Raw genomic sequence first — 115,343 nt, 5'->3', positions numbered from 1 at the left:
GGGCTCCGCCTGGTGCTGATCGTCTTCGGCGCGCTGCTCGTCGCCGCGTTCGTCGCGCCGCTGAGCCTCGGTGACAAGACCGTGTTCCGCTGGGATGTCCTGTCGGGCAACGGCAGCGGGGTCGCCAAGTTCGATCAGGTGTACCTGGCCGCCGCCGGCGTCCTCGCCCTGGTGTTCGGGATGGTCTCCCTCGCGAACGTGCCGCGTGGCCTGCTGGCGGCGGTCCTCGGCCTGACCCCGATCGCGCTGCACTTCGTGCTCGGGATGAAGGACGCGCCCAAGTTCCGCTGGCAGGAGATCGCGCAGTTCGTCGGGCTGATCACGCTGGTGCCCGGCCTCCTGCTGCGGCAGGAGTACCGCTCGCAGATGCTGCCGCGCCTCCTCACCACCATCGGCGCGCTGTGCGTGCTGTTGCCGCTGCTGATCCCCGAGGGCGGCGGCGATCCGAAGATCAAGATGATCATCGACGGCATCAGCAAGGCGTCCGGCAAGGGCAAGGTGCTGGCGCTGCTCCAGCTCTACCCGGTGGTGCTGGCGGCGCTCGCGCTCCTGTGCTGGCTGCCGGCGCCGTCGAGCGGCGCCGCCAAGGTGCTCGCGTGGATGTTCATCGTGTCGGGCGTGGTCGCCACCTACGTCACGCTGCTGGTCATGGGCCACATCGGCGCCGTCGTGAAGCGCGACTTCAGCAGCATGCTGTTCGGCGGCTGGATCGTGGCGGCCTGGATCGGCTTCATCGGGTACGGGCTGGCGACGGTGCTGGGCAAGAATCTCGAGCACTCGTGAACCGGGACGAGACGATCGGCGCGACCGTCAACGGTCGGCCGATCGAGGCCATCGTGATGTCGCCGCCGAGCTACGCGCGGCCGCGGCCGCCGGCCGTGGTGTTCGGCGCGATCCACGGCGACGAGCCGGCCACGCGGCTCCAGGCCGAGCGCCTGATCGAGGAGCTGCTCGACCGCCCGCCCGGACGCGAGACCTGGATCATCCCGGTGGTCAACGTCGACGGGCTCCTGACCGGGACCAAGAACAACGCGCGCGACGTCGATCTCAACCGCAACTTCGCCGCCACGAGCTGGGTCGCGACCCACCCCGGCGGCTACAGCCCGGGCCCGCACCCCGAGAGTGAGCCCGAGACCCAGGCGCTGGCCGCGCTGATCGCCCGCACCGGCGCCGAGCGGCTGATCGCCCTGCACGCGACCTACCGGGTCATGAACTGGGACGGCCGCGGGCAGGCCCTGGCCGAGGAGATGGGGCGCCTGGCCGGGTACCCGGCCGCCGCGCACATCGGCTACCCGACCCCTGGCTCGTTCGGCGCCCGGTACGGCCACGACCTCCAGCTCGAGGTGGTGACGGTCGAGGTGCCGTACCTGGACGCCGACGAGCGGGCCTGGACCGACACCCGGACGGCGCTGCGCTGGGCGGTCGACCTCCCGACCTGACCTCACGATCGGCTGACACCCGGAAGCTCGCGCGGGCGCACCCGGACCTCACGATCGGCTGACACCCGGAAGCTCGCGCGGGCGCACCCGGACCTCACGATCGGCTGACACCCGGAAGCTCGCCCGGGCGCAGACCTCACGATCGGCTGACACCCGGAAGCTCGCGCGGGCGCACCCGGACCTCACGATCGGCTGACACCCGGAAGCTCGCGCGGCTCGCGCAAGCGCACCTCACGATCGGCTGACACCGGGAAGCTCCGGACACCCGCACCTCACGATCGGCTGACACCCGGAAGCTCCGGACACCCGGACCTCACGATCGGCTGACCCCCGGAAGCTCGGCACCCGGACCTCACGATCGGCTGACACCCGAAAGCTCGCGCGAGCGCATCCGGACCTCACGATCGGCTGACACCCGGAAGCTCGAACACCCGGAAGCTCGCGCGGGGCCCAGGACCTCACGATCGGCTGACACCCGGAAGCGCGCCGCTGGGTCGACTCCTATATTACTTTCAGCCGGATAGCCCCAGAGACACGAGCGCATCGCCCGCGTTACAGCTTGACGGCAAAACCGCTTCGATTGTCGTTGCGGTCGATGCGCCGAGTTGTCACACTCGCGACCGTGAAGCCGACAGTCGTCGCATGGGACCGGATCGATGACATCGGTCTGGTCCGCCAGATCGAAGCGGTCGCCGCCCGGCGCGGCCTCGCTTTCGGCTGGATCGACGCCACCGGGGGCAGCCTCCTGCCCCACCACCAGCACGACGACGGCTGCGACGGCCGCGGCTGCGCCGGCTCGGTCCGGACCGCGCTCCGCGACAACGTCGATCCGTGGATGGTGGTCAGCCCGCACCCGCTGATGCGCGAGATCGCCGCCCCGGTGACCATCGGCAGCGCGGTCGTCGGCGCCCTGCTGGTCGGCGGCTACGCCGAGGGCGCGCTGTCCGACGGCGAGATCGGGCTCCTGGGGGAGCTCCTGGCCGAGGCCGCCCGCGAGGTCGCCGGCGCCGCCACGATCACGGTGATCGACCGGGCCACGCCCATGGTCCCGCGCACCGAGCTGGGCGGCATCATCGGCAGCGCGCCGTCGATGCAGGCGCTGTACGAGACCCTGACCCGGGTCGCGCGCTCGGACTCGACCGTGCTGATCCAGGGCGAGAACGGCACCGGCAAGGAGCTGGTCGCCCGCGCGATCCACCAGGGCTCGCCCCGGATCGATCGCCCGTTCGTCGTCACCAACTGCTCCGCGTTCAACGACAACCTGCTCGACTCCGAGCTGTTCGGGCACAAGCGCGGCGCGTTCACCGGCGCGGTGTCCGACAAGCCGGGCCTGTTCGAGATCGCCGACACCGGCACGTTCTTCCTCGACGAGATCGGCGACATGTCGCCGACCCTGCAGGTCAAGGTGCTGCGGGTCCTGCAGGAGGGCACGTTCAACCGGGTCGGGGACACCGACACCCGCAAGGTCGACGTGCGCATCATCGCCGCGACCAACCGCGACCTCGCGGCGATGGTCGCGGCGGGCCTGTTCCGCGAGGACCTGTACTACCGCATCCACGTGATCAACCTGACCCTGCCGCCGCTGCGCGACCGGGTCGAGGACATCCCGGTCCTGGCGTCCTACTTCCTCGGTCGGCAGCGCCACGGCAGCACCGACAAGGAGCTGACCGCCGCGTGCCTGGGCCGGATGCTGACGTACCCGTGGCCGGGCAACGTCCGCGAGCTCGAGAACGAGATCGAGCGGCTGGTCGTCCTGTCGGGCGACGACGGGCGCATCGAGGAAGATCTGCTGTCCTCGCGCATCCGCCACCACCACGTCGAGCCGGTCGTCGAGCTCACGCTCGATCCGGGCTCGCTGCCGGCCGCGGTCGAGAGCCTCGAGCGCCGGATGATCGTCGAAGCGCTGCGCCGCCACCGCGGCAACAAGACCCGCGCGTCGGCCGACCTCAAGGTGTCGCGCCGCAACCTGATCCGCCTGGTCCAGAAGTACGGCCTCGACGACGCGCGCACCCCGTCCCGCCCCGCGGCGTCTGCGCTCGGATCACCCGGCGGCGCGGTCGCCCGCGCCCCCCGGGGCGGGTGGGGGCGTTGGGCGGTGGGGTCGTGTGCGTTCTGCCACTTCTCGCTGCGGTCGGGTTGTATAGCACTTAGCTGTCTTTCTTCTCGTCGTCCAGCGTTCGCCAGACAGCGCCGTGGAGTGCGCGGCGTTCCGACTTCGGTGAGGACGACCCTCGCTGGCATAACCCTTCACGCTGACCCCGCGGGGCGGGCCGTCGTCGGCCGGCTATACTGGGCGCGGCCATGCGCCTGTCCCACAAGCTCGCGCTCGCGCTGACCTGCGCGATCCTCACGGTCCTGGCCGTGAACGCGCTGATCCGCGTCCAGCGCGAGATCGGGCTGTTCGACGACGACATGCGCAAGGACAGCCACCTGCTGGGCCGCGCGGTCGCCGGCGCCGCCGGCCGGATCTGGCGACGGGTCGGCGAGGCCGAGGCGATCGACGTGGTCAAGGACGCCAACGAGCGCGAGGCCCACGTGCAGATCCGCTGGGTCTCGCTCGACGCGCCGGCCGGTCACCCCCACGCCGCGAGCGTGCCGGTGCCGCCGCTGGTCGGCCCCGATCGGGTCGGGGTCGTGACCGCGCGCCCGGCCGGCGCCGCCGACGACGTGCTCTACACCTTCGTCGCGGTCGAGGGCCCCGGCGCCGAGCGCGTCGCGATCGAGCTGGGCGAGTCGCTCGAGGCCGAGCACGCGTACGTGCGCGCGACGGTCCGCCAGGCGCTGGCCGCGACCGGGATCCTGGTGCTGGTGTGCGCCGCGCTGATCGTCGGGCTCGGGACCCTCCTGGTCGGACGCCCGGTGCGGCAGCTGGTCCTGCACGCGCGCCGGATCGGCCAGGGCGATCTGACCAGCCGGCTGAGGCTGCGCCAGCGCGACGAGATCGGCGAGCTCGGCGCCGAGATGAACGCGATGAGCGAGCAGCTGGTCGAGGCCCGGGCCGAGCTCGAGCGCGCGAGCGACGCCCGGCTCGCGGCGATCGAGCAGCTCCGCCACGCCGACCGCCTGGCCACGGTCGGCAAGCTCTCGGCCGGCATCGCCCACGAGATCGGCACCCCGCTCAACGTGATCACCGGGTACGCCGAGCTGGTGGCCGAGCTCCACCCGGAGCCGGATCCGGCCCACGAGGCGGCGACGACCATCTCGGCCCAGGCCCACCGGGTCGCCGCGATCGTCCGGCAGCTCCTCGACTTCGCCCGGCCGCGGCCACCGGTGACCGCCGCGCTCGAGCTGGGCGAGGTCGCGCAGCAGGCCGCGACCTTCCTCGAGCCGCTCGCGCGCAAGCGGGCGATCGCGCTCGAGCTCGCCCCCGCCGCCGACGGGGTGGTCGGCAAGGTCGACGGTGGCCAGCTGCAGCAGGTGCTCACCAACCTCGTCGTCAACGCGATCCACGCCAGCCCCGACGGCGCGACCATCACGATCGCGACCGAGCGCCGGGCCGCGACGCCGCCCTCGGACCACGGCGGCCCGCCCGGGCCCTACGCGTGCGTGCGGGTCCGCGATCGCGGCGCCGGCGTCGCGCCCGAGCTGCTCGGGCGGATCTTCGAGCCGTTCTTCACCACCAAGGACGTGGGCGAGGGCACCGGGCTCGGGCTGTCGGTGGCGTACGGCATCGTCAAGGAGCACGGCGGCTGGATCACCGTCGAGGCCACGCCCGGCGGCGGCACGACCTTCACGATCTACCTGCCGCTGGCCGAGGCGCCGTGAGCCGGATCCTGGTCGTCGACGACGATCTCGCGATGTGCGCGATGCTGCGCGTCCACCTCGAGCGCCGCGGGTTCGCGGTCACGACCTGCGGCGTCGCCACCGAGGCGTTCGCGATCCTGCGCCGGGACGACTTCGACGTGGTCGTCACCGATCTCAACATGCGCGAGATGAGCGGCCTCGAGCTGTGTCAGCAGATCGTGGCCGACCGACCCGACATCCCGGTGCTGGTGATCACCGCGTTCGGCAGCCTCGACGCGGCGATCGGCGCGATCCGGGCCGGGGGCTATGACTTCATCCCCAAGCCGTTCGAGATCGAGGTGCTCGTGGTCGCGCTCAACCGCGCGATCGAGCACCGGACGCTGCGCGCCGAGGTCACCCGGCTGCGCCAGGCCGTGGCCGGGGCCCAGCGCGTCGACGAGCTCCTCGGTGACAGCGCCGCGATGCGCCGGGTCTTCGACGTGATCGAGCGCGTCCGCGACTCGGACGCGACCGTGTTGATCACCGGCGAGAGCGGCACCGGCAAGGAGCTGGTGGCGCGGGCGCTGCACCGCCGCAGCCGCCGCGCCGGGGGTCCGTTCGTCGCGATCAACTGCGCGGCCCTGCCCGAGGGCCTGCTCGAGAGCGAGCTGTTCGGCCACGTCCGCGGCGCGTTCACCGACGCCCACGCGACCCGGCTCGGGCTGTTCGCCCAGGCCGACGGCGGCACGCTGTTCCTCGACGAGATCGGCGAGCTGCCGCCGGGGACCCAGGCCAAGCTGCTGCGCGCGCTCCAGGAGCGCACGGTCCGGCCGCTCGGCGGCGAGGGTGAGGTCGCGTTCGACGCCCGGCTGGTCGCGGCCACCAACCTCGATCTCGAGGCCGCGGTCCGGGACCGGCGCTTCCGCGAGGATCTGTTCTACCGCCTCAACGTCGTCAACCTCGAGCTGCCGCCGCTGCGGACCCGGGACAACGACGTCCTGCTCCTGGCCCAGCACTTCCTCGGACAGGCCAGCGCCACCAGCGGCAAGCGCGTGACCGGGCTGTCGCCCGCGGCCGCCCGGCGCCTGGTCAGCTACCCGTGGCCCGGCAACGTCCGCGAGCTGCAGAACTGCATCGAGCGCGCGGTCGCGATGGCCCAGTACGACCAGCTCGCCCTCGAGGATCTGCCGCCGCGCGTCCGCGAGCACCAGCGGGCCCAGGTGGTGCTCGCGAGCGACGACCCGACCGAGCTGGCGCCGCTCGAGGCGGTCGAGCGCCAGCACATCCTGCGCGTGCTGGCGGCGGTCGGCGGCAACAAGAAGGACGCGGCCAGGATCCTCGGGGTCGATCGCACGACGCTCTACCGCAAGCTCGACCGCTACGGCGAGCCGGCCGAGCCCAAGCCCCGCTGACCTTCGCGCGGCGAGCGGCATTCTGCGACGAGTTGCAGATTGCATCACGGCGACGTCGGCAACTGCGCGCGATCGTTGCGCGCGTGTCGGCACGTCGGTTGCTCTGGTGCAGGAGCATGCAGCACCACCTGAGTCTGACGGAGCCCGGCTCGCCCGCCTACCGGCGCGCGGTCAGCCAGCGCACCCGCCACGTCGTCGTCGCCGAGGACGACGCGATCTTCCGTCGGCTGATCGCGGTGACGCTGCGGCGCGACGGCTTCTCGGTGAGCGAGGCCCGCGATGGCCGTGAGCTGGTCAACCACATGGCGTCGCTGGCCCAGCGCCGCGGCCCCGCGGTCGATCTGATCATCAGCGACATCCGCATGCCCGTGATGACGGGCCTCGACGCCCTGGCCGGGCTGCGCGGCGCCGACTGGGTCACGCCGGTCATCCTGATCACCGCGTTCGGCGACGACGAGGCCCGGCTCGAGGCCAAGCGGCTCGGCGCCGACGCGCTGTTCGCCAAGCCGTTCGAGCTCAACGACCTGCGCACGATGGCGCTCCACCTCGCCGGCCCGTAGCTGCGGCGCACCCTGCTTCGTCTGGCATCGCTCACGCGCCGGCCCGCGACGCCCGCGCACCCTGCTCCGTCAGGCATCGCTCACGCGCCGGCCCGTCGCGGCGGCGCACCCAGCTCCGTCAGGCATCGCTCACGCGCCGGGCCGCGACGCCCGCGCACCCGCCACTGTCACGCAGTCCCTCACGCACCCACGAGGCACCATGAACTCCATCTTCTCGGTCACCGCGATCGCCGCCGCGCTCCTGCTCACCCCGGCCTGCCACAAGGCGACGTCGGGCCCGTCCGGCCAGACCTCGGTCGCGCCCCGGCCCACCGCCAGCCGCGGGGTCGCGCCCACGCCGCGCGCCACGGAGGTCCTCAGCGGTGACCTCCGCACCGCCGCGCTGCTGCTGCAGCGGATCCACTTCGCGTACGACAGCGACGAGCTGCGGCCGGAGTCCCGCGACGCGCTGGCCCAGGCCGGCGCGTTCCTGGCCAAGCACCCGACGATCCAGATCTACGTCGACGGCCACACCGACGAGCGTGGCACCACCGAGTACAACATCGCGCTGGGCGAGCGCCGCTCGCAGATCGTCATCGCCTACCTGGCGCGGCTCGGCGTCGGCGCCGACCAGCTGACCCCGGTGTCGTTCGGCGAGGAGCACCCGCTGCGCCAGGGCGCCAGCGCCGACGCCCTCGCCAGCAACCGCCGCGTCGAGTTCCGGCTGATGCGCGGCGACGTCCAGCTCGTGCTCGAGGACGGGCCGCGCTACGCCGACGACGGCACGCCGATCGCGATCGCGACGCCGCGCCCGGGAGCCACGGCGCCATGACCGCGGCGTCCGCCGAGGTGTTCGTGGCCGAGGACGACCCGCACATGCGCGGCCTGCTCGAGCTCGCGGTCCGCCGCGCCGGGCACGCCGTGGTCGCGTGCGACGGCGGCACCGAGCTGCTCGAGCGCCTGCGCCAGGCCCACGACCGCGGGCAGCCGCCGGCGCTCGTGGTCTCCGACAACCGCATGCCCGGCCGCGCGGGCATCGAGGTGGTCGAGATCGTCCGCGGCTGGGGCCTCGGGATCCCGTTCGCCCTCGTGACCGGGTTCCTCGATGACACGCTCCGACGTCAGGCCGCGCAGTGGCGGGTCGGGGCGCTGATGCGCAAGCCGGTCTCGCTGGGGGACCTCACCTTCATGATCACCCAGCTCGCGGGCCGGGGCCCCGGGCGCGCGCGCAGCGGCCTCTCGATCGCCCGCTGCGCCATGTGCGGCGACCCGATGACCGCGGGCACCTGCGGCGACTGCGAGCCGACCGATCGCCTGGTCCTGCGGTTCGACCCCGACGATCCGTACGCCGAGGTCGGCGGCAGCGACTGACCACGCGACCGCCGAAGGATCACCGCATCGGCGCCCGCGGTGGTGCGCCGCCGCGACGGACCAGCGCCGCCGAAGAATCACCGCATCGGCGCCCGCGGTGATGCGCCGCCGCGACTGACGAGCGACCGCCGAAGAATCACCGCATCGACGCCCGCGGTGGTGAGGCTCCGGCGATCTAGCCGTGCCTGCCACGCGCTGGTGGCACCGCGTGTGCGGTCGCGCACGCGGCATGCGTAGTGCTTTGCCCACCGGCGATGGCGACGCACGACGATCGATGGTGGCGCGGGCGGTTCGGCGCGTGGCTCGGGTTCGCGGCGATCGCGCTCGTCGCCGGCGTGCTGCACCACCTCGGGCTGGTGACGCTGGTCGCGTGGACGCCGCTGCCGTTCGACGACGACCTGGTGCCGTGGGTGCTGGCGGCGCTGGTCGCGGGCCACGGCGCGATCTCGCTGACGCCGACGCGGCACCGCACGCTGGCCCTCCTGGTGGTGTCGCTGGGCGCGTGGCTGATCGTCTGTCCACAGTTCGTCGTCCTCGGCGCGGCCTGGGCGGTGGCCTACCGCGCGCTCCTGTGGTCGCGCCTGCGCCCGGCGCTGACGGTGCTGTTCCCGATCGCGACGCTGATCGGGGTGGTGGCGCTCGCCGACGCCGCCCACGCGCCGAGCCGGGTCGCGGCCTACCCGTGGCTGTGGGTGATGGCGTACTCGTTCGCGCTCGGCTGGTTCCTGCGCGCGCTGGTGGTGTGGCACGAGGCGCGGATCGGCGGGGCCCGCCCGACGGTGGTGGACGTGTTGACCTACTTCTTCCTGGCGCCGTTCGCGCTGATCCCGCCGTACATGCTGGCGCTGCCCAAGCTGGCGCTCGTGCGCGACGGCGTGCGCGCGCCCGATCCGGCGGTGCAGCGCTCGGGCGTGCGCTGGATCGGCTACGGCCTCGCGGTCCAGGTGACGCTGGCGCTGGCCGCCGCCGGCGGCGTCGATCCGCGGCTGCTGCTGATCGACGCGCTGCGGGTCGGGGCCTGGCCCCAGGTCGTCCCGCTCCTGGTCGTGGTCTACCCGATCCGCGCGGTGTTCGAGTCGTGCGGCGCCGGCGCGCTGGTGCTGGGGCTGGTGCGCTGCTTCGGCGTGCCGATGGCGCCGGCGTTCGACCGCCCGCTGCTGGCGCGCGGCATCGCCGACTGGTGGCGCCGCTACAACCTGCACTTCCGCCAGCTCCTGATCGATCTGTTCTGGACGCCGACGGCGATGCGCCTGCGCCGCCACCCGATCGCCGCGAGCTACGTCGGCTGCGCGGTCGTGTTCCTGGTCGGGAGCGCGCCGCTGCACTGGCCCAAGCAGGCGGCGCTGCACGGCTCACCGTGGACGTTCCCGTGGAGCACGCTGACCGAGAGCGTGGTCATGACCGCGCTGGTCGGCACCGCGCTCGTGCTCGAGCGCCGCCGCGGGCGCCGGCGGGCCGCGCCGGGGCTGGCGCGTCGGTGGGCGCAGCGGGCCGGGACCTGGGCGCTGGTGTGCGCGGCGATCCTCGGCGTCGGGTACCAGGTCGACTACCGCGTGCGCCTGGCGCCGTTCGAGCGAGCCCAGGCCCGGGCCCTGGCCGTGCGCACGCCCGAGGAGGCGGCGGCGCTCCTGCCTGACCTCGAGAGCGCCCTCGACGAGCGCCCGCTCGATCCGGTCCGCCGCGCGACCTTGGCGCGGGTGCTGGCCGCGGCCGGCCGCCCCGACGCGGCCTTGCGCCAGCTGGCGATCGCCGCCGCCTTCGTCACCCATCCCACGATCGCCGACGCGCGCCTGGTGAAGCGCGCCGGCGTGCTCGATCCGCTCACCGCCCGGAGGATCTTCCCATGACCGATCTCGATCTCGGCGCCCGCGTGCGCTCCCACGTCCACGACCTCGGCGGCCCGCCGGTGGTCACCGACGACCTCGACCTGTTCGCGACCGGCGCGCTCGAGTCGATGCAGCTGCTCGAGCTGATCAACCGGCTCGAGGACGACTTCGCGATCCGCATCGACGAGCGCGACGTCCAGACCGGGCGCCTGCGCTCGGTCGCGACGATCGCCGCGCTGATCAGCGAGCGCCGAGGGCGCGCGTGACCGCCGCGGCGCGCTGGATCGACGTGCCGCGGCTGGCCGGCGCCAGCGCCCGCGAGGCCCAGGGCCTCGACGGCGACCTGGCGTTCGCGCACCCGGCCATCGTCGGCGTCGACCAGATCGATCGCGCGCGCGGTCGGGTCGCCGTGCGGCTGGCGCCGACGCCGGTCGACGACGCCGACGTCGCGCGCCAGGTCGCGGCGGCGGTGACCGCGTCGCTGGCGTCGTTCCGCCTGGTGGCGACGACCGAGGCGGCGTGGCAGCGGACCGCGCCGGTCGACGACGCCGCGCTGGCGGCGTTCGTGGCCGCGAACGTGCTCACGCTCGGGCCCGGCCAGTACGCGCTGCGCGGCCCCGCGGCCCAGCTCCGGGCCGCGCTCGATCGACGCCTGGCGGCGCTCGCGGCCGAGGTCGGCGCCGAGCCCTGGCACCTGCCCAGCATCGAGTCGACCAGCGATCTGCTGCGCCTGACCGGCTACTTCTCGAGCCACCCGCAGCACGTGACCTGGGGCTTCCACCTGCCGCCGCGGTTCGAGGACCTGAAGGCGTTCGCGCGCGCCGCCCGGGCCGAGGCCCTGGCCGCGCCCGCGGCCGACCGCGCCCAGCCGACCGGCTTCATCCTCGAGCCGTTCGTCTGTCACAACGTCTACCGGGCGCTGCGCGGCGCCCGGGTCGGCGCCGGCCAGGCCGTCACCGCGCTCGGCAACTGCTACCGCTTCGAGGGCCACCGCTTCGCGCCGCTCGAGCGGCAGTGGGAGTTCTCGATGCGCGAGGCGGTGCTCCTGGGCGGGCGCGACTACGTCGTCGCGACGCGCGCCCGCCTGATCGAGCTGACCCAGGCGCTGGTCGACGAGCTCGACCTCGACGCGACCCTCGAGGTCGCGACCGATCCGTTCTTCGCGGCCGAGGCGGCGTCCCTGCGCACGTTCCAGGCGATGCGCTCGACCAAGCTCGAGCTGCGCCTCGCGATCGGCGGCGGCGCGCGCGTGGCCGCGGCGTCGTTCAACCTGCACGGCGGCGTGTTCGCGACGCCGATGGACATCCGCGGCGACGCCGACGCGACCGAGACCGCGTGCGTCGGCTGGGGCCTCGAGCGCTGGATGGCGGCGGTGGTCGCGCGCTGGGGCGGCACCCCCAGCGCGTGGCCGGCGGGGCTGCGGTGAGCCGGCCGCGGCGCGATCGTCAGCGCGGGCGCCAACCGACGCGCGCGGACGTCATCGGGGCGACCGCCCCGACGAGCCGCGCCGGCTCCCACGGCAGCGGCACGGTCGGGTCCTTGATCTCGCTCGCGCGGACGACGTGGCTGGCGCGGATCAGGTTGCGCTCGACCAGCAGGACCCGGAAGCCCTGGAAGGTCGGCCGCGGCTTCTCCCCGCGCTCCACTTGCTGGGTGTGCTCGAGCGGACCGAGCGCCGCGGTCTGGACGAACAGCGGCCGGTGGTCGTGCCACCAGTCGGCGAGGTCGGCGCCGCGGCTGACGACGGTGTTCAGGGTCTCGGCGTAGCCCGGCACGGTGACCTCGCGGAATGGCTCGAACCCGGGCTCGCGCACCGTGACCGGCGCGCCGACCGCCTCGACCGCGCCGACCTGGACCCGGACCTCGGCCCGCTCGGAGATCATCCCGGCGCGGTGCCGGGCCGGGTAGTACGCTGCCGGGTTCTCGGTGTAGTAGTCGTGGAAGAAGCGATGGCCGCCGGCGGGGTCGCGGCCGAGGCCGCGCTCGGCGTTGTGGTGGACGTGGCCCTCGAGGACGAGATCGATCGCGCGCCCGCCGGCGCCCAGGCACAGCTCGAGCAGGCGATCGCCCTGCCCCAGGCTGACGTTGGCGTCGAGCAACGGATCGCGCGAGCCGCGCTTGAAGAAGTCCTCGCCGAGCGTGAACCAGCTCGCGAGCCTGCGGTCGAGCGCCTCGAGGGCGAGGCGCTCGGTCGGCTGCATGCCCGGCGTGTGCGCGTACCCGAAGGCGCGGATCTCGTCGCGGCTGGTCTGCGCGTGCTCGGTCTCGCGGAAGTAGTGCGCGTACTCGTGGTCCTCGATGTCGAACAGCGGCGCGTGGATGCCCAGCACGACCAAGCTCTGGTCGGTGGCCTCCGCGACCGCGCGCTCGACGACGGCGACGTCGGCGGCCTCGAGCCCGACCGAGGGCGGACCGTTGCCGAGGAACGCCCGCTGGGCCTTGGTGCCGCCGCCGAGGTACTTGATCCAGAACACGTCCCAGACCCCGGTCGTGATGCCCGCGTCCCAGCGGCTGTCGAGCATCGCGAGCCGGTGCGCCCCGGCGCGCACCAGGTAGTTCCCGTCCCGGTTGATCTGCCGGAAGTAGTAGGCGGTGCGAGCCTGCATCGCCGGATCGACGGCGACGAAGCGGGCCGCCGCCGCGGGCGCGAGGTGCTTCCAGCCGTGGACCCACGCAACCGGTGCGGCGCCTGCGGTCGCCGACGCCACGGGGTAGTCGACGCCCCAGAGCTGGTGGGCCTCGGCGTTGGCGATGTTGAAGGGCCGGTAGTTCTCGAGCGCTGCCGCTTCGTAGCCCAAGATCGAGACCGCGAAGGCGAGGTCGTAGGGGTGCTTGCGGTAGTCGTGGTTGCCGAGGCCGGTGAAGATCGGCACCTGCAGCTCCTCGACCCGCGCGGCGCCGCGCGGGTACGGCGAGCGTCCCAGCACCAGGTCCTCGAGCAGGCCGAAGTTGCCGGGGCCGGCCTCGGCGTCGCCGGGCTCGAACAGGTAGTCGACCAGATCGCCGGTCGCCCACACCACGTCGAGCGTGCCGGCGGCGTGCAGCCGGTTGGCGGCGCGCACGAAGTCACGCAGGTTGTCGTTGAAGTTGTTGTACGCCGACAGCGCGACGCCCCTGGCCGCGAACCAGTCGGGGATCTGATCGTTGCGGCGCGCGACGTGGAAGTCGGTCGCGTGGGCGAGGCCGAACTGGACCCAGTCGGCCTTGGCGTAGAGCGCGTGCGCCGCGATCGTGACCAGCCCTCCGTCGGCGCGCCGCAGGCACAGATCGTAGAGCGTGCGGTCGCGCAGCCCGGCGACCGGGCGACCGTGGACCCGGTGACCGTCGACCACCGTGACCGCGAGCGCGATCTCGGCCCGCGCCGCGGTCACCTCGCGCAGCACCAGCTGACCGTCGAAGCAACCCGCCAGGTCCGGGCGTGGCCCGACGTCGTCGAGCGTGCCCGCGTCGTAGAGCGGCACGTCGACCGCCGTCGGATCGAGCGCGACCAGCGCCGGCTGCCCGAGCATCGGGCCGACGTAGCGCAGCGCCAGCGGCGCCGCGCCGCCCCGGTCGAGCAGGCTGCCGCGCTGGTAATGCTGGACGCGACCGCCGGCGCCGACCGCGATCGGGCTGATCGAGTAGCCGAGCTCGCCGGTCTCGCCGCCGCGCGCGCGCCAGGCCGAATAGAGCGCGCCGAAGATCGGGTCGGCGTGCTCGCGCCAGAAGATCGCGCCGAACTCGAACCTGCTGGCGCGGTGCAGGCCATCGTCGGTGGTCACCTCGTCGGTGAGCGGGAACCCGAAGCACCGCTCCCCGGTGGTCGGGTGCGGACCGGGGCCACCGAGCGCCAGGTAGCGCTCGAGGATCCCGCCGTGGACCTCATGCGCGGCCGCGCCCATGACCGGGTGCCAATAGACGTCGGCCCCGGCGAAGGGCCGCACTTGACCGCCGAAGCCAGCGTCAGCCTCGGGCGCCATCGCCGCGCCCACGTCGAACCCTGACGCCGCGAGCGCCCGGACCTTGTCGTCGATCTTCGTCATCTCTCTCGCCTCCGCGCGTGCATGCGCGGGCCGCCCTGCTGCAGTCGGCGTGCCTCGCCACCGGCGTCGCAAGCCCGCGATCGGACGAGCGGTGTCACCGGGGGGCGGGCGCGCGCACGGTGTGCCAGCGGCGGTGACGTCACCGCCGCGGCCCGTGGCCCCGGCCGCCGGCCGGCTCGGGTACGATGCCGGGATGGGCGAGCCGCGGGCCGAGACGGTGACGCTGCGGCGGGGCGAGGACGAGCGCGTGACCGCCGAGCGAGCCCAGCTGGTGGTGCTGCTCGCCGCCGATCAGCCCCTGGCGCCGTCGTCGCGACACCTGCTCGACGACGTCGATCAGGTGCTGCTCGGGCGCGGCAAGCGACGCGAGGTCGAGCGACGCACCAGCGGCGGCCGGCGTCGGCTCGAGCTGCGACTCGCCGATCCGGCGGCGTCGGAGCAGCACGCACGGGTGACCCGGGTCCACGGCCGCTGGGTCGTCGAGGATCACGGCGCGAAGAACGGCACGCTGGTCAACGGCCGGGTGATCACCCGCGCGAGGCTGGACGACGGCGACGTGCTCGAGATCGGTGGCACGATGGTGGTGTTCCGCGACGGCGCCGTGCCGGTGGCGGGCGCCGACGACCTGCGGGTGGACGAGCTGGCGGTGACGCTGCCGGGCCTGGCGACCTTCAGCGGCGACCTGGCGACCCAGCTGGCCGCCGCGGCGACCGCCGCCACGGCCGGGGTCGCGGTGCTCGTGCGCGGCGATACTGGCACCGGCAAGGAGCTGGTGGCCCGCGCGATCCACGCGACCTCGACGCGGCGCGGTCCGTTCGTCGCGGTCAACTGCGGCGCGCTGCCGGCGAATCTGGTCGAGGCCGAGTTGTTCGGGCACCGGCGCGGGGCGTTCTCGGGCGCGGTCGAGGATCGCCCCGGCCACGTGCGCGCGGCCGACAAGGGCACGCTGTTGCTCGACGAGATCGGTGACCTGCCGGGGCCGGCCCAGGCGGCGCTCTTGCGGGTGCTGCAGGAGCGCGAGGTCGTGCCGGTCGGCGACTCGCTGCCGATCAAGGTCAACGTGCGGATCATCGCCGCCACCCACGTCGACCTCGCGCAGCGCGTGGTCGACGGCGGCTTCCGTCGTGATCTGCTCGCGCGCCTGGCCGGCCTCGAGCTGATGTTGCCGACGCTGGCCGAGCGCCGCGAGGATCTAGGCCTGCTGATCGGCGCGATCCTGACGCGGGCCGGCGCGACCGGGGCCCAGCTCACGGTGGCCGCGGCCCGCGCGCTGGTCCACCACGACTGGCCCGACAACGTGCGCGAGCTCGAGATGGCGCTCACGACCTCGCTGGCCCTGGCGGCCGGCGGCACGATCGATCTATCGCACCTGCCGCGGGCGGTGCGCGCGGCCACGCCGGCGTGCACGGACGCCGTCCGCACCGACGCACCGCTGTCGGAGGCCGACGTCGCGCTGCGGGCCCAGCTCGCGGCGCTCTTGGCCGAGCACGGCGGCAACATCAGCGCGGTCGCGCGCACGGCCGGCAAGGCCCGGTGGCAGATCCACCGCTGGCTCCGTCGCCTCGGGCTCGACTCGGAGGACTTCCGGCGGTGACCGCCGCGTCGACCCTGACCGCCGGCGATCAGCTCGGGCGCTACCGGCTGTCCCGTCGCCTGGGCGCCGGCGGCATGGGCGAGGTGTGGGCCGCCGATGATCCCGAGCTCGGCCGGGTGGTGGCGATCAAGGTGCTGCGCGAGGGTCTCGGCGAGGGCGCGCGGCTGCGGCGCGAGGCGCGCGTCATGGCCCAGCTGGTGCACGCGAACGTCGTCCCCATCCACGACGTCGGCGAGCACGACGGCCGGGTCTACGTCGCGATGGCGCTGTGGGGCGGCGGCGACCTGCGCGCCTGGATGACCCCACGCCGGCCCTGGCCCGAGGTCGTGTCCACGTTCGTCGCGGCCGGGCGCGGCCTCGCCGCCGCCCACGCCGCCGGCCTGGTCCATCGCGACTTCAAGCCCGACAACGTGCTGGTGGACGGCGACCGCGTGGCGGTCACCGACTTCGGCATCGCCACCGCCGGTGAAGCCACCCGCCCCGACGCCGCCGCCACCCGCGCCGACGCCGTCACCCAGCCGATCACGGTCGACGCCGACCCGCGCGCACGCCCGGGCGTGGCGATGACCGCGGCCGGTGAACTGATCGGGACGCCGGCGTACATGGCGCCGGAGCTGCACCTCGGTCGGCGTGGCGGGCCGGCCGCGGACCAGTTCGCGTTCTGCGTCGCCCTGTGGGAGGCGCTGTACGGCAAGCGGCCGTTCGGCGACGTCGTCGACGCCACCGCGGCCACGGTCACGAGCGATGATCTCGACCCGGCCGCGGCGGTCGCGCTGGCGATCATCGATGACCGGCGGACGCCGGCCCCACCCGGCGTGCCGGTGCCCGGGTGGCTCCGGCGCACGCTGGCGCGCGGCCTCGACCCGGATCCGGACCGACGGTTCCCGTCGATGGTGGCGCTGGTCGCGGCGCTCGAGCACGGCCTGGGCCGGCGCCGACGGATCGCCGCCGCGGGCGGCGCCGCGACCGTGGTCGCGACGCTCGTCGCGGTCGCGATGTGGCCCCGCGCCGAGCAGGGTCCGCGCTGCGACGGGCGCGATCAACTCGCCGGCGCCTGGGATCGCCGGCGCGCCACCGACGTCACCGCCGCGTTGGTCGCCAGCGGCCGCCCGCACGCGCCGGCCACCGCCACCCACGTGGTCGCGCTGCTCGATGCCTACGCGGGCCGCTGGGCGACGATGCGCGACGAGGCCTGCCACGCGGCGCGGCTCGAGGGACGGCAGTCGGCCGAGCTGCTCGATCTGCGCAACGCGTGCCTCGACCGGCGCCGCGCCGACCTGGCGGCGGTCGTCGCCGCGCTCGCGGACCGGCCCGACGGCGAGGTCGTCGACGGCGCGATCGACGCAGTGGCCGACCTCGACGACCTCGCGGCCTGCGCGGACCCGGTCGCGTTGCGCGCGGCGGTGCCGTGGCCGACCGCTCCGGCGGTGCGCGCCCAACTCGACACGGTGCGCGCCCAGCTCAGCGCGGCCCGGGCCCAGATCCGGATCGGTCGGCCCCGCGATGCCCGGCCGATCGCCGCAGCCGCGGTCGCCGCGGCTGCCGCCACCAAGTTCGGCCCGGCCTGGGCCGAGGCGCTGGCGGTGGCGGGCGAGATCGCGCTCGACCTCGACGACCCCAGCACCGCGCGCGCCGAGCTGACCGAGGCCGTGCGCCGGGCCGGTGAGGCCAAGGACGATCGGCTGGCCGCGAGCGCCAGCCTGCTCCTGTACTACCTGGTCGGCGCCTCGCTCGGTCACGTCGACGAGGCCACGGCGATGGAGCCGCTGGTCGAGTCGCTGGTCGAGCGCGCTGGTGACCCCGCCGATCGGGTCAACTACCTGCGCCATCGGGCCGGCCTGCGCATGACCGCCGGCGATCTGCCGCGCGCGCGCGCGGGCTTCGAAGCGGCGCTGGCCGCGGCCGAGGCCATGGGCTCAGCCACCGCGACGATCGATCTGCTTGGCGACCTCGCCAGCGTCGCGCTGCTCGAGGGTCGCAACCGTGACGCCGAGGCGTCGTCGGCCCGGGCGCGCGCGGTGATCGTGGCGACCTACGGCGCCGATCATCCGACCGCCGCCGCCAACCTGCACGCCACGGCGCGTGCGCTGGTGCGGCGGGGCCAGGCCGCGGCGGCGGTGCCGCTGCTCGAGGAGGCGCTGGCGATCCGCCGGCGGGCGCTGGGCGACGATCACCACACCGTCACCGACACCCTGCAGACCCTCGGCAACGCCGCACGCGCGCAGGGCGATCGCCCGAAAGCGCTGGCCGTGTTCCGCGAGCTGCTGGCGCGCACCGAGCGTCGCGGCGACCGACCGGCGCGAGCCACCGCGCTCGAGGCCATCGGCCTGACCGAGAGCGAGCAAGGCGACTGGCCCGCGGCCCGCGGCCATCTCGAGGGCGCGCTCGCGCTCCGGGCCGAGCTCGGATCGATCGACACGACGGCCTACGCCAGCGCCGAGTACAACCTCGCCGACGGCCTGGCTGGCCATGGCGCGTGCGCCGAGGCGCAGCCGCGGCTGAGCCACGTCGAGCAGGTGTTCACGGGCTCGACGCGCGCCTACCCGCGCTTGACGCGCGCGACCTGCGCCCTCGCCACCGGCGACCTCGCCGCCGCTGCCGCCCACGCCACCGCGGTCGAGTCGCTGTGCGCCGGCGAGTGCCCACCCGTGTTGATCGCCGTCGCCCACGCGATCTCGGCCCAGGCTCAGTGGCTGCGCGGCGATCGTCGCGCCGGCGCCCGCGCGGTGGGGGCCGCGCGGGCCGCGCTGGCCGCGTTGCCCGACGCGGCACCGCAGCTGGCCGAGCTCGACGCGTGGATCGCGACCCATCACGTCCGGTGATCCAAGGCCCTCACGGTCGGAGCGCCGGCCGCCGGCCTCAGCCGGCCGTGCCCGACGTGCACAGCGCGACGAGCTGGTCACACGCGGCGCCCCAGCCGTGGTGGAAGCCCATGGCCTCGTGCTTCTTGCGGCTGGCGAGGTCGGCGTGGAGCACGGTCGCGGTGTAGCGGGTGCCGGCGCCGTGGGGCTCGATCGTGACGGTCGCGGTCATGAACGACGTGCCCGAGGGACGAAAGCCGGGCCCGAGCGCGTCGGTGAAGACCAGCCGGTAGCCGGGGCCGACCTCGAGGTAGCAGCCGTCGTTGGGCACGTCCTCGCCGGCCGGGCCGCGCATGCGCGTGAAGAAGCGCCCGCCGGGGCGCAGATCGATCGAGCACTCGGACACCGTCCACGGCGCCGGGCAGAACCACTGCTTGAGCAGATCGGGGTCGGTCCAGGCGGCCCAGACCTGGGTCGGCGGCACGTCGACGATGCGTTCGAACACGAGGTCGCGGGCGGGATCGATCGAGGGGGTGGCGACGGTCATCGTGACTTCTCCTTCTGGGCGAGCAGGAAGCGATCGAGCTGATCGAGGCGGCGGTCCCACAGGGCCCGCTGCTCGGCGAGCCAGGTCTCGGCGGCGCGCAGGCGCTGGGGCACCAGCTCGACGGTGCGGACCCGACCGGCCTTGCGCGAGCGCACGACACCGCAGCGCTCCAGCACCCGCAGGTGCTGGGTGAACGACGGCAACGCCATCGCGAACGGCGCCGCGAGCTCGGTGACCGACGCCGGCCCACCGGCCAGGCGCGCGATGACCTGGCGGCGGGTCGGATCGGCCAGCGCGCGGAACACGCCGTCGATCGCGGGAGCGGTGGCGACCATCGCGAGACCCTACCGGGACGATTCACTTAGGTCAACGCCTAAGTATAAAGATCGCCCGAGCGCGGCGCGCGATCGCCGGTGAAGCTCAGCGCCTGGGACGTCTCCGGTCGAGCACCGGTCGACGCGCCGGGAGTCTCGCGTCGTGGGAGGTCGTGGGAGGGGGCCCTCTCGGGGCTTGCCCGCGATGGGGGAGGGCCTGGCGACAGGCCCGCTGAAGTTCAGCGCGGCTCGTCGACGAGGCACGGCGCGGTCGCCACGCACACCGGCCGGCTGTCGCGGGCCCGCACGTGCTCATCGGCGGCGCACCGGGGCGCCTTGTGCACGTCGACGATGACGCCGTCGCGATCGCCGGGGCACGTCGGCGTCTGCCTCACCGACACCCGGGGGATCGCGGTCGGCGGACCGCAGCCGGGCCCGGTGAGCCCGACGGCCTCGTCCCCGACCTCGAGCTGCGCCTCGAACCGAAAGTCGTCGTCGAGCCACAACCGCTCGGGCTCGGCCGGCGCCACCGCCACGCGCTCGATCGCGAGGAGCTCGAAGCCTGAGCCGCGATCGAACCAGCGGTCGACCTCGCTCACCTCACCGGTGAAGCACGCCTCCTGGCAGCCGTCGGTGCCGGGCTCGCACCGCGTGACCGCGTCGGCCGCCGCGGCGGCGTACTCGGCGAGCGCGTCGGCGCGCGCGACCCGCAGGTGGACGACGTCGCCGATCGTCAGCGTCGGCGCGTCGGCCCACGGGCACCGCCCGGCGAGGCCGGTCGCGACCTCGGCGTGCACGACCAGCGCGCCGCCCAGGCGCGGGAAGATCAGGTCGGCGCGCACCAGCAGCTCGTACTCGTCCCAGGACTGCTCGGCCAGCCACGGCCCGGCGTCGAGGCACCCGCCGTCGCCGCACAGCCGCGCGCGGGCCTCGTCCTCGGTCGCGGGCGGCGCGGCGGCGCCGTCGCCGCGCAGCGCCTGCCAGGCCTGACGCCAGCCGTCGTAGCTGACGCCCGCACCGGGCGCGCGCGCGACGCGGGCCGCGCACACCGCCGCGGCCACCGGCGCCTCGGTCGGTGGTGGCGCCGAGGCCGCGCGCGCGCACCCGAGCGTCAACGACAACATCACCCCAGCGCGGTGCACCCGCCCAGTGTCGCGCGGGCCGACGCCGAGCACAACTCGCGCGCCCTCACCGCCGCTCACGACTTCCGCGCCGACGCGAAACCCGCGATGCTCGACCCATGCCCGCGCTCCCCGCCGCGTTCGCGTCCCTGGTCGCCGCTGCGGCCCTGCCCCTCGACGACTTCGCCGCGCAGGCGCTGCACGATCTCCCGCGCCCGGGCCTGCTGGCGGTGGTCCGTCAGGCCGCCGAGCTGCTCGGCGATGGGGTCGGCGCGCTGCTGCTCGAGCTGGGCGTCGCGCGCGCCGCGATCCGCGCGCCGATGACCGTCGCCGACCTGCGCGCGCCGGCGCTGGCCCAGGTGCGCGCGGGCCGCAAGGTGGTCGACCGCGCCGATCGCGATCGCGCGCGGGTGCAGCTGGTGCAGCGGGCGCTCCAGGCCGTGGCCGCGCGCGTCGCCGACGCGCCGGCGGAGCTGCGGTTGACGTCGTGGGGCAGCGACGGCGCGTTCGGCGCGGAGGCCGCCACCGCCGTGGCGGCGCTCCAGCGCTGGCGGGGCCTGCCGGTCACCGGCGGGTTCGGGCGCGCCGAGCTGACCGCGATCGAGACGCTGCTCGCCGGGCTGCCGGTGCCCGATCTCTGGAGCGCCGATCATCCGATCACCGCGCTGGGCAAGGGCGCGCGCCGGATCGCCACGATCGCCCGCGCGATCTGCGCCGCGACGTCGGCCGCGCCGTTCGCGACCCGGGTCGACGGCGTACGCTACACCGCCCACGCGCAGCAGTTCGGCGTCGCGCCGACGCCGGGCACGCTGCGGCTGCCGGGCGGCGTCGGCTACCACCTCGCGGGCGCGGGCTACTGGAAGTGCAACGTCTTCGGCGGCGCGGTGATCGCGCTGGCCGACCTGCCGGTGCCGACGTTCCAGGCCGGGACCTATCGGCACTTCCCACGCGCCGAGCGATTCGGCGAGGCGCTGGCGCGCAAGACCGGCTGGCAGCTGGTGAGCCACCTCGATCACCGCGACCCGGCGGATCCCCAGCGCGCGCTCGCCAGCGCCGCCAACGATCGCGCGATCGCGCGCCTGCTGGGCCTGGTCCGCCCCGGCGACCTCATGTTCGTCGACCACCCCGGCCCGCCTGGCGACGACGGGGGCCACACCCGCGTCTGCACCCGAGCCGCCCGCACCAGCGACACCGACCGCGCGCCCATGTTCGCGCAGGCCCGGCACGATCAGGCGCGCGAGGAGCGCGACGGGCTCGCCGAGCTGGCCGGCGGCCGCGAGACCCAGTTCTGGCTGCTGCGCACCCGGCTGTAGCTACCGCATCAATCCGCCCCCCCCGGCGCGGTTCCTGCAATACTGGGGGCTGATGATCGACGAAGACGCACCCGTTGCCGATCTGGTGCTCGCCCACAGCGGCACCGCGACCGTGCTCGATCGACGCCACATCGACTACTGCTGCGAGGGGCACCGGCCGCTGGGCCAGGTGATCACCGAGCGCAAGCTCGACCGCGAGGCCCTGCTGGCCGAGCTGACCGCCGCGATGAGCGAGGCCGACCCCGACGCCGATCCGCGCACCGCGTCGACCTCCGCGCTGATCAGCCGCGCGCTGGCGCGCCAGCACCGCCACCTGCGCGCGCTGCTGGCGCTGATGCAGCACCAGGCGCGATCGCTCGCGGCCGTGGCCGGGCCGCAGCAGGCGGCGGTGCGGGCCCTCTCCCACGGGATCGAGGCGCTCGCCGAGCAGATGCTGCCGCACCTCGACCGCGAGGAGGACGAGCTGTTCCCCGCGATGCTCGCCAACGCGATGACGCCGGAGCTCCGCGCCAAGCTGGGCGGCATGTTCGACGAGCACCGCGAGTTCACGCTGATGTTCCACCGTCTGCGGGCGATGACCCACGAGTACCAGGCGCCGACCGGCAGCAGCGACGAGGTGACCGAGCTGTACGTCGCGGTCCACGAGCTCGAGACCCTGGTCGCGCGCCACCACCACGTCGAGAACCACGTGCTCTTGCCGCGGTTCCGGTAGCGCCTGGGCCCCACGTCGGGAGATCTCCAAGGCGCTAGCGCGCACAGGTTCGCGCAGGACCTGCGCGCGGCGCCGCGGAGTCTGCGCCACATTCGCGAAAACCGCTGGCGGGCCGCGGTGGCGCTGGCATCGCGGTTGCTGTGTCCACGCTCGCCATGCGCATCGCGCTCACCAGCCTGCTCGTGATCCACGGGCTCATCCACCTGCTCGGCTTCGTCAAGGCGTTCGGGCTGGCCACGGTGCCGCAGCTCCGCGGCGCCACGATCGTGACGCTCGGGCCGGCGTGGCAGCGGCCGATCGGCGCGCTGTGGCTCGCCGCGGCCGTGCTGGTCGTCGTCGCCGCCGTGGCGATGGTGCTCGGCGTCGGCGGCTGGTGGCGCCTGGGGCTGGTCGGCCTGGTGCTGTCGCAGGCGCTGGTGATCTACGCCTGGCCCGACGCCAAGGTCGGGACCCTGCCCAACGTCGTGCTCGCGCTCGCGGTGCTGCTCGGCTGGGCCGACGCCCGCTTCGAGCGCGCGACCGACGCGACGGTGCGCCAGCTCTACATCGAGCCCGCGCGCTCACCGGGTCCGCCCGTGACCGCCGGCGACGTCGCGACGCTGCCGCCGCCGGTGGCGCGGTGGTTGACGCGGGCCGGCGTGGTCGGTCGGCCGCGCGCCCACGCGGTGCGGCTGCGCCAGCTCGGCGGGCTGCGCACCGCGCCCGGCGCGACGCTGATGCCGGCCACCGCCGAGCAGTACGTCGACCTCGACCGCCCCGGGTTCGTGTGGTCGGTCGACGTCATGATGAAGCGCGTGATCCCGGTGCGCGGTCGCGACACGTACCTCGACGGCCGCGGCCACATGCTGATCACCGTCGGCGGCCTGGTGCCGTTCGTCGACAGCGCCGGGCCGACGATCGATCAGGGCGCGCTCGTGCGGTTCCTGGGCGAGCTCGTCTGGAGCCCGAGCGCGGCGCTGGCGCCGTACCTGACGTGGCAGGGCGTCGACGCGCACGCCGCGGTCGCGACGATGACCTGGGGCGGCGTCACCGCCAGCGGCACGTTCTCGTTCGACGACGACGGCCGCGTGACCGGGTTCGCGGCCCGGCGCTACCTCGGCGGCGGCCCCGACGCCAGGCTCGAGGACTGGCGGGCCGAGTGCAGCGCGTGGGCCCAGCTCGACGGCGTCGAGGTGCCGGTGCGCGGCCGCGTGATCTGGGCGCTCGCCGCCGGAGACTTCGAGTACTACCAGTGGGAGGTGGCCGCGCTCGAGCACGACCGCCCGACCCGGTTCGCGCGCTGACCCCGCTGGTCGACCGCGCTCGAGCGCGCCCGCCCGACCCGGTGCGCGCGCTGACCTCGCTGGTCGACAGCGCCGAGCGCGACCGCCCGATCCGGTGCGCGCCCTGACCCCGCTGGTCGACCGCGCTCGAGCGCGCCCGCCCGACCCGGTGCGCGCGCTGACCTCGCTGGTCGACAGCGCCGACCACACCGGCTAAGGTGCGCGCGATCGAGCCCGCCATGGCAGTCGTCACCGCCCCGACCGCGCCGCGCCTCGAGGTCGTCGACCTCGGGCGCGCCGACTACCGCACCGCCTGGGCGCGGCAGCTGGCGCTGGTCGACGAGCGCAAGACCGGGGCCGGCGCCGATCGGGTGCTGGTGGTCGAGCACCCACACGTGTTCACGCTCGGCCGGGCGCAGCAGGCGCTCGCCAACGTGCTGGCGCCGGGCGAGGTCGAGGTCATCGAGGTCGAGCGCGGCGGCGACGTCACCTACCACGGCCCCGGCCAGCTCGTGGCCTATCCGATCGTGCTGCTCGGCGAGGGCGAGCGCGATCTGCACCGGTTCCTGCGCAACCTCGAGGAGGCGGTCATCCGCACCTGCGCCGCGGTCGGGCTGGCGACCGATCGCGAGCCCGGCAAGACCGGCGTCTGGACCACCGATCGCGCCGGCGCGCGCAAGAAGCTGTGCTCGATCGGCATCGCGTGCCGCCGCTGGGTCACGTTCCACGGCCTCGCGCTCAACGTCGCCACCGACCTGGCGTACTTCCAGCGGATCAACCCGTGCGGGTTCGCGTCGTCGGTGATGACCTCGCTCGCGGTCGAGCTCGACCGCGCGATCACCGTCGCCGACGTGACCCCGATCCTGACCGACGAGCTAGCGCGCGTCCTGGGCCGGACCCCGGCGTGACGGTCGAGGCCACGCCGCGGCCGATGTGCCGGCGCTGCCGCCGGCCCGAGGTCGTCTGCTACTGCGCGCACCTGCCCGAGCTGGCGACGCGCACGCGCGTCGTGATCCTGCAGCACCCGCGCGAGCGCGACATGCCGATCGGCACCGCGCGCATGGCCAGCCTGTGCCTGCCCAACGCCGAGCTCCACGTCGGCATCGACTGGAGCGCGCACCCGGCGCTGGGCGCGGCGCTGGCCGACCCGACCCGGACGCCGATCTTGTTGTACCCGGGGCCGGGCGCCCGCGACATCCTGCGCGAGCCGCCGACCGGGCCGGTGACGCTGGTGGTGGTCGACGGCACGTGGTCGCAGGCCAAGACCGTCGTGCGCGACAACCCGATCCTGCACGCGCTGCCGCGCTACGCGTTCGTCGCGCCCGAGGTGTCCGAGTACCGGATCCGGCGCGAGCCCGACGACGCGTTCTGCTCGACGATCGAGGCGCTGATGCACGCGCTCGGCGCGCTCGAGGGTGACCGCGCGCGCTTCCGCGCGATGCTGGCGCCGTTCCGCGCGATGGTCGACGCGCAGCTCGCGCGCAAGGCGGCCGAGCCCAGCCCGCGCGTGAAGACGGCGCGCCCGCCGACGCCGCCGTGGGCGCGGCTGCCGGCGGAGATCGCCGCGCGCTGGGACCAGCTGGTGTGCGTCGTCGGCGAGGCCAACGCCTGGCCGTACCGCGGCGAGCCCGATCACCAGCCCGACGAGCTGATCCACTGGATCGCGCACCGCCCCAGCACCGGCGCGACCTTCGAGGCGCTGGCCGCGCCGCGCGGCCCGCTGTCGCCGTCGACGCCGTACCACACCCGGCTCAGCGCCGACGCGCTGGCCGCGGCCCCGTCGCTGTCGTCGCTGCTGATGGGCCACGCCGGGTTCGTCGGCCCCGACGACGTCGTGTGCGCGTGGGGCCACCACGGCGCCCAGCTCTTGCTCGAGGCCGGCGGCGCGCTGCCCGGCCCGGTGCTCGACCTGCGCGCGGCGGCGCAGCGGGCGCTGCACACGAAGTTCGGCAGCCTCGAGGCGTTCGCGGCCACGCTCGGGCCGCCGCCGCCGCCGCTCGGCGCCGGCCGCGGCGGCGCGCGGGTCGCGCTGCTGGCGCAGGTCGTCCGGGCCTGGCGCGCGCAGTTCCCGGCGACCGCGCCCTGACTCACAGCGAGCTGCGCGCGGCGTTGACCTCGGTCGTGGCGATCGGCGGCGGCGGCGCCGCGAACCGCCGCGGGTCCTCGAGATCGGCGCGCAGGATCTCGAGCGACTGGGCCGCGTAGTAGCCGTCGCAGATGCGCTCGTCGAGCGTGAACCGCAGCCGCAAGGTCGTGCGCACCGCCGGCGCGCCGTCGGGGCCGACCACGACGGCCGGCCGCAGCCCGCCGATCGCGCAGAACAGGCTGACGGTGCCGTGCTCGTACAGGTGGTGCCACGCGCGGTCGATGCCGAGGCTGCCGAGGTTGGCGACGAACACGCTGGCGAACAGCGGGTCGTCCTTGGTCAGCGCCGCCGGCAAGCAGTTCCAGCGATCGAGGAACCGCGCCAGCCGGACGAGCGGCGACAGGAGGACGTCGGGCAGCTTGCCCAGGGTCGACAGCTCGCGATCGACCGGCCGGTCGTCGCGGGTGCGGCCGGCGTCGACCGCGGCCCGGATCCGCGCGGCGGTCGCGGGCAGCGCCTCGTCGGCGAGCACCGGCAGCTTGATGGTCTTGAGCGCGGCGCCGTCGGCGAACTCGCGCTTGGCCGCGAACGCGATCGACGGCTGCGTGCGCTGCCACAGCCGCCGCCCGGCGACGAACCGATCGAGCACCGGCCGCGCGATCAGCGTGCGCCCCAGCGCCGCGACCACCAGGTGCAGCGGCGTCAGCCGCGGGCCGTCGCCGCGGTTGGCCTCGTCGAGGAACGCCACCAGCGCGGTCGCGTCGATGAGCTGCTCGTAGTAGACCACCGCCTCGTTCCGCGTCGGCATGAGCATCGGCATCATCCGCCGCATGGGGTCGAGGTCGCGGACGCGGGTGCCGTCGGATCGCCAGAACAGCATGGCCGCAGTATCGCGCGTGAACGGCCGGCTGGCGGCGGCGAGGCTGCGGTAGCCTGCGCGGCCTGCCCCCCGGCCCGGCCCGGCGGGCCGCCGCAGCGTCCGGCGCCGCCGCGGCCGGCGCCGCCAGCGATCGGCGCCCACGGAGGTCCGGCGCCAGGCCGGCGCCGAGCGGGCCGCGGATCGGTCAAGCGCCCGCCGGTGTCGCCGCGCGCTGCCACCTTCTGGGTCTGCTCCTCGCCGGGCGGGGCGCCGCCGCCGCCCGGGGGCGGGCGGCCCCCGCGCGGCGTGGCGCGGCAGCGGTAGCGCGAGCGCGATGCGGCGGTCCGCAGATGGCGCCTCGGGCGGTGCCACCGGTTCGGCGCCAGCGATCCGGCGGTCCGCGCGATCACCTGGACGTTCAGCGCCGGCGGCGGGATGGACGGCGGCGGCGCGCGCCTGATCGATCTGCGCGAGGAGTAGCGGTCAGAACCAGGTGATCGCCGCGCCGAGGCCGAGGTTGCGGCCGACCACGTCGGGGTCGCCGTTGCCGTTGTTGTCCTCGGAGTAGAACCCGATGCCGGCCCGGGCCTGGAGATCGACCGCGAACCGACGCCCGCGCAGCACCTCGAGCCCGGCCGCGAACAGCACCGCGCTGACGACGTCGGTCTCGGCGTCGCCCTGGAGGCCGCCGATCTTGTAGCGGAGCCGGGCCTGGGCGCTGCCGACGCCGGCGGTGAGCGTCAGGATCGGCACCGGCCGGTACTTCACGCCGACCGTCACGACGTTGTGGGTGAAGGTCCAGTTGTCCTCGCTGTGGAACATCGGCCAGACGTCGACGTAGGCGCCGAGGCGCGGCCCGAAGAAGTACGACGCGTGCAGGTCGAAGCCGCCGGCCTCGGTGACGCCGTCGCAGAAGTCGCCGTTCTCGTTCTCGCAGTTGATCTCGCCGCCGTAGAGCCCGAGGCCGAACTCCCACCCGACCCGGGGCGGCGGCGGCGGCTGGCTCACGCCCTGGGCGTGCGCGGCGCCCGCGGTGGCCAGGCCGAGGACGCAGAGGGAGGCGGTGATCCAGGCGAGGCGGGTGTTGGTCATGACCGCCATCATCGCAAGCCGCCGGCCACCCGCAAGGCGGTGAACCTTCGACAGTCGGCCGGGCCGTGCCCCGCGATCTCATGGGCTTCGCCGCCGCCCGCGACCGTGAACCGCCGGTCACGTAGGCGACCGCGACAGCAGCTGTGGCCGACCGCGACGGCGCGGCCGCCGCGTGCGTGTAGGCCGCTGGGGCCGTGAGGCCTACCGGTAGCCGCGGGCCTGCAGCGCGAACAAGGTCGCGTAGCGGCCGCCGGCGGCGACCAGCTCGTCGTGGCTGCCGCGCTCGAGGATCCGGCCGCCGTCGAGCACGACGATCGTATCGGCCATGCGCACGGTCGAGAACCGGTGCGAGATCACGATCGCGATCTGGTCCTTGGTGCGCTCGCGGAACCGCTCGAAGATCGCGACCTCGGCCGCGGCGTCCATCGAGGCGGTCGGCTCGTCGAGCACGAGGATGTCGGCGTCGGCGCGCATGAACGCGCGCGCGAGCGCGACCTTCTGCCACTGGCCCAGCGACAGCTCGCGGCCGTCCTTGAACCACTTGCCCAGGCGGGTGTCGTAGCCCGCCGGCAGCTCGGCCACGACCGGCGCCGCCAGGCCCTGCTCGGCCGCCGCCGCCCAGCGCTCCCGATCCTCGAACGCGCGGTCGTCGCCGGCGCCGATGTTCTCGCCGACGGTGAGCTGGTAGCGCACGAAGTCCTGGAAGATGACGCCGATGCGCCGGCGCAGCGCCGGCTGATCCCAGTCGCGGACCGACGTGCCGTCGACGGTGACCGCGCCGCCGGTCGGGGTGTAGAGGCCGGCCAGCAGCTTGATCAGCGTGGTCTTGCCCGAGCCGTTCTCGCCGACGATCGCCAGCTTGGACCCGGGCGGCACGTGCAGATCGATGCCGGCCAGCGCCGGGCTGGCCCCGCCCGGGTAGGTGAAGCTGACGTCGGTGAAGCGGACCCCGTCGCCGGGCACCGCGCCGACGGTCACGCCGCCGGGGTGACGCGAGGTCGGCAGGTCGAGCAGCTCGTACAGGGTCGACAGGTACAGGTTGTCCTCGTACAGCCCGCCGACGTCGCCGAGCACCGACGCCAGCGACGCCTGGGCCTGGCGGAACACGACGACGTACATCGTCATCGCGCCGATCGTGATCGCGCCGGCGATCGCGGCCCGGGCGATCCACAGGTACATGCCGTAGAACGCGACCGTCCCGAGCACGCCCAGGCCGAGGCCCCACAGCCCGCGCCGCCACGCCAGGCGCCGGTCGTCGCCGTAGACCTTCTCGAAGATCGCCTGGTACCGCCCGAGGAAGCGCGGCCCCAGATCGTAGAGCTGCACCTCCTTGGCGTGATCGTCGCGCGCCAGCACGCTCTCGAGGTAGGCCTGCTCGCGGGTCTCGGGCGTGCGCCAGCGGAACAGCCGGAACGCGTCGCCCGAGAACTTGGCCTCGACCATGAACGCCGGCAGCGCGGCGGCCAGGAGCACCGCGAGCGCGATCGGCGAGAACGCGGCCAGCAGCGCCGCGAGGCCCACCAGCGTGATCGTCTGCTGCACGATCGCGAACGTGCGCATGACCATCGACAGCGGCCGCGACGACGCCTCGCGCCGGGCCCGGGTCAGCATGTCGTAGACCTCGGCGTCCTCGAAGTGGATCAGGTCGAAGTCGAGCGCCTTGGCCAGGATCATCGCGTTGATGCGGTTGCCGAGCTGCGCGCGCAAGAGCGAGCGCAAGATCGACAGCACCCGCGTCATCGTGGCCATCAGGATCGCCAGGCCCAGCTCGATCGCGACCCACATCATCGCGGTGCGGTGGGCCTCGGCGGCGTCGCTGCCGCCGGCGTGGACGACCGCGTCGATCAGGCGCTTGCCGATCCACGCCATCGCGCTCGGCACCACGCCGGCGACCACGCTGCCGACGGCGAGCGCGATGGTCACCGGCCGCGACGTGGCCCACACCAGGCCCAGCGCCCGGCGCACGTACGCGGCGACGCCGACCAGGTCGCGCAGCCGCGGGGTCGTGGCCGGACCGCGGCCGTCGCCGCTGACCGGTGGGTGGTGCGCGCGGACGCCGCGGGCGGTGGCCATCGCGCCACTGTAGAGGCCTGGCGCCGACGTCGCTACTGCCCGGATGGCGAGGCTGCGGTTGCCTGGCCCGGACCACGCCGCCGACCGGCGCGCGTGCCATGATGCGCGCATGTGGAAGACGATCCTCGTACCCCACGACTTCTCGGCCAGCGCCGACAACGCCTGCAACCTGGCGCGGGACCTCGCGCGGGTCCACGGCGCGCGGCTGGTGCTGCTGCACGTGGCCGAGATGCCGTCGATGCTCGGGCCCATGGCGAACGTCGTCCCCGACGACGGCGGCGCGCCGATCTCGATCCGCGACTACGCGCTGCGCGGGGCCACCGCGTTCCTCGACGAGCTCAGCGCCCGCCTGCGCGCCGAGGGCGCCACGGTGTCGGCGGTCGCCACGGTCGGCCACGCCGCCAGCGAGATCGCCGTGACCGCCGCGCGCGAGGGGGCGGATCTGATCGTCATGGGCACCCACGGTCGCACCGGCCTGGCCCACGTCGTCCTCGGCAGCGTCACCGAGAAGGTCGTGCGGCACAGCAAGGTGCCGGTGCTGACCATCCGCACCCCCGAGTAGCCGCGCGCTCGGCCGCTGGCGCGCGCCCGCGCTAGCGATCGCGCACGACCACGCGCGGCACGCCGACGGGCGCGAGGCGGCTCGTCGTCGCGCCCCGGTAGGCTGGGCCTGCGTCGTCGCCGCCGGGCAGCGCGCGCAGCGGGCCGCGCACCTCGACCCGATCGCCGTCGCGCACCAGCGCCACGCGCACATGGTTCGCGGTGAACGGATCGAGCTCGTCGTCGATCCGGCGCCGGGGATCGACCAGGTCGAGGTAGACGGCGAACGTCGGATCGTCCGCGGTCAGCGCCGCGTCGGCGCCCACGACGATCGGCCCGGGCGGGACCACGACCACGGCGCCGTCGTCGAGGACGACCTCGAAGCCGACGGTGGCACCATCGCGCAGGACCACCCGGTCGCCGTGCCCGCGCGCGCGATCGCGCGCCTCCAGCCCGAACGCCGCGCACGGCGCGCCGCCGATCGCCGCGGGCTCGGTCGTGCGCGCGACCACCGCGCCGATCCGACCCGTGGCCGACCCCAGCTCGGTGCCCGGGCGATCGGCGCCGTTGGGCCGCGCCGCGGGTCGCCACCGGCGCCACCGCGCCCGCAGCCAGAGCCCGAGGGCGTAGGCGGCGACGAACGTCAGCCCGATCAGCGCGACTCCCCGCGCGACGTCCTTGAGCGCGGTGTCGCCGATCGAGCCGCAGGCACCGCAGGCGTGGCTCAGCTGCAGCGCCCCTCCGAGGATGCCGCCGGTGGCGCCGACCTTGGCGGCGGTGCGGAGCTGCGAGCGTCGATTGGGCTCGCCCCACACGCGCGTGAGCAGCGCGCGGCGGCCGTCGGGCTGGCGCAGGTCGACCAGCTCGTGGTGGGCGCCGGCCACGCACGCGCCTCCGGATGGCTGCAGCGTCCGGCAGTCGAGACAGAACGCATCGCGGCGCGGCCAGGCAGGCATCGCCTCGCGATTGTCTCGCCGTCCAAGGTGGAAGGCGAGCGAAACCCAGCACCTCCGCTCAGCGATCGAGCACGACCACGCGCGGCACCCCGACCGGCGCGAGCCGACTGGTCGCGACGCCGCGGTAGGCCGGGCCCTGGTCGTCGCCGCCGGGCAGCGCGCGCGGTCGCCGACGTCGGCCACCTCGCGTTCGACGCCGGCGGCGGCGCCGCCGCCATTGGCTCCGTGACGATCTCGGCGCCCTGACCGGGCCTGCCGCCGAGCGGAGATCTGCCCCGATGCCTTCTCACCCACCTGGCCGTCGCGTTACGGTGGGAGAGGCGCGTCGTCCCGCGCCGACTCGGAACCACCAGGAGTCGACATGGGTCTCTCACGCGCCGCCCGCGCATACCTGCGCGGGATCAGTCTTGCTCTGCTCACCCTCGCGACTGTGATCGCGCTCACACCGCTGGTCTACGCCCAAGGCGACGACCCGGATGTCGATGATCCGGCCGCCGCGGCCGACGACCACCCCGCCGCGGCCGACGACCACCCCGCCGCCGACGACCACCCCGCCGCCGACGACCACCCCGCCGCGGCCGACGACGACCACGCCGCGGCCGACGACCCCGCGGCCGACGACCCCGCTGCGGCCGACGACCCCGCCGCGGCCGACGACCCCGCCGCGGCCGACGACGACCACCCCGCCGCCGACCAGCCCGCGCCGCCGGCCGCCGCTGACGACGACGACCCGAACATCCCCGGTGACGAGGACAGCCTCGACGACGACCCGCCCGGCGACACTGACCCGGGCCCCGGCGACACCTCCGACGACGAGGGCGAGTTCGACTCCTCGGACGATGAGCTCGAGGCCACGGCCGACGACGCCGAGGACGTGCGGGTGACCGAGGACGAGGACGGCGACGTCTACATCGAGGCCGACAGCGACGGCGACGGCGTGGTCGAGCCCGACGAGCTGGCCGAGGAGAAGGAGTTCGACATGGCCTTCGCCGACATCCCGGACGAGGTCAGCGACCACGCGCTCGACAAGCGCGTGGCCGCCAGCAACCTGCTGCCGTCGATCACCGTCGAGCACTTCCGCAAGCTGGTGCGGCTCGCCAAGCGCAAGGTGCTGGCCCGGCTCGAGGCCAAGATCGCCAAGAAGTCGGCCGCGCGCATGAAGAAGATCGCGACGCTGGTGTCGCTGTTCTCGCTGGTCGGCTTCCTGTTGCTCGGCATGCCGTTCTTCCTGAACCGCAAGTACCCGGGCCAGATGGGCAGCCTGTTCAAGTACTCGGGGATCGCGGCGGTCACGTTCTTCGTCACGGTCAACCTGTTCGGCGCGATCATGATCGGCATGCGCACGACCCAGGCGGCCGTGGGCGCCCAGACCAACCCGCAGCTCAAGCTGGCGGCCGGCTTCTTCGACGCGCTCGATCACAACGCGCCCAAGTACGTCGTGACCGGGCGCGAGCTGTTCGCGCCAACGCTCGAGTCACTCGACGGCAAGAGCGACGACCAGCCCGCGGCCCGGCTGATCGCCAACGGCGAGAAGGTGGTCGCGAAGGCCAAGATCTTCAAGACCGTCGCCGGCATGTTCAAGCAGGTGAGCTTCGCCTTCGGCGCCCTGCCGATCGTCCTGCTCGGCGTGACGATGATCTTGTTCATCGTCGCCATCAAGCCGACGCTGATGGAGATCATCAACCTGCCGGCGACCGCCGCGGCCGGCGGCGGGGACGCGAGCGGCGGCGTGGTCAAGCGCGCCATGCGCCGGGTCGGCGGCGAGCTGGTCGCGACGATCTGCACGCTCGGCGTGCTGATGGTGCTGTCCCTGGTCGCCGGCTTCGTCATGGGGCAGGTGGTCGAGCCGACGCTCGACACGCTGATCACCGGCTTCGCGCGCGCGATCGACTACCTGCAGTTCGTCGAGGACGCCTCGACCGCCAAGGTCGGCTTGATGCTGCTGAGCGTGCTCCTGGCGCTGGTGTTCAACCTGCTGGTCGTGATCCTGGCGATGTCGTTCTTCCTCGGCAAGACCCAGAAGATCTTCCAGCAGCGCTGGAACCAGGGCGTCCCGCTGGCCGCCCACGCGCGCTGGTGGAAGTGGGGCTCGCTGTCGGTGGTCGCCGCGCTGCTCCTGCCGCTCGTCTACCTGGCGATCGCCCGCCTCGTGATCGGCAGCATCGAGCGCAAGATCATGGCGTCCGCGACCGCCGCCGAGAAGGTGAACTGGACCGTGCTGCTGCTGGCCACGCCCGGGCTGCTGGTGGTCGGCTTCGTCGTGTTCCTGTGGGCCGCGCGCGGCGTCAAGGCGCTGGGCTTCCTGGCCAGGTACAAGGTCAAGCTGCCGGCCGCGACCGCGGCCCCAGCGGCGTAGCCGACCAGACCGGCGCGACCGCCGCATCACCGGCGCCACCGCGGCGCCGGCGAAGGTCGCGCCGATCGTGACCTGCCGGTGCGCACGCGCACGCGGTGACCGCACGCCGATCGCGCGCGGCGCGGCGCCGCGGGTCGCTACAGGGTGAGCCCTGGGGTCAGAGCAGCAGCAGCACGATCGGCACCAGCGTGCCGGCGGCCAGGGCCCCGAGGATCAGCCGGCGGTCCTTGCGGAACGACAGCGCGATCAGCACGCCGCAGGTGGTGGTCGCGAGCAGCGCCAGCACCATGATCACGAAGAACGCCTTGGCCGGCGCCGATCGATGGGGGCGCGCCCGGCGCGGCTCGGGCAGGCGGGCCGCGGCCGCGCGGTCGACGCCGAGGTTGTCGCTGGCGGTCGCCGGCGGGCGCGGCGCGCGCGCGGGCGGCAGGTCGAGGCTCTGCGACTTGTGCACCTGCGCCAGCCGGAGCGCGATCGACGACGGCTGCGCGCCGCCCTCGGCCTCGTGCCACTCGAGCAGCATGACCAGCCCGCTGATCGCGAAGAACACGATGGTCGGCGCGAAGAAGATGCTGAGCCACAGGTGGATCCGCCGGACGAGCTTCATCGCCGCCACGGTAGCGCGACCGCCGGTCCCCGACCGACGCCGCGCCCGGCAACATCGCTGACGACGAACGTCGTCGAACGACGGCGACCGTCGCGCGCACCGGCACCGTCCGCAGTCCCGTCGCGCACTTGCGCGCCCGCCCGGGCGGCACGACCGGTGCAATCGATCGGGGCGCGCGAGGTCGAGGTGCGGTCCGCACGTCGCTCGCGCGGCAGGAGGACCCATGCACGCGTCGTCGCCCCGCTCGTCTCGCCTCGTCACCGCCGCCCTCGGGCTCGGCCTCACCGCCGGCGTCGCGCACGCCGAGCGCGAGAGCGCCGCCGCGGCCCAAGAACTTCTCGCTCAGCCGGACCGGCACGGCGCTGTGGAACGGCACGATCAACCCGCTGTTCCGGGAGCTGCAGGTCCAGTGCGCCGCCGACGAGCGCAACGGCTGGCTCGGCCAGCTCGCGCGGCTCGACGCCGACGTCGCCGCGCTGGCCGACGCCAAGGACCGCGCCGCGATCGCGGAGTACCTGACGGAGCTGCGCGCCTGGGTGGTGCGGCTCGAGGCGGGCGCCCCGGGAGCCGGGAGCTGGGACGACGCCCGCGCGGCGATCAAGGCCGCCGCGGCGCTGGCGCAGGCGCCGCTGCCGACCGCCGTGTCGACGCCGACCGAGCTGCAGCAGGCGATCGATCAGGGCGCCGCGCTGCGGGCCACCGTCGAGCGCGTCAGCGCGTCCGCGGGCTACGCCGAGAACCAGCTGATGAACTGCGGCGATCTCCTCGGCCCCCAGGGCGACCTCCTCCGCCAGCTCCAGGACCGGATGAACGCGGTCGAGGCGCTGGTGCTCGCCGAGGTGACGGTGATCGAGCGCGACGTGCTCAAGCCGTTCACCAACCTGTCCCGTGACCTCGACGGCCTGGCGACGCCGAGCACGTGGACGACGCACGCGGCCTGGGTCGGGACCGCGGTCGAGGTGCTCGATCGGGCGCGGGCGATCATCGCGGCGGCGCCGCGCTACGCCCAGCTCGCCACGTTCACCCCGCCGCGCAAGGGCGTGAGCACCGCGCCCGACTTCGACGGCGTCGTCGCCGCAGCGCGCCAGCGCGTCGCCGAGCTGTCACCGCTGGTGACCCAGCGCCTGGCCGAGGTCGCGTACCCGAGCGACCGCGCCAAGGATCCGGCGCGCGCCAAGCTGGTGCGGGCCGCGGCCGCGGGGACGCTGGTCAACGGCCCGACCTTCGTCGCCGGCACCAACCCCGAGTCGTGGGACGAGTTCGACCACGGCCGCACCTACCGGTTCAAGCGCGAGACCGGCTGGGGCTACTACGTCGTCAAGCCCGCGACCTGGGCCCAGCCGCGGCCCGACGGCGTCGCCGACGGCGCGCTCTGCGAGCTGCACATGGTGAACTTCCAGAAGTACACCGCCGGCGGTCCGAGCATCACCAAGGGCCGCTGGTACGTCAACGTCGACCGCTACGTCACGCCGATCCTGTGCGCGAACGCCAAGCGCATCAGCAAGCTGAAGTAGCACCGGGTCGATCCGGCCCTCGCCGTCGCTGACGGGGATCGGGTCGATGCCGCCGCTCGCCGCGTCGCGCCGCCGATCAGGTCTTCACGCGCAGCGTCTGCATGCGCGACACCAGGCTGGTGCGGGCGATCCCGAGCTGCTGCGCCGCGCGCGCGACCACGCCGCCGTGCGCGGCCAAGGCCTGCTCGATCACCGCGCGCTCGCGGTCGTCGAGCTGGGTCCGGGCCTCGACCAGGGTGCGGTAGGCGGCGCCGAGCTCGCCGGCGGCGGTGGGCGCGGCCGCGGCGGTGACCGCGGGCGTCGCGGCCGGGTCGAGCTCGCGCAGGTCGACGTGCCGGGCGTCGACCGCGGTGGCGTCGGGATCCTCGACCAGCGCGCGCAGCCGGGCGCGCTGGATCACCGCGTCGAGCTGGCGCAGGTTGCCCGGCCACGGCCACGGCCCGCCGAGGACCCGGCGGGCCGCCAGGGTCAGCGCCCACGGCCGCTCGGGATCGATCCGGCGCAGCGTCGACTCGGCCAGCGCCGGCACCTCGGCCGCGCGCGCCCGCAGCGGCGGCAGCGTCAGCACGACGCCGGCCAGGCGGTGGTAGAGATCGCCGCGGAACCGACCGCTGGCCATCGCCGCCGGCAGATCGCCGTTGGTGGCGCCGATCAGCCGGACCCGCGCGTGCCTGGGCTCGGCCTGGGCCCAGCCCAGCGGGCGGTAGGCGCCGAACTGCGCGAAGTCGAGCAAGAGCTGCTGCGCGTGCGGCGGCAGGTTGAGGACCTCGTCGAGGATCAGCGCCCCGCCGTCGGCCAGCTCGACCAGGCCGGCGCGGCGCCCGAGCGCGCCGGAGTACGAGCCGCGCTCGTGGCCGAACAGCTCCGAGGTGATCGTGTTGAGGTCGTCGGCGTTGCCGAGGGTCGCGCGCACCACCGGCGTGCGCCCGCTCGCGACCGCGACCGCGCGCGCCAGCATGGTCTTGCCGGTGCCCGACTCGCCCAGCAGCAAGATCGGCAGCTCGCTGGCCGCGGTCAGCTCGAGCTCGGCGCGGATCGCCGCCATCGACGGGGGCGCCAGCAGCGCCTCCAGGCTGGGCGCCGGCGGACCGGCGGCGGCGGCCAGGCTCTGGCGCAGGCCGTCGCGGGCGCGATCGAGCCGGGTCGCGCGATCGAGCACCACCGCCAAGAGCGCCGCCACCACCTCGGCCAGCTCGAGCACCGCCGCGTCGAGGCGGCGGGCCGGATCGCGCACGTCGAGGTAGAGCACGCCGAGGTCGCCGCGGGCGCCGGCGGTGAGCGCGATCCGGCGCAGCGGCACCGCCAGCGCGCCGACGATGCCGAGCGCCATCATCGACGGCGGCGCCGCGCCCCGGACCGGCAGCTCCCAGCGCACCGGCCGAGCCTCGGCCTGGACCTGGCGGACGATCGTCCGGCTCAGCTCCTCACGCTCGTCGGGGGCCAGCGCGCCGCCGGGCCCGCGCGCGTGGATCGCCACCGCCGCGCCCGAGTCGTCGCCGAGGAACACCACCGCGCGATCGGCGCCGCTCGCGGTCATGACCGCGTCGAGGACGTCGTCGACCAGATCGTCGCGATCGGCGGCGGCGGTCAGCCGCTCGATCACGCGCCGCAGCGCGGCCCACAGCGTGGCGGGGGTCAGGGGCGGCGTCGACGCGCTCGACATGGGCCCACGCTACCGCGAAGGCGGCGCGGGTTCGCGGTCGGGCGCCGGCAGCGTGGACCGGAACAGCTCGCCCTGGTAGTAGCGCTCGGCCACGACCACGGTGCCGTCGGGCAGCTGGGTGGCGCCGTCGAGCGCCGCGGCGTCGTCGGCGCGCCGGTAGAGCAACGTGGCGTGCCCGTCGGCCACGACCACGCGCCAGACCTCGGTCGCCCAGGTGGCGAGGATCGAGCGCCCGTCGGGCGCGAACGACGCGAAGTCGGCGGCGGCGTCGTCGCTGTGCGCGATCTCGGTCTCGCGATCGGTCGCGGGATCCCACAGCCACAGGCGGTAGCGCCGGGGATCGCCGACCAGGATCCGCCCGTCGCGCGGGTGGCGATCGTAGGGCCAGCGATCGGCGTGGGCGGCCGGGGTCGCGGTCCCGGTCGCGGGGTCGACCACGAACAGCGCGCGCGTGCCGGGCGCGGTCATGCGCGCGAACGCGACCCGGCCGTCGGCCAGGAACACCGGCGCGTCGTCGGTGCTGACCGAGGTCAGGCGGCGCGGGGTCGACGGCGCCAGGTCGGTGATGAACAGGCCGCCGTCGGTGCCGCCGCGCCGGTACGCCAGCAGCGCGCCGGACGGATCCCAGGCCGGGCTGCGCACGATGTGGTCGAGCGGCGTGAGATCGCGCAGGGCCCCGTCGGGGTTGCGCACCGACAGCACCGTGTCCTGCGTCGTGTGGTAGCGCGCCAGCGCGATCGTGCCGTCAGCGCGCGCGGTCGGCTGCATGAGCCGGCCGTCGGTGAGCACGCGCGGCGCGCCGCCACCGGGCGGGACCGCGATCAGGCGGGCGCGGCGCACACACCGCGACGCGACGACCACGTCGCCGTCGGCGCTCGCGGTCATCGCCAGCCCGTCGATCTCGGTCGGCGTCACCAGCACCGGCGCGGCCGCGTCGTCGAACCGCCGGCGCCAGGTCCCGTCCTTGCCCGTGACCAGGTAGCCATCGTTCGACACGATCATCGTGTTGCCGCCGGAGCCCGGCAGCAGCACGCACCGCGGCGTCGGGGTCGCGGCGCGCCGATCGATCGCGCACGCGCCGGCCTGGCCGCCGGTGTCGACCAGGAGCCAGCGCCCGTCGGGCGACAGCGCCAGCCCCGAGGCCAGGAAGCCGGTCGGCAGATCGGCGATCGCGCGCTCGGCGCCGCCCTCGATCATCCGCACCTGGGTCCGGTCGGGGCGCGCGTAGTACAGCGCGCCGTCGTGCCACACGAACCCGACCGCCGACGACAGCGCCGGCGGCGACGGCAGCTCGGTGACCTGGCCCTGCAGGTCGACCTCGACCAGGCGCTCGGGCGCGTCGACGGTCACCGCGATCACCGTGTCGGGGCGCGAGCCGGCGACCGGACTCGACAGCGGCCGCTCGGTCAGCCGCACCGCCGGCCCGCCCGCCAGGGGTACGCGGTAGAGCTGGCGCGGCGCCGCGCCGGGATCGAGCGCGAACACCACCTGATCGCCGCGGATGACCGGCGAGTCGGCGCAGCCGCCGCCGTCGGTCAGCGCGATCGGCGGCGCCAGCGCGAGCCGCGCGATCACCGCCGCGTCGACGGTCGCCGCCAGCGCGGGCCGAGCGCCACGGTCGCCGCCGCCACGCGCCACGATCGCGATCGCGGCCGCGCCGAACGCCATCACCCCGCCGGCCGCGACCGCGAGGGTGCGGCCGCGCCGCGGCTCGGGCGTCAGCGCCACCAGCAGCGCGGCCATCGACGGCCAGCGCTGGTCGGGATCGGTCGCGAGGCCGCGCAGGACCGCGTCGCGGATCGCCGGCGCCACCGCGGGCCTGCTCGGCGGTGGTCGCACCGCGCCGGTCGTGACCGCCTGGTAGAGGTCGGCGATCGTGTCGCCCGGGAACGGCGACGCGCCCCACAGCGCCTCGTACAGCGCCACGCAGAACGAGAACTGATCGCTGCGCGCGGTGGCCGCCGCGCCGCGCAGCACCTCGGGCGCCGCGTAGGCCGGCGTGCCCAGGATCGCGCCGGTGCGCGTCCGCGGATCGGTGCGGGCGTCGGCGACGGCGGCGCGGGCCTCCTCGGCGCTGGCCTCGATGCCGACCAGGCCGAAGTCGGTGACCCGCACCCGCCCGTCGGTGCCGACCAGGACGTTGTCGGGCTTGAAGTCGCGATGGATCAGCCCGGCGTCGTGCGCAGCGGCCAGCCCGCGCCCGGCCTGGCCGAGCACCTCGAGCACCGCCATCGGACCGCGCGGGCGCTCCGCGAGCCACCGCGACAGCGTGCCGCCGTCGACCAGCTCCATCACCAGGAACACCCGCGCGTCGGCCTCGCCGACCTCGTAGATCGGGATCACGTTGGGGTGCGCCAGCCGCGCCATCGCCTGGGCCTCGCGCCGCAGCCGCCCGCGGGCCTCCTCGGCGCGCGCGGTCGTGGTCTCGAGCTCGGGCCGTAACAGCTTGACCGCGACGTCGCGCTCGAGCTCAGGATCGCGCGCGCGCCAGACCTCACCCATGCCGCCGGCGCCGAGCAGGGCGCGCAGCGTGAACCGCGCCACCCGCTGGCCCGTGTCGACCGCCTCGTCGCGCATCGATCGAGCACGCTATCACGCACCTGGCCTGGGCCGTGCATCGTCGTGACGACGCATGGGGCGACATGCGCTCGCTCGACGACACCTGGCCGTGGTCTGGACCCGCAGCTGGACGCTGCGGCAGCTCGCGGCCCGCGCCGCCGAGCCCGGGCCCGTGGTCGCGGCGTTCGTCGCGGCCGGGCGCTTGCTGGCCGCGGGCCACCGCGCCGGCGTCGTCCACGGTGGGTTCAGCCCCGACCACGCGCTGGTCGACGCGACCGGCGCGGTCCGCCTGTGCGGCGACGTCCAGCGCACCGAGGCGGCGCGCCGGTGCGCCGCGCCCGAGCGCGCCCGGCGCCAGCCCGTCGATGGCGCGGCCGATCAGTACAGTCTGGCGGCGGCGCTGGTCGAGGCGCTGGCGGCGATGCCGCGCGCGCGCGCCCTCGACCCACGCACCCGCCGCGCGCTGGTGCGCGCGCTCGCGAACGAACCCGGCGCCCGCTGGCCCAGCGTCGACGCGCTGGTACGCGAGCTGGTCGCCGCCGCCCGCGCCCGACGCTGGCACCGCCGCGCGTGCGCGGGCGCCCTGGCGGCGCTGGTGGTGCTGGTCGCGGTCGCGGCGCTGCCCCCGCCGTGGTGACGACCGCCGTCGTCGCGTGACCGGCCCGGTCGGCTGACACCCTGAGACTCCGGCTCCGGCTCCGGCTCCGGCTCCGGCTCCGGCTCCGGTTCCGGCTCCGGTTCCGGCTCCGGCTCCGGCTCCGGCTCCGGCTCCGGCTCCGGCTCCGGCTCCGGCTCCGGCTCCGGTTCCGGCTCCGGCTCCGGCTCCGGCTCCGGCTCCGGCTCCGGCTCCGGCTCCGGCTCCGGCTCCGGCTCCGGCTCCGGCTCCGGCTCCGGCTCCGGCTCCGGCTCCGGCTCCGGCTCCCGATCAGCGCGCGTCGTCGTAGCGACGGACCAGCGCCAGGAGCTCGTCGCCGAACCGCTCGATCCGCGCCGGGCCCAGGCCCGGGATACGCGCCAGCGCGTCGCGGGTGCGCGGCCGCTGCGCGTCGAGCGCGGTGATGACGCGCTCCTGGAACACCATGTAGGTCTTCCACTTGAGCTGGCGGGCCAGCCGCCGACGGAACTGATCCAGATCGCGCGCCAGCTCGCTGGTGAGCCCGCGCCCGCGCCGCAGCCCGGCCTTGGCCGGCTGGGTCCGGGCCTCGCCGACCGCGCGCGGGGCCCGGGGCGCCCAGGACCTCGACGGCGCGGGCGTCGCGCCGGCCAGCTCGATGGTCGGGTACTTGCGGCCGCGCCGCACCACCTTGCGCTCGCGCACCAGCGCGTCGATCGTCGCGACGATCGCGTCCTCGTCGGCGTCGCCCAGCGCGCCGTGCTCGGGCAGGTCGAGCAGCCCGGCGGTGGCGATGGTCTTGGCCCGGCTGCCGTGCAGCGCCATCGCCAGCGTCCGCGCGCCGACCGGCCGCCGCAGGTGACCGACCGCGGTGAGCACGGTCGCGCGCGCGTCGCCGTCGAGGGCCGCGGCGGGCTCGACCTCCTCGCGCACCTCGACCGCGCTCGGCGCGACGCACACGTCGCAGCGGTTGCACGCGGGGTGATCGAGCGCGCCGGTGAAGTGTCCGCACAGCACCTGCTGCCGGCACACCGCCTGGCCGGCGTAGCGCGCGACCGCGGCCAGCGCGTCCTCGTGCCGGGCCTGCACCGCCGGCCCGCCGCGATCGCCGTGGAGCTTGCGCTGGGTCATCAGATCGCTGGCGCCGAACAGGAGCACGCAGGTCGCGGGCTCGCCGTCGCGCCCGGCCCGGCCCGCCTCCTGGTAGTACGCCTCGAGCGAGCCCGGCGCCTGGAAGTGCACGATCAGGCGCACGTCGCCGTAGTCGATGCCCATGCCGAACGCGCTGGTCGCGACCAGCACGCGGGTGCGCCCGCCCGAGAACGAGCGCTGGGCCCGGTCGCGCGCCAGCGCGGTGCGGCCGGCGTGGTAGTAGCCGGCGGCGAAGCCGGACTTCTTGAGCGTGTCGGCGACCAGCTCGGCCTTCTTGCGCGTGGCGCAGTAGACGATCGCGCGGCCGCCGGCGCCGAGCCCGCGCAGCCCGGCGGCCTCGCACGCGTCGATCGTCGCGGCCAGCCGCGTCGCGTCGGCGCGGTGGTGCTGGACGGTGAAGCGCAGGTTGGGCCGCGCGAAGTCGCCGACGACGGTCTGCGGCGACACCAGCGCCAGCGCCCGCGCGACCTCGGCCATCACCCGCGGCGTCGCGGTCGCGGTCAGCGCGATCATCGGCGCGACCACGACGTCGCGCAGCTCGTGCAGGCGCAGGTACTCGGGCCGGAAGTCGTGGCCCCACTGCGACACGCAGTGGGCCTCGTCGATCGCCACCAGCGAGATCGCGACCCGCGCCAGCAGCCGCTTGAAGCTGTCGAGCGCGGCCCGCTCGGGCGACACGTACAGGAGCTCGAGCTGCCCGGCCAGGAGCGCGTCGATCACCTCGCGCTGGGCCGCCTCGTCCTGGTGGCTGTTGAGCGCGGCCGCGATCACGCCGCGCCCGCGCAGCGCCGCGACCTGATCCTCCATCAGCGCGATCAGCGGCGACACGACGATCGCGGTGCCGTGGCCGCGGCGGGCGTTGACCACCGCCGGCACCTGGTAGCACAGCGACTTGCCGCCGCCGGTCGGCAGCACCACCAGCGCGTCCTTGCCGGCCAGCACCGCGTCGACCGCGTGCGCCTGCCCGGTCCGGAACCCGGCGTGGCCGAACACCCCGTGCATCACCGACGCGGCATCGGGACGGTCAGGCGAGGCGCCAGCGAGCATCGCGTGTGGCTAGCACGAGGGTCCGACGTCGACGACGCCCCCGCCGCCGCCAGCGGTGGCAAGCTCGGCGCGATGGAGCTGTTCCACATCACGACCGCGCCGGCGTGGGCCGCGGCCCAGCGCGCGGGCGAGTACCGCGCGCCGTCGCTGGCCGCCGACGGCTTCATCCACCTGTCGAGCGCGGCGCAGTGGCTGGCCACCGCCAACCGCTTCTACCGCGGCCAGCCCGAGCTGATCTTGCTGGTGATCGACGGCGATCGGCTGTCCGCGCCCGTCCGATGGGAGGACGGCGCGCCGCCCACCGCCGACGGCGCGCAGTTCCCACACCTGTACGGCCCCCTGAACCTCGACGCCGTCATCGACGCACGGCCGCTGCCGGTCACCGCCGACGGGACGATCGGCGCCCCGCGCGGGACCGCGCCGTAGAACTCAGGGCGCCGTCATCGACGCGCGGCCTCGGGGCCCCGCCCGCTAGACTCAGGGCGCCGTGGTCAGCGCGCGCGCCGGCGCCGCGCGCCGATCGCCGCCAGGCCGAGCAGCGCCGCCCCACCCGCGCCGCCGCCGCCGCCCGCCGCGCAGCCGCCGGAGCCTACGTCGTCGGTGATCCGCACGGTCACCGGGGCGCTGCGGTTGCCGTTGAGATCGACCGCGCGGAGCTCGAGCTCGACGTCGATGTCCTGACCGCGGTCGTTGAAGTACAGCGACAGCTCTGGGTTGAGCGGCTGGACGCGCGGCCCCTCGGGCATGGCCGGGCCCGGCCAGGTCCCGCTGATCAGGGTGAGCTCGGTGCCGAGCTGCGCGGCGGGCGCGCGATCGTCGGCGCGCGCCAGCGTGAACTCGATCGCGCCGGTGCCCTCGCACGATCCGTCGCCGCGCCACACCGACCAGCTCGTCACCGCGAGCGTCGGCGCGACGGTGTCGTCGGCGTAGGCCGGATCGAGCACCAGCGGCGCCGTCCCCCACGGCGAGCACGCCCGCGCGGGCCCCGGCGCACCCACCACCACCAGCCCCACGACGGCCACCGCCGCCGCACCTCGTCGAAGGTTCTTCCCCATGTCCCCGAATATAGATCCGGGCGTGCGGTCGCGATACCGAGAACCGCCGCCGGCGTGCTGCGGCGCACACCGGGCGCGCCTCAGGGCATCGGCTCGAGCCAGCCGTTGTCGACGGCGCGGTTCGAGTCGGCGCACACGTACTCGGCGATCACCTTGGTGACCTCGAGATCGGGCAGCCGCGCCACGGCGGCCTCGATCGCGCGCACCGGGACCATCGCCTCGGCCAGCCCGACGTCGCGCACGCGCAGGTTGAGGAACCGGCCCGACGGCTTGAGCGCGTTGTAGCTGAGCGGCACCAGCGTGCCGAGCCGCCCGGCCAGCTCGATCGCCAGCGCCCCCAGCGCCGCGTGATCGTCGTCGGTCAGCCCGCCCGCGCGGCGATCGACCAGCAGGTGGAACTCGAACGAGCGCTCGGCCGGCGCGCGCAAGGCGTCGGCGGCGGTGTGGGGCACGCCGTCGCAGGTCGCGACCGCCTCGACCTTCTCGCGGATCACGGCCAGCCCGGCCTGGCGCAGCACCTCGGCGTCGTGGCGCGCGGCCGCGGTGGCGGCGGCGACGTCGCCGACGACGTAGCGCGAGGTCTGGAGCACGCCGACGTAGCCGCGCCCGACGTAGTCGAGCCGGAGCAGCAGCGCCTTCATCGGCGGCTCGGCGGCCGCGCACGCGGCGCGGAAGCGCTCGACCACGTCGGGCGGCGGGTCGAGGGGCTCGACGAACACGTGCAGCTCGAAGCGACCAGTCACCGACGCCATGCCGCGATCATGCCGTGAGATGATGCCGCGGGATAGTGCGCACCTTCGACACCGTCATCGTCGGCGCGGGCCCGGCTGGCCTGTCGGCGGCGGCCGAGCTGGCGGCGCACGGCCGGTGCCTGACCGTCGAGGCCGGCCCGGCCGCGCCGGCCCGGGATCGGCGCGACCCGATCGATCTGCTGGCCGGCACCGGCGGCGCCGGGCTGTTCTCGGACGGCAAGCACTCGTTCTTCCCGTCGGCGACCGCGCTGTGGACGCTGCCCGACCCCGCGCGGGTCGCGGCCGCGTTCGCCGCGACCTCCGCGCTCCTGGCCGAGCACGGCGTCGACGCCGGCGCGTTCCCGACCGCGCCGGCGCCGCCGGTCGCCGTCGACGCGTGGCAGCCCAAGGCGTACCCATCGGTCTACGTGTCGCTCGCGGCGCGGTTCCAGATGATCGACGCGCTCGCGCGCCGCGGCGGCGAGGTGGTCCAGCGCGCGCGCGTGCTCGACGTCGACCGCGTCGGCGACGAGCTGCAGCTCGACCTCGCCCACGGCGCCCGCCGCGAGGTGATCCGGACCCGGCACCTCGTCGTCGCGACCGGGCGCTGGTCGCCGACGACGGTGCGGCCGTGGCTCGAGGCCCGGCTCGGTGCGCGCTACAGCTTTCGACGGGTCGAGTTCGGGGTCCGGCTCGAGGCCGCCGCCGACAGCCCGCTGTTCGCGGCGCTGCCCGGCGTCGACGGCAAGCTCCGCTTCATCGATCCCGCGCGCGCGATCGAGATCCGGACCTTCTGCACCTGTCGCCAGGGCGAGGTGCTGCTGGGCGCGGGCGACGGGCAGCGCGGGTACTCGGGCCGCGCCGACGGGCCGCCGACCGGGCGCAGCAACGTCGGGCTGATGATCCGCACCAGCGATCCGGCGCTCGGCGCCGCGCTGGCGCGCGCGGTCACCGGGGCGGCGCCGACGACGTTCGCGCTGGCCGAGTGGCGCCGGCTGGGCCCGCCCCGGCTGCGGCCGCTGTTCGGCGACGCCGGCGCCGCGCTGGTCGATCTGGCGCTGCGACGCTTCACCGCGCTGGTGCCGACCGACGCGCCGGTGCAGGTCTACGGCCCGGCGATCGAGGGCGTCGGCGACTATCCGACCGACGACGGCGCGCTCGCGGTCGCGCCGGGCGTGTGGGTCGCGGGCGACGCGACCGGGCGCTTCCGCGGCATCGTCGCGGCGATGGTCAGCGGTCGCTACGTGGCCCGGCGGATCCTGGCACGAGCCGCGTGAGCACCGCCGCCGCCCGCGCGCCGAGCTCGGCCTCGGTGCCGTCGTTGACGATCGTCTCGTCCCACAGCGCCGGCTCGTCGAGCTCGGTCTCGGTGTGGTGCAGGTCCTTGGCCGGGTCGAACACCCAGCCCGACGCTGCGCGGGCACCGTCGGCGCGGAGCAACCGCACGACCACCAGCGCGAACCGCGGCCGCAGGTAGTCGAGCTCGAGCCCGAGCCGGAGGTCGGAGATCACCGCCGGCCGCGGATCGCCGTCGAGGTGCCCGGCCACCCGGCGCACGAACACCAGCGGATCCGCCGCGAGCGCGGCCACCGTGAACGCCGTCAATTCCGGGCGCCACTGCTCCTTGTAGGCGCGGTCCGCGCTCAGCCGCGCCACGTCGACCTCGACGCCTGCCGCCCGGCGCGCCTCGGCGAACAGCTGCTTGCTCTCGGCGGCGAAGGCGTAGGTCGCCAGCTCGACGCCGCGCGCCCGCGCCGCCTGCACCAGCAGCGCCGCGAACGTGTCCTTGCCGGAGAAGCGCTTGCCCGTGATCGCCAGCAGCGGTCGCATCGGTGGAGCTTGCGCGGCCCGCGCGCCCGCGCGCAACCCGGTCAGCGGCTCAGGACTCGTCCGAGCCGCAGCCGCCCATCCCGCACGCGCCCATGCCGCAGCCGCCGCCGAAACTCGGCGCCTCGCAGGCGGCCTTGCCCGCCGCGAACCCGCCGAGGAATGGCGCGGTCAGCACGCGCTGGACCGGCTCGCCGGTGTCGGGGTGGCGCTCGAGGGCGGGATCGGCCATGCGCTGCTGGATCTCGAAGACCTGGCCAGGGCTGCCGTCGGCGGGGACGGTCTCGTAGACGTAGGTCGGCATGGATCCACGATGGGGTCGACCGGCGCGGCGCGCAAGGCCCACGCCCGGCGCCGGAACGGCCAGGCCAGCAGCGCCAGGTAGCCGCGCGGCGCGTCCTCGGGCACGCCCAGCGGGTAGGTCTCGGGCCCGGTCGGGCGGTGGTAGGTGCCGAACACGACGTCGATCCACGGCGCCAGGTTGGCGAAGTTGGCGGCGGGCGCGACGTCGCGCGCGTGGTGGTAGTGGTGCAAGGCGGGTGCGCCGAGGACGAACCGCAGCCAGCCGACGTCGAGGCGCACGTTGGCGTGGATGAACAGGCCCCAGGCGCCGCGCACCACCACCAGCGCGCCGACGTCGCGCAACGACAGCGCCAGCGCCATCGCCGGCAGGTTCTGCACCAGCTGCGTGGTGACGCCGTCGAGCGGGTGCTCGCGGTGCGCCGCCAGCCAGTCGAGCGACTCGGCGGTGTGGTGGACCGCGTGGAACCGCCATAAGACCGGCACCACGTGGCACGCCCGATGCCAGGCGTAGACCAGCAGATCGCCGACGACGATCGCCAGCGCCACCTGCGCCGCCAGCGGCAGCGCCGCGACGTCGCGACGCCAGGCGCCGGGGACGAAGCCGTCGAGCTGGCCGCGCACCGCGGTCAGCACCAGGAGCGCCAGCGTGCTCCACAGCAGGTACTGCCCGGCGAAGAACGCCAGGTCGACCGCGCTGCCACGTCGCCACGCGCGCTGCCCGGGGCGGGCCGGGAACGCGCGCTCGAGCGGCACGAACATGACCGCGAACAGCAGCAGGCTGAGCGCGGCGATGACGACCAGCGCGGTCACCGCGGCGCCTGCTGGTGCTCGATGAACGCGCCGCCGGACTTCGACGCCGGCAGGTAGACCTCGGGCGGCGGCGGCGCGGGCGCGGCGTCGACGGCGCCAGCGTCGGTGGGGGCGGTCGCCGCGGGAGCGTTGGCGTGGGGCGCGGGCGCGGACTGCGACGACGACTGCGCGCGGCAGGCGAGGAACGTCAGGAGCCCGAGCGCGAGCGCCAGGGCCAGGACCTGGAAGAGGCGGTGCATCCGCCGATGGTGCCGCGCCCGCCGGCCGCCGCGGTCAGGATGGTGTCAGGGATCGCGGGGGCCGCGCTCGACCGGCCGGCCGCGGTTCCAGCTATGATCGGCGCGTGTCGTCCGAGCTGCGCATCCACCTGTGGGCCGTGCCGAACCCGGTCATCATCGTGCCCGCCGCCACCGGCGTGACCTACTGCAACCAGGTCGACGGCGGCGCGCGGACGCAGCGCGCGCTCGAGGGCTACCTGGTGCCGCTGCCGCGCGTCGACAGCCAGGTGTTCACCCCCGACTGGTGGGAGCACACGTTCCCGCGCCGGCTCCCCGGCGACGACGCGGCCTGGGCCGAGATCTGCGGTCGCGTCGAGCTGGTCCTCGCGGGGTGCACCAGCTCGGGTGAGGCGCCGACCAACATCGTCGTCGTCGCGCACCTCGAAAACGCCGAGGCCTGGATCCACGTCGAGTTCAACCTGCCGCAGCTCGACGACAGCGGCGCGGCGATCGAGATCACCCGCACCCGCGGCGTGCTGACCTGGGAGAACAGCGCCTGAAGATCGCGGCGTCGGGCACGCGCTGATCGTGAAGTCCGTCACGACCGCCATGTGCTGCGTGCTCGGCGCGGCGCTCACTCGGTGATCGTGAAGTCCTTCACGACCGCCATGTGCTGCATGCTCGGCGCGGCGCTGTCGGTCACCAGCGCGGGCGCGACCTCGGCCAGGGGCGTGTAGACCCGGCTGTCGAACACCAGGCCGTCGGGGTAGGTCGACGCGCCGATCGCGACCGCGACCTGGTACGGCCGCAGGTCGGCGTCGGTGAGGACCCAGTCGTAGGGCTTGGACCGCCCGGCGTTGGTGTCGCCGTCGCCGAGCTGATCGACCGGGTGCGGCGCGGCCGTGTCGACCAGCGCGGCCAGGGTCGCGACGCAGGCCTCGGTGCGGTTGTCGGTGTTGAAGTCGCCGCCGATGACCAGGAGGTCGGCCGCCGGCACGTGCGCCTGCACGTACGCGACCAGCGCCGTGGCCTCGGCGTTGCGGTTGCTGGCTGAGGTCGTCAGCAGGTGCACGCTCACCGCCCACAGATCGCGCGGCCCCGGCACGTCGATCCGCGCCCACGCGAAGTCGCGGTTGCCGACCTGGGGATCGTCCCAGCTCCCCGACGCGACGATCGGGTAACGGCTGACGACGCCGTTGGCGATCTGCACGCCGCTCTCGCGCGTATACCCGAACGACGGGCCGAAAGCCTGATCGACGAACGCGCGCAGCTCGGCCGGGGTGTTGGTGCCGACGTTGAACTCCTGGATCAACGCGACGTCGGGGTCGAGCCCGTCGAGGATCCGGATCCCGGGCGGCTCGTAGGCCTGGAAGTTGCCGCTGGTCAGGTTCGACGCGACCACGCGCAGGCGGACCGGCAGCGGCAGCTCCGGCGCGTCGATGGCGACGGCGTCGACCTCGAGCGCGTCAGCCGCGAGGGCGTCGAGCTCGGCCGCGTCGAGCTCACCCGCGTCGAGCTCACCCGCGTCGGCCTCGGCGGCGTCGGTCTCGGCGGCGTCGAGCTCACGCGCGTCGAGCGCGGGTCCATCGATCGTCGCGTCGACCGCGCTGGCGTCGCCGCCGTCGACCGACGCGTGCCGGTTGTCCCCGCACGCGCCCACCATCGCGATCGCGCACAGCGCCGCGCGGATCGATCCAGCAGCGGCGCGCGGGTACATCGTTGCACGAGCATACCGCCTGTGCGCCGGCCCGCATCCGGTCACGGCGGGCAGCGCGCGGGTAGCTCGACCGGCGCCAGCCGCGCAAACACCGCGCGCGGCGGCGACGCCTGCAGGCGATCGCGCGCGGCGGCGTCGAACGCGCGCGCCGGCGCCGCCGCACCGACGGTGCCGCGGAAGCCGGCCTCGACCGTGGCCGCGACCGCGCCGAGGATCGCGTCGAGCCGCGCGAAGGTCGCGAGCGCGCTCGCCGCCAGCGCCGCCGGCGCCGCCGCGACGCCAGTCACCGCCATGACCTCGGCGGCCAGCGCGTCCCGCTCGGCGGCGGGCCCGTCGGCGCCAGACACGTGCGCCAGCGCCAGCGCCGCGGTCACGAGCGCCGCGTCGCTGCCGTCGGGCGCCAGCGGCACCACCAGGCCGGCGAGGCCGGTCAGCCACGCCGCGCGGCTGGCGCGCGGCACCGCGGCCGGTTCCGGGGGGCCGATCATCACGAAGTCGGACGGCTCGCACCCGTCGTCGGCCAGCCCGCGCACCGCCGGCGCCAGCGCGTGGGTCGGACCCAGCGCCGCGATCAGATCGGCGTAGACGAACTGACGCGCGAGCGCGTGCAGCCACAGCAGCAGCTTGAGGTTCGCGTAGTGCGCGCCGAACCGCAGCACCTCGGCGCGCTCGGCCGCGAGCCGCACGAGCGGCGCCGTCGTCAGCGCCGGCGCGCCGGCGACCAGCGTCTCGAAGAACCGCCGCAGCATCGCCTCGGACCCCGCGCACACCTCGACCTCGCCGATCAGCGCGCCGGTGGCCTCGGCCGAGGCCAGGATCTTCGCCGCGGTCAGCGTCGGGATCGCGTCGCCGCGGGCGAGGGTCTCGGCGAGGAGCTCTTGGGCCCAGACGCCGACACCCTGCGTGGCCTTGGCCAGCGCCGCCGCGAACCCGGGCGCGCGCTCGCGGCCCTCGCTGCGCAGGATGTAGAACCACGGCAGCGCCGCGGCGAGCTGGCTGGTGCGCCACACGTCCATCAGGTCCGGCGGGCCGTCGCCGCGCTGCTCGGCGTGGAGCGTGCGCACCAGCGCCAGCGCGTCGACGAGGTCGCTCCAGTGGGTCGAGGTCTGGCGCAGCGCCGCGACGTTCATCGGGCGCGCGTGCTGGAACCGCGATCCGGCGTACGGACAGGTGCGGTGCTGGAGATCGTCGGGGCGCAGGTGCGCGGCCGGCGTGCGGCTCTCGCGCAGCGGGCGATCGTCGGCGTCCCGGTGGAACTGCTCCTCGATCATCTGGAGGATCCACAGGCTCATCGCGAGGACTCCCGAGCGCGCATCGCGCGGATCGTACCGGACCGCCGTGGGGTCGAGCGCCCGCGCGCCGGCGGGGATGCCGTGGCGCAGGCTCGGCGGGCGCCGAGGGGATGGCGTCGCCGGAGGGGAGCGGGAGGGTGGCGGTCGAGCACTGCGGATGGGTGGCGGTCGAGCACAGCGCGCGGCCGCGCCGGCGTTCACCAGCCCTTCTTGCCGCGACGTCCCTGGCAGACGACCGGCGCGGCGACGGGCTGCTGCTGGTTCATCATCGACAGCGCCAGGATCGGCATCAGCTGGCTCATCGCGTCGCTGCCCTTGTTCTGGTCGCGTCCCAGATCCTTGATGGCGCTCTCGATGCCGTTGAGCATGTCCATCATGCGGTCGTCGAGGTCGGAGCGGCTCGAGCTGGCCGAGCGGCGCCCGCCGGTGACGGTCGAGAGCGCGGCCGAGTCGATGGTGGCGAAGGGGGCCTTGGTGTTGTCGGACATGACACGTCCTGTCGCAGAGGGTTGGAGGGCACCGGGTCAGAGGAGGAGTGCGGCGCCGCGGCGCCGCGTGTCAGAAGCAAAAGCAGGCGGCGTGCCAGGGTCGATCCGCCACGGATCGCGTGGATCGGCGACTCGATCCGGGGGGCGGCACCGCAGGTCGTTACCCGCGGGTAGCGCCCACCGCGTAACGCTCAACGCTTCATCATCTTCATCGCGACGATCGGCATGAGCTGGCCCATGGCGTCGCCGCCCTGAGGCTGCTGCTGGCGCGTCGCGACGTCGGCGATCGCGCTGGTGATGCTGGTCAGCTTGTCCATCAGCCGCTCGTCGGTGGCCGCCTTGCTCGACGCGCCTCCGGTCACGGCGACGAGGCTGGCGGGATCGATGGACGTGAACGCAGTGGCGATGGGCGAGGACATGGCGGGCTCCTGAGGGTGGGGGGACGAGCGGCGGCGCCGCCCAGGGCTCGGCGTACAGCAGGACCCGTGCCACCGGTACGCGCCCGAGATCACCGAGGTCGCCCGACCGGGCGCGCGTCCGTCGCTGCCCATGGGTAGCAGGCGGACCGACCTCGTCGCCGCCGGATCGGCATCTGGTCTTGCGCCCACCACCCGAGCCCAGCTACCGTGGTGATGGTGGTGCGACCTGTTGCGCTGGGTGTGATGGCGACGCTGGCCGGGTGTGGCTTTCACCCGGCCGGGCTGACGTCCGAGGACGCGGCCCGCGACGACGCGGCGGTGGACGACAGCGGGCCAGGCCCCGACGGCGCGGTCGATCCCGACGCCGCGGACGCGGACGCCGGGTTGGTCGACGCACGGCTGATCGACGCGCGCCCGATCGACGCGCTGCCGATCGACGCGCTGCCGATCGACGCGACCCTGCCGATGTGCCCCGCCGGCTACGGCCCCCTCGGCACCTCGACCTCGCGCTACCGCGAGGTCACCAGCACCGCGACCTGGGCGCAGGCCGCCGCCGACTGCGACAACGACGATGCCGCCGGCGGGTTCACGGGCTTCACCCACCTGATCGTGATCGCCAACGACGCCGAGCGCCTGGCCTTGACCAGCCCGCCGGCGATCGGCGGCAACTCCTGGGTCGGCCTGACCGACGCCCTGGTCGAGGGGACGTTCGTCTGGGTCACGGCTGAGCCCACCGGCGGCTACCCGGTGGTCGGCCAGCAGCCGCCCTGGGACAACGGCGATCCCAACGGCGGGACCGGCGAGAACTGCGTGCGGTTCAAGAACGCGTTCACGTACGAGGACAAGCCGTGCGGCGACAGCAACAACATCTACGTGTGCGAGTGCGACGCGTTCCCGCCGCTGTGACCTGACGCCGCGGGCCCTGAACCTCACAGCGGCGTGGTCGCGCGCGGTGACCGGGTCCGGTAGCCTCAGCGCCGATGTCCGCGCCCGCGTCTCCGCCCGCCACCGCGCTGACGCGGACGCTGGGCCGGGCGCTGCGCCACCGCAACTACCGGCTGTTCTTCGTCGGCCAGGGCACGTCGATGATCGGCACCTGGATCACGCGCGTGGCGCTCGGGTGGCTGGTGTTCCGGCTGACCCGCTCGGAGGCGATGCTGGGCGTGGTCGGCTTCGCCGGGCAGCTGCCGACGTTCCTGCTGGCGCCGCTGGCCGGCGTGCTGGTCGATCGCTGGGACCGCCACCGGGTGCTGGTCGTGACGCAGGTGTTGTCGCTGGCGCAGTCGGCGGCGCTGGCGGCGCTGGCGCTGACCGACACGATCACCGTCGCGCACGTGCTGGCGCTCGCCGCGTGCCAGGGCCTGATCAACGCGTTCGACACGCCGGCCCGCCAGGCGATGGTGGTCGAGCTGATCGAGGATCGCGCCGATCTGCCCAACGCGATCGCGCTCAACTCGACCCTGGTCAACAGCGCGCGCCTGGTCGGCCCGTCGATCGCCGGCGTGCTGATCGCCGCGGTCGGCGAGGGCTGGTGCTTCGCGATCGACGCGATCAGCTACCTGGCGGTGATCGCGTCGCTCCTGGCGATGCGGATCGCGCGGCGCCCGCGCCCGTCGGTGCGCACCCAGGTGCTCGCCGACCTGCGCGCCGGCCTGCGCTACGCGTGGGCGTTCGGCTCGATCCGCGCGCTGCTGATGCTGCTGGCGATGGTGAGCCTGACCGGCGTGCCGTACATGGTGCTGATGCCGGTGTTCGCGACCGACGTCCTCGGCGGCGGGCCCCACGTGCTGGGCCTGTGCACCGGCGCGGTCGGGCTGGGCGCGGTCACCGGCGCGCTGTGGCTGGCGGCGCGCCCGAGCGTGCGTGGCCTCGAGCGCCAGCTGGTCGGCGCCGCCGCGGCGTTCGGCCTGGGCCTGTGCGGCTTCGCGCTGTCGCGCTGGCTGTGGCTGTCGCTGCCGCTCCTGGTCGCGACCGGCGCCGGCATGATGACGACGATGGCCGCCACCAACACGCTGGTGCAGACGCTGGTCGACGAGGACAAGCGCGGCCGCGTGATGAGCTTCTACACGATGGCGTTCTTCGGGATGGCGCCGTTCGGCGCGCTCGGCGGCGGGGTCGTGGCCGCGCACCTCGGCGCGCCCGCCGCGGTGGCGATCGGCGGCGTGGCGACCCTGGTCGCGGTCGCCCTGTTCCTGCCGCGGCTGCCCGAGCTGACCCGCGCGACGATCGCCGCGACCGCCGACCGCGCCGTCACCTGACCGCGGCCGCGCGACCGCGCCCCGGGCTGACCCGAGCCACGATCGCCGCGACCGTCGGCCGCGCCGCGCCCGAGCTGGCCCCGGGGCCGCGACCGCCACGACGGCCCGCGCCGTCGCCTGACCGCGCGTCTCGTCGGCCACGACCAGCGTGGCCCCGAGCCCACGACCGCCCGTAGGTGCGCATGTCGCCTGGGATCTCACCTCGGCCCAGGTCGTGCTTTGGCATGGGGGCATGCCGCCCAGATCATCCACCCTGCCCGCCTTCCTCGCCGTCCTCCTCCTGCCGTCGGTCGCCGCGGCCCAGTCGTTCCTGGAGGCGGCCGACCCGCGGTCCGAGGAGCCGGCCCAGCCGCTGCCGATGGTGTCGACCTCGCTGACGGTCAAGCTCGACCGCCAGTTCGCCGAGTCGACCCTGACGCAGACGTTCCTCAACAAGACCGACGACCAGCTCGAGGGCCGTTACCAGCTCCAGCTCGGCGAGGGCGCCCGCGTCAGCGGGTTCGCCTACTGGAACGGCACCAAGAAGATCGTCGGCGAGGTGTTCGAGAAGGCGGTCGCCGCCGAGATCTACGGCGAGATCACCGGCCTCGGCCGCGACCCCGGCCTGTTCGAGCAGGTCGGCGAGGGCGCGTTCGCGTTCCGGGTGTTCCCGATCACCGCGCGCGAGGAGAAGAAGGTCGAGGTCAAGTTCGGCCGCTACCTCGCCCGGACCGGCGACCACTTCGAGTACCGGCTGCCGCTCGGCGACGCCCGCGCCACGATCGAGCTCGACGTCACCGACGACCGCGACCTCCTCGCGATCGACTCGCCGACCCACGCCCTGACCCGGGTTGGCAGCAAGCTCACCGCCACCGGCAAGGGCGAGCTGGTCGTCAACGTCCGCGTCAAGGAGCAGCCGCTGACCGTGCGCGCGCGGGTGCACCGCGACGTCGACCAGGACGCGTACGTGCTGCTGTCGATGACCGCCCCCGACGACGCCACCACCAAGGTCGCGCCCAAGGACATCACGCTGGTGATCGACCACTCGGGCTCGATGCAGGGCGACCCGATGGCCCACGCGCTCGCCGCGGCCGACAAGGTGCTCGATCGCCTCAAGCCGGAGGATCGCGTCAACGTGCTCATGTTCGACGACACCGTCGACGCGCTCTACCCGACGCCCAGGCCGGTCACCGACGCGGTCCGCGCCGAGGCCAAGGCCTACGTCGCCAAGATCACGTCCGACGGCGGCACCGAGATCGCGCTCGCGCTCGACAAGGCGCTCGCGGCCCAGGTCCAGGACGACCGCCCCGACGTGATCCTGTTCCTCACCGACGGCCAGAGCGACGCCCAGGCCGCGCTCAAGGTGGCGCGCGCCGACGCCGGCGACGCCCGCGTCTACACGATCGGCCTGGGCAGCGGCGTCGAGAAGCCGCTCCTGGCCCGGCTCGCGGCCGAGAAGCGCGGCCGGTTCACGTTCATCCCCGACGTGGCGTCGGTCGAGCACGCGGTGGTCGAGGTGTTCGAGCGCATCGACCACCCGGTCATGATCGATCTCAAGGTCGACGGCGCTCAGCGCATGTACCCGCGCACCCTGCCCGACCTGGCCCGCGGTGAGGAGCTCGTGGTCTCGGCCCGCCTGCCCAGGAGCGGCGACCTGGTCGTGACCGGCACCATCGACGGCAAGCGGGTCCAGCGCACGGTCCACGTCGCGCTGCCCGCGGCCGAGCGCCGCACCTGGGTCGGCCGGCAGTGGGCCGGCGCCCGGGTCGAGGACCTGCTGCAGCAGATCGCGCTCACCGGCGAGACCGACGAGCTCAAGAACGAGGCGATCGAGCTGGCGCTGGCGTACAACCTGGTGACCCCGTACACGTCGTTCCTGGCGCTGCCCGAGGAGGAGCTCACCGACGCGACCGCCCAGACCCTGGCCGACGCCCGCGCCCGCAAGAAGGCGATCCAGGCCGCGCACAAGGACGCCGCAGCGCTGTCGCGTGACGACATGCCCCCCGGCGACCCGGTCCTGTCGATCCGCGCGCCCAAGGACGCCGTGCAGGTGACCGCGCAGTTCCCGTTCGGCCTGACCAAGGACCTCGAGTGGGACACCCACGACGAGCAGTGGAAGGTCCGGTTCCTGGTGCCCAAGGACGTGGTCGACGGCGTCTACTTCGCCAAGATCGTCATCGTCCGCGCCGACGGCACCATCGAGATCGCCAAGGCCAAGTACACCATCGACGCGAGCGAGCCCGACTTCCTGGTGACGATGACCCAGACCGACGCCGGCGTGCTCGTCCACGTGACCGCGTCGGCCGGCGTCACCAGCGTCATCGCCGGCGGCGTCACCGACCCGACCCTGCGCGTCACCTTCACCCAGGTCGGCCCGAGCGAGTTCGAGGCGGTGCTGCCGCTCGGCGTCGGCGACCACAGCCTGCGCATCGTCGCCGCCGACAGCGCCCGCAACGAGGCCGACCGGGTCCTCGACGTGGTGGTGCAGTGATGCTGGCCGCGGTCCTGGCGATCGCCGCCGCGACCGCGGCGTACACCAACACCGAGACGGTCGCGGCGATCGAGGAGCGCGACGGCGCGCTCTGGGTCAGCACCACCGGCGGCCGCGAGCGCTACGACCTGGCGACCCTGGCCCGGACCGAGGTCACGATGGCGCCGCCGCCCGCGGCCACCGGGCTGGCGGTGGCGCCGCGCTACCAGGGCGCCCGCGAGACCGTCCGCGTGACCACGTCGATCGGCACCGTCGTCGGCACCGCCGGCAACGGCGTGTGGCTCGACGGCGCGAGCCCGCGGCGGCTGACGCCGACCGGGCAGATCTGCGGCAACCACGTGGTCGCGATCACCACCTGGAAGAAGCACACCTGGGTCGCGACCTTCGATCGCGGCGTGTGCTGGCTCGACGGTGACCGCTGGGTCACGCCGACCACCGACTTCCGCATGGCCAACGATCTGATCGTCACCCCGCGCGGCCTGGTGGTCGCGGCCAGCGAGGGCCTGTACGTGTCGAAGGACGGCGTCCACTTCGCGCGCTGGAAGGGCATCGTCGACACCGGCTGGAACGACCTGGCGCTGGTCGGCAACGAGCTCTACGCGACCATGCCCGGCGCGCTGTGGCGGCTGCCGGTCGGCAAGGGCGCCCGCCGGGCCCGGACCCGGTGGAAGCTCGGCGGCGCGCGCGCGCTGCAGGCGGTGGCCGCGGATCGCGCCGGCCTGTGGGTGACCTCGGAGGATCGCGGCGTGCTGCAGCCGGTCGGCGACGACGACGTGGTGATCCACGACCGCGTCAGCGGCCTGCCGACCTCGTGGCACATCGACGTCGCGCTGATCGGCGGTCAGCCCTGGGTCGCGACCCTGCGCCACGGCCTCTTGCGCCGCGCCGCCGACGGCGCGTGGACCCAGGTCGCGGGCCTCGAGACCGCGTGGCTCTTGTTCGTCGGCGCCGACGCCGCGGGCACCGGCGCCTGGGTCGGCGCGCAGGGCGGCGCCTACCACGTCGCCGCCGACGGCACCGTGACCGTGCCGCCCGTGGCCCTGCCCGATCCCAACGTCCACGTCGTCGTCGAGGAGCGCGGCGCGCTGTGGATCGGCACCGAGGGCGGGCTGGTGCGGGTGACGCTGTGATACTGAGGGCCATGCGCCTGGCCTCGTGCTCGCTCGTGCTCGTCACCGCCGCCGCCTGTCACAGCGGCGGCACCGCCGCTCCCGGCAACCGCAGCGGCGGCGCCGAGCCGCCCGCCGATCTGCTCAGCCGCCACGCCGGCGCGATGCGGCCGGTGCTGGTCGAGGACGGCAAGCCGTACCTGTGGCTGCACATGATCCAGCCGTACGGCGACACGCCCGACGAGGCGCCGCCCGCCCCGGCGTGTGCGGAGGAGAACACCGACTGCTGGAAGACGATGCCGGCGCCGGCCGACAAGGCCGCGGCGCTGGGCCCGCTGCCGGCGACCGTCACCGTGCTGACCGCCAAGGGCACGTGCGTCGCCAAGGTCGAGCCGGTGGTGATCGTCAACACCAGCGGCTGCGAGCCGTCGATGACCTACGCCGCGCCGCTGACCGGCTGCGACGACGCGATCGCGCCGGTGGCGTTCACCGCCGCCGACGTCGCGAACGATCTGCGCTGGCTGCCGGCGCCGCCGGTGAAGATGGCCGCGTTGCCGGCCGACGCCGCGGCGCTCACCGACCTGGTGCAACGCCGCTACGTCGCCGGTTGGCTGGCGGCGGGCAACCTCGCCGGCACGCGCCGCGACGGCCGCACCGGCGTCGTCTCGGTCGACGCCGGCGCCGAGGCGCTGACCACCGTCGTCGCCGGCGCGCTGGTCGGCGACAGCGCCGACGAGTGCGAGCTGAACGCCGCCGACGAGCAGGTGCTCGGCCTGCGCCGCGGCGACGACTTCACCGAGCTCGCGCTGACCGAGGGCCCCGAGGTCGACGGCTACGTCGCGCGCGTCACCGAGTGGGACGGCGCCATCGCCTGGCGCGACAGGGTCGTCGGCGTCATCTCCGGCCGCCCCCGCCAGGTCATGGTCCACGCCGTCGGCCCCGGCACGCCCAGCACCCCGCTGTTCACCGAGACCATCTGGTGGGACAACGAGGAGTGCACCCAGGGCACCTGGTCGGGCGTCGAGTACCCCTGCGGGCCGTGAGCCGCTGATCGACCGGGCGCCCGGGTACCCGGCGCGCGCATCAGCACCCGCACATGCCGAGGCACAGCATCTGCGCGTTGATCGGCACCGTCGGCAGCGGCGGCTGGGGCGGCGCGGCGAACGGCACGTAGCGCAGGACCGCGAGCACCGCGACGAGCTCCAGCGCCACCAGGGCCGTGAGCCCGAGGCCGCAGCGACGAGCCCCGCGCGCCCCGCGAAGCCGGGCGCGCGGCACGGATGTCGCGGCGCGCAGATCGCGCAGCCACACCAGCCACCCGAGCGTGAGGCCGGTGGCCGCGACCAGCGCCAGCGGCAGGCCCACGAGCACGGCCCCGTCGCGGCACAGCCACGCGAGCCACCCCATCGACACCAGGCCCGCGCCCAGCCACGCGACGGCCCGGGTGCGCATCGCGCCGAGCTGCGACCACGGGATCGGCCGGCCGCAAAGCGCACTTCCCGCGGCGAGGCCGCCGATGACGTGCGGCCACCAGAGCGGCGGCCACTCCAGCGGCACGATCGGGCCGTTGCAGCTGTCGGCCGCCGGGAGGAACAGGCACACGAACAGCAGCAACCCCGACGGGACCGTCAACCGCCGCGACCGTCGCCGGACACTCGCCATCGCCTCCCCACTCGACGCCAGCGTCAGCTCCCTCATGACCGTCAACGCAAGCAACGGTCGGACCAGGACCACGCGTCGCTCACTTGCACCAGCCGCCGCGACCTTGGGCGTGTCGAATCCTCACCACCGCCCGCGCCGGCGTCAGGCGTTCGCCGCCTTACACGCCTGTCCCCGGCGCTCGGCCGTCGAGGCCGCGTGTATGGTCGCGCCATGTCCGAGCCCCTGGTCCGCTACACGCAGGAAGACAAGGTCGCCGTCGTCGCGATGGACGACGGCAAGGCCAACGCGCTGTCGATCCAGATGATCGACGAGCTGCTCGCGGCGCTCGAGCGCGCCGAGCGCGAGGCCGGCGCGGTGGTGCTGACCGGCCGGGCCGACAAGTTCTGCGCGGGCTTCGACCTGCGCGTGATGATGAGCGGCCCCGAGCAGGCGATCGCGCTCCTGACCCGCGGCGCCGAGCTGCTGCTGCGGCTGTTCGAGTACCCGCTGCCGGTGGTGATGGCGGTGTCCGGCCACGCGCTGGCCGGCGGCGTGCTGGTGGTGTGCACCGGCGACGTCCGGATCGGCGCCGACGGCCCGTACAAGCTCGGCCTCAACGAGGTCGCGATCGGCCTGCCGGTGCCGCTGCTCGCGATGGAGCTGGCGCGCGCGCGCCTGCTGCCGACCGAGCTGACGCGCGCGACCTTGCTGGCGCAGATCTACAACCCGACCGAGGCCAAGGCCGCTGGCTACCTCGATCAGGTCGTCGCCGTCGACGCGCTGGCCCCGACCGCGCTCGCCGAGGCCAAGCGCCTGGCCGCGCTGCCCCGCGCCGCGTACTCCGGCACCAAGCAGCGCCTCCGCGCCGACGTCGCGAAGTTCATCCGCGACGGCCACGCCGCCGACGTCCAGCGCGCGCTCGGCAAGTAGCCCGGGCTGCTGCCCGTCGGCGAGCAGCGCGCAGCGCGCGGCACGCAGGTCGGCTACGGCCAGTCGGGCGAGCCGCGCGCGCTCGGCAGGTACCTGGGCTACTGCCAGTCGGCGAGCAGCGCGCAGCGCTTGATGCCGGCCTTGGCCAGCGCCGGCGCCATCAGCGCGGCGCGGTCGCCGGGCGCGACCTGACCGAACGACGCCATCAGCCGCGCCGCCTCGGCCGTCTTGATCTTCTCGGCGATCGACCGCAGCGCCTGGATCCGCCGCATCTCCGGCGGCAGGTCGTCCCGGCCCTGGCCCGCCGCGCAGATCATCTTCATGTCGGCGGTGAACGGGTCGTCGGTCTTGCCGCCGCCGCACGCGGCGACGGACAGCGCGATCATCAGCACCACGGTGCGCATCTGGGCCGCAGTCTACCGCGTTCACGGTCAGGTCAGCTCACCGCGGCGGCAGCGCGGCGGCCAGATCGATCTGGTAGATGTCGCCGGGCGGGCGGCCGTCGGCGGGGGCCGGCACGACGCCGGGGCGCTCGGACGTGAAGAACAGGTAGCGGCCGTCGGGCGAGAGCGCCGGCGCGAAGTCGGCCGCGGGGCTGTTGACGCCGACCAGCGGCTCGGGCGCGGACCAGGCGCCGTCGGCCTCGCGGAACGCGACCACCAGGTCGGCGCGGCCGACTGGGCCCGGGTCGAGCACGTAGATCAGGAACGCGTGATCGGGCGCGACGCACGGGTTCGAGCGCTTGCTGCCAGGATCGAGCCCGAGCGCGACCGGCGTCGGCAGGCCGTAGCCGTCGGCGGTCGGGTGCGCCTCGTAGATCTCGCGCACGTCGTCGCGGGTGGCGTCGAAGTAGAGCGTGCGGTCGGTGGCGATCGACACGGCGCCGGTGCTGCGATCGTCGTTGACCTCGCCGCCGACCCGGACAGGATCGGCCCAGCGCGCGCCGACCCGCTCGAGCGCCCACAGGTCGAAGTCGCCGCGCGCGGTGGTGCCGCTGGTCGGCCGATCGGAGCTGAAGTACAGGCGCGTGCCGTCGGGCGTCAGCGCCGGATCGATGTCGCGGTACCGCCCCGACCATGGCGCCACCCGCGCCGGCGCCCACGCGCCGTCGGTCCAGGTGGTCTGGTAGATGGTCAGGCGCGCGCGATCGGCGCTGGCGCGATCGAAGTACGCGGTCCCGTCGACCGGATCGTAGGCGAAGCCGAACTCGGGGTCGGCCGAGCTGACCGCGGCCACCAGCGCCGGGCCGGGCCCGGCCAGCGCCAGCGGATCATCGGGCCCGGCCGGCGCCTCCGGCCCCGCGGCCGGCGTCGACGAGCCGCACGCGACCAGCGCGCCGAGCGGCGCGATGACGAGCGGGCAAAGCGAGCGCATCTGCACGACGACAACCTAGCACCGCGGGCGGTCCCTGACCGAGGCCTGACCGACCGCATCGGCCCGCGCGCTATCCTCGGTCGTGCGGCGCGGCCTGACGATGACGACGATGACGACCCTCCCGATCGCGCTCGCGTGCTCGTCGTCGGCCCCCGACGCCGGCGCGCCGACGTCGCCGCCCGCGATCACCCGGCCGCGCCTGGTCGCGCACCGCGGCGCGTCGCTGGTCGCGCCCGAGAACACCCTGGCGGCGTTCCGCGCGGCCTGGGCCCTCGGGGTCGAGGCGGTCGAGCTCGACGTGCGCGTCACCCGCGACGGCGCGGTCGTGGTCATCCACGACGACACCACGGCGCGCGTCGCCGGCGTCGACCGCGCGGTCGCCGATCAGACCCTGGCCGAGCTGCGCGCGCTCGACGTCGGCGCCTGGCGCGGCGCGGCGTTCGCCGGCGAGCGCATCCCGACCCTGACCGAGGCCCTGGCGATCGTCCCGGCCGGCGCGACCTTGTTCGTCGAGCTGAAGACCACCGCCGCCGACGCGCCGACGGTGGCCGCGGTGATCCGCGCCGACCCGCGCGGCGGCCAGGTCGCGCTGCAGGCGTTCGATCCCGACGCGCTCGCGGCGCTCGCGGGCGCGCTGCCCGGCGCGCCGGCCTACCTCACCGTCGGCCCGCCGCGCGCCGACGACGACCGCGTCCTGCCCTACCCCATCGAGGTGCTCGACGCCGCCCGCTCCCGCGGCTTCGCCGGGCTCGCCCTCGACGCCCGCGCCGTCACGCCCGAGCTCGTCGTCGCGGCCCGCGCCGCCGGCGTCGCCCTCGACGTCTGGACCGTCAACGACGCCGCGGCCCTGCGCGCCTGGCTCCGCGCCGACGTGCGGTTCGTCGAGACCGACCGCCCCGAGCTGGTCGAGTGAGCTGAGGCGATGGCCTCGCCGTGCGCGCCTGGCTCGGCGCCGACGTGCGGTTCGTCGAGACCGATCGCCCCGAGCTGGTCGAGTGACCCGGGCGCCCGGTCGGCGCTACCGCAGGTCGAGGTTGTGGGCCCGGACCACCACGAGGCGGCAGGCGTCCGCGGCCTCGCAGGTGGCGCCGACCGGCGTGCACGCGGTCAGCTCGTCGATGATCGCCGGCGTGATCGCGCACTTGGCGAAGCCGCCCTCGGTGGTCGGCCCCGGGGTCACGAGGCACCTGTCCTCGAGGTCGATGCCGGTCAGGCACGCGCCGTAGACCGCGCGGCAGGCCGCCTCGAACCGGACGTGGGCCTCGGTGGGCGCGCACACCTGGCAGACGTCGCCGTCGGCGCCGCACGCCAGCGTGGCGAAGCACGCGGTCACAGGGTCGAACACGTCGCTGCGGATCACGTCGGCGACGGAGGCCTCGCACTCGCTGACGCAGCTCGCGCTCAGCTCGGTGCCGGCGCAATCGGCGCGCTGCTGGCACAGGGTCGTGCAGCCGTCGTGGGCGGTCGAGGCCGACACCGGATCGGTCGGGTCGCCGCCGTCGCCGCACCCGGCGAGGACGGCGAGGACGAGGAGGAGGAGGGCTCCGAGCTGTGCGCGCATGTCTGGACCGTACCGCGCGCCGCGGGCGCGCGCGGCGCGGGCCCGCGCTGGCGTGACCTACCTCACCCGGGGTCCGGCACAGATCTCACCCTGCGGCGCTGGCGCTACCGGACCTCGAGGTACGCCGCGCGTCCGGTCGCCGGTCCGTCGAGGAAGATGCGCACGGCGCGCGCGCCGTCGCTGGTGGAGAGCGTGTCGATCACCGACGCGATCGACGTGGGCCCGAAGTGGGTCCCGAAGATCGTGACCCGCGCGGTCCGGGAGCTCGCCCCCGCCGGGCGCAGGTCGACCTCGGGATCGAGCCGCACCCCGTTGATCGTCACCGCGCAGTGACCGCCCGCGGACGGCACCACGGCCGGCGCCGCGATGTTGTCGAACACGCGCGGATGCGCGAAGAACACGCGCACCAGCGCCGGGGTCGCGTCATCGGCGAACGCGCCGTGCTGGGTCGCGAACACCAGCCCGTGGCGATCGTAGACGTAGTGCGTGTCGGTGATCGGCACCATGTCCGAGGTCGACGGCATGTCGCCGGCGCCGTACTCCTCGTAGCGCTCGTCGTGGGTCACCCGCTCGATCCGATCGGGCTCGCCCAGCGCCGCGCGCATCCGCGGCAGGCCCAGGTCGGGGAGCGCCACGCCGTTGACGACCAGCGCGCCGCCCGGGTTGGAGATCGTGAGCGCGCAGGTCGACGTGAGCATCGGCTGGTTCTCCACGCGCGGCGACGGGCCGGCCCCAGCGCCGCACGCGCTGACCACGATCGCGACCATCGCTGCGCGCGCCATGCCCACCACGCTACCAGCGATCGCGCTGGGTGCGTGGGCGGCGGTCGACCGCCCGTCAGCGCGCCAGCTCCTCGATGATGTCCTCGGGGCGGATCGGGATCGTCCGGCTCGCCGACGGCTCGCTGGGCGCGCGCCGAGGCCGGGCCGGTGGTGGAGGTCGACGAGGGAGCCGCGGCAGGACCGGACGAGTGCTCATGGACCTCGGACGCCGGCGACGGCCCGGGCATTCACGGCCCGCCCCCGGCGGCGTGGACGCCCTGCGCCGACTGACGATCACGCGGCGTCTCGCGACCTGCAGCGCCGGCGTGGCCCGTCGTGCGGCGGGCCCGGGCGCCGCGCCCGCTCGCGTCAGCGCAGCTTGCGCCGCGAGATGCCCTGGACCTTGCGCCGGCGCAGCCGGGTCGCGGCCTTGGTGCGGCCGTCGATGTAGTCGATCATCTGCTGCTGCGAGTGGGGCGCCGCGCCGTCGCGGTCGCGGCGCTGCACGTAGCTGCCGTCGGGCTGCATGTCCCAGGCGCCGCGCTGGTCGTCGAGCTGGCAGTCGAGGAAGTGCCGGACCTCGCCCTGCAGGCGCGCGTCGTCGATCGGCGCCAGCACCTCGACCCGGCGCTCGAGGTTGCGCTGCATCAGATCGGCCGAGCCCAGGTAGTACTCGGACTTGCCGCGGTTGTGGAAGTACAGCACCCGCGCGTGCTCGAGGAAGCGCCCGACGACGCTGACGACCCGGATGTTCGCGGACACGCCCGGGATGCCGGGACGCAGCCGGCAGGTGTCGCGCACGATCAGGTCGATCTTCACGCCGGCCTGCGACGCGCGGTAGAGCGCGCGGACGATGTCGACGTCCTCGATCGCGTTGACCTTCCACTGCAGCCGGCCGGTCCCGCGCTTGTCCTGGTGCTTGATCTCGCGCTCGATCTTGTCGAGCAGCGCGGTCTTGAGGATCTTCGGCGCCGGCAGCAGCTTGCCGTACTTGCGGCGGGGCCGGAACCCGGTGGTCAGGTAGTTGAACAGCTCGGTCAGGTCGGCGCCGATGACCTTGTCGCAGGTGAACAGGCCGAAGTCGGCGTACAGGCGCGCGGTGCCGGCGTGGTAGTTGCCGGTCGAGATGTGGGCGTAGCGGCGCAGGCCGTCGTAGTCGTGGCGCACGACCAGCACCAGCTTGCAGTGGGTCTTCAGCCCGACCACGCCGTAGGTGACGTGGATGCCGGCCCGCTCCATGCGGTTCGCCCAGCGGATGTTGGCCTCCTCGTCGAAGCGGGCCTTGAGCTCGAGCACCACCGCGACCTGCTTGCCGCCCAGCGCCGCGGCGATCAGGTGCTTGATCACCTGCGAGTCGCGCGACGTGCGGTACAGCGTCGCCTTGATCGCGCGGACCTTGGGATCGGCCGCGGCCTCCTTGAGGAACCGCTCGACCGACTGCTGGAACGACTCGTACGGGTGGTGCACGAGCACGCTGCCGGCGTCACGGATCGTGTGGAAGATGCTGCGCTCGCCCAGCAGCTCGACCGGGGCGGTCGGCGCGTGCGGCGGGTCGCGCAGCGCCGGCACGTCGAGGGTCGCGAGCTCCATCAGGTCGCGCTGGCCGAGCATGCCCTCGGCCTCGAACACGTCGCGGTGCTCGTCGAGGCCGAGCTCGGCCGCGAGCTTGCCGCGCAGGAACGCGGTCATCGTCTGCTCGACCTGCAGCCGGACGATCGGCGCGAACCGGCGCTCGCGCAGCTCGATCTCGATCAGCTCGAGCAGGTCGTCGGCCTCGCCCTCCTCGCGCTCGGTGATCGCGTTGCGGGTCACGCGGAACCGCGCGCAGCTCGCGATCTCCATGTCGGGGAACAACAGGTCGAGGTTCCCGACCATGACGTCGTCGAGCGGGACGAACCGGGTGCCGTCGATGCGCAGGAACCGCGGGATGCCGGCGCCGACCGGCACCTTGACCCGGGCTAGGAGCTGCTCGGGGTCGCCCTTGTAGTGCAGCGTGACCAGCAGGTTGAGCGACAGGTTCGAGACGAACGGGAACGGGTGGGCCGGGTCCATCGCCTGGGGCGTGACCAGCGGGAAGATGTTGTCGAGGTAATAGGCGCGGACCCGGGCGCGCTCGTCGGCGTCGAGGTCCTTCCACGACGTGATGCTGACGCCGGCCGCGGCCAGGCGCGTGATCACGTCATCGAGGATGACGGTCTTGCGGGCCTCGAGCTCCTGGATCATCTGCAGGCACTCGGCGATCTGCTGGCTCGGCGAGCGGCCGTCGGGGGTGACCGCCGAGAAGCCGGCGCCGACCTGCTGCTTGAGGCCGCCGATGCGCTTCTGGAAGAACTCGTCGATGTTGGCCGAGACGATCGCGACGAACTTCAGGCGCTCGAGCAGCGGCACCCGCGGGTCCTCGGCCTCGCGCAGCACCCGCCAGCAGAAGTTGAGGTAGGTCAGCTCGCGGTTGAGCAGCAGCTCGGGCGCGGTCAGCTCGGTCGGCGCCGGCCCGGTCATGCCCGGGTGCGGCGGGGTCCGGGCCCCTCGTCGGCCTTGCGCGCGCGCGGGGTCGGGCGCTCGGGCGCGGCGGGCGACGCCGGCGACGCCGGCGACGAGAGCGGCGCACCGTCGACGATGCGGAACACTCCGGAGGTGGATGGCGAGGTCGGCACGGGCACCCGTCAGTATAGTCGCGCACGCCGCCCCCGCACCGGTGCTAGGGTGACAGTTCGATGGCGCGCATCGTGCTGGCGCTGACCGACCCGCGCAGCGCGCTGCTGGTGCGGGGCCAGCTCGCCTACCTGCGCCAGCGCGGCTTCGACGTCCACCTGGTGACCGGCGCCGGCGAGCCCGCCGGGGCCCTGGCCGCCGCCGAGGGCGCGACCCACCACACCATCGCCATCGAGCGCGACCTGGCGCCGGGGGGCGACCTGCGCGCGGTCGCGGCGATGACCCGCCTGCTGGCGCGGCTGCGGCCGACGCTGGTCGACGGCTCGACGCCGAAGGCCGGCCTGGTCGCCATGGTGGCGGCGACCGCGGCCCGGGTGCCGGTGCGGGTCCACACGCTGCGCGGCCTGCGGCTCGAGACCACCCGCGGGCTGCGGCGCGCGGCGCTGTGGACCGGCCACCGCGTCACCTGCCAGCTCGCCGATCGGGTGATCTGCGTCAGCCCGAGCCTGCGGACCCGGGCCATCGAGCTGGGGGTGGTGCCCGTGGCGCGGGCGGTCGTCCTCGGGCCGGGGTCGGGCAACGGCGTCGATCCCGACGTGTTCGATCCGGCGCGGCACGCCGCCGCGGGCGCGACGCTGCGGGCCGAGCTCGGCGTCGCGCCGGCGGCGTCGGTGGTCGCGTTCGTCGGGCGGCTGTCCCGGGACAAGGGCGTCGGCGATCTGGCGGCGGCCTGGGCCGGGCGGGCCACGCGCGGCGCCCACCTGCTCGTGGTCGGCCCTGACGACCCCACCGATCCGATCACCGCCGCCGCGCGGGCGCAGCTCGCCGGCGACGCGTCGATCCACCTGCTCGGCGATCGACGCGAGGTGGGGCCGATCTACGCCGCCGCCGACGTGCTCGTGCTGCCGTCGCACCGCGAGGCCTCGCCAACGTCCTGCTCGAGGCCGCGGCCATGGGCGTCGCCACGATCGCCACGCGCATCCCCGGCTGCGTCGACGTCGTCACCGACGACGTGACCGGCTCGCTGGTCGCGCCCGGCGACGTCGCGGCGCTGACCGCCGCGATCGATCGCGACCTGGCCGAGCCCGCGCGCCGCGCCCGCCTCGGCGCCGCCGCCCGCGCCCACGTGCTGCGCGCGTTCCGCATGACCGACGTCTGGACCCGCGTCGCCGACGAGTACGCGCGGCTGATCGCGGCCCCGCGGCGGTGATCACCCGGCGCGAGCTGGAGCTCGAGCGTGAACGAGGCGCTGGTGGGCTCGCCGTCGTCGTCCTTGGGCACCGGGAACAGCCAGGTGCGCAGCTGCGCTGCGACGCAGGTGCCGACCTCGTCGGACGGGCCGGTCGCCGTCGGCGCGGTCACGCGGCCGTGCTCGGTGACCGTGAACCCGAGCGCGAGCTGACCGCGCAGGGTGGGGTCGGTCTTGAGGGCGCCCTTGTAGCAGCGCTTGATCCCGGCCATGTAGACCCCCATGACCTTGCGCTTGACCTCGTCGACGTCGAGCGACGTGGCGTCGGCGGCGCGGCCGCCGGCCAGCGCGATGCGCCCGGGCGGCGTCGCCACGGGGTCGGCGGCTGTCCCCACGCCACCGGGACCCAGGTCACCGTGGATACCGCCGGCCCGGACGACGGCGCCGCCGTGATCGATCTGCTCCGCGAGATCCGCGAGATCGCCGCCGGGGCGGGCTCGCGCCATGGCGCCGGCTACCGCGCTGTCACTGTCGGCCGTGAGCAGCGCCGCGAACCGCTCGGCCTCGTCTTCGAGGCTCGCGCGCGTGGCCGCGGCGCCTCGCGCGGGCGGCGGCGGTGTTGACGGCGGCGGCGGCGATGGGGCCGCGACCCGCTCGGACGGCGCTGGAGCGACGGCAGGGGCGTCCGGGACGGCGCGCGGCGGATCGCTCGGCGCCCGCGCGGCGGCCAGCGCCGGCGGATCGCTCGGCGCCATCGGTGGCGGGACGGGCGCGGGCACGTCGCCCTTGCCACACGCGGTCAGGATCAAGGCCGCGAGCGCGGCCCGAGCGAACGTGCTCATGCGCCGATGGTTGCGCGGCCGACCGCCGGCGTCCACTGGATCGCCCGCGCCCGCGCGCTTTCGGGCGTATCGTCGCGCGATGCGGAGGACCACGGTCGTGGCGCTGATCGTCGCCGCGGCCGGGTGCGGCGGCGGTGCCGGCGCGCCGCTCGACGCCGGCCTCGACGCGACCCTCGACGCCGGCCCGTGCCCGCTCGACATGGTGGAGGTCGGCGCCGCGTGCATGGATCGGTTCGAGGCGCCCAACACCGCCGGCGCGCCGCCGCTGGTCATGTACTCGTTCGATCAGGCCGAGGCCTGGTGCGCCGCCCGCGATCGCCGGCTGTGCTTCGACGACGAGTGGCTGACGGCGTGCGCGGGCGCCAACGGCGCCGCGTATCCTTACGGCGACGTCCGGGAGCCCGGGCGCTGCAACGACGACGCGACCTGGCGGACGTATACGCAGACGCTGCTCAACGGCTGGCCGGCGTCGGTCTCGAGCCCCGCGGTCGGCTCGCTGGCCGAGCTGCTCGACGCCGCGCGCTCGGTGTCCCCGACCGCCGCGGCCGCGGCCGATCACGTCCTGGCCCTGTACCAGGGCGCCGGCGGCGGCGCGCGCGCGGGCTGCGTCGGCGCCGCCGGCGCGTTCGACCTGGTCGGCAACGTCGAGGAGTGGACCCGGCGCCGCGACGGCGGCGCGCCGCAGTTCCACGGCAACCTCAAGGGTCGGTACTGGGCCGAGGCGCGGACCTGCCAGAGCAGCGTCCTGGTCCACGGCGACAGCTTCCGCTTCTACGAGATCGGCTTCCGCTGCTGCCGCGACGCCGCGCCCTGAGGCAGTGCGACCGTCACTCCGGGCGGCGCGGCGCGGTCAGCAGATCGAGCTCCTCGAGCATCTCGCGGCGCGTCAGGCGCAGCGCCGTGGCCGCGCCCTCGAGGACGCCGAGCGAGAAGCACACGTCGGGCGTCCGCAGCAGCTCGGGCAGGGCCGCCAGGCCGATGACCTCGTCGGTGGTGAGATCGGTCGAGGCCCGCAGGTGCTCGACCGCCTTCGCGAGCATCGCCCGCAGCGCTTGATCAGACATGGGCACACTGTGCCACGGTCAGCCCCGATCCCAACGCCTCACCGGGCCCCGTCGGCCAGCGCCGCGGCGAGCTCATCGAGCTCGTCGGGGCCGGGCGGGTCGACCTCGGCGAACCGCTGGGCCAGGCCGGCCATGATCGCGTCCGGCAGCCGGGCCTGGGCCATCGGGTAGAGCACCTGATCCTCCTTGTCGATGTGCTGGCGCAAGAGCTCGCCGTAGCCGCTAGCTGCCCGCTCGAGCTCGGCGCGATCGCTGTCGGTCCAGGGCCCGAGCTGGGCCGCGAGCTGCCCCAACGTCGCGGTCAGCGCCCGGCCGAGCCCGTGCTCGTGGAGCATGACCGCGAGCGGACCCTGCTCGCGCGAGAAGCCGTGCTCGACCATCGCCGCGAACAGCAGGTCCTCCTCCTTGCCGTGGTGGCGCGCGTCGGCGAACTCGCGCAGGAACCGGGCGTAGCGCGCGAGCGCCGGGCGGTCGTCGGCGCGGTCGTCGACGACCCGCGCGGTCCAGGCGTCGAGCGCGTCGAGCACGCGCTCGATCGTCCGGTGCTCGTTCATCAAGGTCGCGATCGGATCCATCTGCGCTCGACCTCCGGTGGTGCGCGGCCACGGTAGCCCGCCGCGCCCGCGACACCGGATCGAGCGCACGGGCCATTGGTCGCAGCGACCGATCGCCGCAGGACCCGACGCCCACACGATCGCCGCACGACGGCCACCCAGGACCGCGCCCCCCCCGCGCCGACGACGCGGTCAGCGGATGTCGTCGGGATCGTCGAGCGCGGCCAGATCGACGACGGCGCCGAGCCGCGTGAACACCGCGCGGGCCTCGGCCCGGGCCGCCGCCGCGGCCTCGACCCGCCCGGCCCGATCGTGCAGTCGCGCGGCCGCGGCCGCCAGGCGCGCGTGCTCGAACGGATCGGCGTCGGCAGCGAGCCGGGTCGCCTCGGCCAGGTGCGCCGCGGCCTCGTCGGCGGCACCGACGCGGGCCTCGAGCTGCGCCGTGATCCGCAGGCCGACCGCGACGTCGGCCGTGGTGTCGCTGGCCCGGGCCAGCGCGATCGAGCGCGCGATCGCCGCCCGGGCCAGATCGAGGTCGCCGCGGCGGGCGGCGATCCGGGCCTCGTGCTGGTACGACTCGGGCAGCACCCGACGCTGGCCGACGCTGTCGAGCAGGCGGATGCCCTCGGCCAGCCGCGCGCTGGCGCGGTCGAGGTCGCCCAGCTCGAGCAGGTAACCGCCGAGGTTCGACAGCGCCAGGCCGATGGTCGGGCGGGCGCCGGTGCGCTGGCACAGCGCCACCGCGCGCTCGGTGTGCTCGACCGCGGCGGTCAGCTCGCCGAGGTTGGCGAGCACGACGCCGAGGTTGACGTGGGCGGTGGCCTGGGCCGACAGATCGCCTAGCTCGAGCGCGAGCGCGAGCGTGCGCTCGTTGCAGCTGCGCTGGTCCGCCCAGCGGCCGGCGCGCATGTACGCGCCGCCGAGGCGCGACAGCGCGTAGGCCAGCTCGCGGCGATGGGGCGTGCCGTCGAGCAGCTCGACCGCGCGCTCGCACAGCGCCAGGGCCGCGGGCCCGTCGGCGCCGAGCTGGTACGATCGGACCCAGCCGAGCGAGCCGAACAGGAGCGCCGCCTGGCGCGGATCGGCGCGGGCCTCGGGCGTGAGCTCACCGCCGGGCGCCACCAGCGCCAGCCCGCGCTGGTAGTGCGCGATCGCCGCGGCGTGATCGGCGCGGGCGCTGGCCACCTGGCCGCGGCGGTACGCGAGGCGGACCTGGGCGACGTCGTCGGTGGACGACGTGCGGGCGACCGCCGCGGCGTAGGCGTCGTCGGCCGCGTCGAGCGTGTCGGCCTCGAACGCGGCCTCGCCGAGGCGCTCGGCCAGCTCGGCGTCGCCGGTCCCGGCCGACAGGTCCCACGCGCGGCGCAGCGCCGCGTGGGCCTGGTGGTAGGCGAACAGCTCGAGCGCGCGCAGGCCCGCGGCGCGCCACGCCTGCGCCGCGCCCGGATCGTCGCCGAGCTCGCGGTGGTGAGCCAGCGCCCACAGGAGCTCGGGATCGGTGCCGGCCCGGGCCGCCACCGTCGACGGCAGCGGCGTGACGCCGCCGTCGAGCTGCGCGCCGAGCCACCGCGCCACCGCGGCGTGCGCGGTCCGGCGATCGCGCGGCGCCAGGCGCTGGTAGGCGACGTCGCGGACCAGCGCGTTCGCCAGCTCGTAGCGATCGTCGTCGAGCCCGCTCGGCGGCGTCGGGTACGCCAGGGCGCGCCGCTCCAGCTCGGCCAGCGCGGCGTCGAGCTCGGCGTCGTCGATCGGCGCCGGCATGGCCGCGCGCGCGGCCTGGCGCCAGAAGCCGCGCCCGACCACCGCGGCCGCGCCGAGCAGGCTGGCGGCGGTCGGCGACAGGCGCGCGAGCCGGGCCTGGACCACGGCCTCGACCGTCGGCGGCAGCGTGCCGGGCTGATCACCCCGCTCGAGCAGATCGCGCGCGAGCTCCTCGACGAAGAACGGGTTGCCGCCGGCCCGCGCCACGACGTCGGCGAGGGCGCCGTCGTCGGCGGCGGCCGCGATGTCCCGGGCCAGGCCCGTGGCGGTCGCGTCGTCGAGCGGGCCCAGCTCGAGCACCTCGGCGCCGTGGAGCCCGACCGGCTCGCGGCTGAACACCACCAGCAACACCGGCACCGCCGGCAGGTTGACCGCGAGGTCGGCGACCAGCGCCCGCGACATCTCGTCGGCCCACTGCAGATCGTCGAACAGCACCGCGACCGGGCGTCGGCGGGCGCGCTCCTCGAGCCAGCGCCCCGCCGCCGCCAGCGTGGCCGCGCGCCCGCCCTCGCCCTCGCGCGCCACCGCGTCGAACCAATCGGCGCTGGCCGCGCGCACCAGCGACAGCGCCGCGGCCTCGCCCAGCGGCGCCGCGCACGCCACCAGCCACTCGACGTCGCGGCGCTCGGCCACGCGCGCGATGAAGCCGTCGCGCAGGCGGCTCTTGCCGAGCCCGGGCCCGCCGACGACCTCGACGACGCGCGGCGTCCGCGCCTCGAAGCACCCGCGGGCCACCGCCTCGAGCCGCGCGATCTCGCGGGCCCGGGCCAGGCCGCCGCGCTGGCCGCTGGCGGCGCGCGCCTCGCCGGTGACGCGCAGCGCCCGGCCGCCGCCAGCGTCACCCGCTGGCGCGACGTCGACGTGGGCGGCCACCTGCCGGGCCGCCGCCGCCGACAGCCAGACCTCGCCGACCGGCGCGGCCAGCGCGAGCGCGTCGGCGACCCGGGCGACGTCGCGCGGCACCGCGACCAGCGCGTGCGCGCCGCCGTCAGGGCGCACCATGACCCGGCGGGTGTCGACGCCGGCGTGGCCGCCGCGCGCGCGCGCCAGCAACCGCTGCGCCGCCCGCACCGCGCGCATCGCGTCGTCGCCGAGCGACGTCGGGACGCCGAACAGCGCCGAGACCATGCCGGCGCCGACCGCGATCGGCCAGCCGCCGAGGTCGACGATCGCGCGCTCGAGCTCGTCGGAGGTCGCGTGATCGGGCGTGGCGTCGGCCGCGCGCGCCGCGGCGTCGGCTGGCGCCGCGGTCGCGTCGTCGACGATGAAGGTCAGCACCGTCGCGACCCGGGCCTCGATCCGCCGCCGGGCGCCGCCGACGGTCGCCGCGTCCGGCAACGGTCCGGGCGCGAGGCCGACCCCGGGCGCCAGCTCGTCGGCGGGCTCGCGCAGCGCCCCGGCGAGGCCCTCGGCCAGCGCCGCCGGCGTCGCCAGCCGCGCGCCGGGGTCCGACGCCAGGCCGGTGCGGAGCACGCGATCGAGCGCGACCTGCCGGGGTCCGCTCGCGACGCCGGCCGGCAGCGGTGGCGGCGGCTCGCGATCGAGCGCGCGGCGCGTGGCCTGCCGCATCGAGTGCACGACGAACGGCGTCGTGCCCGCGAGCAGCTCGTAGGCGACGACGGTGGCCGAGTACACGTCGGCGCGGCCGTCGACCCGCTCGCCGCGCAGCAGCTCGGGCGCGGTGTAGGCCGGGGTCCCGACCACGCTGCCGTCGCCGTCGCCCGGGCCGCTGGCCACGCCGAAGTCGGTGAGCACGACCCGGCCGTCGTCGACGAGGATGTTGTCGGGCTTGACGTCGCGGTGCAGCACGCCAGCGGCGTGGGCGGCCCCGAGCGCCGCGCACAGCTGCGAGATCAGGTCGACGATCGTCGCCAGGACCAGCGGCGCCTGCTCGCCCGCGCGGATCGCGCGCTGCACCTGGCGCAGGCTGTGGCCGGGGACCCGGGCCATCGTCACGAACACCTGATCGGCGTGCTGGCCGAGGTCGTGGACCCGGCACACGTTGGGGTGCGTGACCCGTCGGGCCAGGCGCACCTCGCTGCGCAGGCGCTTGCGGTAGCCCGGATCCCCCGACAGCTCGGCCCGCAGCAGCTTCAGCGCGACGTCCTCCTCGAGCTCGAGGTCGTGGGCCGCGTAGACCTCGCCCATGCCGCCGCGGCCGAGCAGCGCGTCCACCCGGTAGCGCCCGGACAGGATCTCGCCGCTCGCCAGCGTCGCCGTGCCTGCCGTCCGCACCGGCGAGGCGGTCTGGGTCGGCGCGCTGTCGTCGATGGCGGGGCCGGTCGGCACATCCGCGTCGCTCACGGCGACCATTGTACCCCCGGCGTGGGCGCTGCACCGATCGGCGGGGCGGCAACCTCTGCCACGGGTCGCGCGTACAACTTCTTCGGAGCCGCTGGAACCTGGCGCCGGCCCCGCCCAGGCACCTCAGGCCGGGGTCGGCCGCGACCACCGCGCCGCGACCGGCACGATCGCCACCGCCAGGGCCGCGCCGCCCGCGCCGATCCAGAACGGCGCGCTCGGCCCGAGCTGGTCCCAGGCCACACCGGCGAGCAAGCTCGCGGCGATCGTCGCCAGGCCGGTGGCCAGGTAGAAGACGCCGAGCGCGCGCCCGCGCCGATCGGCCGGCGCGTGGTCGGCCACGAGCGCCTTGCCGACGCCGTCGGTGAGCGCCATGTACAGGCCGTAGCAGGCGAACAGCGGCCAGATCGTCGTCGCGTCCGACCGCGCGAAGCCGGCGTAGACCAGCGCGTAGATCGCCCAGCCGACGCCGATCACCCGCCAGCGCCCCAGCCGATCCGACAGCGCGCCGGCCGGGTACGACGCCACCGTGTAGACCAGGTTGAACAGCGCGTAGGCCAGGACCACCTTCCACGGCGACATCCCGACGTGGACCGCGCGCAGGATCAAGAAGGTGTCGCTCGAGTTGGCGACCGCGAACACCATCATCGCCGCCAGCACGATCCAGTAGCTGCGCGGCAGCGCGCGCGACGCGTCGGCCGGCGGCGCGCCCGCGGCGACCGGCGGCGGCGCCGGGCGCGGCGCCTCGCGCACCAGGAACGTCAGCGCCAGCGCCGCCAGCCCCATGGCCGCCGCGATCGCGAAGATCACGCGGTACGGCCCGGCGTCGGCCCGCCCGGTGGCGGCGTCGCCGCGCGGCGTGCCGCTGAGCCACCACAGCAAGAACGCCGACGCCAGCACGCCGACCAGCGCGCCGGCGGTGTCCATCGCGCGGTGCAGGCCGAACGCCCGGCCGCGCTGCGCCGGCGGCGTCGCGTCAGCGATCAGCGCGTCGCGCGGGCTCGAGCGCAGGCCCTTGCCCAGGCGATCGATCGTGCGCCCGAGGTACACCATCGGCCACGCGACCGCGCCGACCAGCACCGCCTTGCCCAGCACCGGCAGGCCGTAGCCCCAGCGCACCCACGGCACCCGGCGCCGGTAGCGATCGCTGCGGACGCCGGCGTACGCGGTCAAGAGCGCGACCATCGCCGCCGCCGAGCCCTCGATCCAGCCGAGCTCGGTGGCCGACGCGCCCAGCACGGCGACGACGAACATCGGCAGGAGCGGATAGATCATCTCGCCCGAGACGTCGGCGAAGAACGACACGCCGCCGAGCAGCCACACGGTCCGCGGCAGCGGGCCCGTCGGCGCCGCGGCCGGATCGAGTTCAGGGTCGGGCACGCCCCATCATCCTCCGTGTTCACCGCGCGCGCACGTCGGGCGTTGCCCCGTCGACCGCCGTGGTAAGCAGCCACCGATGTCGTCGGCCGTGCCCCCGGAGCAGCGCGCGCTCACCCGCGCCGCGCTGGCCGAGCTGGGCGTGGACCGGCTGCTGCTCGCCATCCACGGCGCCAGCTTCCCGGCGGATCCCGACGAGGACCTCGGCGCCGGCGCCCCGGGCACCCGCGCCGGCCACCGGCTGCTCGAGCTCGCGCACGCCCTCGGCTTCACCGGGCTGCAGCTCGGCCCCGCGGGCGAGACCTCGCGCGGCAACCCGTCACCCTACGACGGGACGATCTTCTCGCGCGCGCTGGCCTCGATCCCCAAGGCCAGCCTCGAGCCCGACGGCGAGTTCGCGGGGCTGCTCGACCCGGCCGCGCTCGCGGCGCGGCGAGGCGACGGCGGTGACCGCGGCGATCATCAGCGGGCCCACGACGCCGCCCACGGCCTGGTCGACGCGGCCTGGGCCAGCTTCGCGCGCGGCGCGCGTCCGGACCTGGCGCCGCGGCTGCGCGCGTTCGCGCACACCCACCAGCGCTGGCTCGAGCGCGACGCGCTGCACGCGGCGCTGACCGCGGTCCACGGCGGCGTCGGCGCCGACGCCTGGCCCGATCCGCTCGACGCGACGCTGTTCCTCGACGACGCGCCCGCGCGCTGCGACCGCCGCGCCGCGCTGCGCCGCGCCCACGCCGACGCGATCGCGCGCTACGGGTTCGGCCAGCTCCTCGCCCACGCCGCCCACGATCAGGTCCGCGCCCGCGCCCGCGCCCTCGACCTGGCGCTCTACGCCGATCTGCAGGTCGGCCTGGCGCCGAGCGACGCCTGGAGCTGGGCCGCGGCGTTCCTGCCCGACTACGTCGTCGGCGCGCCGCCGAGCCGGACCAACGCCGACGGCCAGCCGTGGAACTACCCGGTGCTCGATCCCGACCAGCTCCACCCGGGCGGCGCCGCGCTCGAGCTGGTCCGGGCCCGCGCCGACAAGACCTTCGCCGAGCACGACAGCGCGCGGATCGATCACCCGCACGGCCTGGTGTGCCCCTGGGTCTACCGCCGCGACGCCGTCGATGCCGCGGCGGCGGTGCGCGCCGGCGCGCGGCTGTACGAGGCGCCCGACCTGCCCGACCACCCCCGCCTGGCCCGCTACGCCATCGCCACCGCGGCGCAGCTCGATCGGACCCAGGCCCGCCATGCCGACGGCTGGGTCACCGCGCTGACGCCGGCCCAGGTCGATCGCTACGCGATCCTGGTCGACGTGCTCGTCGACGCGGCCGCGCGCCACGGCTGCGCGCGCGCCGCGATCTCGTGCGAGGTCCTGAGCACGCTGCCGCTGCCGCTCGCGCGCGTGCTCGGGCGCCACCACCTCGGCCGCTGGCGCGTGCTGCAGAAGGCCAACCTCGACGACGCCACCGACGTCTACCGGGCCGAGAACGCCGCGCCCGCCGACTGGGTGATGCTCGGCAACCACGACACGCCGTCGATCTTCGGCCTGATCGACGGCTGGGCCCCGGCGCGCCGCGCCCGGTGGGCCGCCCACCTCGTGACCCGGCTCGCGCTGGCGCCAGCCGCGACCGCCGCGCTCGTCGGTGAGCCGGGGCTGCTCGCCGCGGCGATGCTGGCCGAGGCGCTGGCCAGCCCGGCCGGCAACGCGATGGTGTTCTTCGCCGATCTGTTCGGCTACGCCGCGCGGTTCAACGTGCCCGGGACCTTCGCCGACGCCAACTGGTCCTTGCGCCTGCCGGCCGGGTTCGCCGACCAGTACGCCGCCCGGGTCGCCCGCGGCGCCGCGCTCGACCTGCCGCTGGCGCTGGCGCTGGCGCTGCGCGCGCGCGGCTCGACCTCGACCGCGCTGATCACCCAGCTCGAGGCGCTGGCCGGCGCCGCAGGAACAGCGCTCCGAGCGGCGGCAGCACCAGGTTGATCGACAGCGCGTGGCCCTGGGCCGGGACCGGCGTCGCCTCGACGCCGCCGAGGTTGCCCTGGCCGCTGCCGCCGAGCGCGACCGCGTCGGTGTTGACCAGCTCGTCCCACCAGCCCGGCGCCGGCACGCCGACGCGGTAGTTCGGGCGCGGCACCGGCGTGAAGTTGAGCGCGACGATCACGACCTCGCCGTCGCGCGCGCGGCGCTCGTAGACCAGCACGCTGCGCTCGGCGTCGTCGACCACCAGCCACCGGAACCCGCCGGGCGCGCAGTCGAGCTCGTGCAGCGCCGGCTCGTCCTTGTAGACCCGGTTGAGCTCGCCGACCAGGAGCTGGATCTGCCGGTGGGCCGGATCGTCGGGCAGGTCGAGCAGGTCCCAGGGCAGGCCGGCGTCGTGGTCCCACTCGCGGTCGGCCGCCAGCTCGGCGCCCATGAACAGGAGCTTCTTGCCCGGCTGCGAGTACATGTACGCGTAGAGCAGGCGCAGGTTCGCGAACTGCTGCCAGCGATCGCCCGGCATCTTGCCGAGCAGCGACCGCTTGCCGTGGACGACCTCGTCGTGGGACAGCGGCAGCACGAACGCCTCGGCGTACAGGTACAGCCCGCGCATCGTCAGCTCGCCGTGGTGGTGGCGCCGGTGGACCGGCTCGCGCGCGAAGTACGCGAGCGTGTCGTGCATCCAGCCCATGTCCCACTTGTAGTCGAAGCCGAGGCCGTCGGCGGCGGGGCCGGTGACGTGGGGCCACGCGGTCGACTCCTCGGCGATCGTCACGACGTCGGGGCGCTCGCGCCGGATCGCGGCGTTGAGCCGCTGCAGCAGCACCACCGCCTCCTCGTTCTGGTTGCCGCCGTGGGCGTTCGCGACCCACTCGCCGTCCTTGCGGCCGTAGTCGCGGTAGAGCATCGTCGCGACGCCATCGACGCGGAGCCCGTCGACGTGGAACCGATCGATCCACGCCAGCGCGCTCGACAGGAGGAAGCTGCGCACCTCCTCGCGGCCGTAGTCGAAGATCTGCGTGCTCCACTCGGGGTGGAACCCGCGCCGCGGATCGGCGTACTCGAACAGCGGCGTGCCGTCGAAGAAGACCAGGCCGTGCTCGTCGTTGGGGAAGTGGGCCGGCACCCAGTCCATGATCACGCCGAGGCCGGCGCCGTGGAGCAGGTCGATCAACGCCATCAGGTCCTCGGGCTCGCCGTAGCGCGAGGTCGCGGCGAAGTAGCCGGTGGTCTCGTAGCCCCACGAGCCGTAGAACGGGTGCTCGGTCAGCGGCAACAGCTCGACGTGGGTGAAGCCGAGCCGGCGCGCGTGCTCGACCAGGAGCGGCGCGGCCTCGCGGTAGGTGAGCGACCGGCCGTCCTCGGCGTGCCGCCGCCACGACCCGAGGTGGACCTCGTAGATCGACATCGGCGCGGTCAGCGCGTTGACGGCGCCGCGGCGCGCGAGCCAGGCGGCGTCGGTCCAGACGTACGCGCGGTCCCAGACGATCGACGCGGTGCCGGGCGCGACCTCGTGGCGGCGCGCGAACGGATCGGCCTTGGCGACCCGGTACCCGCCGACGCGCGACGCGATCTCGTACTTGTAGAGCGCGCCGTGGCCGACGCCGGGCACGACGCCGCTCCACACGCCGGTGTCCCCGACCGGCGCCAGCGGCGCGACCCCAGGTGCCCAGCGGTTGAACTCGCCGATCACGCTGACCGCGGCCGCCGCGGGCGCCCAGACCGCGAACCGGGTGCCGCCCGGCACCGGGTGGGCCCCCAGCGTATCGTGGAGCCGCGGGTGCGTGCCCTCGCGCAGCAGGTGCGCGTCGAGCTCGCCGAACTCGTGCCGCTCGGTCATCGGGCGTCCTCGGTCAGCGCCAGCAGCCCGCGCAGCGGGATCTCGACCCAGGCCGGGCGGTTGTCCAGCTCGTACCCGATCTCGTAGATGCACTTCTCGAGCAGGTAGAAGTCGAGCAGCATCGCGACGTCGCCGGGGCTGGCGGGCAACAGCGCGGAGCCCGCGAGCACCTCGAGGTACCCGCCCAGGAACGCCGCCGACACCCACTCGGGCCAGGCCTGCGCCCACGGCGCCAACACCGGCGCGTCCTGGGGCCGCACGCGCCCGTCGCGTCGGGCCGCCTCGCCGGCGTAGTGGAACGACCGCACCATGCCGGCGACGTCGCGCAGCGGGCAGCGCTTGAACCGCCGCTGCGACAGCGGCCGCGCCGGCTCGCCCTCGAAGTCGATGATCACGAAGTCGTCGCCGGTCCACAGCACCTGGCCCAGGTGGTAGTCGCCGTGGACGCGGATCCGCGTCACGTCGAGCTTGCGCGCGGTGATCCGCGCCAGCGCGCGATCGGTGTCGGCCTCGCGCGCCAGCGCCCGCTCGGCCAGCGCCCGGGTCTCGTCGGGCAGCTGCGTCAGCTGCGCGCGCAGCACCTCGTACGTGCGCGCCATCAGCCCGCTCGCGCCCTGGTACAGCGACTGCTGGTGCATGATGTCGAACGGCTGCGGCGCGAACAGCGGATCGGACGGCTCCGACGCGAGCACCTGGTGCAGCTCGGCGGTGCGCTGGCCCAGCAGCCGCGCGCGGTCCAGGAACGGGCCCACCCACTCGGCCACCTGCGCGGTCGGTGCCACCGCGGCCCGGGCCAGGAGCGTGGGCGCGAGCGGCTCCGGCGCCTCGGGCCGCGCGCCGTCGGCCAGGAGCCGGTCGAAGCAGCGATCGAGCGCGTCGAGCGCGAGCTGCCAGGCGTCGCCCTGGTTGGGGACGAAGTCGAACAGCACGCCGATCGTCGTCGACTCCTGCCCCGCGCGACGATACTCGAGCGCGCCGGCCAGGCGCGCCACGCCGCGGGCGTCGCGCCGGTGGAGGAACCGCCCGAGCTCGTCCTCGGTGCTCGGCCCCTCGGCCGCGACCCGGAACAGCTTGAGCAGGTACCGGCCGCCGTAGATGATCGCGCTGTTGCTCTGCTCGGCGGTCACCAGGCGTGGGCCGAGCTCGACGTCGGGCGCGAGCGCGGCCAGCGACGGGAACGCCTCGCCGACCAGCGCGCCGTGGCCGCCGGCGATCGTGGCCTGGTCGCGCATCAGCGCCAGCGGCGCCGCCGCGAACGCCTCGCTCACCACCGCGTCCACCAGCGTCCCGCCGTCGCCCGCCGAGCCGATCGTCACCGCGGCGATCACGCCGACCACCGGCCGCGCGCTGTCGGGCGCGTCGGGCACGAACGCGACCGGGATCGCGTAGGTCTCGCTGGCGCCGTGCTGGTACTCGAACTGCAAGAGCACGAGCGCGTGCCCGTCGCCGGTCGGCACCACGTCGGTGATCGCGGTGTGCTTGACCGTCCGGGACTTGCTCCGGAACCACCGCCGCGCGCGCGCGTACGTGGTCAGCACCCGCGCCAGCTCGGCCCGCCGCGGCGCCGCCAGCACCTCGGCCCAGCCAGCGCGGCAGGCCAGGGTCGGCGCGCCCGCGTCGAGCGCCGCCGGCGCCGCCGGCTCGAGCGACAGCCAGTAGAACCCGTGCGGCCCGAGCGAGACGAAGTACGGCGCGTCGGTGACCTCGGGGAACCGCATCCGGCCGAACATCTCGACCGGGACCGTGCCCGCGAGCTGCCGCAGGTCGAAGCGCGCGCACTGCACGAACCGCGACAGGTTCGCGAGCACGAGCACGCGCTCGCCGTCGTAGGCGCGCACGAACCCGAGGATGCGCGGGTTGTCGCTGGTGACGAACTCGATCGTGCCGCGGCCGAAGACCCGGTGCTCCTTGCGCTTGGCGATCAGGTGCTTCATCCACCACAAGAGCGACGACGGGTTGGCCTGCTGGGCCTCGACGTTGATCGCCTCGTAGTGGAACTCGGGGTCGATGATCGTCGGCAGGTACAGCTTCTGCGGGTTGGCCCGCGAGAAGCCGCCGTTGCGGTCGCCGCTCCACTGCATCGGCGTGCGGACGCCGTTGCGGTCGCCGAGGTAGATGTTGTCGCCCATGCCGATCTCGTCGCCGTAGTAGATGACCGGCGTGCCCGGCAGCGACAGCAAGAGCGCGTTCATCAGCTCGACCTTGCGGCGCACCGTCAACAGCGGCATCAGCCGGCGGCGGATGCCGAGGTTGATCCGGGCGTGGCGCTCGGACGCGTAGGCCCGGATCATCGAGTCGCGATCCTCGTCGGTCACCATCTCGAGCGTCAGCTCGTCGTGGTTGCGCAGGAACGTCGCCCACTGGCAGCTCTCGGGGATCGCCGGCGTGCGCTTGATGATGTTGACGATCGGGAAGCTGTCCTCCTGCTGGATCGCCATGAACATCCGCGGCATCAGCGGGAAGTGGAAGTTCATGTGGCACTCGTCGCCGTCGCCGAAGTAGGCGGCGGCGTCCGACGGCCACTGGTTGGCCTCGGCCAGGAGCATCCGGTTCGGGAACTTGGCGTCGATGTGCGCGCGCAGCTGCTTCAGGAACGCGTGGGTCTCGGGCAGGTTCTCGCAGCTCGTGCCCTCGCGCTCGAACAGGTACGGCACCGCGTCGAGGCGCATGCCGTCGACGCCCAGCTCCATCCAGAAGTCGATCACCTCGAACAGCGCGGCCTGGACGTCCGGGTTCTCGAAGTTGAGGTCGGGCTGGTGGGCGTAGAACCGGTGCCAGTAGTAGGCGTTCGCGACCGGGTCCCACGACCAGTTCGAGGTCTCGAAGTCCTGAAAGATGATCCGGGCGTCGGCGTAGCGCTTGGGCGTGTCGCTCCAGACGTACCAGGCGCGGTGGGGGCTGCCCGCCGGCGCCTGCCGGGCCCGCTGGAACCACGGGTGCTCGGCCGAGGTGTGGTTCAGCACCAGCTCGGTGATCACGCGCAGGCCGCGCTGGTGGGCCTCGCGCAGCAGCCGGGCCACGTCGGCGCGGGTGCCGTAGTGCTCGTGGACGCCGGTGTAGTCGGCGATGTCGTAGCCGCCGTCGCGCAGCGGCGACGGATAGAACGGCAGCAGCCAGATCGCGGTGGCGCCGAGATCGACGAGGTAGTCGAGCTGCTCGATCAGGCCCGGCAGGTCGCCGATGCCGTCGCCGTTGGCGTCCTTGAACGCACGGATGTGCAGCTCGTAGATGACGGCGTCCTTGTACCAGAACGGATCATCGGTCGACTCGAGGGGCGCGGGCGCGGGCGTGGGTGGGGTCATAGGAAGTACTCGAAGTGCTGCTCGCGCCGGACCAGCCGGCGCAGCTCGAACACATGGGCCGGCATGACCCCGGGCGCGAGCTCGACGTAGTTGCGCGGCCCGCGCCACAGGTAGTGGGCGTCGCCGAGCAGATCGTGGACCTGGAAGGCCTCGTCCGCGGCCACGCCCAGCTCGGCGAGGTCGAGGTCGAGCCAGGCGCCGTGGGTGTGGTGCGGGTCGAGGTTGACGACCACCAGGATCACGTCGCGGTGATCGGCGGTGCGCTTGGAGAAGCACAGCACGAGGTCGTGCGCACAGGGGTGGAACCGCAGCGAGCGGTTCGCGTGCAGCGCCGGGTGCGCGCGCCGGATCCGGTTGAGCCGCGCCAGCACGTGGCGCAGGCTGTCGGGCCGATCGAGGTCCCAGGCGCGCAGCTGGTACTTCTCGTTTTGGGCCAGCTCCTCGGCGCCGACCCGCGGCGTGTGCTCCATGAGCTCGTACGACGGGCCGTAGATCCCGTAGGCGCTGGCGAGGGTCCCGGCCAGGATCGCCCGGGCGACGAACGCGGCCGGGCCGCCGTGGACGAGGTGCTCGGGGAAGATGTCGGGCGTCGTCGGCCAGAAGTTGGGCCGGAAGTAGTCGGCGACGTCGGTCTGGGTCAGCTCCTCGAGGTAGCGCGTCAGCTCGAGCTTGGTGGTCCGCCAGGTGAAGTACGTGTACGACTGCGAGAAGCCGCCCTTGGCCAGCGCGTAGGTCAGCTTGGGCCGCGTGAACGCCTCGGCCAGGAACAGCGCGTCGGGGTAGGTCGCCTGGACCTGGGCGATGCACCACTCCCAGAACGGCAGCGGCTTGGTGTGGGGGTTGTCGACGCGGAAGCACCGCACGCCGCGCTCGGCCCAGAACAAGAAGATGCCCAGGAGCGCGTCCCACAGCGCCTCCCAGTCGGCCGACTCGAAGTCGAACGGGTAGACGTCCTGGTACCTCTTGGGCGGGTTCTCGGCGTACTGGATGCTGCCGTCGGGGCGGGCCCGGAACCAGGTCGGGTGCGCGGTCACCCACGGGTGATCGGGCGAGGCCTGCAGCGCGATGTCGAGCGCGACCTCGAGGCCGTGGTCGCGCGCCGCCGCGACGAAGTGATCGAAGTCGGCGAGCGTGCCGAGATCCGGATGCACGCTGGTGTGGCCGCCCGCGGCGCCGCCGATCGCCCACGGGCTGCCGGGATCGTCGGGGCCAGCGACCGGCGCGTTGTCGGGGCCCTTGCGGAACGCCTGGCCGATCGGATGGATCGGCGGCAGGTACAGGATGTCGAAGCCGAGCTCGGCGACGTAGGCGAGCCGAGCCTCGGCGTCGCGGAGCGTGCCGTGGCGCCCGGCCGGGCCGGTCGAGCGCGGGAACAGCTCGTACCAGGCGGCGCAGCGGGCCAGCGGTCGCTCGACGTGCAGCTCGAGCGGGTGGCGGTAGCCGGTCGCGCGGGTCCGGTCGGGGTGGCGCGCGATCGCGGCGGCGAGGCCGACGTCGGCGGCGGCGGCGATCCGCGCGGGCAGCGGCCCGGGCCCGCGCACCGTCGTCGCGGCCGCGGCCAGCGGGCCCCGATCGATCCCGGTCGACCGCGCGGCCGCGGCCTCGATCAGCGCGGCGCCCTCGAGCAGCTCGACCGTCACGTCGGCGCCGGCCGCGACCTTGCGCTCGAGCCCGTGGCGCCAGGTGGCGAACGCGTCGACCCAGCCCAGGGCGACGCACTGGTAGCGGCCGAGCCGGGTCGGCGTGAACGTCGCGCGCCAGGTGTCGTTGCCCGCGGGCGTCAGCGGGGTCTCGCGCCAGGCCTCGTCGGCCGCGTGGCGGTACTGCAGCACGGCGGCCAGCACGTCGTGGCCGTCGGCCAGCAGATCGGCCTCGATCGTCACCGGCTCGTCGAGGATGCGCTTGGCCGGGTAGCGGCCGCCGTCGACCTCGGGCCGCATCGCCAGCACGACCACGCGCTGCCGACCGTCGCCGACCGGCCTCACGCGCCGGCTCCCGCGCCGGGCGCCGGCGCCGCCACCATCGCGAACGCCGCGCGCAGGGCGTGGCCGACCACGTCGGGGCTCGCCATCGGCATGGCCAGGTCGATCAGCTGCCCGCGCGCCGACGAGCGGGAGCGCGCGCCGGCCAACCTCGAGGTCCGGCGGTTCCCGTCGTGGTCGGGGTGGGCGCTGGGTTCGCGCTCGACCGCGCCCGACCATGGGTGCTCGCGCCGGGGCTGGTAGACGTGGCCATGGATCACGAGCGCGGTCATCGGTCGCCTCGATCGGTCAGGTAGATGCGGGCGGTGTGCGGCGGCAGCGCCAGCGGCCCGTCGGTCAGGTCGAGCTCGGTCGGGGCGGCGTCGCCGCCGTAGCGCGGGTCGTCGGTCGCCAGCGCCAGGCGGAGCCGCCCGTCGAGCTCGGGGCACGGCACCCGCTGGGCCCGCGCGGCCAGGTTGCACACCACGCGCGCGCGCTGGCCGCCGGGATCGGCCCGCTCGATCACCAGCCAGCGGGCGGCGTCGCTCGACCACGCCCGGGTCAGGTCCTTGCGGCAGTTGCTCAGGCACGGCGCGCCGCGCCGCAGCGCCAGCAGGTCGCGGTACAGCGCCAGCATCTGCGCGTGCGGCCCCTGCGCGCGCAGGGCCCAGTCGAGCGCGCAGGCCGCGAACGTGGCCTCGGCCTGCGGGTCGACGAAGTCGTCGGCGCCCGCCAGGTCGGCGTGCTCGCGTCGCCGGCCCTCGCGCACCGCGGCGACCAGCGCGGGATCGCCGTGGCTGACGAAGTACTGGAACGGCGCCGGCTCGGCGTACTCCTCGCCCATGAACAGGAGCGGCAGGTTCGGCGCGGTCAGGAGCACGGTCGCGGCCAGGGCGTGGGCGCGGTGGCCGACGATCGTCGTCAGCCGCCGGCCCTGCGAGCCGTTGGCGATCTGATCGTGGTTCTGCACGTACACGACGAACTGCTCGCCCGGGCGCGCGACCGCCGACGTGCCGTGGCGGCGCCGACGGTGGGCCGAGCGCTGGCCGTCGTAGACGAAGCTCGCGGTCACGGCCTTGGCCACGTCCGCGACCTCGCCGAAGTCGGCGAAGTAGCCACGGCGATCGCCGGTCAGCGCGGTGCGCAGCGCGTGGTGGAAGTCGTCGCTCCACTGCGCGTCGAGCCCGTAGCCGCCGACCGCCGGCGGCGCGATCACGCGCACGTCGTTGAGGTCGCTCTCGGCGATGACGTGGGTCTGGCGATCGGGCACCGCGGCGGTCACCGCCGCGCGCAGCTCGGCCAGCAGGTGCCGCGGCGCGTGATCGAAGATGCCGTGGATCGCGTCGAGCCGGAGCCCGTCGACGTGGTACTCGCGGAACCACATCACCGCGTTGGTGAGCAGGTGCCGGCGGACGCCGTCGGCGTCGGCGCCGTCGAGGTTGAGCGCCGGGCCCCAGGGCGTGCGGTGCGTGTCGGTGACGTACGGGCCGAAGTCGCCGAGGTAGTTGCCCTCGGGGCCGAGGTGGTTGTAGACGACGTCGAGCACGACCGCGAGGCCGACCGCGTGGGCCGCGTCGACGAACCCGCGCAGGCCGTCGGGCCCGCCGTAGGTCGACTGCGGGGCGAACAGGTGGACCCCGTCGTAGCCCCAGTTGCGCCCGCCCGGGAACTCGGCCACCGGCATCAGCTCGACGGCGGTGACGCCGAGCTCGGCGAGCTGCCGCAGGCGCGCGGCCGCGGCCGCGAACGTGCCCTCGGGCGTGAACGTGCCGACGTGGAGCTCGTAGGTGACGAGCTCGGCCAGCGCGCGCCCGCGCCAGCCGGCGTCGGTCCACGGGTACGCGTCGGGGTCGAGCACCCGCGACGGCCCGTGCACGCCGTGCGGCTGCCAGCGGCTGACCGGGTCGGGGCGCACCAGGGCGTCGTCGAGGACGTAGCTGTAGTCGGCGTCGAGCCCGGCCCCGATCACGATCGCCTCGTAGACGTCGTCGGCGCCGCGCGCCAGCGGCAAGGTCTGCGCGCCCAGGCGCACGCGCAGCGACCGGGCCCGCGGCGCCCACACCCGGAACCGGACGCCGCCGGCGGTCGGCGTGGCGCCGAGCTGCAGGTCGACGGTCACGGCCGCGCCTCGAGGATCGCCACCGGCAGGTGGGCGAAGACGTCGGCCAGCGCCAGGGTCGAGCGCTCCGACGGCGCGAGCGTGCGCCCGGTCAGCGCGTCCGTGTACGCGGCGGCCGACGTCGGCCCGAGGTCGATCGTGGTGTCGCCCCAGCGCGCGCCGATCGGCGCCGCCGGCGGCTCGGCGGCCCCCCCCCCCCCGGCGGCGGCCGCCCCCCCCCCCGGCCCCCCCCCCCGCCCGCCCGGCGGCGCCCCCCCCCCCCCCCCGCGGGCCCCCCGCGCCCCCCCCCCCCCCGGCCCCCCCGACCCCCCCCCCCCCCCCCGCCCCCCCCCCCGCCCCCCCCCCCCCCCCCCCTCCCCCCCCCCCCCCCGGGCCCGCCCCCGGCCCCCCCCCCCCGCCGCCCCCCCCGCCCCCCGCCCGCCCCCCCCCGCCCGCCCCCCCCCCCCCCCCGCCCCCCGGCGCCCCCGCCCCGCCGGGGCCACCCCCCCGCCCCCCCCGGAGCGCCCGCCCCCCGCGGCCGTCCCCCCCCCCCGCCGCCCGGGGCCCCCCCGCCCCCGCCCCCGCGCGGCGCCGCCCCCCCCCGCGGCCCCCCCCCGCCCGCCCGGCCCCCCCCCCCCCCCCCGGCCGCCCCCCCCCCCCCCTCGGCCGCCCGCCCCGCCCCCACCGGCGGGGCCCCCCCCCCGGCCCCCGCCCCCCGGCCCCCTCCGCCGCCCCCGCCGGCCGCCCCGGCCGCCTGCCCCGGCCCCGGCCCCGCCCCCCCCCCCCCCCCGGCCCCGGCCCCCGGCCCCCCGCCGCCCCCCCCCCGCCCCCCGCCGCCGCCGGCCCCGGGCCCCCCCCCGGCGGGACGGGCCGCCGGGCCGCCCCCCCCGGGGCGCGGCCCGCCGGCCGCCCGCCGCCCCGCCCGCCCCGCCCCCCCCGGCCCGCCCCCCCCCCCCCCCCCCCCCCCCGCGCGCGGCCCCCCCCCCCCCCCCCCCCCCCGCGGCCCCGGCCGCCCCCCGCCCGGCGCCGGGGGGCCCCCCCCCCCCGCCCCCCCCCGGCCCCCCCCCCCCCGCCCCGCCCCCGCGCCCCCGGGCCGCGGCCCCGCCCCTCGCGCCCCCCGCCCCCGCCCCCCCGGGCCCCGTCCCCCGCCCCGGGGGGCCCGGGCCCCGAGCCCCCCCGCCCCGCGGCCCGCGCGCGGGGCGCGGGGGCGCCCCCCCGCCCCCGCGGCGGGGCGCCCGCCCGCGCCGCGGGCCGGCCGCCCGCCCCCCCGGCCCCCCGCGGGCCGCCCCCCCCGGCGCGGGCGCGCCCCCCTGGCCCCGCGGGGCGCGCGGCCGCTGCGGCCGGCCCCCGCGCCCCCGCCGCGGCCCCGGTCGCCCGCGCCCCCGGTCCCGTCCGCCGCCGGGCGCCCGCCGCGCGCGGAGCGCCCGGGCCGCGCCGCGCCGGCCCTCGCGGGGGCCGCGGCCGGCCGGGGGGCGCGGGGGCGCGGTCCGCGCCCGCCGCCCGCCGGCGGCCGCGCGCGCCCCCCCGGCGGCCCCGGCGGGCCCGGCGGCCCGCCGCCCCCGCGGCCCGCCCGCCCCCCCGCCCGGGGGGGGCCGCCGGCGGGGGGCCCCCGCCGGCCGGCACGCCCCCGGGGGGCCCCCGCCCGGCCGGCCCCCCCGGCCCCGCCGCCGCGGCCCCCGGTCCCGGGGCCGCGCGGCCCCGGCGCCGCCGGCGCCGGCCCCGGCCCGCGGCCCCCGGCCCCCCCCGCCCCCGCCCGCGCCGCCCCGCGGCGCCGCCCTCGCGGGGCGCCGGCCGGCCGCGGGGCCGGGCGCGGCGCGGGCCGGCCCCCGCCCGCCGGCGGCCGCCGGGGGCGCCCGGCCCCCCCCCCCGCCCCCCGGGCCCCGGCCCCCCGCCGGGCCCGCCCCGGCCCCCGCGCCGCGGCGCGGCGCCCCCCCCCCCCGCCCCCCCGGCGCACCCGGCGCGGGTGGCCGGCCGCCCCCGCCCCCCCCGCGGCGCGCGCGGCGCGGCCGCTCGCCCCGGGCGGCGCCGGGGGGCGCGCGCCGGGCCGCCCCGCCCCGCCGCGCCGCGGCGCCCCCCCCGCGCGCCCGGGGGCCCCCCCGCCCCCCGCGGCCCGCCGCCCCCGCCCCGCCCCGGCCCCCCCGCGGCGGCCCTCCCGCCCCGCCCCTCGCCGCGCGGGCCCGCGCGGCGCCGGGGCGGCGCGGCCCCGGCGGGGGCGCCGGCGGCCCCCCCCGGCGCCCGCGGCGGCGCCGCGGCGCGGCCGCGCCGCGCCGCGCGGGCCGGCGGGCGCCGCCCCGCGGCCCCGCGCCGGCGGGGGGCCCCCGGGCGCGGCGGGGGCGGCGGGGGGGGGGCGCGGCGGGCGGCCCGCGGGGGGCCGCCTCGCGCCGCGCCGCGCCCCCCCCCCCCCCCCCCCCCCCCCCCGCCCGCCCGCGGCCCCCCCCCGCCCCGCCGGCGGCCCTGGGGGGGGCCCCCGGCGGTGGCGGCGCAGGCGCGGCGCCGGCGGGCCGCCCGGCGCGGCCCCCCCCCCGCCCCCCCCCCCGCCGTTGGCGCCGGCGCCGCCCCTGCGGTTGGGCCCCCCCCCCCCCGGGCGCCCCCCCGCCCGCGCCGGGCGCCGTGGCGAACTCGACCAGCTGCGCCTCGGTGCCGAGCGCCGGATCGACGCGCTCGTGATCGATGACGTCGTACCCGTGGTTGCTGCCCGGCGCGGCCGCCAGGAACGGCGACGCGTAGCAGTCGGAGACGCCCAGATCGTGGAGGTAGCCGGTCAGGTCTCGGGCGGCGTCGAGGCCGAGCCCGTGGAGCTGCAGCCGATAGGTAGCGGTGGGGATCCTCATGAATTGCGACCGCAAGTCGTAAATGACCATAGGTCGCCAAATGACCGATTGTCAATGCAATGAGTCTCTCATGTTGTTGAAATGCAGGTATATTTGTGTAAATACTGGTCGTAGACGACCGTGAAAGAGCCAGATCGCCGCGAGCGGAAGAAGGAACGAACGCGTCAAGCGTTGCTCGATGTCGCCATTCGGCTGATCGCGGAGCGCGGGGTCTACGGCACGCGCATCGAGGACATCACCGAGCGCAGCGACCTGGGCAAGGGCGCCTTCTACAACTACTTCGAGTCCAAGGATCGCCTGATCGCCGAGCTGGTCGCCCAGGGCGTCGAGCTGCTGGACAACCGCTACCTCGCCCCGGTGCACGTGCGCGCGCCCGCCGACCGGGTCGCCGCGGTGATCGCGGCGCACGAGGCCTTCTTCGACGATCACCCCGCGTACGTGGTGCTGTTCCACCAGGCCCGGGGCCTCGCGAGCGTCCGCGCGACCGCCAGCGCTGCGCTCGCCAGCGTGTTCACCGAGTACCTGCGCCGCACCGGCGCGGCGATCGTGGCGCCCGAGGACCGGGGCCAGCTCTCCGATGCCGCCCTGATCGATCTCGCCGCGGTGCTGGCCGGAGCGATCGCCGGCGCTCGCTCGTTCCGGCTGTCGTCGGGCCTCGACGCGTCGTCGCCGGCCGTCACCGACGTGCTGACCGCGGGCGTGTCCGCCACCCTCGCGGCGCTGCCGCGGACCCCGTCGACCTGACCCGCGTCGACCGTCGTCAGCGGCGGAAGTCGACGTAGCCCTGCGTCGTGTAGTCCGAGCAGGTCTGCGCGTACGCGCTGGCGGCGGCCCCCGGGCCCGGGTACGAGACCGCGCGCCAGCGACCGCGCCGCCCGACCGTGCCGTCGCCGATCACCAGCGACGCGCCCAGGCGGTAGATCACCGCGAACCCAGGCGTCCCGTCGGGCGTGAACCCGCGCAGCGAACGCGCGTCGCCCGCCGGTGCGACCCCAGGCGGCGGCGCCGCGGCGTCGGGATCGCCGTCGGGCAACGCGTCGAGCGGCGGCAGCACGACGAGATCGACCGCCTCGGTGAGATCCTCGGCCGACGTCGACGCCGCCGGCTTGGCCTCGGCCCTCGGCCGTGCGTCTGCCTCCAGCTTCGCCTCGACCTTGGCCGCCAGCGCCTCGACCTTTGCCTCCGGCTTCGCCTCGGCCTTCGCCTCTGGTGTCGCCTCGGCCTTTGCCTCTGGCGTCGCCTCGGTCTTCGCCTCTGGCGTCGCCTCGGCCTTCGCCTCTGACGTCGCCTCGGCCTTCGCCTCTGGCGTCGCCTCGGCCTTCGCCTCCGGCGTTGCCTCGACCTTTGCCTCGGGCTTCGCCTCCGGATCCGAGGTGTCGTCGCCCTTGGCCTTGGCCTTGGCCTTGGCCTTGGCCGCCCGCGCCGCGTCTGCGCCCTTGGCGTCCTGGTCGTCCGCCTTCTTGGCGTCCTTCTTGGCGTCGTCCTCGCCGTCCGCCTTCTTGGCGTCCTGGTCGTCGGAGTGGGCGTGACGGTCGGTCGTGGTCATGGCAAGCCTCGGCAACGGAGCGCCGACGTCATCCGCAGGCAGACCACCCACGCCCACGTCGACGACACAAACCTAAGACGCGCGATCCGCGGGCGCAACCCGCGAGGCGATCAAGCGACCGGGCGGAGCCCACGCCCGATGCGCCGGATCAGCGGGCCGAGGCTGAGGCCCTGGACCAGGATCGAGAACACCACGACCGCGTACGTCACCACCAGGATCGTCGCGCGGTGCGGGCTCGGCGGCAGCGACAGCGCCAGCGCCACCGAGATGCCGCCGCGCAGGCCACCCCAGGTCAACATCGTCAGCGTCGCGACCCGGTCCTGGCGCAGCTGCGGCAAGAACATCCCCGGCAGGCCCACCGAGATCAGCCGCGCGACCAGCACCAGCGGCACCGTCATCGCCGCCGCGAGCGCGAGCGCCCGGGTGACCTCGAGGTGCACGACCTCGAGGCCGATCAGCAGGAACAGCACCGCGTTGAGGATCTCGTCGATCAGCTCCCAGAACGCGTCGATGTGGTCGCGGGTGATGTCGGACATCGCCAGCGAGCGCCCCTGGTTGCCGATCAGCAGGCCGGCCGTGACCGCGGCGATCGGCGCCGAGATGTGCAGCACCTCGGCGGTGGCGTAGCCGCCGAACACCATCGCCAGGGTGATCAGCACCTCGACCGAGTACTGGTCGATGCTGCGCAGCAGGCGGAAGCCGACGTAGCCGATCGCGAGGCCGAAGGCGGCGCCGCCCAGCGCCTCCTGCACGAACAGCCGCGCGATGTCGCGGGGCGTAGGATCGCCGCCGCTGGCGACGCCGATCAGCGCCAGGAAGATCACGACGCCGACGCCGTCGTTGAACAGCGACTCACCGGTGATCGTCACCTCGACGTTGCGCGGCGCCCCGGCGGCCTTGAGGATGCCGAGCACCGCGATCGGATCGGTGGGCGAGATCAGCGCGCCGAACACCAGGCAGTGGATCAGCGGCACGCCCACGCCGACGGCCGCGAACAGGTAGTGCGCGCCGTACCCGACCAGCGCGGTCGACAGCGCGGTGCCGACCAGCGCCAGCACCGCGATCGGCCACCGCTGATCGCGCAGATCGCCCAGGTTCACGTGCAGCGCGCCCGCGAACAGCAGGATCCCCAGCATCCCGTGCATGAGCGCGTACGCGAGATCGACGCGGTCGAGCAGCGCCGCGACGCGGCTGCCGATGTCGGTGACGCCGGCGGCGTCGAGGCCGAGGCCGATGATCGATGCGATCAGGGCGGTCGCCATCAGCCCGATGGCCGAGGGCAGCTTGAGCACGCGGGCGTTGACGTAGGCCAACGCGGCCGTGAGCGTGAGCAGCACCGCCGCGACCTGGAAGTCGGACATGCACCCTTCTACCGCGCCCGCGCGATCGACGGCAGCGCCGCGCGCACCTTGCGCGGGGCCCGCGGCTACGGCGCGCCGGGGTCGGGCAGCGGCGTGGTCAGGTCGAGCGCGGCGACGACCAGGTCGGTCCGGGCACCGGCCCCGACCGTCGCGACGCGGTGCGCGAAGCGCAGCCCGTCGACCTCGCGGTAGTCGGCGGCGTCCTCGTGCCCCTGCACGTCATCGCCCAGCGGCACGATCCGGACGATCAGGTGGGACGCCTGGTCGAGCAGGAGCCGCGCCATCGGCTGGCCGCCCCGGGCGATCGTCACCGCGTCGCACGTCGTCCCGTCGACCGCCTCGGTCCCGGCCGCGCTCGCGGTCGCGCCCGCCGCCAGCGCGTGCACGAGCACCAGGTCGCGGTCGCGCCACAGGCTGTCGACCAGGGCGTCGGCCGCGGCGCCCTCGATCGTCCCGACCCGCTGGTCCTGGCGCTGGACCACCTCGTCGCCGTCGATGGTGACGCTGATCGTGTGGCCGTCGACGGTGACGTCGAGGCGCTGGCGATCCGGGACCTCGAGCCAGCGCTCGAACGTGCCCGCGACCGTCGTCGTCCCGCGCGCGAGCTCGATCGTGCCCGTGGCGTGGACGGCGCGCAGCGCCAGCAGCCGGTCGCGCCCGCCCTTGGCCTCGACCGCGAGCTCGAGCAGCCGGTCGGCCGCGACGCGATCGTCCGGCGCCGCGGCCGTCACGTCGGCGTCATCGGGCGCGAACCGGTAGATCGGGGTCGCCGGCGCGCTCGGCGGCCCACAGCCCGCGGCCGCGAGCGCGAGCGCGGCGACGACGGACGGCACGGCGCGCATGCCGTTGTGACCGCCGCCGCGCCGTCCGGGTTGCCCGCGCCCGCCAGCTCGCCCGCGCCGGCCCAACGCCGCGCCGTCCGGGTTGCCCGCGCTCGCCAGCTCGCCCGCGCCGGCCCAACGCCGCGCCGCCGCGCCGCCCGCTCGCCCGCTGCCGACGACGGCCCCCGAGGTGGCGCGTCAGTCCTCGTCCTTGAGCAGGAACTCGTTGTTGATCACCTTGAACGACAGGCGGCCGCCGAGCGTCGGCGACAGGGTCTCGGTGAGCGCGCGGACGACGATGCCCTCCTTGCGGTTGCGCGTGCCGGGGTACAGGCCCCGGGCCTGCTCGAGCCAGCGCTCGAGCGAGTGCGGGAACGCCGCGGCGTCGGCGCCGGTGACGACCAGCTCGACCGGCACGGTGCGCAGGCCCCGGGTCGCGCAGAACTCGATCAGCTCGGCGTGATCGAGGAACCGGCCGGCGCGCACGTCGTGGACGCTGAACACGAACAGCTCGAGCTCGGCCAGGCCGAGGCGGTTCCGCTGGATGCCGGGGCCGCACAGCTCGCCCTGGATCGCGAACTCGGGCGGGATGACCTCGGCCAGGCGCAGGCGCTCGGCCATCCGCCAGACCGGGTTGGGGCCCGGGACCAGCGCCCAGTTGCGCGAGCAGGCGATCAGCTCGCCGTCGAGCGCGCGCAGGTACGTGGCCGACGTGCCGTCGCACTTGGTCGTGACGTAGAAGTCGCGGCCGCGCAGCTCGTCGAGCACCGCCAGCGCCGACTGCAGCCGGAGCTCGTCGGTCTTGGGCACCGCGCCCGGGAACGGGCCGGCGATCTCGCGCGTGTCCGGCACCTCGGGCTCGTACTTGACGACCCCGAGCAGGTCGCGCACGTCGGCGCCGACCGCCGGCAGCGGCGTGCCCGCGGGCAAGATCGCGACCGGCAGCGCCAGGCCCTGCGACAGCACGCCCCGCAGCCGCGCGGTCTTCACGCGGAAGCCGCGCGGGCGCATGAACTCCGCCCACGGCTGATCGGCCGGCAGCACGCTGTCGATCTCGAAGAACACGCACGGCGCGCCGGCCGTGAACTCGTCCTTCTTGACGACGACGTCCCAGCCCATGACCCGGGCCTTGACGATGTTGTCGGCGCCGACGATCGGGTCGATGGCGTCGATCTGCTGGATCGAGACGAGCTTGCGTTCCACGGGACACTCCTGCCTGGCCGAGCCGGCGGCCCGCCTGCGGTCTGGCAGATCCAGCACTGGATCCGCTCCGCTCGAGCCCGCCGCCCACATCCTCCGGACCTCGGGGCACGCCCTGCGCGCGCCGTGGTCGAGCGATCGTAACTAGCCGTCGCGCCCGCGGTTGTCAATCACAACCTGCGGACCGCGCGACGACGCGCCGGTCACGCCACGCCCGGCACCAGCACCGACAGGCACGTCAGCGAGCCGTCGGCCTTGCGCACCTCGGTGGTCGCGACCGGGTGGACCGCGAAGCCGGCGCCCTCGAGCGCCGCGCGGGTGCCGGGGAAGCCGTCGGCGACGATCGCGCCGGCGCCGATCGTGACGACGTTGGCGGCGTAGGTCTCGGCCCGCGGCGCCCAGACCACGGCGGCGCCGACGAACACCTCGGCCGGCAGCGCGCCCTCGGCCACGAGCACGCGGTCGTCGTCGAGCCGCGCGCACACGCACTTGAGGTGCAGCACGTCGGCCGGCAGCTCGACCGCGACCACGCGCACGCCCCGGGGCCCGAACACCGCGGCGGCGCGGGCGACGCCGGCGGCGTTGGTGCGGGCCGAGCGGCCGACGTAGAGCGTGCGCCCGAGCAGCAGGCAGTCGCCGCCGTCGAGCGTCGCCGGCGCCGGCATGTCGGCCAGCTCGACGTACGGCGCCAGCGCCCGCGCCACCGCGCCGCCCTCGCCCTGCCGCGACGGCGCGCCCGGCCGGGTGATCAGCGCGACGCCGCCCGCGATCACCGCGGTGTCCTCGACGAAGCAGCCGTCGGGGTGGGCCTCGTCGGCGTCGAGCACGAGCACCCGCGCGCCCAGCGCCGCCAGCGCCGCGCGGTAGGCGGCGTGCTGGGCCCGGGCCCGCACCACGTCGATGGGCGGATCGGGCGGGACCGCGGCCAGCGCCGCGACGAAGCTGTCGGAGATCGAGCGGGTCAGGGCGAGCACGCGCTGACTCTACCGGGCTGCGCGCCCGCGGCCCCACGATGCGCGACCGCGCCGCCGCGGATCGTCTGCGGCCCGGCCCCGCCGTCGACCGCTCGGGGTATGATCGGCGCTGATGCCGCGCGTAGCAGACCCCGTCGGGGCCCAGGTGCGCCGGATCTTCGAGGCCACCGCCCACGTCACCGGCGAGGCGTTCTTCGCGGCGCTGGCGCAGGTGGTCGCCGAGGTGCTCGCGACGCCGATCACGTTCATCGGCGAGCTGCAGACGCCGACCCGGATGGCCGCCACCGCGGTCTGGCGTGACGGCGCCGTCGGCGCGCCGTTCGCCTACGAGCTGGCCGGCTCGCCGTGCGCGGGCGTGGTGTCGGGCGGCCTGTGTCAGCACCCGGCCCAGGTCCAGCGGCTCTTTCCGGATGACGTGATGCTGGTCGAGATGGGCATCGCGGCCTACTTCGGCGTGCCGATCCACGCCGGCGACGGGACGCCGCTCGGCATCATCGTCGCGCTCGATCGCGTCGACCGCGAGCCGATCCCCGACCTCGACATCGTGCTCGCGACGATCGCGCAGCGGGCCGCCGCGGAGTTCGAGCGGCTGCGGGCCGAGCGCGCGCTGATGGGCAGCGAGGCGCGCCTGCGGCAGCTGATCGAGACCACGGTCGAGGGCGTCTGGGTCATCGACGAGGACAACCGCACCACGCTCGCCAACGAGCAGATGGCGACCATGCTCGGCCTGACGCCGGCCGAGATGGTGGGTCAGCCGATGTTCGCGTTCATGGACGAGTGCGCGCGGCGCGAGGCGACCGCAAACGTCGAGCGGCGCAAGCGCGGCATCCGCGAGCGCCACGAGTTCCGGCTGCGCCACGCCAGCGGCGCCGACGTCTGGGTGGTGATGGCCAGCAGCCCGCTGCCGACGGTCGACGGCCGCTACGGCGGCGCGCTGGCGATGGTCACCGACGTCACCGAGCGCCGCGACCTCGAGCTCCGGATCCAGCAGGCCCAGAAGCTCGAGAGCCTGGCGATCCTCGCTGGCGGCGTCGCGCACGACTTCAACAACCTGCTGGTCGGCGTCCTCGGCAACGCCAACCTGGCCCGGCGCCAGCTCGGCCCGGACGCGGCGGTCGCGCCGATGCTCGCGGACATCGAGACCGCGGCCCTGCGCGCCGCCGACCTCACCCGCCAGATGCTGGCGTACTCGGGCCGGGCCCGGTTCGTCGTCGAGCCGATCAGCCTCAACGCGATCGTCCTGGAGATCGGGCACCTGCTCGGGACCGTCATCACCAAGATGGCGTCGCTCGAGCTCGACCTCGCGGTCGACCCGCCGATGGTCGAGGGCGACGGCACGCAGCTGCGCCAGGTCGTGATGAACCTGGTCACCAACGCCAGCGACGCGATCGGCGATCGCCCCGGCGTCATCACGATCACCACCGGGACCCGCGCGCTGAGCCGCGCGCAGCTGCGCGACACCTACCTCGACGAGGCGCTGCCCGAGGGCCGGTACGCGTTCTGCGCGGTCACCGACACCGGCGCCGGCATGGACGCGGCCACGCGCCAGCGCATCTTCGATCCGTTCTTCACGACCAAGTTCGCGGGCCGCGGCCTGGGCCTGGCCGCGACCCTCGGCATCCTCCGAGGCCACCGCGGCGCGATCAAGGTCGAGAGCGCGCCCGGGCGCGGCGCGACCTTCACCGTCCTGCTGCCGGAGCGCGCCCGCGCCGGCGCGGTCCCGGTCGCGCCGACGGTCGGCCCGTCGATCGCGGGCACCGGGCTGGTGCTGGTCATCGACGACGAGGCGCCGATCCGCCGGCTCGCGAGCCAGGTGCTCGAGCTGGTCGGCTACGAGGTCGAGTGCGCGGCCGACGGCGCCGACGCGGTGCAGCGCTTCGGCGCGCGCCCCGACGCCTACGCGTGCGTGGTGCTCGACATGACCATGCCGAAGCTGGGCGGGGCCGAGACCTTCGCCGCCCTGCGGCGGCTGCGCCCGCGGCTGCCGGTGGTGCTGTCGAGCGGCTACGCCGAGCAGGAGGCCGCCCGGCAGGTCGGCGCCGACCCGACCGGGTTCCTCGCGAAGCCGTGGTCGCCCGACGCGTTGATCGACGCGGTGGCGCGGGCGATCACCAGCGACGACGGCTGATCCCTGCACGATCGCGGACGTGGCGCGGGCCGTGCGGTCGGGCCAGGTCGCGGGCGCCGTCGCCGCGGACCTTTGCTAGAGTGCTCGCGATGGGTCTCTTGCAGCGAGTGAGCAAGCGTGCGTTCGATCTGGTCGGGGCCTGCGCGGCGCTGGTCGTGACCGGGCCGGTGGTGGCGCTGGCCGCCGCCGCGACCCGGGTCGAGCTGGGGCCGCCGCCGTTCGAGCGGGTGCTGCGCGCCGGCCGCGGCGGCGAGCCGTTCGCGATGTGGCACCTGCGCACGCACGCGCGCACCGAGCTGGGCGCGTGGCTCCGCGCCACCGGCGTCGCGACGCTGCCGGCGCTGTGGAACGTGCTCCGCGGCGACATGAGCCTGGTCGGCCCGCGGCCGCTCCACCCGCAGTACGCCGACCTGACCCCGGGCCGGCACGCGCTCAAGCCCGGGGTCACCGGCTGGGCCCAGCTCCACGGCGGTGACGACCGGTCGTGGGATGACGAGCAGGCGCTGGATCGCTGGTACCTCGAGCACGCGTCGCTCACCGTCGACGCGATGATCCTCACCCGCGCCGTGCTCGATCGCCTGCGCCGCCCCGGCGACGGCGAGGCGGCGACGCCCGGCCACGACAGCGATGGCGCCCCGACCCGGCCGGCGGCCGTGATGAACTGATGACGCGCGTCTACCTGTCGCCGCCGCACCTGTCGGGCGCCGAGCTCGGGCTCCTCACCGACGCGGTCGCGTCGAACTGGATCGCGCCGCTGGGGCCCCACGTCGACGGGTTCGAGCGGGAGCTCGCGGCGGCGGTGGCCGTGCCCGGCGCGGTGGCGCTCAGCAGCGGCACCGCGGCGCTGCACCTGGCGCTGATCGTCGCTGGCGTCGGTCCCGGCGATCGGGTCGCGGTCTCGACGTTGACGTTCTCCGCCAGCGCCAACCCGGTGGTCTACGTCGGCGCCGAGCCGGTGTTCATCGACTGCGACGCGACCTGGACCATGGATCCGGACCTGCTGGCCGAGGCGCTCGCCGACGCCGAGCGGCGCGGCCGGCCGATCCGCGCGGTCATCACCGTCGATCTCTACGGCCAGAGCTGCGCCTACGATCGGATCGCGCCGCTGTGCGCGCGCCACGGCGCGGTGCTGATCCAGGACGCGGCCGAGGCGCTCGGCTCGACCTACCAGGGCCGCCCGGTCGGCGGGCAGGGCGCGCTCGCGGTGCTGTCGTTCAACGGCAACAAGATCATCACCACCAGCGGCGGTGGCGCGCTGCTCGGCGCCGACGCCGGGTGGCTGGCCCACGCCCGCAAGCTCTCGACCCAGGCGCGCGAGCCGGCGCCGCACTACCAGCACGCCGAGATCGGGTTCAACTACCGGCTGTCGAACCTGCTCGCCGCCGTCGGCCGGGCCCAGCTCGCGGCGCTGCCCGAGCGCGTGGCCGCCCGGCGCGCGGTCAACGCCCGCTACCGCGACGCCCTGGCAGGGCTGCCCGGCGTCGAGTTCCTGGATGACGCGCCCGGCTGCGTCGGCAACTGCTGGCTCACCTGCCTGACGATCGATCCAGCGCGGTTCGGCGCCGACCGCGAGCAGGTCCGGGTCGCCCTCGAGGCCGCCGACATCGAGGCCCGCCCGGTGTGGAAGCCGATGCACCTCCAGCCGATCTTCGCCGGCGCGCCGGTCCGGGGCGGGGCGCGGGCCGCCGCGCTGTTCGAGCGCGGCCTGTGCCTCCCGAGCGGGTCCAGCCTCACCGAGGCCGACCAAGCCCGTGTGATCACGATCGTCGCGGGCCTGCACCGCGCCTGATCCGGCGATTCGGCCTGGCCGGGGTGAACGTCGAGGCGCCCCGCGGCGTCCTACCGTTCTGTGCGGGGGGTGCGCCCGCTCACCGACGCTAGCGACCGTTCCTGCTACGCCTGGAGAACCCATGGCTGTGTCCCTCCATCGTGCCGCCCTCGTCGCTGCGCTCGGCCTGGTCTCCGCGTCGATCGCCCACGCCGACTGGCCGGTCGCTCGCCACGACGCCCGGCGGTCGGGGCAGGTCACCGGCACCAGCAACCTCCAGACGCCGGCGGCGTACTGGCGCCAGTACCTGGGCGGCGCCCTCGGCACCTCCCTGGCGATGCCGCTCGGCGACGGCGTCGCCTACATCGGCGGCGGGCGCGTCCGGCTGCTGTCGACCCTGGGCGTGCCGCGCTGGACCAGCGCCAACCTCGCGCTGACCGCGATGGTCGGCCAGGCGGATCTCGACGGCGACGGCGCCCCCGAGCTGATCGCGCGCTCGAGCGATCGCGCGTTCGTGTTCGAGCCCACCACCGGGGCGCTCCTGTGGGGCGAGCCGGTCGGCGAGATGGGCACCCTGGCCGACGTGCGCCTGGCCGACGTCGACGGCCGCCCCGGCGACGAGCTGACGGTGCAGGAGTGCGCGTGCTGCCAGCTGCGCTCGACCACGCCCGGCGTCGTGTGGAGCTTCGCCGACGGCTGGGCCGCCGCGCGCAAGGTCTGGACGCTGCCGTCGTCGGCGTGCGCCGGCGCGCGTCAGATGGCCTACGCCGACATCACCGGCGACGGCGTCGCCGACTTCGTCCTGTCGACGCAGACCGATCTGCGCATCCTCGACGGCGCCACGGGCGCGCTGCGCGCGGTCACGCCGAACCTCGGCGCCTGGACCGCGATCGCCCACTGCCAGGCGCACGACGTGCTGCCGGGCGCCGGCGCCGAGCTGGTGTGCTGGCAGGGCTCGGCGCTGCCGGCCCCCGGTCAGGGCCACAAGGTGTTCGTCGTGCAGTACCGCGCCGACCCGGCCCGGCTCGACCTGGCCTGGTCGACCGACGTCGGCGATCGCGACGGCGACATGATCATGGGCACCGATCGCATCGTCGACCTCGACCACGACGGCGCGCTCGAGCTGATCGCCACCGGCACCCAGACCAGCGGCGATCCGATCACGACGGTGCTCGACGCCGCGACCGGCACGATCCTGGCCACGATCCCGGGCCAGCAGCAGGTCGCGGCCCTGACCCCGACCCCGACCGAGGCCGTGCTCGTGACCGAGGCGAGCCAGCAGCTGATCGGCTGGCGCTTCGATCGCGCCGCGAACCCGCGCACCACGCTGGCCTGGCGCCTCAAGGACCGCCGGGTGCTCACCACCCGTGATCCCGAGCTGGCCGGGCGTGCGCCGCTGCCGACCCGGTCGGTGCAGTTCGACGCCAACAGCGACGGCGCGCTCGACCTCGCCACCGTCGACACCAAGCGCCCCAACGAGCTGCTGGTCTACGACGCGCGCCACCCGGCCGACACGACGCTGGTGGCGTGGCGCGGCGCGCCGGGATCCGAGGTGCTGGCCGCGTGGCGCGAGGGCGACCGGCTGGTGGTGTCGACCAGCGACGGGCGGCTCTCGACGGTGACCGTGCCCGCGCTGGCCGACGTCGGCTCGTTCCGCGCCGGGCAGTACTACGATCACGGCGGCTGGCTCCACCTGGCGCAGGCGCCGGTCGCGGCCCAGCTCACGGGCGACCCCGCGGCCGAGGTGCTCGTGACCGACAGCCGCCGGACCCTGGCGGCGCTCGACGCCCGCAACGCCACCAACGCCGATCCGCCCCAGCGCCTGTGGGAGCTGCGCTCGGCGTTCGCCCCGACGATCGTGCCTGCGCTGGGCGGCTTCCCCGGCGTGATGTGCCGGCGCCGCGACAACGGCGCGGTGCCGCCGACCGAGAGCATCGCCCGGCTCGACAGCACCGGCGCCATCCGCTGGGAGGCGTCGCTGGGCGGCGACGCCTGGAACGATCTGGTGGTCGGCAACTTCGACGGCGACGCCGTGCCCGACGTCGCCGTGCAGTGGGGCCGCGCGTCGGATCTCGACATCCGGACGACCGCGCTCGCGGGCACCGACGGCCACGAGCTGTGGACCACCGCCGTCGCACCCAACCCGGCCAAGTTCCCGTCGGGCATCGCCCTGGCCGACTGGGACGGCGACGGCCGCGACGACGTGGTCTTCCACCTCTACACCACGTTCGTGTTCTCGGGTGCGACCGGCGCCATCATCGCCACGGGCCGCACGCCGACCGTCACCCTGTACATGCTGCCGATGCCGATCAACCTCGACGCGGATCCCGAGGACGAGCTGGTCCTGACCGGCGGCTTCTCGCCCGCGCGCGGCGTCGACCACGACCTCACGACCGCGCTGTGGACCGACACCGACGATCGGCCGTACCCGTACGCGGCGCTCGTCACCTGTGCCAACCGCCCGCACACGGTGTCGACCTCGCTCGTCAATGGCGTGGTCAAGGTGGCCGATCCGGCTGGCCCCGGGCTCCTGCGCGCGTTCGTGCTCGCCGACGGCCAGCTCTACCCTGACGGCGACGCCGCCACCGCGGCCGGCGCCAAGCTCGGCCTGCTCGCGTCCCCGGTCGTCCACACCAACCTCACCGGCCTGGGCCACGCCAGCGCGGTCATCGGCTCGTCCGACGGCTGGCTCTACGCGGTCGACCCGTGCGCGGGCACGCTCGACTTCGCCGTGCCGTTCGGCGCCCCGGTGGGCGCGACCGCGTTCGCCGACACCGACGGCGACGGCAACGACGAGCTGATGGTGTCGGTCGCCGACGGCTACCTCTACGGCCTCAAGAACGCGCCGCTGCGCGGCCCGGGCATCGTGCGCGATCTCGATCCGTCGACCGCCAGCGGCGACGACGTCGACGAGGTGTTCACCCGCGACACGCTGTCCGGCTCGTGGGATCCGGTCCCGGGCGCCGCGAGCTACGAGGTCGCGATCGCCCACGCCGACGGCGGCTACGTGTTCTACCCGCCCTGGCAGCCGGTCGACGCGACCTCGTACACCCGCACCGGGCTGGTGCTCGAGGACGGCGCGCGCTACCTGTTCGCCGTGCGCGCGGTCTCGGCGGCCGGACGCTCGCCCGACATCCTGTCCGACGGCGTGCTCGTGCACCTCGTCGGCGGCCCCAGCGTCGACGCCGGCGTGGGCGGGCCCGACGCGGGCACCGGCGGCAGCCCCGACGGTGGCTGCTGCTCGACCGGCAGCGACCCGGTGCCCGGCGCGGTCGCCGCGGCGCTCGTCGGCCTCGCGCTGGTGCGCCGCCGCCGGGTGTGATCGCGATCGCGGGCGCGACACAGCCGCCGCGGTCCCGCCCCGCGGCCCGCCCCGCGGGCAGCGCCGTCGAGCAGTTGCGCCGGCACGCGGCTTGCGAAGGAGTGGGTGCGTGCGCTCGCTGCTCGTCGTCCTCGTCCTGCTCACGGCCTCGTCCACGGCCCGGGCCGAGCGCTGGTTCGTCGACGTCGAGCCGGTCGCGATCCACGGGAGCGCTGACGACCACACGCTCGCGAGCATGCTCGTGGTCAGCGCCGGCCGCCGCCTCGACGTCGGCGGCGTGACGCCCTTCGTCGCGCTCGGCGGCGGGCTCCTCAACGTGTCGGCGCGGGCCGGCGTGCTGGTGCCGGTCCGCGGCGCCTGGGTCGCGCGGATCGAGGTGCGGCCGCAGCTCGCGCTCGTCTGCGTCGAGCCGGCGGTGCTGGCCGGCGCCGGCGCCGGCTACCGGTTCGCCGGCGACGGCACGCCGATCACGGTGATCGCCGCGGCCGAGGGCGGGCCCGGCTGGGCGCGCATGGACTGTCATCCCGATCGCCCGCTGGGCCCGACCGAGCGCACCTGGTTCGCCGGCGGCACGCTCTCGGTCGCGATCGGGCTGTGACCACCTGGCCCCCGGGCGACCCGCGACCTCCGGCGCGTCGCGGCGTTCGTGTCGCCGGGGCCCTGGCGCGCGCTGGGTCAGCTCGGCCGGCGCCGCCGGCGACGCCCCGCCAGCGCCAGCAGCGCCAGCGCGGCAGGCCAGGGCGCCGGGGCGGGCCCGCCCGACGCGCAGTCACAGCCGCCGCCGGCGACGCCGTAGCCGTCGGGGATGCCGTCGTTGTTGTCGTCGGGGTCGCACGCGTCGCCGAGGCCGTCGGCGTCGGCGTCCTCCTGCATCGGGTCGGCGGCGTCAGGGCACACGTCGTCGGCGTCAACGATGCCGTCGAGATCGCGATCGGGCGTGCACTCGTCGGGCGCGCCGCCGCTGCAGGTCGCGCCCGGCTCGATCGCGCACGCGCCGTCGCAGCCGTCGAGCGCGGTGGTGTTGCCGTCGTCGCACGCCTCGGCCCCGACCCGGACGCCGTCGCCGCACGCGGACACGCACGCGCTCGGGGCGCCGGCGCAGGTCCAGCCCGGCTCGAGCGCGCAGGTCGCGCTGCAGCCGTCGCCGCCGGCGAGGTCGCCGTCGTCGCACGCCTCGGCCCCGGCCGTGACGCCGTCGCCGCAGCCGGTGGTGCAGGCGTCGGGCGCGCCGCCGGTGCAGCTCCAGCCCGGCTCGACCGCGCAGCTCGCGTCGCAGCCGTCCCCGGCCGTCGCGTCGCCGTCGTCGCACGCCTCGGCCCCGGCCCGCACGCCATCGCCGCACGTGGTCGCGCACGCGTCGGGCGCGCCGCCGACGCAGCTCCAGCCCGGCTCGACCGCGCAGCTCGCGTCGCAGCCATCGCCGGCCACCACCCCGCCGTCGTCGCACGCCTCGGCCCCGGCCCGCACGCCGTCGCCGCAGGTCGTGCTGCACGATCCGGCGCCAGCGCCGAGGCAGGTCCAGCCCGGCTCGACCGCGCAGGTCGCGCCGCAGCCATCGCCGGCCACCACCCCGCCGTCGTCGCACGCCTCGGCCCCGGCCCGCACGCCGTCGCCGCAGGTCGTGCTGCACGATCCGGCGCCAGCGCCGAGGCAGGTCCAGCCCGGCTCGACCGCGCAGGTCGCGCCGCAGCCATCGCCGGCCACCACCCCGCCGTCGTCGCACGCCTCGGCCCCGCGGCGCAGGCCGTCGCCGCAGATGCCAGCGCACACGTCGGGCGCGCCGCCGACGCAGGTCCAGCCGATCTCGACCGCGCAGGTCGCGTCGCAGCCATCGCCGGCCACCACCCCGCCGTCGTCGCACGCCTCGGCCCCGGCCCGCACGCCGTCGCCGCAGGTCGTGCTGCACGATCCGGCGCCGGCGCCGCCGCAGGTCCAGCCCGGCTCGACCGCGCACGCCAGCGAGCACCCGTCGCCAGCCACCCGGTTGCTGTCGTCGCAGGCCTCGCCGCTGGTGCGCACGCCGTCGCCGCACGTGTCGGCGTCGCAGGCGTCGCCGAGGCCGTCACCATCGAGATCGGCCTGGCCGGGGTTCGCCACCGCCGGACAGTTGTCGACGGTGTCGACCACGCCGTCGCCGTCGCGATCGAGATCGCAGGCGTCGCCGAGCCCGTCGCCGTCCTGATCGGCCTGGGTCGGGTTGGCCACCGTCGGGCAGTTGTCGCACGCGTCGCCCAGCGGATCGCCGTCGGCGTTGTCCTGGGTGGGGTTGTTCACCACCGGGCAGTTGTCGACGTTGTCGATCAGCGTGTCGCAGTCGGCGTCGGACAGATCGATCACCATCGTGGTCGCCGTCAGGATCTGATCGCCGTCGCCGGTGAACCGCACGTTGAGCACGCCCGACAGGTCGAGCGGCCCGGTCTGGTACAGCTCGTCGGACAGGCGGCTGTTGGACGAGGTGCCGCCGACCGGTTCCGCGGTCGGGCTGTCGCCGGCCACGCCGACGAGGAGGCCGGCGTCGTCGTACCCGAACGAGCCCGAGGTGATGAGCGAGTTGAAGTCCTGGGCGCCGCAGGTGCCGACCTGGCCGGGGGAGCCATCGTCGCGCCCGCCCAGCACGGTGGTCAGCGTGGTGAACGTCGCCACGCCGCCGGGCTTGAACTCGAGGCGCCCGTTCTGCTCGTCGGTGCACTCGAACATCTCGGAGAACGAGATGACCGCGTTGGTCGGCGCGCCGCCGCAGGTCGGCAGGCCGGTGACGTTGAAGCTGGCCGGGGCGGTGGTGCCGTTGATGAAGGTCGGCTGGTAGCTGACGTGCCGGCTCTGACGGTGGGTGACGTCGGTGAACACCACGACCAGCTGCTCGCCGGCCAGCCCGGCGCCGACGCCCTGGTAGTTGAGATCGGCGTCGCCACGCTCGGCCAGCGGGTACGTGCCCGAGCCGGTGATGCCGAACCCCGCGGTCACATCGTAGGCGCGGTAGCCCGAACCGGCCGGGTTGTTGCGATCGACCTCGGCGGCGGTGTTGAGCAGGACGCCGTTCAACCGGACCTGATCGGCCGGGTTGCCGTTGAAGCCGCCGTTGAACTTGGCGTAGACCACCAGGTACGCCTTGACGATCGTCGCGCTGGCCGGGACGCGCACGGTCAGGCCCTTGGGCGAGGCCGTGAACACCGTCGGCGTGGCCGGGGCGTCGCCGGCGCGCGGGGTCGCGACGCCGGCCGCGTCGGTGGCGACCCCGCCGACCAGACAGCCGCCGGCCTTGAGCCCGGCGAAGCTGCTGGTGTCGAGCGGCGTGCACGTCTGGGCCGCGGCCGGCGTCGCCCGCGCGGCCAACCCGAGCAGCCCGGCGATCACGACGACGAGGAGCGTGCGCATCCGGCCATCGTACACGGCCCGCGCGGCCGTCGGCGCGTCGGGGGCCGCTGGCAGGACGGCGCCGACCAGCGACGCCGCCGATCGAACGAGGTGAGGTAGATCAGGCTGTGGTACCCCACCGCGGCCTCGATCAACCGGCCGTCCGCGGCCTCGAGGCGTTCGGGTGCGCGGTTCGCCCTGCCTGACGACATCCTGGCAGCTCGTCGCTGGGCGAATGTGTCCCACGACCGTCGCCCGCGCCGCCAGCGAAGGCATCCACCCCGACGCCGCCGTCAAGCTCGCGGGCGTCGCTACCCGGCGTCGCGGCCAGCGTCGGTACCGGCGTCGCGGCCAGCGTCGGTACCGGCGTCGCGGCGGCGTCACTGCCAGCGTCGCTACCGCCGTCGCTGCTCGCGTCGCTGCTGGCGTCGCGGCAAGTGGTGACGTCACCGCGGCCCCGAGCGAGCACCCGCTCCGCCGGCCGTACCGCGCTGCGCGCGCCCGCCGCCGATCGCGGCGCCGAGCGCGGCGTCGGGGCTCAGTGCGCCAGCGCGACGCCCTCGATCACCACGTGGCTCTTGAGGCTGTTGGCGATGTAGCAGCGCTTGTGCGCCTCGCGGTGCAGCGTCGCCACGGTCTCGGCGTCGGGCGCGGCGCCGCCCCAGGTGACCTGCGGCGCCAGCGTGATGGTCGTGAACTGGGTGGCGCCGTCCTTGGACTCGAGCAGGCCGTGGGGCGCGTCCTCGTAGCGATCGATCGTCAGGCCGCGCTTGGCCGCGAGCGCCAGGAAGAACAGCATGTGGCAGCTGGCCAGCGCCGCGACCACGGCCTCCTCGGGATCGACCGTGCGGTCACCGACGGTGCCCGGCGGGATCGCCGGCCCGGCCGCGGCCGAGGCCGTGACCTGGACGCCGCTGTCGAAGGTCCACTGGTGGTCGCGCGAGTAGGCCTTGGCGTCCATCGTCTCCGACGAGCGGTTCCAGATCAGGCGAGCGGTGTGGTTCGACATGGGTGTCCCTACCAGGTGATCAGGTGTGTGGCCACGGCACCGCGACCCGGACCTTCAGGTCGGCCTTGACCTTGAGCGTGCCCAGCATCGCCGAGAACGGCTTGATGCCGAAGTCGGGCTGGTGGAGCGTCACCTCGGCGACCTGGCGCCCGTCGAGCGCGCGCGTGGTCACGGTCAGCGGCCGCGCGCGCCCGTGCAGCGTCAGCTCGCCGGTGATCCGGAAGCCGTCGCCGGCCGGCTCGGCCTTGCCGCGGAACGTCGCCTCGGGGTGCCGCCGCACCGCGAGCACGTCGTCGGCCATCGTCTTCTCGATCTTGCGCTTGTCGCCGTCGGACAACGACGAGGTCGCGCGCCCGTCCTTGACCGCGTGCAGGACCCGGAGCGCGTCGAGCCCGAACCGCGCGTCGATCGCCAGGTCGGCGTCGACGTCGATCGTCAGGCGCCCGACGCTCAGCTCGAGGTCGTGGGCGACCGCCGACAGCGCGCCCTCCTTGAACGTGAACACCCGGCACTCGGCCTGGGAGGCATCGAAGCGAGGCATGCCGGCATGGTGTGGACGCCACCCGCGCGAGGCAAGGCCCGGGGCCCGCGAAGTCCCGACGCGCCCGCCGCGCCGCGGCCAGGTGTCGCAGCGCCCGGCGCGCCAGGGCGCCGCGGAGACGTTCAGTAGCCGAACGCCTTGCGCCACTGCTTGCGGGTGATCCGCCGATCCTCGGCGGCTTGCCAGCGCGCCTCCTTGGCGGCGCCCTTGGCGAGGACGCGATCGATCCGGGCCGAGGCCTTGGCCCAGGCGGCGGCGCCCTCGGCCGAGCCCGGCTCGGGGCAGCACGGCGAGGTCCGGAGATCGTGGAGCGTGGTGGCCCGCACGCCGCCATCGCCCGCGGCCCGCGGGTGGCCCAGGCGCTCGGCGCGGCGGAACGCGAGCGCCGCCAGCTGGTTGTCCCCGCGCTGCACCAGGGCCCACGCGAGCGCGTACCAGACGTCGAGGTCGCGATCGCCGTCGCCGAACCGGATCAGCCCGGTCAGCGCGAGGATCGTGCGATCGAGCGCGGCGTCGCCCTTGACGTGCTTGGTGTGGTGCGTGTGCATGAGGTCGCGATCGATCTCGGCCAGGAACGACGCACGCTCGCGCACGGTCGCGTCCTTGACGACCCGCAGCTTGTACTCGAGCAGGCGCACCTGGAACTCCTCGCGGCCGAAGTGCGCGTCGGGGTTGATCACCAGCGCGGCCCGCAGCGCGACCAGCGCCGCCGCGGCGTCGCCCTTCATGGCGAGGAACGTGCCGCGGTTGGCGAGGGTGGTGTACTCGCCGGGGAACCGCTGGTCCTTGGCGGCGAGCACCGCGAGCGCGTCGTCGAGCGCGCCGGTCCGGGCCAGCGCCACGGCCAGGTCGTCGTAGCGCTCCGTGGGCGCGGTGCCGGCGTCGACCAGCGCGCGGGTGTAGCCGACCTTGGCCGCGTAGAACGCGGGCGAGTGCTTGTGCAGCTCCCCGCGCAGCACCGCCGCGGTGTCGCGATCGGTCAGCGACTCCTCGGCGAGCGTGTCGTTGTCCCACAGGCACGCGCGCGCCGGCGCCGGCGCGATCACGGCCACGACCACGGCCAGCGCGGCCACGACGAGGTGCTTCATGCCCAGAGGATGGCCCGGCGCGGCCGCGGTTGCACCCTCATCCCGCCGCCGCCAGCGCGCGGACCGCCGGGGTCGCGCGTCGCACCCCGACGCGCGGATCGCTACGCCGCGCGCCAGGTCGCGTCGATGCGGCCCCGGGCCGGCGCCACGCGGTTGCCGCCGGCCTCCCACACCACGTCGCCATCGGGGCCGCGGTGGAGGAACTTGAACGCCAGCTCGGCCTCTGGCGCGACCGCGATGGTCGTGGTCCAGGTGTCGCCGGCCAGCTCCATGCGCGCGGCCTTGTCCGGATCCCACGCGCCGAGCGCCGGGGCGCTGCCACACACCAGCACCTCGGCGCCGTCGGCGACCTCGACGCCGGTGATCGCGATGGTCACGGCGACCGCGGCCTCGGCGGCCGGCGCCGCGGTGACCGGCGCCGCTGGCGCGACCGACGCCGCCGCGGTGACCGACGCCGCCGCGGCGACCGACGCCGCCGGCGCGACCGCGGCCTCGGCGGCCGACGCGACCGCGGCCTCGGCGGCCGGCGCGACGGCGGGCTCGGCGGCCGGCGCCGCCGCGACGACCGCCGCCGGCGCGGCCGCTACCACCGGCGCGGCATCGACGACCGCCGCCACCGGCGCAGCGTCGACGACCGCCGCCGGCGCCCGCGTCGGGGTCGGCGCCACGGCGCCCAGCGCGTCGAGCTCGGCCAGCACGCGGTCCAGGCGATCGCCGACGCGCTCGAGCGCGCCGCGCAGCTGGCCGAGCTGGGCGCCGTCGAAGCCGGTGACCCCCGCGAGGCCGGCGCGATCCAGCGCCGCGGCCAGCACGTTCTCGGCGGAGTAGTAGTCGTACCGCAGCCGCAGCGCGGCGAGGATGACGTCTCGATCGACTCGGGTTCCCATGAAGTGCGCTCCCGACCGCGTGTGTCCTGGCGGTCGTCGGCAATCTAGCCCGAGCGGCCACGCGGCGAACACGCGATCTGCGTCGACCGTGGGTGAGCGCGCCTCGCGTTGCCAAACGCAACGTCGCCCACCATGCAGCATCGGGACGCGAGGTCACGACCCAGGCGCTCGCCTTGATCCAGCTGCCAGCGATCCCAGCGTCCGCAAGGCTCGCCCCGAGCGGCGCCACGCCCCGGTCCGCGATCGCCACCGCTCCTGACGTCTCCCCACTGCAGATCGTCGATGAACAACACCAGCGGCTGGCGCGCGGCCAATCGGCCCAGCAGCTCGCGCAGCGCCGCGGAGCCGCGGCGACGAAGCGCCGGACGCCGGCCACGGGCCGGCCAGGGGTGATGGCGGCTGGGCTCGATCACCAGACCATGAAGGTCGGGTAGTTGAAGGCGACCGGCGCGCGTGACAACCGATCGGAGCCGCGGGCCTGGCCCGACGGCTGGTGGCGCCGCTACCGGCGCGCCCGGGCGATCAGGCGCCCGCCGAGCAGCACCGCGACCAGCACCACCGCGCCGACGATCACGCCGACCACCGCGTTGGCGACCGACGGCACCAGCCAGGCCAGCGCCGCGCCGATCGCCGCGACTTGGTCGGCGCCCGCGGCCACGTCCGTGATCGCGCGGTGCAGGGGGCCGATGGCGTGGGCGACGATGCCGCCGCCGACCATGAACATCGCCGCGGTGCCGGCGACCGCGAGGAACCGCATCAGCCGCGGCGCCAGCGCCAAGAGGATCCGGCCCAGCGCCTGGGCCCCGCCGCCGGGCCGCGCGACCAGCGCCCGGCCGGCGTCGTCGAGCCGGACGATGCCGGCGACCAGGCCGTAGACCCCCACCGTCATCACCAGCGCGATCGCGCACAGCACCGCGATGCGCACCGCGACCGACGCGTCGGCGACGGTGCCGAGCGTGATCACGATGATCTCGGCCGACAGGATGAAGTCGGTCCGCACCGCGCCCTTGATCTTGGCGCGCTCGACCGCGACCAGATCGACCGCGGGGTCGGCGACCGCCGCGACCAGCGCCTGGTGGTGGGCGCGGTCGTCATCGGCCGTGTGCAGCCAGCGGTGGGCCAGCTTGTGGCAGCCCTCGTAGCACAGGAACGCGCCGCCGATCATGAGCAGCGGCAGCACCAGCCACGGCACGAGCACGCTGATCAGGAACGCCGCCGGCACGATGATCGCCTTGTTGACCAGCGACCCGCGCGCCACCGCCCACACCACCGGCAGCTCGCGCTCGGCCTTGACCCCCGCCACCTGCTGCGCGTTGAGCGCCAGGTCGTCGCCCAGCACGCCCGCGGTCTTCTTCGACGCGGCCTTGGTCAAGAGCACGACGTCGTCGAGGATGAGCGAGATGTCGTCGAGGAGCGCTAGCAGGCTCGCGGGCATCGGGCCGCAGCGTAGCAACTCGTCGGCGAGCCGCCAGCGCGTACCATCGCGGCCACGGCCTGGATGACGTGTGGCGAGGTCGGCGGCAGACGCCCCGGCGCCGACCCCGGGTGGCAGCCGATCGGATCAGGGCCGCCGGGACACGGCGGGTGCTGCGCTCGCGCGGGTACCCACACGATGCCCGGTGCGGCCGCGGTTGCACCTCATCCCGCCAGCGCCGCCGCCAGCGCGCGGACCGCCAGGGTGGCGCTGGGGAGGCGCTCCGCCGGATCGACCAGGGCGAGGTCGTCGACGACGGCGACCACGGTCGCGCCGCCGCCGAGGCCCACCGCCGCCAGCGCCGCCGCCGGCGGGCCCAGCACCCCGTCGGGCGCCGCGGCCAGGCGCGCCCGCAGCCACGCGACGAACGCCGGTCCCGCCGCGGGCGCGCCATCGAGGATCAGCGGCCGCGCGCGCTGGATCGCGCCGCCGGCCACGTCGGCACCGTAGCCGAAGGCCAGCGCGCGGGCGGCCTGGACGCCGGTCGCGCGATCGCCCTCGATCCGCTCGAGCACGAGCCCCCAGGCGTCGCCGACGCGCGCCGCCACGGCGCGGACGCCGTGCAGCGTGCTGGCCCCGCGCCCGCCGAGCGCGGGCCACGCCCGCACCGCGCGATCGGTCAGCTCGAGCGCGCACCCGTCGAGGTGCGCCAGGATGTCGGACGCCGACGCGGGCCGGGCCGGCGCCGGCAGCGGCAGGTCGGGGTGCCGCCAGCGCAGCCCGGCCAGGTGGGCGGCCGCGCGCGGCGCCGGCAGGCGGGCGGCGAGCTCGGCCGCGGCCGCGGCCGGGTGGCGATCGCACCACGTCCGCAGCAGATCGATCGACGCGCCCTCGACCCGCGCGACGCCCCAGGCCAGCGCGAACGCCGCGGCGTCGCCACACGCCAGCAGGCACGGCACCACGCACCACGGCGTGCTGGCCAGGACGCCGTCGGCGCCGACCCGCGTGGCCAGCCACCGCACGATGCCGTCGCCGTAGCGGCGGTGCAGGTCGACGTTGTCGAACCCGCGGGGATGGAAGGCCCAGGTCAGCCGCGACGCTTCCCGCGCGAACTCGTCGACGTCCGCCAAGGACAGCAGCGCCGCCCACAGCCGGTCGCTCGGCAGCACCCGCCCGACGCCGGCGTGGCCCGCGCCGGCGTCGTCGTCGCCGCGGGCGAACACCGACGTGCTCGCCACCAGCGCGCGCGCGTCGGCCAGGCGCATCAGCCCGCGCCCGTCGAGCACCCCGACGCCGCCGTGGCGCACTGCCGCGGTGACGCGCGGGTCGACCATCACCCGAGCTGCTGGTACACGCGCACGCGCGAGAAGTCCCGCGCCGCGAGCTCGGCCGCCGTCAGGATGAAGTACAGCGAGTCGCAGTCGCCGAACTGAAACTCCGCGGCGTCGTCCGAGCTCACCTGGAACAGCAGCTGATCGCCGGGCTGCTGGGCGTCGACGTAGTCGGGCGCGTCGACGTAGCCGAGCAGGTGGTTCTGGGGCGCGTCGGCGCCGCCGGGCTGGTACGCGGCGCTGTGATCCGAGGCGAAGCCCTGCCAGAACGACGCCAGGCGCTCCGGCACGAACGGCCCCGTCTGGCCCGGCGCCATCGTGCACGGCGCGCCGCGCACCGCGGCCAGCCCGTGGACGAACGGCGCCACCTGCGGCACCGCGGAGAACTCGCTCTGCCACTCGACCGTCGGCGGCGTCGCGCGCACCAGCTCGGCCACCGGACCCGGGTGGAACAGCACCGCGCAGCAGGCGGCGTCGGGCTCCATGTCCGAGTGCTCCCACTGGGCGTTGTAGAAGAACAGCAGCGCGCCGCCGGCGGGCAGGCGGCCCTGCGGGTCGAGCCCGGCGAGCTCGTCGAGCCTGAACTGCGCGATGAACTCCATCGGCACGCCGTCGCGCTCGGGCCAGGCCGCGCCGGGCGGCAGGTCCGGAATCCCGCCGAACCGCGACGCCCCGAGCGGCAGCGCCGCCATGGCTGCGTCGAAGACCGCGACGCGGTCGGCCTCGGCGGCGTCAGCGTCGGCCTCGGCGGCGTCAGCGTCGGCCTCGGCCTCGCCGGCCGTCCGCCAGTCGGCGGGGCGACCCGCGAGAGCGGTCGCGGTCAGGTGGATGCCGGGCTCGAGGACGGCGCGGACCGCGTCCGCGTGCTCACCATGACCGGCACGTCGCAGGGCTTCGAGGATGGCGTCTGGGGTCACGACTCATTGAGCCACGCTCGCCGGCGATGTGACACGCCCTCGTCGTCTTTCTTTCACGGCGTCGGCAGCGCGACCTCGGCCCCGAGGATCGCGAGGGTCCCGGTCGCGGCGTTGACGATCAGGCCCTCGTCGAGGGCGTGGCCGTCGTCGTTGACCGCGACCACGACCACGAACCACAGCCCGTCGGCGCGCTGCAGGAGCCAGGTCAGGTTCATCACGCCGGGCTCGGACCCGCCCTTGAAGCCGACGTAGTTCCACTGGCTGCGATCGATCTCGACGCCCGCGTTCTTGCTGAGGATCTTGAGCAGCTCGGCGTCGGGGCTGAGCTTGGCCCGGGTGCCCAGCGTCGCCATGACGTTGCACAGGTCGCGGGCGTCACCGAACCACTCGAGATCGAGCGCGCGCGGCGTGTCGCCCCAGTCCTTGATCGCGGTGGCCACGTCGATCGGGCGCGCGCGCAGCTCGGCGGCGAGCTTGCGCTTGCCGGCCACGTTGGCCTTCCGGTACGCGGCCAGCTCCTCGGGCGTGGCCGTCAGCTTCAGGCCGAACAGCTCGCGCGTGCGCAGGAACGGGATGTTGGCGGCCGGCGTGCCGTGCTTGGCCAGCTTGAGCGCCTTCTCGACCCCGGCGTCGCCGACGAAGTCGATCAGGTGATCGGTCGCGGTGTTGTCGCTGATCGAGATCATCTGGGTCGCGAACTCGCGCAGCGTGTGCTCGGTGCCCGCGGCCTCGTCCTGCATCGTCCCCGACGGCAGGCTCTTGCCGGCGTCGCGCACGGCCAGCTTGGTGTCCCACGACAGCTTCTTGTCGCCGCGGATCTTCTCGTCGAGCCCGAGCAGGACGTACAGCTTGAAGGTCGAGCCCACCGCCAGGCTCATCGTCGTGTTGTGGTTCTGCTTCGGGACGCACGCGCCCTTGACCAGCTGCCCGACGAACAGCTGGCTCTTGCCGCCGGCCTTCTCGAGCATCGCGACCGCGTCGCCGTAGGTCTTGGGCGGCGCCTCGGCGCTGGCCGGCTTGAACAGCAGGCCCTCGATCATGCGCGGCCGCGTCGCGCTCATGGCGACGTCGACGCGGACCCCGCCCGAGCCGGTGTCGAGCAGCGCCGACAGCGTGCGCGGCGCCTGGCCCTCCTGCTTCAAGATCTTCACCGGCGGCAGCTGATCGTGGAGCGCGGTGAAGATCGTGACGAGCTGCGCGGCCGGCACCTGCTTGAGGAAGGCCGGCGCGAACCGGGCCTCGACGTCGGCGGCGGTGACCTGGCCCGACGCGATCGTCGCGAGGACCCAGGTCAGCGACTCCTCGGCGGTCGGGCCCTCGACCTGCGCCGGCGGATCCTGCGTCGGCGGGGTCGGCGCGGGGGCGGTCGGCGGCGGGGCCGGGGTCGCGGGAGCCTTGCCACCGCCGCCGCAGGCAGCGACGGTGATGGCGACCAGGAGCGCGGACGAGAACCGGAGGGTAGCGTTCATCGCTGGCGTAGTTACCACGGCCTCCGGGCGGGCCGCGCCCGCGATGATCAGCCCCCTCGGGTACGCTCTGGCCCATGAACCGCCCGCTTGCGCCGAGCGTGCCAGCCCCCCCGATCGCCACCAGCCCGCGCGCCCGCGGCACCGTGCCGCCGATGTGCAAGGCCGACCTGTCGATCACGTGCCCGACCTGCGCCACGTTGATGGAGCCCGAGCACGCGCACTACAAGTGCCCGCGCTGCGGCTACCGCGACAGCTGCTGCTTCTGAGCGCGCGCTCGCCCGCGGCGGTGCGCATCGCCAGGCGGTAAGCGCACCGCCACCGGCCGCGATCGCGGTACCGTCGCGGCGATGCGCGCACTCCCTTGCTGGGCCCTCCTCGTGTCGCTCGCGGCCGCCTGCGGCGGTGAT

Annotated in this window: 93 protein-coding genes and 3 pseudogenes (2 of these 96 cut by a window edge); 43 read left to right on the top strand and 53 right to left on the bottom strand. The window is 75.4% G+C overall.

The window, feature by feature from the left end; translation table 11 throughout:
- The 11 genes from IPL61_30725 to IPL61_30675 all read left to right on the top strand — a co-directional run.
- A protein-coding gene (locus IPL61_30725; GenBank protein MBK9035584.1) for a hypothetical protein crosses the window boundary here: on the top strand, positions 1-783 show its 3' end. Its footprint begins 999 nt before the window's first position; only the last 783 of its 1,782 coding nucleotides appear in the window; its start codon lies beyond the left edge, outside the window; its stop codon occupies positions 781-783.
- The gene (locus IPL61_30720) at positions 780-1,439 is read left to right on the top strand and encodes a succinylglutamate desuccinylase/aspartoacylase family protein (GenBank protein ID MBK9035583.1); all 660 of its coding nucleotides are present in this window, start codon (positions 780-782) and stop codon (positions 1,437-1,439) included. The genes IPL61_30725 and IPL61_30720 overlap by 4 nt, the downstream gene beginning before the upstream one ends.
- Positions 1,440-2,061: 622 nt before the next feature.
- Positions 2,062-3,774, top strand: a complete 1,713-nt coding sequence (locus IPL61_30715) for a sigma 54-interacting transcriptional regulator (protein ID MBK9035582.1) — start codon at positions 2,062-2,064, stop codon at positions 3,772-3,774.
- Complete coding sequence (locus IPL61_30710) at positions 3,741-5,204, top strand: HAMP domain-containing protein (GenBank protein ID MBK9035581.1); 1,464 nt, start codon at positions 3,741-3,743, stop codon at positions 5,202-5,204. Before IPL61_30715 ends, IPL61_30710 begins: the two co-directional genes overlap by 34 nt.
- Before the next feature lie 32 nt (positions 5,205-5,236).
- On the top strand, positions 5,237-6,574 hold the full coding sequence (locus IPL61_30705) for a sigma-54-dependent Fis family transcriptional regulator (protein MBK9035580.1): 1,338 nt from the start codon (positions 5,237-5,239) through the stop codon (positions 6,572-6,574).
- A gap of 116 nt (positions 6,575-6,690) precedes the next feature.
- Positions 6,691-7,134 (top strand): response regulator, encoded by a 444-nt coding sequence (locus IPL61_30700; GenBank protein MBK9035579.1) that lies wholly within the window; start codon positions 6,691-6,693, stop codon positions 7,132-7,134.
- 199 nt (positions 7,135-7,333) lie between these two features.
- Complete coding sequence (locus IPL61_30695; GenBank protein MBK9035578.1) at positions 7,334-7,945, top strand: OmpA family protein; 612 nt, start codon at positions 7,334-7,336, stop codon at positions 7,943-7,945.
- On the top strand, positions 7,942-8,484 hold the full coding sequence (locus IPL61_30690; protein MBK9035577.1) for a response regulator: 543 nt from the start codon (positions 7,942-7,944) through the stop codon (positions 8,482-8,484). Before IPL61_30695 ends, IPL61_30690 begins: the two co-directional genes overlap by 4 nt.
- A 254-nt stretch (positions 8,485-8,738) precedes the next feature.
- Positions 8,739-10,331: a hypothetical protein gene (locus IPL61_30685; GenBank protein MBK9035576.1), complete on the top strand. Its 1,593-nt coding sequence runs from the start codon at positions 8,739-8,741 to the stop codon at positions 10,329-10,331.
- A complete protein-coding gene (locus IPL61_30680; GenBank protein MBK9035575.1) occupies positions 10,328-10,576 on the top strand; it encodes an acyl carrier protein in 249 nt (82 codons plus the stop codon). Before IPL61_30685 ends, IPL61_30680 begins: the two co-directional genes overlap by 4 nt.
- A complete protein-coding gene (locus tag IPL61_30675) occupies positions 10,573-11,736 on the top strand; it encodes a hypothetical protein (protein ID MBK9035574.1) in 1,164 nt (387 codons plus the stop codon). Before IPL61_30680 ends, IPL61_30675 begins: the two co-directional genes overlap by 4 nt.
- A gap of 19 nt (positions 11,737-11,755) precedes the next feature.
- On the opposite strand, the gene IPL61_30670 is transcribed toward IPL61_30675, so the two are convergent.
- A complete protein-coding gene (locus tag IPL61_30670) occupies positions 11,756-14,332 on the bottom strand; it encodes a hypothetical protein (GenBank protein ID MBK9035573.1) in 2,577 nt (858 codons plus the stop codon).
- 193 nt (positions 14,333-14,525) lie between these two features.
- On the opposite strand from IPL61_30670, the gene IPL61_30665 reads away from it, so the two are divergent.
- Entirely contained in the window at positions 14,526-15,926 is a 1,401-nt protein-coding gene (locus tag IPL61_30665) for a sigma 54-interacting transcriptional regulator (protein ID MBK9035572.1), read from the top strand.
- Complete coding sequence (locus tag IPL61_30660) at positions 15,923-18,748, top strand: serine/threonine protein kinase (GenBank protein MBK9035571.1); 2,826 nt, start codon at positions 15,923-15,925, stop codon at positions 18,746-18,748. The genes IPL61_30665 and IPL61_30660 overlap by 4 nt, the downstream gene beginning before the upstream one ends.
- A 37-nt stretch (positions 18,749-18,785) precedes the next feature.
- Here the strand turns inward: IPL61_30660 and IPL61_30655 are convergent, their stop codons facing one another.
- The 3 genes from IPL61_30655 to IPL61_30645 form a co-directional block, all read right to left on the bottom strand.
- Positions 18,786-19,274, bottom strand: a complete 489-nt coding sequence (locus IPL61_30655; protein ID MBK9035570.1) for an SRPBCC family protein — start codon at positions 19,272-19,274, stop codon at positions 18,786-18,788.
- On the bottom strand, positions 19,271-19,609 hold the full coding sequence (locus IPL61_30650) for a helix-turn-helix transcriptional regulator (GenBank protein ID MBK9035569.1): 339 nt from the start codon (positions 19,607-19,609) through the stop codon (positions 19,271-19,273). Before IPL61_30650 ends, IPL61_30655 begins: the two co-directional genes overlap by 4 nt.
- A 218-nt stretch (positions 19,610-19,827) precedes the next feature.
- Positions 19,828-20,730, bottom strand: a complete 903-nt coding sequence (locus IPL61_30645; GenBank protein MBK9035568.1) for a hypothetical protein — start codon at positions 20,728-20,730, stop codon at positions 19,828-19,830.
- 98 nt (positions 20,731-20,828) lie between these two features.
- On the opposite strand from IPL61_30645, the gene IPL61_30640 reads away from it, so the two are divergent.
- From IPL61_30640 to IPL61_30620, 5 genes are all read left to right on the top strand, one after another.
- Complete coding sequence (locus IPL61_30640; protein ID MBK9035567.1) at positions 20,829-22,022, top strand: peptidoglycan-binding protein; 1,194 nt, start codon at positions 20,829-20,831, stop codon at positions 22,020-22,022.
- 52 nt (positions 22,023-22,074) lie between these two features.
- Positions 22,075-22,734, top strand: coding sequence for a DUF542 domain-containing protein (locus IPL61_30635; protein ID MBK9035566.1), 660 nt, complete (start codon positions 22,075-22,077; stop codon positions 22,732-22,734).
- A 155-nt stretch (positions 22,735-22,889) separates the two neighbouring features.
- Entirely contained in the window at positions 22,890-24,017 is a 1,128-nt protein-coding gene (locus IPL61_30630; protein ID MBK9035565.1) for a hypothetical protein, read from the top strand.
- 218 nt (positions 24,018-24,235) lie between these two features.
- The gene (gene lipB, locus IPL61_30625; GenBank protein MBK9035564.1) at positions 24,236-24,904 is read left to right on the top strand and encodes a lipoyl(octanoyl) transferase LipB; all 669 of its coding nucleotides are present in this window, start codon (positions 24,236-24,238) and stop codon (positions 24,902-24,904) included.
- On the top strand, positions 24,901-26,082 hold the full coding sequence (locus tag IPL61_30620) for a DTW domain-containing protein (protein MBK9035563.1): 1,182 nt from the start codon (positions 24,901-24,903) through the stop codon (positions 26,080-26,082). The genes lipB and IPL61_30620 overlap by 4 nt, the downstream gene beginning before the upstream one ends.
- A 1-nt stretch (position 26,083) precedes the next feature.
- On the opposite strand, the gene IPL61_30615 is transcribed toward IPL61_30620, so the two are convergent.
- The 3 genes from IPL61_30615 to IPL61_30605 all read right to left on the bottom strand — a co-directional run bounded on the left by IPL61_30615 (position 26,084) and on the right by IPL61_30605 (position 30,106).
- Positions 26,084-26,962, bottom strand: a complete 879-nt coding sequence (locus tag IPL61_30615; protein ID MBK9035562.1) for a 2-oxo acid dehydrogenase subunit E2 — start codon at positions 26,960-26,962, stop codon at positions 26,084-26,086.
- A gap of 462 nt (positions 26,963-27,424) precedes the next feature.
- A complete protein-coding gene (locus IPL61_30610; protein ID MBK9035561.1) occupies positions 27,425-28,033 on the bottom strand; it encodes a hypothetical protein in 609 nt (202 codons plus the stop codon).
- Positions 28,034-28,234: 201 nt separating this feature from the next.
- Positions 28,235-30,106, bottom strand: coding sequence for an ABC transporter ATP-binding protein (locus IPL61_30605; protein ID MBK9035560.1), 1,872 nt, complete (start codon positions 30,104-30,106; stop codon positions 28,235-28,237).
- 109 nt (positions 30,107-30,215) lie between these two features.
- Between IPL61_30605 and IPL61_30600 the strand changes: the two genes are divergently transcribed.
- On the top strand, positions 30,216-30,668 hold the full coding sequence (locus IPL61_30600) for a universal stress protein (protein ID MBK9035559.1): 453 nt from the start codon (positions 30,216-30,218) through the stop codon (positions 30,666-30,668).
- 31 nt (positions 30,669-30,699) lie between these two features.
- Here the strand turns inward: IPL61_30600 and IPL61_30595 are convergent, their stop codons facing one another.
- Positions 30,700-31,602, bottom strand: coding sequence for a hypothetical protein (locus IPL61_30595; protein MBK9035558.1), 903 nt, complete (start codon positions 31,600-31,602; stop codon positions 30,700-30,702).
- Positions 31,603-32,032: 430 nt separating this feature from the next.
- Between IPL61_30595 and IPL61_30590 the strand changes: the two genes are divergently transcribed.
- Positions 32,033-33,958, top strand: a complete 1,926-nt coding sequence (locus IPL61_30590) for a hypothetical protein (GenBank protein ID MBK9035557.1) — start codon at positions 32,033-32,035, stop codon at positions 33,956-33,958.
- A gap of 157 nt (positions 33,959-34,115) precedes the next feature.
- Here IPL61_30590 and IPL61_30585 read toward each other — a convergent pair whose 3' ends face one another.
- Positions 34,116-34,565 (bottom strand): hypothetical protein, encoded by a 450-nt coding sequence (locus tag IPL61_30585; protein ID MBK9035556.1) that lies wholly within the window; start codon positions 34,563-34,565, stop codon positions 34,116-34,118.
- A 128-nt stretch (positions 34,566-34,693) separates the two neighbouring features.
- On the opposite strand from IPL61_30585, the gene IPL61_30580 reads away from it, so the two are divergent.
- Positions 34,694-36,079: a hypothetical protein gene (locus tag IPL61_30580; GenBank protein ID MBK9035555.1), complete on the top strand. Its 1,386-nt coding sequence runs from the start codon at positions 34,694-34,696 to the stop codon at positions 36,077-36,079.
- Between the two features lie 76 nt (positions 36,080-36,155).
- On the opposite strand, the gene IPL61_30575 is transcribed toward IPL61_30580, so the two are convergent.
- Together IPL61_30575 and IPL61_30570 are read right to left on the bottom strand one after the other, a co-directional pair.
- Positions 36,156-37,742, bottom strand: a complete 1,587-nt coding sequence (locus IPL61_30575; protein ID MBK9035554.1) for a sigma-54-dependent Fis family transcriptional regulator — start codon at positions 37,740-37,742, stop codon at positions 36,156-36,158.
- Between the two features lie 9 nt (positions 37,743-37,751).
- On the bottom strand, positions 37,752-40,319 hold the full coding sequence (locus tag IPL61_30570; GenBank protein ID MBK9035553.1) for a serine/threonine-protein kinase: 2,568 nt from the start codon (positions 40,317-40,319) through the stop codon (positions 37,752-37,754).
- Positions 40,320-40,374: 55 nt separating this feature from the next.
- Between IPL61_30570 and IPL61_30565 the strand changes: the two genes are divergently transcribed.
- Positions 40,375-40,938, top strand: a complete 564-nt coding sequence (locus IPL61_30565; GenBank protein MBK9035552.1) for a hypothetical protein — start codon at positions 40,375-40,377, stop codon at positions 40,936-40,938.
- A gap of 288 nt (positions 40,939-41,226) precedes the next feature.
- Here IPL61_30565 and IPL61_30560 read toward each other — a convergent pair whose 3' ends face one another.
- Positions 41,227-43,068, bottom strand: a complete 1,842-nt coding sequence (locus IPL61_30560; GenBank protein ID MBK9035551.1) for an ATP-dependent DNA helicase RecQ — start codon at positions 43,066-43,068, stop codon at positions 41,227-41,229.
- Positions 43,069-43,185: 117 nt separating this feature from the next.
- Here IPL61_30560 and IPL61_30555 point away from each other — a divergent pair, with 117 nt between their 5' ends.
- Positions 43,186-43,539, top strand: coding sequence for a DUF952 domain-containing protein (locus IPL61_30555; protein MBK9035550.1), 354 nt, complete (start codon positions 43,186-43,188; stop codon positions 43,537-43,539).
- A gap of 65 nt (positions 43,540-43,604) precedes the next feature.
- Here IPL61_30555 and IPL61_30550 read toward each other — a convergent pair whose 3' ends face one another.
- Together IPL61_30550 and IPL61_30545 are read right to left on the bottom strand one after the other, a co-directional pair.
- The gene (locus IPL61_30550) at positions 43,605-44,168 is read right to left on the bottom strand and encodes a hypothetical protein (protein ID MBK9035549.1); all 564 of its coding nucleotides are present in this window, start codon (positions 44,166-44,168) and stop codon (positions 43,605-43,607) included.
- 80 nt (positions 44,169-44,248) lie between these two features.
- On the bottom strand, positions 44,249-44,920 hold the full coding sequence (locus IPL61_30545) for a hypothetical protein (protein ID MBK9035548.1): 672 nt from the start codon (positions 44,918-44,920) through the stop codon (positions 44,249-44,251).
- A gap of 35 nt (positions 44,921-44,955) precedes the next feature.
- Between IPL61_30545 and IPL61_30540 the strand changes: the two genes are divergently transcribed.
- Positions 44,956-46,176 (top strand): hypothetical protein, encoded by a 1,221-nt coding sequence (locus IPL61_30540; GenBank protein MBK9035547.1) that lies wholly within the window; start codon positions 44,956-44,958, stop codon positions 46,174-46,176.
- Here the strand turns inward: IPL61_30540 and IPL61_30535 are convergent.
- The 4 genes and pseudogenes from IPL61_30535 to IPL61_30520 all read right to left on the bottom strand — a co-directional run bounded on the left by IPL61_30535 (position 46,130) and on the right by IPL61_30520 (position 48,078).
- The gene (locus IPL61_30535; GenBank protein ID MBK9035546.1) at positions 46,130-46,729 is read right to left on the bottom strand and encodes a hypothetical protein; all 600 of its coding nucleotides are present in this window, start codon (positions 46,727-46,729) and stop codon (positions 46,130-46,132) included. The two genes, IPL61_30540 and IPL61_30535, sit on opposite strands and share 47 nt — an antisense overlap.
- A gap of 49 nt (positions 46,730-46,778) precedes the next feature.
- Entirely contained in the window at positions 46,779-47,030 is a 252-nt protein-coding gene (locus tag IPL61_30530) for a zinc ribbon domain-containing protein (protein MBK9035545.1), read from the bottom strand.
- A gap of 17 nt (positions 47,031-47,047) precedes the next feature.
- Positions 47,048-47,839 (bottom strand): annotated as a pseudogene (locus IPL61_30525) (sterol desaturase family protein).
- Positions 47,836-48,078, bottom strand: a complete 243-nt coding sequence (locus tag IPL61_30520) for a hypothetical protein (protein ID MBK9035544.1) — start codon at positions 48,076-48,078, stop codon at positions 47,836-47,838. Before IPL61_30520 ends, IPL61_30525 begins: the two are co-directional and overlap by 4 nt.
- Positions 48,079-48,182: 104 nt before the next feature.
- Between IPL61_30520 and IPL61_30515 the strand changes: the two genes are divergently transcribed.
- Positions 48,183-48,617, top strand: a complete 435-nt coding sequence (locus IPL61_30515) for a hypothetical protein (protein MBK9035543.1) — start codon at positions 48,183-48,185, stop codon at positions 48,615-48,617.
- Positions 48,618-48,691: 74 nt separating this feature from the next.
- Here IPL61_30515 and IPL61_30510 read toward each other — a convergent pair whose 3' ends face one another.
- The 4 genes from IPL61_30510 to IPL61_30495 form a co-directional block, all read right to left on the bottom strand.
- Positions 48,692-49,774: an endonuclease gene (locus IPL61_30510; protein MBK9035542.1), complete on the bottom strand. Its 1,083-nt coding sequence runs from the start codon at positions 49,772-49,774 to the stop codon at positions 48,692-48,694.
- 41 nt (positions 49,775-49,815) lie between these two features.
- Positions 49,816-51,066, bottom strand: coding sequence for a hypothetical protein (locus IPL61_30505; protein MBK9035541.1), 1,251 nt, complete (start codon positions 51,064-51,066; stop codon positions 49,816-49,818).
- A gap of 197 nt (positions 51,067-51,263) precedes the next feature.
- Positions 51,264-51,554: a hypothetical protein gene (locus tag IPL61_30500; GenBank protein MBK9035540.1), complete on the bottom strand. Its 291-nt coding sequence runs from the start codon at positions 51,552-51,554 to the stop codon at positions 51,264-51,266.
- 191 nt (positions 51,555-51,745) lie between these two features.
- Positions 51,746-51,973, bottom strand: coding sequence for a hypothetical protein (locus IPL61_30495; GenBank protein ID MBK9035539.1), 228 nt, complete (start codon positions 51,971-51,973; stop codon positions 51,746-51,748).
- Positions 51,974-52,216: 243 nt separating this feature from the next.
- Between IPL61_30495 and IPL61_30490 the strand changes: the two genes are divergently transcribed.
- The 5 genes from IPL61_30490 to IPL61_30470 all read left to right on the top strand — a co-directional run bounded on the left by IPL61_30490 (position 52,217) and on the right by IPL61_30470 (position 58,853).
- Positions 52,217-52,879, top strand: a complete 663-nt coding sequence (locus IPL61_30490; protein ID MBK9035538.1) for a hypothetical protein — start codon at positions 52,217-52,219, stop codon at positions 52,877-52,879.
- Between the two features lie 74 nt (positions 52,880-52,953).
- Positions 52,954-54,231, top strand: a complete 1,278-nt coding sequence (locus IPL61_30485; GenBank protein MBK9035537.1) for an MFS transporter — start codon at positions 52,954-52,956, stop codon at positions 54,229-54,231.
- A gap of 232 nt (positions 54,232-54,463) precedes the next feature.
- Positions 54,464-56,701 carry a VWA domain-containing protein gene (locus tag IPL61_30480; protein MBK9035536.1) on the top strand — a complete coding sequence of 746 codons (2,238 nt, stop codon included), beginning with the start codon at positions 54,464-54,466 and terminating at the stop codon, positions 56,699-56,701.
- Positions 56,701-57,831: a hypothetical protein gene (locus IPL61_30475; GenBank protein ID MBK9035535.1), complete on the top strand. Its 1,131-nt coding sequence runs from the start codon at positions 56,701-56,703 to the stop codon at positions 57,829-57,831. The genes IPL61_30480 and IPL61_30475 overlap by 1 nt, the downstream gene beginning before the upstream one ends.
- Positions 57,832-57,842: 11 nt before the next feature.
- Complete coding sequence (locus IPL61_30470) at positions 57,843-58,853, top strand: hypothetical protein (GenBank protein ID MBK9035534.1); 1,011 nt, start codon at positions 57,843-57,845, stop codon at positions 58,851-58,853.
- A 40-nt stretch (positions 58,854-58,893) separates the two neighbouring features.
- Here the strand turns inward: IPL61_30470 and IPL61_30465 are convergent, their stop codons facing one another.
- Positions 58,894-59,442 (bottom strand): hypothetical protein, encoded by a 549-nt coding sequence (locus tag IPL61_30465; GenBank protein ID MBK9035533.1) that lies wholly within the window; start codon positions 59,440-59,442, stop codon positions 58,894-58,896.
- A 240-nt stretch (positions 59,443-59,682) separates the two neighbouring features.
- Between IPL61_30465 and IPL61_30460 the strand changes: the two genes are divergently transcribed.
- Positions 59,683-60,381: a crotonase/enoyl-CoA hydratase family protein gene (locus IPL61_30460; GenBank protein MBK9035532.1), complete on the top strand. Its 699-nt coding sequence runs from the start codon at positions 59,683-59,685 to the stop codon at positions 60,379-60,381.
- 98 nt (positions 60,382-60,479) lie between these two features.
- Here IPL61_30460 and IPL61_30455 read toward each other — a convergent pair whose 3' ends face one another.
- The gene (locus IPL61_30455; protein ID MBK9035531.1) at positions 60,480-60,785 is read right to left on the bottom strand and encodes a hypothetical protein; all 306 of its coding nucleotides are present in this window, start codon (positions 60,783-60,785) and stop codon (positions 60,480-60,482) included.
- A 37-nt stretch (positions 60,786-60,822) separates the two neighbouring features.
- Positions 60,823-61,761, bottom strand: coding sequence for a PD40 domain-containing protein (locus IPL61_30450; protein ID MBK9035530.1), 939 nt, complete (start codon positions 61,759-61,761; stop codon positions 60,823-60,825).
- Positions 61,762-61,864: 103 nt separating this feature from the next.
- Between IPL61_30450 and IPL61_30445 the strand changes: the two genes are divergently transcribed.
- Positions 61,865-62,668 (top strand): glycerophosphodiester phosphodiesterase, encoded by an 804-nt coding sequence (locus IPL61_30445; GenBank protein ID MBK9035529.1) that lies wholly within the window; start codon positions 61,865-61,867, stop codon positions 62,666-62,668.
- 105 nt (positions 62,669-62,773) lie between these two features.
- Here IPL61_30445 and IPL61_30440 read toward each other — a convergent pair whose 3' ends face one another.
- The 4 genes from IPL61_30440 to ppk1 all read right to left on the bottom strand — a co-directional run bounded on the left by IPL61_30440 (position 62,774) and on the right by ppk1 (position 66,576).
- Positions 62,774-63,316: a hypothetical protein gene (locus tag IPL61_30440; GenBank protein ID MBK9035528.1), complete on the bottom strand. Its 543-nt coding sequence runs from the start codon at positions 63,314-63,316 to the stop codon at positions 62,774-62,776.
- A 104-nt stretch (positions 63,317-63,420) separates the two neighbouring features.
- Positions 63,421-64,098, bottom strand: a complete 678-nt coding sequence (locus IPL61_30435) for a hypothetical protein (GenBank protein ID MBK9035527.1) — start codon at positions 64,096-64,098, stop codon at positions 63,421-63,423.
- Between the two features lie 55 nt (positions 64,099-64,153).
- Entirely contained in the window at positions 64,154-64,294 is a 141-nt protein-coding gene (locus IPL61_30430; GenBank protein ID MBK9035526.1) for a hypothetical protein, read from the bottom strand.
- A gap of 152 nt (positions 64,295-64,446) precedes the next feature.
- Entirely contained in the window at positions 64,447-66,576 is a 2,130-nt protein-coding gene (ppk1, locus tag IPL61_30425) for a polyphosphate kinase 1 (GenBank protein MBK9035525.1), read from the bottom strand.
- 215 nt (positions 66,577-66,791) lie between these two features.
- Between ppk1 and IPL61_30420 the strand changes: the two genes are divergently transcribed.
- Both IPL61_30420 and IPL61_30415 read left to right on the top strand, forming a co-directional pair.
- Positions 66,792-67,745 carry a glycosyltransferase gene (locus tag IPL61_30420; protein ID MBK9035524.1) on the top strand — a complete coding sequence of 318 codons (954 nt, stop codon included), beginning with the start codon at positions 66,792-66,794 and terminating at the stop codon, positions 67,743-67,745.
- Positions 67,682-67,939: a glycosyltransferase gene (locus IPL61_30415; GenBank protein MBK9035523.1), complete on the top strand. Its 258-nt coding sequence runs from the start codon at positions 67,682-67,684 to the stop codon at positions 67,937-67,939. Before IPL61_30420 ends, IPL61_30415 begins: the two co-directional genes overlap by 64 nt.
- A 26-nt stretch (positions 67,940-67,965) precedes the next feature.
- Here IPL61_30415 and IPL61_30410 read toward each other — a convergent pair.
- The 5 genes and pseudogenes from IPL61_30410 to IPL61_30390 form a co-directional block, all read right to left on the bottom strand.
- Positions 67,966-69,033, bottom strand: a pseudogene (locus IPL61_30410) (AgmX/PglI C-terminal domain-containing protein).
- Positions 69,034-69,587: 554 nt separating this feature from the next.
- A complete protein-coding gene (locus IPL61_30405) occupies positions 69,588-69,824 on the bottom strand; it encodes a hypothetical protein (GenBank protein ID MBK9035522.1) in 237 nt (78 codons plus the stop codon).
- 38 nt (positions 69,825-69,862) lie between these two features.
- Entirely contained in the window at positions 69,863-70,399 is a 537-nt protein-coding gene (locus IPL61_30400; GenBank protein MBK9035521.1) for a hemerythrin domain-containing protein, read from the bottom strand.
- Positions 70,400-70,570: 171 nt separating this feature from the next.
- Positions 70,571-74,443 carry a protein kinase gene (locus tag IPL61_30395; GenBank protein ID MBK9035520.1) on the bottom strand — a complete coding sequence of 1,291 codons (3,873 nt, stop codon included), beginning with the start codon at positions 74,441-74,443 and terminating at the stop codon, positions 70,571-70,573.
- Between the two features lie 123 nt (positions 74,444-74,566).
- Entirely contained in the window at positions 74,567-75,715 is a 1,149-nt protein-coding gene (locus IPL61_30390; GenBank protein MBK9035519.1) for an MFS transporter, read from the bottom strand.
- A 181-nt stretch (positions 75,716-75,896) separates the two neighbouring features.
- Between IPL61_30390 and IPL61_30385 the strand changes: the two genes are divergently transcribed.
- Entirely contained in the window at positions 75,897-77,777 is a 1,881-nt protein-coding gene (locus tag IPL61_30385) for a 4-alpha-glucanotransferase (GenBank protein ID MBK9035518.1), read from the top strand.
- On the opposite strand, the gene glgB is transcribed toward IPL61_30385, so the two are convergent.
- The 5 genes and pseudogenes from glgB to IPL61_30360 form a co-directional block, all read right to left on the bottom strand.
- Positions 77,710-79,614 (bottom strand): 1,4-alpha-glucan branching protein GlgB, encoded by a 1,905-nt coding sequence (gene glgB / locus IPL61_30380; GenBank protein MBK9035517.1) that lies wholly within the window; start codon positions 79,612-79,614, stop codon positions 77,710-77,712. The genes IPL61_30385 and glgB overlap by 68 nt on opposite strands.
- A complete protein-coding gene (gene treS / locus IPL61_30375; protein MBK9035516.1) occupies positions 79,611-82,916 on the bottom strand; it encodes a maltose alpha-D-glucosyltransferase in 3,306 nt (1,101 codons plus the stop codon). Before treS ends, glgB begins: the two co-directional genes overlap by 4 nt.
- Positions 82,913-85,117: an alpha-1,4-glucan--maltose-1-phosphate maltosyltransferase gene (locus IPL61_30370; GenBank protein ID MBK9035515.1), complete on the bottom strand. Its 2,205-nt coding sequence runs from the start codon at positions 85,115-85,117 to the stop codon at positions 82,913-82,915. The genes treS and IPL61_30370 overlap by 4 nt, the downstream gene beginning before the upstream one ends.
- 49 nt (positions 85,118-85,166) lie before the next feature.
- Positions 85,167-86,996: a malto-oligosyltrehalose trehalohydrolase gene (gene treZ, locus IPL61_30365; protein ID MBK9035514.1), complete on the bottom strand. Its 1,830-nt coding sequence runs from the start codon at positions 86,994-86,996 to the stop codon at positions 85,167-85,169.
- Between the two features lie 2,627 nt (positions 86,997-89,623).
- Positions 89,624-89,836: pseudogene (locus tag IPL61_30360) on the bottom strand (hypothetical protein).
- A 141-nt stretch (positions 89,837-89,977) separates the two neighbouring features.
- Here IPL61_30360 and IPL61_30355 point away from each other — a divergent pair.
- A complete protein-coding gene (locus tag IPL61_30355) occupies positions 89,978-90,550 on the top strand; it encodes a TetR/AcrR family transcriptional regulator (protein MBK9035513.1) in 573 nt (190 codons plus the stop codon).
- Between the two features lie 16 nt (positions 90,551-90,566).
- Here the strand turns inward: IPL61_30355 and IPL61_30350 are convergent, their stop codons facing one another.
- The 5 genes from IPL61_30350 to IPL61_30330 form a co-directional block, all read right to left on the bottom strand.
- Positions 90,567-91,352 (bottom strand): hypothetical protein, encoded by a 786-nt coding sequence (locus tag IPL61_30350; protein MBK9035512.1) that lies wholly within the window; start codon positions 91,350-91,352, stop codon positions 90,567-90,569.
- 110 nt (positions 91,353-91,462) lie between these two features.
- Entirely contained in the window at positions 91,463-92,713 is a 1,251-nt protein-coding gene (locus tag IPL61_30345) for a sodium:proton antiporter (protein ID MBK9035511.1), read from the bottom strand.
- Between the two features lie 65 nt (positions 92,714-92,778).
- Positions 92,779-93,546: a hypothetical protein gene (locus tag IPL61_30340; protein ID MBK9035510.1), complete on the bottom strand. Its 768-nt coding sequence runs from the start codon at positions 93,544-93,546 to the stop codon at positions 92,779-92,781.
- Positions 93,547-93,732: 186 nt separating this feature from the next.
- Entirely contained in the window at positions 93,733-94,737 is a 1,005-nt protein-coding gene (locus tag IPL61_30335) for an RNA ligase (ATP) (GenBank protein MBK9035509.1), read from the bottom strand.
- A 200-nt stretch (positions 94,738-94,937) separates the two neighbouring features.
- Positions 94,938-95,708 (bottom strand): dimethylargininase, encoded by a 771-nt coding sequence (locus IPL61_30330; protein MBK9035508.1) that lies wholly within the window; start codon positions 95,706-95,708, stop codon positions 94,938-94,940.
- Between the two features lie 112 nt (positions 95,709-95,820).
- On the opposite strand from IPL61_30330, the gene IPL61_30325 reads away from it, so the two are divergent.
- The 5 genes from IPL61_30325 to IPL61_30305 all read left to right on the top strand — a co-directional run bounded on the left by IPL61_30325 (position 95,821) and on the right by IPL61_30305 (position 103,524).
- Positions 95,821-97,836 carry a PAS domain S-box protein gene (locus IPL61_30325; GenBank protein ID MBK9035507.1) on the top strand — a complete coding sequence of 672 codons (2,016 nt, stop codon included), beginning with the start codon at positions 95,821-95,823 and terminating at the stop codon, positions 97,834-97,836.
- Between the two features lie 107 nt (positions 97,837-97,943).
- Positions 97,944-98,501: a sugar transferase gene (locus IPL61_30320; protein MBK9035506.1), complete on the top strand. Its 558-nt coding sequence runs from the start codon at positions 97,944-97,946 to the stop codon at positions 98,499-98,501.
- Positions 98,498-99,625 (top strand): aminotransferase class I/II-fold pyridoxal phosphate-dependent enzyme, encoded by a 1,128-nt coding sequence (locus tag IPL61_30315; GenBank protein MBK9035505.1) that lies wholly within the window; start codon positions 98,498-98,500, stop codon positions 99,623-99,625. Before IPL61_30320 ends, IPL61_30315 begins: the two co-directional genes overlap by 4 nt.
- 121 nt (positions 99,626-99,746) lie before the next feature.
- Positions 99,747-102,926, top strand: a complete 3,180-nt coding sequence (locus tag IPL61_30310; GenBank protein ID MBK9035504.1) for a hypothetical protein — start codon at positions 99,747-99,749, stop codon at positions 102,924-102,926.
- 109 nt (positions 102,927-103,035) lie between these two features.
- Positions 103,036-103,524 carry a hypothetical protein gene (locus IPL61_30305; protein ID MBK9035503.1) on the top strand — a complete coding sequence of 163 codons (489 nt, stop codon included), beginning with the start codon at positions 103,036-103,038 and terminating at the stop codon, positions 103,522-103,524.
- A gap of 77 nt (positions 103,525-103,601) precedes the next feature.
- Here the strand turns inward: IPL61_30305 and IPL61_30300 are convergent, their stop codons facing one another.
- From IPL61_30300 to IPL61_30260, 9 genes are all read right to left on the bottom strand, one after another.
- Positions 103,602-106,301 carry a DUF4215 domain-containing protein gene (locus IPL61_30300; GenBank protein MBK9035502.1) on the bottom strand — a complete coding sequence of 900 codons (2,700 nt, stop codon included), beginning with the start codon at positions 106,299-106,301 and terminating at the stop codon, positions 103,602-103,604.
- 517 nt (positions 106,302-106,818) lie between these two features.
- On the bottom strand, positions 106,819-107,289 hold the full coding sequence (locus IPL61_30295; GenBank protein ID MBK9035501.1) for an OsmC family protein: 471 nt from the start codon (positions 107,287-107,289) through the stop codon (positions 106,819-106,821).
- 19 nt (positions 107,290-107,308) lie between these two features.
- On the bottom strand, positions 107,309-107,830 hold the full coding sequence (locus tag IPL61_30290; protein MBK9035500.1) for a YceI family protein: 522 nt from the start codon (positions 107,828-107,830) through the stop codon (positions 107,309-107,311).
- A 122-nt stretch (positions 107,831-107,952) separates the two neighbouring features.
- Positions 107,953-108,918, bottom strand: a complete 966-nt coding sequence (locus IPL61_30285; protein ID MBK9035499.1) for a hypothetical protein — start codon at positions 108,916-108,918, stop codon at positions 107,953-107,955.
- A gap of 101 nt (positions 108,919-109,019) precedes the next feature.
- Entirely contained in the window at positions 109,020-109,805 is a 786-nt protein-coding gene (locus IPL61_30280) for a hypothetical protein (protein ID MBK9035498.1), read from the bottom strand.
- Positions 109,806-110,307: 502 nt separating this feature from the next.
- A complete protein-coding gene (locus tag IPL61_30275; GenBank protein MBK9035497.1) occupies positions 110,308-111,240 on the bottom strand; it encodes a DUF808 domain-containing protein in 933 nt (310 codons plus the stop codon).
- Between the two features lie 203 nt (positions 111,241-111,443).
- The gene (locus IPL61_30270; protein ID MBK9035496.1) at positions 111,444-112,553 is read right to left on the bottom strand and encodes a hypothetical protein; all 1,110 of its coding nucleotides are present in this window, start codon (positions 112,551-112,553) and stop codon (positions 111,444-111,446) included.
- Positions 112,553-113,467 (bottom strand): DUF1963 domain-containing protein, encoded by a 915-nt coding sequence (locus IPL61_30265; GenBank protein MBK9035495.1) that lies wholly within the window; start codon positions 113,465-113,467, stop codon positions 112,553-112,555. Before IPL61_30265 ends, IPL61_30270 begins: the two co-directional genes overlap by 1 nt.
- Before the next feature lie 53 nt (positions 113,468-113,520).
- A complete protein-coding gene (locus IPL61_30260) occupies positions 113,521-114,936 on the bottom strand; it encodes a serine hydrolase (protein ID MBK9035494.1) in 1,416 nt (471 codons plus the stop codon).
- A gap of 74 nt (positions 114,937-115,010) precedes the next feature.
- On the opposite strand from IPL61_30260, the gene IPL61_30255 reads away from it, so the two are divergent.
- Both IPL61_30255 and IPL61_30250 read left to right on the top strand, forming a co-directional pair.
- Entirely contained in the window at positions 115,011-115,202 is a 192-nt protein-coding gene (locus IPL61_30255; GenBank protein ID MBK9035493.1) for a hypothetical protein, read from the top strand.
- An 81-nt stretch (positions 115,203-115,283) separates the two neighbouring features.
- A protein-coding gene (locus tag IPL61_30250) for a hypothetical protein (protein MBK9035492.1) crosses the window boundary here: on the top strand, positions 115,284-115,343 show its 5' end (the start). 1,875 nt of this gene lie beyond the right edge of the window; 60 of the gene's 1,935 nt are visible here — the first part of the coding sequence; its start codon is at positions 115,284-115,286; the stop codon falls past the right edge of the window.

Source organism: Myxococcales bacterium (genome assembly GCA_016717005.1).
Lineage (GTDB): Bacteria > Myxococcota_A > Polyangia > Haliangiales > Haliangiaceae > UBA2376.
This window is presented reverse-complemented; position numbering and strand designations above follow the sequence as displayed.

Excerpts from the sequence above, each read along its gene's own strand:
- IPL61_30480 (MBK9035536.1), top strand. The coding sequence starts at position 54,464 with ATGCCGCCCAGATCATCCACCCTGCCCGCCTTCCTCGCCGTCCTCCTC.
- IPL61_30485 (MBK9035537.1), top strand. The coding sequence starts at position 52,954 with ATGTCCGCGCCCGCGTCTCCGCCCGCCACCGCGCTGACGCGGACGCTG.
- IPL61_30700 (MBK9035579.1), top strand. The coding sequence starts at position 6,691 with ATGCAGCACCACCTGAGTCTGACGGAGCCCGGCTCGCCCGCCTACCGG.
- IPL61_30635 (MBK9035566.1), top strand. The coding sequence starts at position 22,075 with ATGATCGACGAAGACGCACCCGTTGCCGATCTGGTGCTCGCCCACAGC.
- glgB (MBK9035517.1), bottom strand. The coding sequence starts at position 79,614 with ATGACCGAGCGGCACGAGTTCGGCGAGCTCGACGCGCACCTGCTGCGC.
- IPL61_30310 (MBK9035504.1), top strand. The coding sequence starts at position 99,747 with ATGGCTGTGTCCCTCCATCGTGCCGCCCTCGTCGCTGCGCTCGGCCTG.
- IPL61_30290 (MBK9035500.1), bottom strand. The coding sequence starts at position 107,830 with ATGCCTCGCTTCGATGCCTCCCAGGCCGAGTGCCGGGTGTTCACGTTC.
- IPL61_30470 (MBK9035534.1), top strand. The coding sequence starts at position 57,843 with ATGCGCCTGGCCTCGTGCTCGCTCGTGCTCGTCACCGCCGCCGCCTGT.
- IPL61_30565 (MBK9035552.1), top strand. The coding sequence starts at position 40,375 with ATGGGGCGACATGCGCTCGCTCGACGACACCTGGCCGTGGTCTGGACC.
- IPL61_30535 (MBK9035546.1), bottom strand. The coding sequence starts at position 46,729 with ATGCGACCGCTGCTGGCGATCACGGGCAAGCGCTTCTCCGGCAAGGAC.
- IPL61_30585 (MBK9035556.1), bottom strand. The coding sequence starts at position 34,565 with ATGAAGCTCGTCCGGCGGATCCACCTGTGGCTCAGCATCTTCTTCGCG.
- IPL61_30520 (MBK9035544.1), bottom strand. The coding sequence starts at position 48,078 with ATGCACCGCCTCTTCCAGGTCCTGGCCCTGGCGCTCGCGCTCGGGCTC.
- IPL61_30270 (MBK9035496.1), bottom strand. The coding sequence starts at position 112,553 with ATGGTCGACCCGCGCGTCACCGCGGCAGTGCGCCACGGCGGCGTCGGG.
- IPL61_30275 (MBK9035497.1), bottom strand. The coding sequence starts at position 111,240 with ATGCCCGCGAGCCTGCTAGCGCTCCTCGACGACATCTCGCTCATCCTC.
- IPL61_30495 (MBK9035539.1), bottom strand. The coding sequence starts at position 51,973 with ATGTCCTCGCCCATCGCCACTGCGTTCACGTCCATCGATCCCGCCAGC.
- IPL61_30455 (MBK9035531.1), bottom strand. The coding sequence starts at position 60,785 with ATGCGCACCGTGGTGCTGATGATCGCGCTGTCCGTCGCCGCGTGCGGC.
- IPL61_30490 (MBK9035538.1), top strand. The coding sequence starts at position 52,217 with ATGGCGACGCTGGCCGGGTGTGGCTTTCACCCGGCCGGGCTGACGTCC.
- IPL61_30350 (MBK9035512.1), bottom strand. The coding sequence starts at position 91,352 with ATGACCACGACCGACCGTCACGCCCACTCCGACGACCAGGACGCCAAG.
- IPL61_30435 (MBK9035527.1), bottom strand. The coding sequence starts at position 64,098 with ATGGCGCGCGCAGCGATGGTCGCGATCGTGGTCAGCGCGTGCGGCGCT.
- IPL61_30295 (MBK9035501.1), bottom strand. The coding sequence starts at position 107,289 with ATGTCGAACCACACCGCTCGCCTGATCTGGAACCGCTCGTCGGAGACG.
- IPL61_30405 (MBK9035522.1), bottom strand. The coding sequence starts at position 69,824 with ATGTCTGATCAAGCGCTGCGGGCGATGCTCGCGAAGGCGGTCGAGCAC.
- IPL61_30545 (MBK9035548.1), bottom strand. The coding sequence starts at position 44,920 with ATGGCGTCGGTGACTGGTCGCTTCGAGCTGCACGTGTTCGTCGAGCCC.
- treS (MBK9035516.1), bottom strand. The coding sequence starts at position 82,916 with ATGACCCCACCCACGCCCGCGCCCGCGCCCCTCGAGTCGACCGATGAT.
- IPL61_30570 (MBK9035553.1), bottom strand. The coding sequence starts at position 40,319 with ATGCGCGACGAGGCGGTCGACACGGGCCAGCGGGTGGCGCGGTTCACG.
- IPL61_30300 (MBK9035502.1), bottom strand. The coding sequence starts at position 106,301 with ATGCGCACGCTCCTCGTCGTCGTGATCGCCGGGCTGCTCGGGTTGGCC.
- ppk1 (MBK9035525.1), bottom strand. The coding sequence starts at position 66,576 with ATGACCGGGCCGGCGCCGACCGAGCTGACCGCGCCCGAGCTGCTGCTC.
- IPL61_30280 (MBK9035498.1), bottom strand. The coding sequence starts at position 109,805 with ATGGGAACCCGAGTCGATCGAGACGTCATCCTCGCCGCGCTGCGGCTG.
- IPL61_30595 (MBK9035558.1), bottom strand. The coding sequence starts at position 31,602 with ATGCCTGCCTGGCCGCGCCGCGATGCGTTCTGTCTCGACTGCCGGACG.
- IPL61_30510 (MBK9035542.1), bottom strand. The coding sequence starts at position 49,774 with ATGTACCCGCGCGCCGCTGCTGGATCGATCCGCGCGGCGCTGTGCGCG.
- IPL61_30600 (MBK9035559.1), top strand. The coding sequence starts at position 30,216 with ATGTGGAAGACGATCCTCGTACCCCACGACTTCTCGGCCAGCGCCGAC.
- IPL61_30370 (MBK9035515.1), bottom strand. The coding sequence starts at position 85,117 with ATGGTCGGGCGCGGTCGAGCGCGAACCCAGCGCCCACCCCGACCACGA.
- IPL61_30650 (MBK9035569.1), bottom strand. The coding sequence starts at position 19,609 with ATGGTCGCCACCGCTCCCGCGATCGACGGCGTGTTCCGCGCGCTGGCC.
- IPL61_30685 (MBK9035576.1), top strand. The coding sequence starts at position 8,739 with ATGGCGACGCACGACGATCGATGGTGGCGCGGGCGGTTCGGCGCGTGG.
- IPL61_30430 (MBK9035526.1), bottom strand. The coding sequence starts at position 64,294 with ATGAGCACTCGTCCGGTCCTGCCGCGGCTCCCTCGTCGACCTCCACCA.
- IPL61_30420 (MBK9035524.1), top strand. The coding sequence starts at position 66,792 with ATGGCGCGCATCGTGCTGGCGCTGACCGACCCGCGCAGCGCGCTGCTG.
- IPL61_30550 (MBK9035549.1), bottom strand. The coding sequence starts at position 44,168 with ATGGGGAAGAACCTTCGACGAGGTGCGGCGGCGGTGGCCGTCGTGGGG.
- IPL61_30475 (MBK9035535.1), top strand. The coding sequence starts at position 56,701 with ATGCTGGCCGCGGTCCTGGCGATCGCCGCCGCGACCGCGGCGTACACC.
- IPL61_30555 (MBK9035550.1), top strand. The coding sequence starts at position 43,186 with ATGGAGCTGTTCCACATCACGACCGCGCCGGCGTGGGCCGCGGCCCAG.
- IPL61_30460 (MBK9035532.1), top strand. The coding sequence starts at position 59,683 with ATGTCCGAGCCCCTGGTCCGCTACACGCAGGAAGACAAGGTCGCCGTC.
- IPL61_30560 (MBK9035551.1), bottom strand. The coding sequence starts at position 43,068 with ATGCACGGGGTGTTCGGCCACGCCGGGTTCCGGACCGGGCAGGCGCAC.
- IPL61_30505 (MBK9035541.1), bottom strand. The coding sequence starts at position 51,066 with ATGAGCCTGTGGATCCTCCAGATGATCGAGGAGCAGTTCCACCGGGAC.
- IPL61_30345 (MBK9035511.1), bottom strand. The coding sequence starts at position 92,713 with ATGTCCGACTTCCAGGTCGCGGCGGTGCTGCTCACGCTCACGGCCGCG.
- IPL61_30530 (MBK9035545.1), bottom strand. The coding sequence starts at position 47,030 with ATGCCGACCTACGTCTACGAGACCGTCCCCGCCGACGGCAGCCCTGGC.
- IPL61_30610 (MBK9035561.1), bottom strand. The coding sequence starts at position 28,033 with ATGACCAACACCCGCCTCGCCTGGATCACCGCCTCCCTCTGCGTCCTC.
- IPL61_30390 (MBK9035519.1), bottom strand. The coding sequence starts at position 75,715 with ATGATCTATCCGCTCCTGCCGATGTTCGTCGTCGCCGTGCTGGGCGCG.
- IPL61_30285 (MBK9035499.1), bottom strand. The coding sequence starts at position 108,918 with ATGAAGCACCTCGTCGTGGCCGCGCTGGCCGTGGTCGTGGCCGTGATC.
- IPL61_30615 (MBK9035562.1), bottom strand. The coding sequence starts at position 26,962 with ATGCTGTTCTGGCGATCCGACGGCACCCGCGTCCGCGACCTCGACCCC.
- IPL61_30695 (MBK9035578.1), top strand. The coding sequence starts at position 7,334 with ATGAACTCCATCTTCTCGGTCACCGCGATCGCCGCCGCGCTCCTGCTC.
- IPL61_30665 (MBK9035572.1), top strand. The coding sequence starts at position 14,526 with ATGGGCGAGCCGCGGGCCGAGACGGTGACGCTGCGGCGGGGCGAGGAC.
- IPL61_30640 (MBK9035567.1), top strand. The coding sequence starts at position 20,829 with ATGCCCGCGCTCCCCGCCGCGTTCGCGTCCCTGGTCGCCGCTGCGGCC.
- IPL61_30710 (MBK9035581.1), top strand. The coding sequence starts at position 3,741 with ATGCGCCTGTCCCACAAGCTCGCGCTCGCGCTGACCTGCGCGATCCTC.
- IPL61_30445 (MBK9035529.1), top strand. The coding sequence starts at position 61,865 with ATGACGACCCTCCCGATCGCGCTCGCGTGCTCGTCGTCGGCCCCCGAC.
- IPL61_30385 (MBK9035518.1), top strand. The coding sequence starts at position 75,897 with ATGTCGTCGGCCGTGCCCCCGGAGCAGCGCGCGCTCACCCGCGCCGCG.
- IPL61_30500 (MBK9035540.1), bottom strand. The coding sequence starts at position 51,554 with ATGTCCGACAACACCAAGGCCCCCTTCGCCACCATCGACTCGGCCGCG.
- IPL61_30255 (MBK9035493.1), top strand. The coding sequence starts at position 115,011 with ATGAACCGCCCGCTTGCGCCGAGCGTGCCAGCCCCCCCGATCGCCACC.
- IPL61_30575 (MBK9035554.1), bottom strand. The coding sequence starts at position 37,742 with ATGTCGAGCGCGTCGACGCCGCCCCTGACCCCCGCCACGCTGTGGGCC.
- IPL61_30260 (MBK9035494.1), bottom strand. The coding sequence starts at position 114,936 with ATGAACGCTACCCTCCGGTTCTCGTCCGCGCTCCTGGTCGCCATCACC.
- IPL61_30705 (MBK9035580.1), top strand. The coding sequence starts at position 5,237 with ATGTGCGCGATGCTGCGCGTCCACCTCGAGCGCCGCGGGTTCGCGGTC.
- IPL61_30655 (MBK9035570.1), bottom strand. The coding sequence starts at position 19,274 with ATGACCGTCGCCACCCCCTCGATCGATCCCGCCCGCGACCTCGTGTTC.
- IPL61_30670 (MBK9035573.1), bottom strand. The coding sequence starts at position 14,332 with ATGACGAAGATCGACGACAAGGTCCGGGCGCTCGCGGCGTCAGGGTTC.
- IPL61_30415 (MBK9035523.1), top strand. The coding sequence starts at position 67,682 with ATGGGCGTCGCCACGATCGCCACGCGCATCCCCGGCTGCGTCGACGTC.
- IPL61_30690 (MBK9035577.1), top strand. The coding sequence starts at position 7,942 with ATGACCGCGGCGTCCGCCGAGGTGTTCGTGGCCGAGGACGACCCGCAC.
- IPL61_30400 (MBK9035521.1), bottom strand. The coding sequence starts at position 70,399 with ATGGATCCGATCGCGACCTTGATGAACGAGCACCGGACGATCGAGCGC.
- IPL61_30605 (MBK9035560.1), bottom strand. The coding sequence starts at position 30,106 with ATGGCCACCGCCCGCGGCGTCCGCGCGCACCACCCACCGGTCAGCGGC.
- IPL61_30440 (MBK9035528.1), bottom strand. The coding sequence starts at position 63,316 with ATGCGCGCACAGCTCGGAGCCCTCCTCCTCCTCGTCCTCGCCGTCCTC.
- lipB (MBK9035564.1), top strand. The coding sequence starts at position 24,236 with ATGGCAGTCGTCACCGCCCCGACCGCGCCGCGCCTCGAGGTCGTCGAC.
- IPL61_30630 (MBK9035565.1), top strand. The coding sequence starts at position 22,890 with ATGCGCATCGCGCTCACCAGCCTGCTCGTGATCCACGGGCTCATCCAC.
- IPL61_30325 (MBK9035507.1), top strand. The coding sequence starts at position 95,821 with ATGCCGCGCGTAGCAGACCCCGTCGGGGCCCAGGTGCGCCGGATCTTC.
- IPL61_30680 (MBK9035575.1), top strand. The coding sequence starts at position 10,328 with ATGACCGATCTCGATCTCGGCGCCCGCGTGCGCTCCCACGTCCACGAC.